The 113,932-nt window shown below is 66.5% G+C and carries 109 protein-coding genes, 1 tRNA gene, 2 pseudogenes and 1 riboswitch (2 of these 113 cut by a window edge); of the genes and pseudogenes, 62 read left to right on the top strand and 50 right to left on the bottom strand.

Annotation, left to right across the window (positions count from 1 at the left end):
• The 3 genes from GFY24_RS05560 to GFY24_RS05550 all read right to left on the bottom strand — a co-directional run.
• Positions 1–428: the beginning of a PLP-dependent aminotransferase family protein gene (locus GFY24_RS05560; RefSeq protein WP_309230493.1), read on the bottom strand. The gene continues 958 nt to the left of window position 1, outside the view; 428 of the gene's 1,386 nt are visible here — the first part of the coding sequence; the start codon lies at positions 426–428; its stop codon lies beyond the left edge, outside the window.
• A gap of 95 nt (positions 429–523) precedes the next feature.
• Positions 524–1,690, bottom strand: a complete 1,167-nt coding sequence (locus GFY24_RS05555) for a hypothetical protein (protein ID WP_153803868.1) — start codon at positions 1,688–1,690, stop codon at positions 524–526.
• 84 nt (positions 1,691–1,774) lie between these two features.
• Positions 1,775–2,461 carry a DUF4184 family protein gene (locus tag GFY24_RS05550; RefSeq protein ID WP_194852753.1) on the bottom strand — a complete coding sequence of 229 codons (687 nt, stop codon included), beginning with the start codon at positions 2,459–2,461 and terminating at the stop codon, positions 1,775–1,777.
• 84 nt (positions 2,462–2,545) lie between these two features.
• On the opposite strand from GFY24_RS05550, the gene GFY24_RS05545 reads away from it, so the two are divergent.
• A complete protein-coding gene (locus GFY24_RS05545) occupies positions 2,546–3,247 on the top strand; it encodes a pyridoxamine 5'-phosphate oxidase family protein (protein WP_153803866.1) in 702 nt (233 codons plus the stop codon).
• Between the two features lie 20 nt (positions 3,248–3,267).
• Here GFY24_RS05545 and GFY24_RS05540 read toward each other — a convergent pair whose 3' ends face one another.
• Positions 3,268–4,503 carry a hypothetical protein gene (locus tag GFY24_RS05540; protein WP_228566010.1) on the bottom strand — a complete coding sequence of 412 codons (1,236 nt, stop codon included), beginning with the start codon at positions 4,501–4,503 and terminating at the stop codon, positions 3,268–3,270.
• Positions 4,504–4,623: 120 nt separating this feature from the next.
• The gene (locus tag GFY24_RS05535; RefSeq protein WP_309230492.1) at positions 4,624–5,385 is read right to left on the bottom strand and encodes a crotonase/enoyl-CoA hydratase family protein; all 762 of its coding nucleotides are present in this window, start codon (positions 5,383–5,385) and stop codon (positions 4,624–4,626) included.
• A 76-nt stretch (positions 5,386–5,461) separates the two neighbouring features.
• Between GFY24_RS05535 and GFY24_RS05530 the strand changes: the two genes are divergently transcribed.
• From GFY24_RS05530 to GFY24_RS05510, 6 genes are all read left to right on the top strand, one after another.
• Positions 5,462–6,235: a TetR family transcriptional regulator gene (locus GFY24_RS05530; protein ID WP_309230491.1), complete on the top strand. Its 774-nt coding sequence runs from the start codon at positions 5,462–5,464 to the stop codon at positions 6,233–6,235.
• An 11-nt stretch (positions 6,236–6,246) separates the two neighbouring features.
• The gene (locus tag GFY24_RS05525; RefSeq protein WP_153803863.1) at positions 6,247–7,872 is read left to right on the top strand and encodes an acyl-CoA dehydrogenase family protein; all 1,626 of its coding nucleotides are present in this window, start codon (positions 6,247–6,249) and stop codon (positions 7,870–7,872) included.
• 184 nt (positions 7,873–8,056) lie between these two features.
• Positions 8,057–9,448 carry a DUF1731 domain-containing protein gene (locus tag GFY24_RS05520; protein ID WP_153803862.1) on the top strand — a complete coding sequence of 464 codons (1,392 nt, stop codon included), beginning with the start codon at positions 8,057–8,059 and terminating at the stop codon, positions 9,446–9,448.
• 282 nt (positions 9,449–9,730) lie between these two features.
• Positions 9,731–9,859, top strand: a complete 129-nt coding sequence (locus tag GFY24_RS42845; protein ID WP_255458610.1) for a hypothetical protein — start codon at positions 9,731–9,733, stop codon at positions 9,857–9,859.
• Positions 9,856–10,959, top strand: coding sequence for an FAD-dependent oxidoreductase (locus GFY24_RS05515; protein ID WP_309230490.1), 1,104 nt, complete (start codon positions 9,856–9,858; stop codon positions 10,957–10,959). The genes GFY24_RS42845 and GFY24_RS05515 overlap by 4 nt, the downstream gene beginning before the upstream one ends.
• Positions 10,960–11,177: 218 nt before the next feature.
• Positions 11,178–13,874, top strand: coding sequence for a LuxR C-terminal-related transcriptional regulator (locus GFY24_RS05510; protein ID WP_309230489.1), 2,697 nt, complete (start codon positions 11,178–11,180; stop codon positions 13,872–13,874).
• Positions 13,875–13,909: 35 nt separating this feature from the next.
• Here the strand turns inward: GFY24_RS05510 and pgi are convergent, their stop codons facing one another.
• On the bottom strand, positions 13,910–15,556 hold the full coding sequence (gene pgi, locus GFY24_RS05505; protein WP_309230488.1) for a glucose-6-phosphate isomerase: 1,647 nt from the start codon (positions 15,554–15,556) through the stop codon (positions 13,910–13,912).
• A gap of 131 nt (positions 15,557–15,687) precedes the next feature.
• On the opposite strand from pgi, the gene GFY24_RS05500 reads away from it, so the two are divergent.
• A complete protein-coding gene (locus tag GFY24_RS05500) occupies positions 15,688–17,139 on the top strand; it encodes an NAD-dependent succinate-semialdehyde dehydrogenase (protein ID WP_194852752.1) in 1,452 nt (483 codons plus the stop codon).
• Positions 17,140–17,384: 245 nt separating this feature from the next.
• Here GFY24_RS05500 and GFY24_RS05495 read toward each other — a convergent pair whose 3' ends face one another.
• Positions 17,385–17,672 carry a chorismate mutase gene (locus tag GFY24_RS05495; RefSeq protein ID WP_153804184.1) on the bottom strand — a complete coding sequence of 96 codons (288 nt, stop codon included), beginning with the start codon at positions 17,670–17,672 and terminating at the stop codon, positions 17,385–17,387.
• A 342-nt stretch (positions 17,673–18,014) separates the two neighbouring features.
• Here GFY24_RS05495 and pcrA point away from each other — a divergent pair, with 342 nt between their 5' ends.
• Positions 18,015–20,498, top strand: coding sequence for a DNA helicase PcrA (pcrA, locus tag GFY24_RS05490; RefSeq protein WP_153803860.1), 2,484 nt, complete (start codon positions 18,015–18,017; stop codon positions 20,496–20,498).
• Positions 20,499–20,563: 65 nt separating this feature from the next.
• Here the strand turns inward: pcrA and GFY24_RS05485 are convergent, their stop codons facing one another.
• Positions 20,564–21,859: a M23 family metallopeptidase gene (locus GFY24_RS05485; protein ID WP_153803859.1), complete on the bottom strand. Its 1,296-nt coding sequence runs from the start codon at positions 21,857–21,859 to the stop codon at positions 20,564–20,566.
• A gap of 544 nt (positions 21,860–22,403) precedes the next feature.
• Here GFY24_RS05485 and sucC point away from each other — a divergent pair.
• The 6 genes from sucC (at position 22,404) to purH (ending at position 29,606) form a co-directional block, all read left to right on the top strand.
• A complete protein-coding gene (gene sucC, locus GFY24_RS05480) occupies positions 22,404–23,570 on the top strand; it encodes an ADP-forming succinate--CoA ligase subunit beta (protein ID WP_153803858.1) in 1,167 nt (388 codons plus the stop codon).
• Positions 23,571–23,585: 15 nt separating this feature from the next.
• Positions 23,586–24,500, top strand: a complete 915-nt coding sequence (sucD, locus tag GFY24_RS05475; RefSeq protein WP_153803857.1) for a succinate--CoA ligase subunit alpha — start codon at positions 23,586–23,588, stop codon at positions 24,498–24,500.
• Between the two features lie 209 nt (positions 24,501–24,709).
• Positions 24,710–25,648: a DUF5336 domain-containing protein gene (locus GFY24_RS05470; protein WP_153803856.1), complete on the top strand. Its 939-nt coding sequence runs from the start codon at positions 24,710–24,712 to the stop codon at positions 25,646–25,648.
• A gap of 154 nt (positions 25,649–25,802) precedes the next feature.
• Positions 25,803–27,305, top strand: a complete 1,503-nt coding sequence (locus GFY24_RS05465; RefSeq protein ID WP_309230487.1) for a DUF6350 family protein — start codon at positions 25,803–25,805, stop codon at positions 27,303–27,305.
• A gap of 64 nt (positions 27,306–27,369) precedes the next feature.
• Complete coding sequence (gene purN, locus GFY24_RS05460) at positions 27,370–28,023, top strand: phosphoribosylglycinamide formyltransferase (RefSeq protein WP_194852773.1); 654 nt, start codon at positions 27,370–27,372, stop codon at positions 28,021–28,023.
• A complete protein-coding gene (purH, locus tag GFY24_RS05455) occupies positions 28,020–29,606 on the top strand; it encodes a bifunctional phosphoribosylaminoimidazolecarboxamide formyltransferase/IMP cyclohydrolase (protein ID WP_309230486.1) in 1,587 nt (528 codons plus the stop codon). Before purN ends, purH begins: the two co-directional genes overlap by 4 nt.
• Before the next feature lie 210 nt (positions 29,607–29,816).
• On the opposite strand, the gene GFY24_RS05450 is transcribed toward purH, so the two are convergent.
• Positions 29,817–30,278 (bottom strand): hypothetical protein, encoded by a 462-nt coding sequence (locus GFY24_RS05450; protein ID WP_153803853.1) that lies wholly within the window; start codon positions 30,276–30,278, stop codon positions 29,817–29,819.
• Between the two features lie 205 nt (positions 30,279–30,483).
• Here GFY24_RS05450 and GFY24_RS05445 point away from each other — a divergent pair, with 205 nt between their 5' ends.
• Positions 30,484–31,047, top strand: a complete 564-nt coding sequence (locus GFY24_RS05445; RefSeq protein WP_309230485.1) for a LysM peptidoglycan-binding domain-containing protein — start codon at positions 30,484–30,486, stop codon at positions 31,045–31,047.
• A 308-nt stretch (positions 31,048–31,355) separates the two neighbouring features.
• Here GFY24_RS05445 and rpsR read toward each other — a convergent pair whose 3' ends face one another.
• The 4 genes from rpsR to rpmB are packed head-to-tail and all read right to left on the bottom strand — an operon-like array spanning position 31,356 to position 32,372.
• Positions 31,356–31,613 carry a 30S ribosomal protein S18 gene (gene rpsR, locus GFY24_RS05440; protein WP_153803851.1) on the bottom strand — a complete coding sequence of 86 codons (258 nt, stop codon included), beginning with the start codon at positions 31,611–31,613 and terminating at the stop codon, positions 31,356–31,358.
• A gap of 34 nt (positions 31,614–31,647) precedes the next feature.
• Positions 31,648–31,953 (bottom strand): 30S ribosomal protein S14, encoded by a 306-nt coding sequence (gene rpsN, locus GFY24_RS05435; RefSeq protein ID WP_309230484.1) that lies wholly within the window; start codon positions 31,951–31,953, stop codon positions 31,648–31,650.
• A gap of 1 nt (position 31,954) precedes the next feature.
• Entirely contained in the window at positions 31,955–32,125 is a 171-nt protein-coding gene (rpmG, locus tag GFY24_RS05430; protein WP_153803850.1) for a 50S ribosomal protein L33, read from the bottom strand.
• Between the two features lie 10 nt (positions 32,126–32,135).
• The gene (gene rpmB, locus GFY24_RS05425; protein ID WP_153804182.1) at positions 32,136–32,372 is read right to left on the bottom strand and encodes a 50S ribosomal protein L28; all 237 of its coding nucleotides are present in this window, start codon (positions 32,370–32,372) and stop codon (positions 32,136–32,138) included.
• Positions 32,373–32,473: 101 nt separating this feature from the next.
• Here rpmB and mrf point away from each other — a divergent pair, with 101 nt between their 5' ends.
• From mrf to rpmF, 3 genes are read left to right on the top strand one after another with little or no spacing between them, the layout of a single operon-like run.
• Positions 32,474–33,808, top strand: coding sequence for a ribosome hibernation factor-recruiting GTPase MRF (gene mrf / locus GFY24_RS05420; protein ID WP_309230483.1), 1,335 nt, complete (start codon positions 32,474–32,476; stop codon positions 33,806–33,808).
• 4 nt (positions 33,809–33,812) lie between these two features.
• Complete coding sequence (locus GFY24_RS05415; RefSeq protein ID WP_153803848.1) at positions 33,813–34,091, top strand: type B 50S ribosomal protein L31; 279 nt, start codon at positions 33,813–33,815, stop codon at positions 34,089–34,091.
• A gap of 1 nt (position 34,092) precedes the next feature.
• Positions 34,093–34,266, top strand: a complete 174-nt coding sequence (gene rpmF / locus GFY24_RS05410; protein ID WP_153803847.1) for a 50S ribosomal protein L32 — start codon at positions 34,093–34,095, stop codon at positions 34,264–34,266.
• Between the two features lie 104 nt (positions 34,267–34,370).
• On the opposite strand, the gene GFY24_RS05405 is transcribed toward rpmF, so the two are convergent.
• Both GFY24_RS05405 and GFY24_RS05400 read right to left on the bottom strand, forming a co-directional pair.
• Positions 34,371–34,583 (bottom strand): hypothetical protein, encoded by a 213-nt coding sequence (locus GFY24_RS05405; protein ID WP_309230482.1) that lies wholly within the window; start codon positions 34,581–34,583, stop codon positions 34,371–34,373.
• Positions 34,584–34,864: 281 nt separating this feature from the next.
• Positions 34,865–35,875: a DUF1906 domain-containing protein gene (locus tag GFY24_RS05400; RefSeq protein ID WP_194852751.1), complete on the bottom strand. Its 1,011-nt coding sequence runs from the start codon at positions 35,873–35,875 to the stop codon at positions 34,865–34,867.
• A 180-nt stretch (positions 35,876–36,055) separates the two neighbouring features.
• Here GFY24_RS05400 and GFY24_RS05395 point away from each other — a divergent pair, with 180 nt between their 5' ends.
• From GFY24_RS05395 to GFY24_RS05385, 3 genes are all read left to right on the top strand, one after another.
• Positions 36,056–36,862 (top strand): VOC family protein, encoded by an 807-nt coding sequence (locus GFY24_RS05395; RefSeq protein WP_153803845.1) that lies wholly within the window; start codon positions 36,056–36,058, stop codon positions 36,860–36,862.
• A gap of 135 nt (positions 36,863–36,997) precedes the next feature.
• Complete coding sequence (locus tag GFY24_RS05390) at positions 36,998–37,192, top strand: ferredoxin (RefSeq protein ID WP_153803844.1); 195 nt, start codon at positions 36,998–37,000, stop codon at positions 37,190–37,192.
• Between the two features lie 9 nt (positions 37,193–37,201).
• A complete protein-coding gene (locus GFY24_RS05385) occupies positions 37,202–37,912 on the top strand; it encodes a cytochrome P450 (RefSeq protein WP_153803843.1) in 711 nt (236 codons plus the stop codon).
• A gap of 116 nt (positions 37,913–38,028) precedes the next feature.
• On the opposite strand, the gene GFY24_RS05380 is transcribed toward GFY24_RS05385, so the two are convergent.
• From GFY24_RS05380 to GFY24_RS05355, 5 genes are read right to left on the bottom strand one after another with little or no spacing between them, the layout of a single operon-like run.
• Complete coding sequence (locus GFY24_RS05380; RefSeq protein ID WP_153803842.1) at positions 38,029–38,847, bottom strand: hypothetical protein; 819 nt, start codon at positions 38,845–38,847, stop codon at positions 38,029–38,031.
• A 48-nt stretch (positions 38,848–38,895) separates the two neighbouring features.
• Positions 38,896–39,612, bottom strand: a complete 717-nt coding sequence (locus tag GFY24_RS05375) for an ATP/GTP-binding protein (RefSeq protein ID WP_228566009.1) — start codon at positions 39,610–39,612, stop codon at positions 38,896–38,898.
• On the bottom strand, positions 39,593–39,970 hold the full coding sequence (locus GFY24_RS05370) for a DUF742 domain-containing protein (RefSeq protein ID WP_067572717.1): 378 nt from the start codon (positions 39,968–39,970) through the stop codon (positions 39,593–39,595). The genes GFY24_RS05375 and GFY24_RS05370 overlap by 20 nt, the downstream gene beginning before the upstream one ends.
• Before the next feature lie 10 nt (positions 39,971–39,980).
• Entirely contained in the window at positions 39,981–40,388 is a 408-nt protein-coding gene (locus GFY24_RS05365; protein ID WP_067572715.1) for a roadblock/LC7 domain-containing protein, read from the bottom strand.
• Positions 40,385–43,414, bottom strand: a complete 3,030-nt coding sequence (locus GFY24_RS05355; protein ID WP_228566008.1) for a sensor histidine kinase — start codon at positions 43,412–43,414, stop codon at positions 40,385–40,387. Before GFY24_RS05355 ends, GFY24_RS05365 begins: the two co-directional genes overlap by 4 nt.
• Before the next feature lie 302 nt (positions 43,415–43,716).
• On the opposite strand from GFY24_RS05355, the gene GFY24_RS05350 reads away from it, so the two are divergent.
• The 9 genes from GFY24_RS05350 (at position 43,717) to GFY24_RS05310 (ending at position 52,182) form a co-directional block, all read left to right on the top strand.
• Complete coding sequence (locus tag GFY24_RS05350) at positions 43,717–44,409, top strand: response regulator transcription factor (protein WP_157556752.1); 693 nt, start codon at positions 43,717–43,719, stop codon at positions 44,407–44,409.
• A gap of 38 nt (positions 44,410–44,447) precedes the next feature.
• A complete protein-coding gene (locus GFY24_RS05345; RefSeq protein WP_153804181.1) occupies positions 44,448–45,875 on the top strand; it encodes a HAMP domain-containing sensor histidine kinase in 1,428 nt (475 codons plus the stop codon).
• A 737-nt stretch (positions 45,876–46,612) separates the two neighbouring features.
• Entirely contained in the window at positions 46,613–47,830 is a 1,218-nt protein-coding gene (locus GFY24_RS41665) for a S1C family serine protease (protein WP_375336010.1), read from the top strand.
• A gap of 89 nt (positions 47,831–47,919) precedes the next feature.
• On the top strand, positions 47,920–48,465 hold the full coding sequence (locus GFY24_RS05335; protein ID WP_153804180.1) for a MogA/MoaB family molybdenum cofactor biosynthesis protein: 546 nt from the start codon (positions 47,920–47,922) through the stop codon (positions 48,463–48,465).
• Positions 48,462–48,710 (top strand): hypothetical protein, encoded by a 249-nt coding sequence (locus tag GFY24_RS05330; protein WP_153803840.1) that lies wholly within the window; start codon positions 48,462–48,464, stop codon positions 48,708–48,710. The genes GFY24_RS05335 and GFY24_RS05330 overlap by 4 nt, the downstream gene beginning before the upstream one ends.
• Positions 48,711–49,029: 319 nt before the next feature.
• Positions 49,030–49,710 (top strand): MspA family porin, encoded by a 681-nt coding sequence (locus GFY24_RS05325; protein ID WP_153803839.1) that lies wholly within the window; start codon positions 49,030–49,032, stop codon positions 49,708–49,710.
• Positions 49,711–49,774: 64 nt separating this feature from the next.
• Positions 49,775–50,446, top strand: a complete 672-nt coding sequence (locus GFY24_RS05320; protein WP_153803838.1) for an MspA family porin — start codon at positions 49,775–49,777, stop codon at positions 50,444–50,446.
• 309 nt (positions 50,447–50,755) lie between these two features.
• The gene (locus GFY24_RS05315; RefSeq protein WP_153803837.1) at positions 50,756–51,436 is read left to right on the top strand and encodes an MspA family porin; all 681 of its coding nucleotides are present in this window, start codon (positions 50,756–50,758) and stop codon (positions 51,434–51,436) included.
• 65 nt (positions 51,437–51,501) lie between these two features.
• Positions 51,502–52,182, top strand: coding sequence for an MspA family porin (locus GFY24_RS05310; RefSeq protein WP_153803836.1), 681 nt, complete (start codon positions 51,502–51,504; stop codon positions 52,180–52,182).
• Positions 52,183–52,272: 90 nt separating this feature from the next.
• On the opposite strand, the gene mscL is transcribed toward GFY24_RS05310, so the two are convergent.
• The 4 genes from mscL to GFY24_RS05290 form a co-directional block, all read right to left on the bottom strand.
• On the bottom strand, positions 52,273–52,680 hold the full coding sequence (gene mscL, locus GFY24_RS05305) for a large conductance mechanosensitive channel protein MscL (protein ID WP_153803835.1): 408 nt from the start codon (positions 52,678–52,680) through the stop codon (positions 52,273–52,275).
• A gap of 79 nt (positions 52,681–52,759) precedes the next feature.
• Positions 52,760–53,437 carry an SAF domain-containing protein gene (locus tag GFY24_RS05300; protein WP_153803834.1) on the bottom strand — a complete coding sequence of 226 codons (678 nt, stop codon included), beginning with the start codon at positions 53,435–53,437 and terminating at the stop codon, positions 52,760–52,762.
• 89 nt (positions 53,438–53,526) lie between these two features.
• Positions 53,527–53,862, bottom strand: coding sequence for an FmdB family zinc ribbon protein (locus GFY24_RS05295; RefSeq protein ID WP_153803833.1), 336 nt, complete (start codon positions 53,860–53,862; stop codon positions 53,527–53,529).
• Between the two features lie 85 nt (positions 53,863–53,947).
• A complete protein-coding gene (locus GFY24_RS05290; protein WP_309230481.1) occupies positions 53,948–54,529 on the bottom strand; it encodes a 5-formyltetrahydrofolate cyclo-ligase in 582 nt (193 codons plus the stop codon).
• A 247-nt stretch (positions 54,530–54,776) separates the two neighbouring features.
• Between GFY24_RS05290 and GFY24_RS05285 the strand changes: the two genes are divergently transcribed.
• The 4 genes from GFY24_RS05285 to glpR all read left to right on the top strand — a co-directional run bounded on the left by GFY24_RS05285 (position 54,777) and on the right by glpR (position 59,056).
• Complete coding sequence (locus GFY24_RS05285; RefSeq protein ID WP_153803832.1) at positions 54,777–55,730, top strand: UTP--glucose-1-phosphate uridylyltransferase; 954 nt, start codon at positions 54,777–54,779, stop codon at positions 55,728–55,730.
• Between the two features lie 52 nt (positions 55,731–55,782).
• Positions 55,783–57,042 (top strand): gephyrin-like molybdotransferase Glp, encoded by a 1,260-nt coding sequence (glp, locus tag GFY24_RS05280; RefSeq protein WP_153803831.1) that lies wholly within the window; start codon positions 55,783–55,785, stop codon positions 57,040–57,042.
• A 10-nt stretch (positions 57,043–57,052) separates the two neighbouring features.
• Positions 57,053–57,703, top strand: a complete 651-nt coding sequence (locus GFY24_RS05275; protein WP_153804179.1) for a GNAT family N-acetyltransferase — start codon at positions 57,053–57,055, stop codon at positions 57,701–57,703.
• 225 nt (positions 57,704–57,928) lie between these two features.
• Positions 57,929–59,056 carry a gephyrin-like molybdotransferase receptor GlpR gene (gene glpR / locus GFY24_RS05270; protein WP_153803830.1) on the top strand — a complete coding sequence of 376 codons (1,128 nt, stop codon included), beginning with the start codon at positions 57,929–57,931 and terminating at the stop codon, positions 59,054–59,056.
• A 140-nt stretch (positions 59,057–59,196) separates the two neighbouring features.
• Here glpR and GFY24_RS05265 read toward each other — a convergent pair whose 3' ends face one another.
• Both GFY24_RS05265 and GFY24_RS05260 read right to left on the bottom strand, forming a co-directional pair.
• Positions 59,197–60,531 (bottom strand): hypothetical protein, encoded by a 1,335-nt coding sequence (locus GFY24_RS05265; protein ID WP_153803829.1) that lies wholly within the window; start codon positions 60,529–60,531, stop codon positions 59,197–59,199.
• Positions 60,531–61,274, bottom strand: a complete 744-nt coding sequence (locus GFY24_RS05260; protein ID WP_153803828.1) for a ParA family protein — start codon at positions 61,272–61,274, stop codon at positions 60,531–60,533. The genes GFY24_RS05265 and GFY24_RS05260 overlap by 1 nt, the downstream gene beginning before the upstream one ends.
• A gap of 602 nt (positions 61,275–61,876) precedes the next feature.
• On the opposite strand from GFY24_RS05260, the gene GFY24_RS43580 reads away from it, so the two are divergent.
• The 5 genes from GFY24_RS43580 (at position 61,877) to GFY24_RS05235 (ending at position 65,846) form a co-directional block, all read left to right on the top strand.
• Entirely contained in the window at positions 61,877–62,410 is a 534-nt protein-coding gene (locus GFY24_RS43580) for a C40 family peptidase (protein WP_375336009.1), read from the top strand.
• Positions 62,411–62,442: 32 nt separating this feature from the next.
• Positions 62,443–63,408, top strand: a complete 966-nt coding sequence (locus GFY24_RS05250; protein ID WP_194852750.1) for a hypothetical protein — start codon at positions 62,443–62,445, stop codon at positions 63,406–63,408.
• Positions 63,409–63,599: 191 nt separating this feature from the next.
• Positions 63,600–64,319: a GbsR/MarR family transcriptional regulator gene (locus GFY24_RS05245; protein WP_153803825.1), complete on the top strand. Its 720-nt coding sequence runs from the start codon at positions 63,600–63,602 to the stop codon at positions 64,317–64,319.
• Between the two features lie 74 nt (positions 64,320–64,393).
• On the top strand, positions 64,394–65,260 hold the full coding sequence (locus GFY24_RS05240) for an alpha/beta fold hydrolase (protein WP_153803824.1): 867 nt from the start codon (positions 64,394–64,396) through the stop codon (positions 65,258–65,260).
• Positions 65,247–65,846, top strand: a complete 600-nt coding sequence (locus tag GFY24_RS05235; RefSeq protein ID WP_153803823.1) for a TetR/AcrR family transcriptional regulator — start codon at positions 65,247–65,249, stop codon at positions 65,844–65,846. The genes GFY24_RS05240 and GFY24_RS05235 overlap by 14 nt, the downstream gene beginning before the upstream one ends.
• Positions 65,847–66,307: 461 nt before the next feature.
• On the opposite strand, the gene GFY24_RS05230 is transcribed toward GFY24_RS05235, so the two are convergent.
• Positions 66,308–66,556 carry a hypothetical protein gene (locus GFY24_RS05230; protein WP_153803822.1) on the bottom strand — a complete coding sequence of 83 codons (249 nt, stop codon included), beginning with the start codon at positions 66,554–66,556 and terminating at the stop codon, positions 66,308–66,310.
• Between the two features lie 260 nt (positions 66,557–66,816).
• On the opposite strand from GFY24_RS05230, the gene GFY24_RS05225 reads away from it, so the two are divergent.
• Complete coding sequence (locus GFY24_RS05225; RefSeq protein ID WP_153803821.1) at positions 66,817–67,605, top strand: SGNH/GDSL hydrolase family protein; 789 nt, start codon at positions 66,817–66,819, stop codon at positions 67,603–67,605.
• On the opposite strand, the gene GFY24_RS05220 is transcribed toward GFY24_RS05225, so the two are convergent.
• Positions 67,593–69,137 carry a long-chain fatty acid--CoA ligase gene (locus tag GFY24_RS05220; protein ID WP_153803820.1) on the bottom strand — a complete coding sequence of 515 codons (1,545 nt, stop codon included), beginning with the start codon at positions 69,135–69,137 and terminating at the stop codon, positions 67,593–67,595. The two genes, GFY24_RS05225 and GFY24_RS05220, sit on opposite strands and share 13 nt — an antisense overlap.
• A 139-nt stretch (positions 69,138–69,276) precedes the next feature.
• On the opposite strand from GFY24_RS05220, the gene GFY24_RS05215 reads away from it, so the two are divergent.
• From GFY24_RS05215 to GFY24_RS05205, 3 genes are all read left to right on the top strand, one after another.
• Positions 69,277–70,434 carry a CdaR family transcriptional regulator gene (locus tag GFY24_RS05215; protein ID WP_194852749.1) on the top strand — a complete coding sequence of 386 codons (1,158 nt, stop codon included), beginning with the start codon at positions 69,277–69,279 and terminating at the stop codon, positions 70,432–70,434.
• A gap of 91 nt (positions 70,435–70,525) precedes the next feature.
• Positions 70,526–71,077 (top strand): TetR/AcrR family transcriptional regulator, encoded by a 552-nt coding sequence (locus GFY24_RS05210; RefSeq protein ID WP_153803818.1) that lies wholly within the window; start codon positions 70,526–70,528, stop codon positions 71,075–71,077.
• Complete coding sequence (locus GFY24_RS05205) at positions 71,074–72,240, top strand: NADH:flavin oxidoreductase (RefSeq protein WP_153803817.1); 1,167 nt, start codon at positions 71,074–71,076, stop codon at positions 72,238–72,240. The genes GFY24_RS05210 and GFY24_RS05205 overlap by 4 nt, the downstream gene beginning before the upstream one ends.
• Positions 72,241–72,244: 4 nt before the next feature.
• Here GFY24_RS05205 and GFY24_RS05200 read toward each other — a convergent pair whose 3' ends face one another.
• The 3 genes from GFY24_RS05200 to GFY24_RS05190 form a co-directional block, all read right to left on the bottom strand.
• Positions 72,245–73,195, bottom strand: a complete 951-nt coding sequence (locus tag GFY24_RS05200; RefSeq protein WP_153803816.1) for an alpha/beta fold hydrolase — start codon at positions 73,193–73,195, stop codon at positions 72,245–72,247.
• Positions 73,196–73,307: 112 nt separating this feature from the next.
• Positions 73,308–75,521: a catalase/peroxidase HPI gene (gene katG / locus GFY24_RS05195; protein ID WP_309230480.1), complete on the bottom strand. Its 2,214-nt coding sequence runs from the start codon at positions 75,519–75,521 to the stop codon at positions 73,308–73,310.
• 36 nt (positions 75,522–75,557) lie between these two features.
• Positions 75,558–76,010: a Fur family transcriptional regulator gene (locus GFY24_RS05190; RefSeq protein WP_309230479.1), complete on the bottom strand. Its 453-nt coding sequence runs from the start codon at positions 76,008–76,010 to the stop codon at positions 75,558–75,560.
• A 180-nt stretch (positions 76,011–76,190) separates the two neighbouring features.
• Positions 76,191–76,258, top strand: a riboswitch (guanidine-III (ykkC-III) riboswitch).
• A gap of 18 nt (positions 76,259–76,276) precedes the next feature.
• Between GFY24_RS05190 and GFY24_RS05185 the strand changes: the two genes are divergently transcribed.
• Positions 76,277–76,591, top strand: coding sequence for a multidrug efflux SMR transporter (locus GFY24_RS05185; protein ID WP_153803815.1), 315 nt, complete (start codon positions 76,277–76,279; stop codon positions 76,589–76,591).
• Between the two features lie 11 nt (positions 76,592–76,602).
• Here GFY24_RS05185 and GFY24_RS40995 read toward each other — a convergent pair whose 3' ends face one another.
• Both GFY24_RS40995 and GFY24_RS40990 read right to left on the bottom strand, forming a co-directional pair.
• The gene (locus tag GFY24_RS40995; RefSeq protein WP_309230478.1) at positions 76,603–76,890 is read right to left on the bottom strand and encodes a GGDEF domain-containing protein; all 288 of its coding nucleotides are present in this window, start codon (positions 76,888–76,890) and stop codon (positions 76,603–76,605) included.
• 2 nt (positions 76,891–76,892) lie between these two features.
• The gene (locus GFY24_RS40990; RefSeq protein ID WP_194852747.1) at positions 76,893–77,282 is read right to left on the bottom strand and encodes a hypothetical protein; all 390 of its coding nucleotides are present in this window, start codon (positions 77,280–77,282) and stop codon (positions 76,893–76,895) included.
• A gap of 174 nt (positions 77,283–77,456) precedes the next feature.
• On the opposite strand from GFY24_RS40990, the gene GFY24_RS05175 reads away from it, so the two are divergent.
• The 3 genes from GFY24_RS05175 (at position 77,457) to GFY24_RS05165 (ending at position 79,260) form a co-directional block, all read left to right on the top strand.
• On the top strand, positions 77,457–78,206 hold the full coding sequence (locus GFY24_RS05175) for an isocitrate lyase/phosphoenolpyruvate mutase family protein (RefSeq protein WP_309230477.1): 750 nt from the start codon (positions 77,457–77,459) through the stop codon (positions 78,204–78,206).
• A gap of 22 nt (positions 78,207–78,228) precedes the next feature.
• Positions 78,229–78,384 carry a dihydrofolate reductase family protein gene (locus GFY24_RS05170; protein WP_228566007.1) on the top strand — a complete coding sequence of 52 codons (156 nt, stop codon included), beginning with the start codon at positions 78,229–78,231 and terminating at the stop codon, positions 78,382–78,384.
• Positions 78,385–78,855: 471 nt separating this feature from the next.
• On the top strand, positions 78,856–79,260 hold the full coding sequence (locus tag GFY24_RS05165) for a DUF397 domain-containing protein (protein WP_153803813.1): 405 nt from the start codon (positions 78,856–78,858) through the stop codon (positions 79,258–79,260).
• Positions 79,261–79,291: 31 nt separating this feature from the next.
• Here GFY24_RS05165 and GFY24_RS05160 read toward each other — a convergent pair whose 3' ends face one another.
• From GFY24_RS05160 to GFY24_RS05145, 4 genes are all read right to left on the bottom strand, one after another.
• Positions 79,292–79,930: a DUF4097 family beta strand repeat-containing protein gene (locus GFY24_RS05160; protein WP_153803812.1), complete on the bottom strand. Its 639-nt coding sequence runs from the start codon at positions 79,928–79,930 to the stop codon at positions 79,292–79,294.
• A 133-nt stretch (positions 79,931–80,063) separates the two neighbouring features.
• Positions 80,064–80,855, bottom strand: coding sequence for an alpha/beta fold hydrolase (locus GFY24_RS05155; protein ID WP_228566005.1), 792 nt, complete (start codon positions 80,853–80,855; stop codon positions 80,064–80,066).
• 95 nt (positions 80,856–80,950) lie between these two features.
• Positions 80,951–81,988 (bottom strand): zinc-binding dehydrogenase, encoded by a 1,038-nt coding sequence (locus GFY24_RS05150; RefSeq protein WP_153803811.1) that lies wholly within the window; start codon positions 81,986–81,988, stop codon positions 80,951–80,953.
• Positions 81,989–82,335: 347 nt separating this feature from the next.
• A complete protein-coding gene (locus tag GFY24_RS05145; protein WP_153803810.1) occupies positions 82,336–85,509 on the bottom strand; it encodes an AAA family ATPase in 3,174 nt (1,057 codons plus the stop codon).
• Positions 85,510–85,610: 101 nt separating this feature from the next.
• Here GFY24_RS05145 and GFY24_RS41660 point away from each other — a divergent pair.
• Both GFY24_RS41660 and GFY24_RS41655 read left to right on the top strand, forming a co-directional pair.
• Positions 85,611–85,928: pseudogene (locus tag GFY24_RS41660) on the top strand (nuclear transport factor 2 family protein); the annotation flags it as partial.
• Positions 85,929–85,967: 39 nt separating this feature from the next.
• A complete protein-coding gene (locus GFY24_RS41655) occupies positions 85,968–86,339 on the top strand; it encodes a cupin domain-containing protein (RefSeq protein WP_228566053.1) in 372 nt (123 codons plus the stop codon).
• A gap of 124 nt (positions 86,340–86,463) precedes the next feature.
• Here GFY24_RS41655 and GFY24_RS05135 read toward each other — a convergent pair whose 3' ends face one another.
• Entirely contained in the window at positions 86,464–89,244 is a 2,781-nt protein-coding gene (locus GFY24_RS05135; protein ID WP_153803808.1) for an AAA domain-containing protein, read from the bottom strand.
• 144 nt (positions 89,245–89,388) lie between these two features.
• Entirely contained in the window at positions 89,389–89,712 is a 324-nt protein-coding gene (locus GFY24_RS05130) for a hypothetical protein (protein WP_309230476.1), read from the bottom strand.
• Between the two features lie 629 nt (positions 89,713–90,341).
• Between GFY24_RS05130 and GFY24_RS05125 the strand changes: the two genes are divergently transcribed.
• Positions 90,342–91,610: an ATP-binding protein gene (locus tag GFY24_RS05125; RefSeq protein WP_309230475.1), complete on the top strand. Its 1,269-nt coding sequence runs from the start codon at positions 90,342–90,344 to the stop codon at positions 91,608–91,610.
• 99 nt (positions 91,611–91,709) lie between these two features.
• On the opposite strand, the gene GFY24_RS05120 is transcribed toward GFY24_RS05125, so the two are convergent.
• Positions 91,710–91,782: transfer RNA gene (locus tag GFY24_RS05120), tRNA-Ala, on the bottom strand.
• A 108-nt stretch (positions 91,783–91,890) separates the two neighbouring features.
• Between GFY24_RS05120 and GFY24_RS05115 the strand changes: the two genes are divergently transcribed.
• Positions 91,891–92,835, top strand: a complete 945-nt coding sequence (locus tag GFY24_RS05115; RefSeq protein ID WP_153803805.1) for a phosphotransferase family protein — start codon at positions 91,891–91,893, stop codon at positions 92,833–92,835.
• Here GFY24_RS05115 and GFY24_RS05110 read toward each other — a convergent pair.
• Positions 92,817–93,407 (bottom strand): TetR/AcrR family transcriptional regulator, encoded by a 591-nt coding sequence (locus GFY24_RS05110; RefSeq protein WP_153804175.1) that lies wholly within the window; start codon positions 93,405–93,407, stop codon positions 92,817–92,819. The genes GFY24_RS05115 and GFY24_RS05110 overlap by 19 nt on opposite strands.
• Positions 93,408–93,473: 66 nt before the next feature.
• Positions 93,474–94,184: a uracil-DNA glycosylase gene (locus GFY24_RS05105; protein ID WP_309230474.1), complete on the bottom strand. Its 711-nt coding sequence runs from the start codon at positions 94,182–94,184 to the stop codon at positions 93,474–93,476.
• 170 nt (positions 94,185–94,354) lie between these two features.
• Here GFY24_RS05105 and GFY24_RS05100 point away from each other — a divergent pair, with 170 nt between their 5' ends.
• The 7 genes from GFY24_RS05100 to GFY24_RS05070 all read left to right on the top strand — a co-directional run bounded on the left by GFY24_RS05100 (position 94,355) and on the right by GFY24_RS05070 (position 102,040).
• Positions 94,355–94,960 carry a TRIC cation channel family protein gene (locus tag GFY24_RS05100; RefSeq protein WP_153804173.1) on the top strand — a complete coding sequence of 202 codons (606 nt, stop codon included), beginning with the start codon at positions 94,355–94,357 and terminating at the stop codon, positions 94,958–94,960.
• A gap of 101 nt (positions 94,961–95,061) precedes the next feature.
• Positions 95,062–95,505: a GyrI-like domain-containing protein gene (locus tag GFY24_RS05095; protein ID WP_153803804.1), complete on the top strand. Its 444-nt coding sequence runs from the start codon at positions 95,062–95,064 to the stop codon at positions 95,503–95,505.
• On the top strand, positions 95,502–95,933 hold the full coding sequence (locus GFY24_RS05090) for an effector binding domain-containing protein (RefSeq protein ID WP_153803803.1): 432 nt from the start codon (positions 95,502–95,504) through the stop codon (positions 95,931–95,933). Before GFY24_RS05095 ends, GFY24_RS05090 begins: the two co-directional genes overlap by 4 nt.
• 253 nt (positions 95,934–96,186) lie before the next feature.
• A complete protein-coding gene (locus GFY24_RS05085; protein ID WP_194852746.1) occupies positions 96,187–96,942 on the top strand; it encodes a hypothetical protein in 756 nt (251 codons plus the stop codon).
• 2 nt (positions 96,943–96,944) lie between these two features.
• Positions 96,945–99,107, top strand: coding sequence for an Rv1355c family protein (locus GFY24_RS05080; protein WP_153803802.1), 2,163 nt, complete (start codon positions 96,945–96,947; stop codon positions 99,105–99,107).
• A 16-nt stretch (positions 99,108–99,123) separates the two neighbouring features.
• Complete coding sequence (locus GFY24_RS05075) at positions 99,124–100,989, top strand: sensor domain-containing phosphodiesterase (protein ID WP_309230472.1); 1,866 nt, start codon at positions 99,124–99,126, stop codon at positions 100,987–100,989.
• An 88-nt stretch (positions 100,990–101,077) separates the two neighbouring features.
• Positions 101,078–102,040: an SDR family oxidoreductase gene (locus GFY24_RS05070; RefSeq protein WP_153803800.1), complete on the top strand. Its 963-nt coding sequence runs from the start codon at positions 101,078–101,080 to the stop codon at positions 102,038–102,040.
• On the opposite strand, the gene soxR is transcribed toward GFY24_RS05070, so the two are convergent.
• Positions 102,015–102,530: a redox-sensitive transcriptional activator SoxR gene (gene soxR, locus GFY24_RS05065; RefSeq protein WP_153803799.1), complete on the bottom strand. Its 516-nt coding sequence runs from the start codon at positions 102,528–102,530 to the stop codon at positions 102,015–102,017. The genes GFY24_RS05070 and soxR overlap by 26 nt on opposite strands.
• A 75-nt stretch (positions 102,531–102,605) precedes the next feature.
• On the opposite strand from soxR, the gene arcA reads away from it, so the two are divergent.
• Both arcA and GFY24_RS05055 read left to right on the top strand, forming a co-directional pair.
• Positions 102,606–103,835, top strand: a complete 1,230-nt coding sequence (gene arcA, locus GFY24_RS05060) for an arginine deiminase (protein WP_153803798.1) — start codon at positions 102,606–102,608, stop codon at positions 103,833–103,835.
• Between the two features lie 6 nt (positions 103,836–103,841).
• Positions 103,842–104,210: a GntR family transcriptional regulator gene (locus tag GFY24_RS05055; protein ID WP_153803797.1), complete on the top strand. Its 369-nt coding sequence runs from the start codon at positions 103,842–103,844 to the stop codon at positions 104,208–104,210.
• 217 nt (positions 104,211–104,427) lie between these two features.
• On the opposite strand, the gene GFY24_RS05050 is transcribed toward GFY24_RS05055, so the two are convergent.
• The gene (locus GFY24_RS05050) at positions 104,428–106,032 is read right to left on the bottom strand and encodes a phospholipid carrier-dependent glycosyltransferase (RefSeq protein WP_309230471.1); all 1,605 of its coding nucleotides are present in this window, start codon (positions 106,030–106,032) and stop codon (positions 104,428–104,430) included.
• A gap of 372 nt (positions 106,033–106,404) precedes the next feature.
• On the opposite strand from GFY24_RS05050, the gene rsmI reads away from it, so the two are divergent.
• Positions 106,405–107,262, top strand: coding sequence for a 16S rRNA (cytidine(1402)-2'-O)-methyltransferase (rsmI, locus tag GFY24_RS05045; protein WP_153803796.1), 858 nt, complete (start codon positions 106,405–106,407; stop codon positions 107,260–107,262).
• A 21-nt stretch (positions 107,263–107,283) separates the two neighbouring features.
• Here the strand turns inward: rsmI and GFY24_RS05040 are convergent.
• The 6 genes and pseudogenes from GFY24_RS05040 to GFY24_RS05020 form a co-directional block, all read right to left on the bottom strand.
• Positions 107,284–109,344, bottom strand: a pseudogene (locus GFY24_RS05040) (MMPL family transporter); the annotation flags it as partial.
• A gap of 34 nt (positions 109,345–109,378) precedes the next feature.
• Positions 109,379–110,566 (bottom strand): peptide synthetase, encoded by a 1,188-nt coding sequence (locus GFY24_RS05035; protein ID WP_153803795.1) that lies wholly within the window; start codon positions 110,564–110,566, stop codon positions 109,379–109,381.
• A gap of 27 nt (positions 110,567–110,593) precedes the next feature.
• Positions 110,594–111,652, bottom strand: coding sequence for an NAD(P)-dependent oxidoreductase (locus GFY24_RS05030; RefSeq protein ID WP_228566004.1), 1,059 nt, complete (start codon positions 111,650–111,652; stop codon positions 110,594–110,596).
• On the bottom strand, positions 111,652–111,927 hold the full coding sequence (locus GFY24_RS41650) for a hypothetical protein (RefSeq protein ID WP_228566003.1): 276 nt from the start codon (positions 111,925–111,927) through the stop codon (positions 111,652–111,654). The genes GFY24_RS05030 and GFY24_RS41650 overlap by 1 nt, the downstream gene beginning before the upstream one ends.
• Before the next feature lie 5 nt (positions 111,928–111,932).
• A complete protein-coding gene (locus GFY24_RS05025) occupies positions 111,933–113,864 on the bottom strand; it encodes an AMP-binding protein (RefSeq protein WP_153803793.1) in 1,932 nt (643 codons plus the stop codon).
• Positions 113,861–113,932, bottom strand: partial view of a hypothetical protein gene (locus GFY24_RS05020; protein ID WP_153803792.1) — the end only. 840 nt of this gene lie beyond the right edge of the window; the window shows 72 of its 912 coding nt (coding positions 841–912); its start codon lies off the right edge, out of view — the gene reads right to left on this strand; it ends in the stop codon at positions 113,861–113,863. The genes GFY24_RS05025 and GFY24_RS05020 overlap by 4 nt, the downstream gene beginning before the upstream one ends.

Here is a 113,932-nt window from a genome sequence, read left to right as displayed (position 1 = left end):
TCACCCGCGCGTTCCTTGCGCACCAACGGATTTCGATCCGCTACGGCTCGCCAAGCGCGCCGCCAGGCGGCGCGATCGATCACCTCGATACATGGCGCACCCGCACCCAGATCGAGCAGTCCGACCAGGAGATCGGCTCGACGGGCAGGCGCCGTTTGCTCCGCCACCGGCTCCGGCGAGGCCGTCAGATAGGTCCCGGACCCGTGTCGCCCACTCAACCATCCCTCGGCATGCAACTGGTCATAGGCCGCGGTGACCACGGTCCGGCTCACCCCGAGCCGTACCGCCAACTCCCGCGAGGAGGGCAATCTGTCTCCGCCCCGCAGCACCCCGGTGGTCGCGGCGCCGCGTAAACCATCCGCGATCTGTACCGCGAGCGGCGCGCTCGAGGCCCGGTCGATCACCAGCGGCAGGTCGTCCACCACCACCGCACAGTTTTTGCCGCCGGCTGTCACCGAAGTGGCCTCCCCTCGATCCGGAATTCTGGCCACTACAGCCTGCCACTCATACCGGCCGGGATCGGTCAGCGGAGGGTGGTGATTTCCGGGTCGGTGCCGGGGTGGTCGAGCGCGGTATTCGAGTCATTGCGCAGGAACTTGTCGAAGAGCGCGGACACATAGGTGTGCGTCAGATCGGCGGCCCGTGCCGCGGGGATCGGACCGAAGTACGTCTTGGCGGCGGGGCGCACGGCATCGGGCACCAGAGTCGGCATATCGGTGTAGTCGTAGTGCGCCGAATTGCTCATGGTGAGTTGGCGTTTCCAGCCGGTGCCGTGCTGCCAGAAGGCATCCAGGGAAGGATTCGCGTCGCCCACCTCCTCGATCTGCCGGCTGGTCATGACGAGCACCGGGCGATCCACACCCTCGGTGGCGGCTTGGCCGAAATCCTCGTCCACCCCGATCTGCCCGTCGAGATCGACCGCGGCGCTGATGCGCCGGTCATCGTGCATCGCCTCCACGGCGGCGTACCCGCCGGACGAGTGGCCGACGATCCCGATCCGATCCGGATCCAGTGCCCCCGCGAGACCGGTTGGTAGCCAGCGGTTCTCGGCATCGGGATCGGTACCGGCCGCCAGCCTGGTGAGCGAATCGACGACGAATCGGATATCGAGCAGTCGGGCCGCGATGTACTTCTTGCGGACCGAAGGTACGAAACCCTCCGGCATGGGCGCGGCCGATGTGATGCGCCCACCGGGGAATTCCACCGCCGGACCCTCGTAGGTGTGATCCATTGTGACGACCACATATCCGCGACTGGCGAGATCCTCGGCGAGGCCGGTGCCCAGCAATCGGGATACCCCGGCACCGGGGGTGTAGAGGACCACCGGAAAGCGGCCGTCGCGCAGTGCCGGTGCGTCGGTGTACGAATTGGTCAGCAGCCCAGGCAGTTCGATTCCCAGCCGGCGCTGAATATCGGGTACCAACTCCGTGGATACATAGTGCGCGCGGGGAAACCGCTCGGTGGCCATGGCCGGATAGAACACCGACACCATGAGCTCGCGCGGGCGATCCGGCTGGAAGGGATCGGGGCGACCCTGGTCGACCAGGTGCAGAGTCGTTGTGCCGACCTGGAATTGGCCGCTCGGCCGCGGCAGCACCGTCACGCCCACTGGCGCGGCGGCGGAGACGGCTGTACCCGTGGTCAATAGTGCGGCCGTGGTGAGTGCGGCCGCCGCGATTCTGCCGATCAACGATCCCCCAGTAATACCTGAATCACATTATTTTGCAGCGTTTTACGGCCGCGGAGGTCACCTTAGCGTGTGATGTGACGGCTGTCAGCCGGAGCGGGGCAGTGCGCTCGCGACCAGTGCCCACACTCCGAAAGCTACGGCGGCGCTTTGTATTGCGCCGACGAGCAGGTGGCGGACGGCGTCGTAGAGGCTGATATCGACGACCGGATCGGTGCTCGCCAGGAGCGCGCCCGCCGCCGCGACCAGCGCGATTCCGGTCAGCACCCAGTTGCGTTGTGCGGCTGTCGGTCCGGGCTGCGCGCGGTGGTACCAGCGGGCACTGAACCAGGCGAGGACCAGTAGGCCACCAATGGAGGAGAGGTAGCCGATCACGTTGTACACGCGATGCGGTCCCACCACCGGCTCGCGCATCAACTCCCAGTGCTGCACCACCGGGCCGTCGGTGTGGGTGAACGCATCCCATGCCAGATGGGTCGGAATGCCGACCGTGATTGCCGCGACTGCTCGCCACCAAGTGGTGCGGGGTGGTGTCGCCGCTTTGCCGAGCAGGCCGAGGATCGGCCTGTGGATAACCCATCCGAGCGCGAGCAGGGCCACTCCGAGCGCCAGATCGACCGGCAGTCCGAGTAGCGAATGCGTCAGCTCGCCGTCGACACCTACCGGCAGAAAGTACGGCACATCCGGTGCGATACTGCCCGCGACCAGGCCGGGAAGCCATAGTTTGCGGGCCAGCGGCAGCACCGCCGCCGGATGCGCGAGTGTGAACGGCACGAAATCTCCCCCGGCCAAGTGGTCCTTCGATATTGCGGCAGATTGGCTATTCAGCAATGCCACTGCGCGCGCAATGCTGGTCATATGACCGAGCCAGCGACCCGGACCCCATTGTCACCCACCCCGCGCAGTGCGCTCACCCGCTCGAAGGAGCGCGGAGCCACCGACCGCGTCGAGTTGGACGCGGTACTCGACGCCGGACTCCTGTGCCACCTGGGCGTCATCCTCGGCGGCAGCCCGGTCGTAATTCCCACCACCTACGGCCGCGAGGGCGACACCCTGTACCTGCACGGCTCCACCGGCGCGGGCAACCTACGCGCCGCCATGACCGGCGACGTCTCGGTAGCGGTCACTCACCTGGACGGCATCGTCTACGCCCGCTCGGCCATGCACTTCTCCATGAACTACCGCTCGGCCGTAATCCACGCCCGCCCAATGGAACTCACCGATCCGGACGAACGCATGCGCGCCCTGCGCGTCATAGTCGAACACGTAGCCCCCGGCTCCTGGGACACCGTCCGCCCACCCAGCAAAAAGGAAATGGCCGCCACCACGGTCCTGGCCCTCGACCTGACCGAAGCCTCGGTCAAACTGCGCACCGGCGGCCCCCGCGACGACGAATCCGACATCACCACCGGCGGCACCTGGGCCGGCGTTCTTCCCCTCCGTCAGATCTGGGACACCCCCATCTCCTCCACCGACCTGGAACCGGGAATCGAAGTCCCACAACATGTTCGAGCCAGGACCTGGTCTGGTCACCTTGATGAAGGTCACCCATCCCGATAATCGTTGATCCTTGTGACCGTTCACCAGCAGTGCGCTGTGAGACCCAGTGCGGTGAGCGCCCGTTCGGTGAGGACGGCGGGGGGTTCGGGTGCGTCGGGGTCGAGGCTTACCACCGAGAGGGTGTAGGTGTCGGCTATGCGGGTGAGGTAGCCGGAGAGTCTGGTGCGGGGGAGTTGATTCGGGCGTAGGCCGGGGTGGATGGCTCGGGCGGCTACGCCGGTGCAGGGGTGGGGGCCGAGGGTGAGGAGGGAGTCGGGGAGGGTTCCTATGTTGGAGCAGAGGATGTCTCGTTCGCCGGCGCCCTTGGCGAGGGTGTGGGCCCAGCGTTCGGGGATTACCTGCAGGAGCTCCTCGGGGATGCCGCCGGGGCTGGTCATGCGGTGTTCGTAGGCGGTGCGGGCCTTACGGCGCAGGGTGGCGGGGGTGTCGGCGCGGGTGATGGCGATTTCGGTCATGGCCATATCGTTGTCGACGCGGGGTTCGTCGCGGGTGTCTACGGGCAGGCTCGCGGCTATGGTCGGCTCGGGGAATCCACTGTCCCACAGCATGTTCGCGATGATGTGGACGAAGAGGCTGTTCGCGGTGCCGTCGTGCGCGACCGCCACGCGATTCCACTCCCGGGCGGGCACCTGGATGATGGCGCTGCGGGTGATCGGGCCGGAGGATGCGTTGGTGACCAGCGCTTTTCGGTCGGCAGGTGGGGCGGGGCGCGCGGGTAGTCCACGACGCAGGGCGCGAGCGGTGCCGCCGAGCACGGTGGCCCACTGCTTGCGGGCATCTGCCCAATCCGTAGGTCCCGCAACAGGTGCCGCCAATGGTGTACCTGCCAGCGCATGGTCGATGGCCAGGGTCAGTGCGCGGCCGTCCGCCAGGGTGTGTGAGCAGGTCAGCGACATTACGCAGCCGCCTTCGATGAGCTCGGTCGTGGACAACCGCCACCCCGGACCGACTTCGGGATCGAGGTCCTCGCCCTGTACGTCGGCCCAATCCAGTAGCGCCGCAGTCGGAATCGCCGTGGCGGTCACCGCCGGCGGATGCGCCCATCCGGTGGCCTGCCAGCGCGGGCGCGCTCCGGGCACTCGGGTGCGCACCACGCGCCGCCCGAGTGGGCCTGTGCGCAGGGCCTCGTGAATCCGTGCCAGTAATTCCGGATCGACCGGACCGGCGGTACGCCAAAGGCCCTGTAGTGCGATCGGGGTACCCATACCTCGATGCGCCCGCAGGAACATTTCGTCCACCACACTCAGCCGATTCATCGCAGGGCAGCGTACCGGGCCACCCTGTGAAGTCGCCTGCCTGTGATTTCGGTGGACTGGCGAGTGTGCACGTCTGGCGGCGGGGCACGGCGTGTCACCGCCGTGGGTGCACGCTCGGCGTCAGGTGGGCTGGCCGTGGCGGCCCGCACCGGAGGTGAACCGCTGGGCGCCATCCAATGCGCCGTCGGCGAGAGCCTTCAGGCCATGGTGGAGTTCATTGGTGATGGCGGTGGGCTCGTCGAGGCCGTCCTGTTCCAGGACGGACATGCGGTCCGAGCGGAGGCAGGTTTGCGGGAGCGCGGCCAGTTGCAATGCGAGCTCCTCTGCGGCGCGGCGGGATTCGCCGGTCGGGACGACCTGGGTGGCCAGACCGATCTGCAGCGCCTCGGCGGCATCCACCGGGCGGCCGGTGAGAATCAGATCCATGGCGCGGCCGGTGCCGATAATGCGCGGCAGGCGCACGGTACCGCCGTCGATGAGCGGTACGCCCCAGCGGCGGCAGAAGACACCGAAAGTGCTGTCCTGCTCCGCGATTCGCAGATCACACCACAGTGCGAGCTCCAGGCCGCCCGCGACCGCGAAGCCGGAGACCGCCGCGATGACAGGCTTGGACAGGATCATCCGGGTGGGGCCCATCGGGCCGTCGCCGTCCTCGGTGACCTGGTTGGAGCGATCGGTGCCGAGCGCCTTCAGGTCCGCGCCCGCGCAGAAGGTGCCGCCGTCGCCCCAGAGCACCGCGACCGCCGCGTCGGGGTCGGCGTCGAATTCGCGGAAGGCGTCGGCGAGGGCGCGAGCGGTGGGGCCGTCGACCGCATTGCGGGCCTCGGGGCGGTGCAGGATGACGGTGGTCACGGGGCCATTGCGTTCGACTCGTACGCTCACGGGCTCGACCATACGCCGTAAATAGGGCCGGGCAAGGGCCTTGCGCGAAGAAATGAATCAGTGGTTCACTTCTTGCGTGGCCTACCGCAGAACCCCCGCTGTACAGGCCCGCCTCGATGCCCAGGCCGGATCGATCGTGCGGGCCGCCATGACCGTGCTCTCCCGTGACGGGTACGCGGGGCTCTCCATGGCGGCGGTCGCCGCCGAGGCGGGCGTGGCCACCGGCACCGTCTACAAAACCTTCAGTGGCAAAGCCGAATTGGTCACCGCGGTCTTCCGCGAAGTCGTCACCCGCGAGGTGGCGGCTGTCGCCGCCGCAGGTGATTCCAGCACCGGCCTCGCGCGACTCGGCGACGGTCCCGCACAGCTCGGAAACGGTCTCGCGTGGCTGGGCGACGGACCTGCGCAGCTCGGTGAGGACCTTTCCGTCGATTCCACAGCCGCTGCGGCCACGTCCGCCACGGCCACGGCCACGGTCACCGACTCGGCCGCTACCGGTCCGAAAACAGCCCGCGAGCGGGTCAGCGCCGCGGTGGAAACGTTCGCCGGGCGCGCGCTCAAGAATCCGAAACTGGCCTATGTGCTGCTCGTCGAACCTGTGGATACCGCCGTCGACACCGAGCGGCTGCGCTTCCGGCGCGCCTTCGCGGAGATCTACGAGAGCGCGATCGCCGACGGTGTGGCCAGTGGGCAACTGCCGCCGCAGGATCCGCGCACCAGTGCCACCGCGCTGGTCGGCGCGATCGGCGAGGTGCTGGTCGGCCCGCTCGCCGAACAGTTGGAGAGTGAATCGGTGGTGCCCGAACTCGTCGCCTTCGCGCTGCGCGCGCTCGGCGTGCCTCAGGAATAAGGAGTCCTCGCATGCATACGCATGATGTGTTCAATCAGGTGCCGGAGATTGTCCCGTTCGACAATTCGCGCAACCCCGCACTGCTCGAAGGGCTGCACCGTGAGGGTGCGGGCTGGGCCGAGGCCGAAGTGCGCGAACTCGGTGTGCTCGCAGGCGGTTTCGAGGCGCAGGAGTGGGGCCGGCTGGCCAATGCGTACCCGCCGGTACTGCATACGCACGACCGCTTCGGTAATCGCGTGGACGAGGTGGAGTTCCATCCGCACTGGCACGATTTGATGAATGTCGCTGTGTCGCATGGCCTGCACGGTTCGCCGTGGCACGACGAGCGTCCGGGCGCACATGTGGCGCGCGCCGCCAAGTACTACACCTGGGGTGCGGCCGACGCGGGCCATATGTGCCCGATCTCGATGACCTACGCGGTTGTTCCCGCGCTGCGGCACAATCCGGAGTTGTCGGCGCGGTTCGAACCGCTGCTGGCCTCGCGCGTCTACGACTACGGGCTGCGGGAGCCGTCGTCCAAAGCCGGTCTGATCGCCGGTATGTCGATGACCGAGAAGCAGGGCGGCTCGGACGTCCGCGCCAATACCACCACTGCCACACCGCTTTCCGATGGCACGTACCGGATTGTCGGGCACAAGTGGTTCACCTCCGCGCCCATGTCGGATATGTTCCTGACCCTCGCGCAGGCTCCCGGCGGGCTGTCCTGCTTCATGCTGCCGCGGGTGCTGCCGGATGGTTCGCGCAATACCCTTCGGCTGCAACGGCTCAAGGACAAGCTGGGCAACAAGTCCAACGCGTCCTCGGAGATCGAGTACGAGAACGCCATCGGCTGGCTGGTCGGCGCGGAGGGCGCGGGCGTGAAGACCATTATCGAAATGGTCAATATGACCCGGCTGGACTGCGTGATCGGCTCCGCCACCGGAATGCGCGCGGGCGTCGTGCATGCGGTGCACCATGCTCGGCATCGAAAGGTGTTCGGGGCCAACCTGATCGATCAGCCCGCCATGCGCAATGTGCTGGCCGATCTGGTGATCGAATCCGATGCCGCCACCACCGTCATGATGCGGCTGGCCGGTGCCACCGATCGCGCCGCCGCCGGTGACGAATCCGAGGCCGCGTTCCGCCGTATCGCCTTGGCCATCACCAAGTACTGGGTGTGCAAGCGTGCGCCCATGCACGCCGCCGAAGCCCTGGAATGCCTGGGCGGCAACGGTTATGTGGAGGAGTCGGGGCTGCCCCGCCTCTACCGCGAGGCCCCGCTCATGTCCATCTGGGAGGGCTCCGGCAATGTCGCGGCCCTGGATGCCTTGCGCGCCATGGCCCGTCAGCCCGAGAGCGTGCAGGCGTTCTTCGACGAGGTGTCCCTGGCGCGCGGCGCGAATGCCGCTCTGGATACCGCCATCGACCGGATCGGCAAGGAGCTCACCGATCTGAGCGATATCGAATACCGCGCGCGCCGCGTGGTCGAGCTCATGGCCCTGGTCCTGCAGGGTTCCCAGCTCGTCCGGCACGGCAATCCGGCGGTCGCGGATGCCTTCTGCGCCACCAGATTCGGCGGCGACTGGGGTATCGCCTTCGGCACCCTGCCCATCGGCGTCGACACCGCCGAAATCCTCGAACGCGGCTTCGTCGCCTGATAGTCACCGCCGACCGCCCACGGTCGATCCGTGGGCGGTCGGAGTGCCGATGCCCTTGGTACCGTGGTCGTGCCGGGCATCTGCCTACCGCTCACCGCTCGCGCTGAAACCCGATACGCGACCCGCGCCAAGTGCGACCAAGCCCACGCTTCCCGCTCGACCGCAGCGGTTATAGCGTCGGGGCATGCCTCGTACAACGACGTACAGCCAGTGGATCGCCCTTCCGCCCGAGCGGGTCTGGGCCGTACTGGGTGATCCGGCTCGCTGGCCCGAGTGGAATCCGGCCGTCACCTCGGTCACCCTGCACGGTGCGCCCGGGGCCGGAAGTACCGGCGACTATCTGCCGCGCGGGCGAGCCAACGAGGCGGTACACGGGCGACTCGCCAAGCCCTTCACCATCGCGACCTTCGTACCCGAGCGCGAGATCAGCCTGGAACAGCCCGAACCCGCGGGCATCATGCGATTGCGGTGGACGCTCACCCCGCGGGACGGCGGTACCGAGGTTTCGCAGCGGCTCACCTTTAGTGGTGCGTCGGCGGCGGTCGCGCGCAAAGTGGTCGGCAGCCTGCTGGAGACCGATGCGCACACCTGTTTCGCGCGGCTGGCCCGGCTCGCCGGAGTGCGGCCCGCCGCCGAGGCCCTCACCGTGGTGATCGCGGGCGGCACCGGCGCGCTGGGGCGCACCCTGGCCGCCGATCTCACCTGCCGTGGTCAGCGCGTACGGATCCTCACCCGTCGCGCGGTCGCCGAGTTGCCGTATGCGCAGTTCGAATGGGATGGCCGTTCGATCGGGGAATGGGCGGCAGCACTGCGGAATCCGGGTCCTACCGCCATCATCAACCTGGCGGGCAAACTGGTCGACTGCCGTCCCACCACCCGCAATATCGCCGAATTACGCAGCAGCCGAGTCGATTCCACGCGGGTACTGGTGGAGGCGTCCAAGACCTTGGACCGGCCGATCGACTACTGGGTGCAGGCCAGCACCACCGCCATCTGGGCCGATGCCGGTGAAATCCGTTGCACCGAAGGAACTCCGCTGCCCGATCCGGGCCTGCCGCAGATGACCGGCGTCGCGCGACCGTGGGAGGAGGCGTTCGAGGGCGCGAATGCCGCGCACCGGACCGTACTGCGCACCTCCATCGTGCTCGATCCGGACGCACCCGCCATGAAACGCCTGGTCGCACTGACCAAGGCCGGACTCGGCGGCAGCGTCGGCCCGGGCACCCAGTGGTTCAGCTGGATTCACCTCGACGATTGGCTGGGCATCGTCCGTGCCGCCCTCGGACTCGACCCGACGGTCCAGCTGCCGAACGGGGTCGTGGTCGCCGCCACCGACTTCCCGGTTCGTAATCGCGAACTCATGACCGCGCTGCGCCGTCAACTCCGCCGGCCCTGGTCGCCGCCGACACCCGCCGTGGCGCTGACCATCGGCGCGGTCCTGCTCCGCACCGATCCGGCACTGGGCCTGACCGGACGGCACGCCACCTCGGAAGTACTGCGGCACAGCGGATTCCGCTTCCGCTACCCGACCCTGGACGAGGCGCTCACCGATCTGCTGCCCACCCGCGTCAAGTAGCCCGAACGAGGCCGGAACGCCCCCTGACGTCCGAGACGTCGGGGGTGTTCCGGTTTCGGGGAAGGCGGCCGAAATCCCAGGCACCCGAGCGGGATTCGACCGCTGCCGCCTCCATAACTATCGGTTATCACGACAGGTACCGGAGGGTTTCGGCGGGATTTACCTGCCGAATTAAGGCATTCGCCCGATACCGTCGCCGTCCGCGCGTCCATAGCGTTCAAGGCTGCGGCACACCGCCAATCCGGATCCCGATGCCGCGCCATTGACAGAAAGGTTCGGCCGATGGACGGCGTCACCCCGGGCGATCCGCGCCGTCGGCTCAGCCCGATCGTCCTATGTCCGAGCGCCATGCTGCCGGTCATCGGCCATATGGCGCCGGCGATTCCGCTCATGCGAGAGATCCGATCGTGAGCATCAACCACCACGTCGTAGTGCTGGGCGGCGGGTACGCGGGCATGATGAGCTCGGTGCGCCTGGCACGCCGGATGCGGGGCAGACAGGACGTGCACATCACGCTGATCGATCCGTCGCCGCGCTTCACCGAACGATTGCGGTTGCATCAGCTGGCCGCCGGGCATGAACTCGGCGACTTCCGGATGGCGGACCTGCTCGCCGGCACCGGAGTCGAATTCGTCTGTGGCACAGCGACAGCCATCGATATCGAGACGCGGCAGGTCGCGGTGGAGACGCTCGGGCGGCGGCGGGTACTGAACTACGACACCCTGGTCTACACCCTCGGCAGCATTACCGATACGAGCACGGTGCCCGGCGCCGAAGAGCACGCGTACACGCTCGATTCGGTCCAACAGGCCGAGCGGATCGCCCGGCGGCTCGCCGAGATCGCCGCCGTGGGTGGAACGGTCACTGTCTGCGGTGCCGGGCTCACGGGTGTCGAGACCGCCGCCGAGATCGCGGAAGCCTATCCGGGGCTGCGGGTTTCACTGATCGGGCGGGGTGAGCCCGCCGCTGTGATGGGGTCCAGGGCGCGCGCCCATGTACGCGAGTCCTTCGACCGGCTGGGCGTGCGGGTGCGCGACGGGGTCGTATCCAAGGTGCTCCCCGATGCCGTCGAATTGGACGGCACCGAATTGCTGGCGTCGGATATCACCCTGTGGACCGCCGGGATGCGGGTGTCCAACCTCGCCGCCGAATCCGGAATCGGTACGGAAACAAGTGGATTCGTCGTCACCGACCCCACCCTGCGCTCACGCACCAATCCCGATATCTACGCCGCCGGTGATGCCGCCGCCATCCGGCAGCCTTGGGGTCGGCTGCACGGCACCTGCCAGAGCGCGGGCCCATCCGGCGCGCATGTCGCCGATTCGATCGCCCGGCAGTTGAATGGCCACGAGCCCAAGCCCTTCCGCTTCGGCTACTTCCTCAACCGGTCAGCCTCGGCCGCCGCGACGGCGTCACCCAATTCGTCCGGGCCGACAACACCCCGCGGCGCTTCGCACTCACCGGCAAGTGGGCCGTCCGCTACAAGGAGTCCATCAGCCGCGGGCCACTGAACCTCTTCATCGGCATGAAAGACACATTCGGCTTGCTCCGGCCCACCGGAATATCCAAGGGCGGCCGCGCCACCCGCAAGCCCTACCTCGGCTAGGCGTTCAATCCCAACCGGGCGAGATCCACCAGCACCGCACCCTGTGCCGACAATTCGGCGAGCGGTGACAGCGTGGCCGGCCCAACAGGAACCCGTGGGCCGGGTTTGCCGAATCGTCGCGCGGTGCATAGGTTGTCGCATGTGCTGTACGGTCGCCACTCCGAAGTGCAGCAGATCGGGACCCTGCTCCGCGCCGCACGCCACGGCCGCAGCGGCGCACTGGCCCTCATCGCGGAGGCGGGCGAAGGCAAATCCGCACTGCTGCGATACGCCGCCGCGCAGGCCGCCGACTGGCGGATACTCCGCTGCTCCGGTGTCGAGAGCGAATCCGAATTACCCTTCGCCGGACTGCATCTGCTGCTCGGCTCGACCCTGGACCGCCTCGATACGCTGCCCGAACCGCAGCAGCGGGCCCTCGGCGGCGCGCTCGGACTCTGCCCCTCGGACGGGGCCGACCGTTTCCTCATCGGCGTCGCCACCCTGACCCTGCTCGCTGAACTCTCCGCCGACGAACCCGTGCTCTGCCTCATCGACGACGCGCACTGGCTGGACCGGCCCTCGGCCGACGTATTGCGTTTCGCCGCTCGGCGACTCGGCGCGGAGGGCATTGTCATGCTCTTCGCCGGGCGCAAAGGTTTCGAGCCCGGCGGTTTGCCCGAACTCCGGCTCGGACCGCTGGACGCCGGCGCGGCCGCCGCACTGCTCGCGGCATGCTCGCCCGGCCTGAGCCCCGACCAGCGCGACCGGGTACTCACCGAAGCCGCCGGAAACCCGCTCGCACTAATGGAATTCCCGAATATGCATCGGGACATCTCACCCGCCGCGCCGCTACCGCTGCCACTGCGCCTACAGGGCGGATTCGAACGCCAGATCGCCGCGGAGACCTCCCGCACGCGGACCGCACTGCTCGTCGTCGCCGCCGAGGAGACCGGCGACCTCGGCGTCGTCCTGCGCGCCCTGCGGCTGCTCGGCCACACCGCGAGCGCGCTCGACGACGCCGAAATCTCCGGCATGGTGGTCGTCACCGGGCAGACCGTCACTTTCCGGCATCCGCTCAAACGCTCCGCCGCCTACCACGGCGCATCCTTCACCCAGCGGCTCGCCGTGCACGCCGCCATCGCCGAGGTACTCGCCGACGATCCCAGCCGCAGCGCCTGGCATCTCGCCGCCGCCAGCACCGGACCCGACGAAACCGTCGCCGCCGCACTGGAATCCGCCGCCGAACGGGCACGCGAACGCACCGGGCACGCCTCGGCGGCCTCGGCATTGGAACGCGCCGCCGCCCTGACCCCGGATCCGGACACGCGTGCCCGGCGCATGGTGCTCGCGGTGGAGACCGCCGCCCAGGCCGGGCACACCGAACGCGCGCGACAACTCGCCGACGCCGCCGAACGACTACCGCTCGGCCCCGTCGAATGTGCCCGCGTCGGCGGCACCCGGGCGCTACTGGAATTCGAGCACGGATCATTGCACCGGGCACAGCAACTCATGCTGGACGCCGCCGCCCAGGTCGCCACGATCGAACCCGAGCGGGCCGCCCTGCTACTGGTGGAGGCGGGCCGAATCGCCTGGACCGCAGGCGATATCGCCGCCGTGCAGCTCACCAACGACCGGCTCGCCGAACTCCCGCACGAGGTCGCCGGACCGCTGCAGGCCGCCCTGCGCGGCGGGATCGCCCTGCTCTCGGGCGAACTGGCCGAAGGCATTTCGATAATCCGCGCCAATGTCGCCTTCAGCGTGCACGTCCCGCTCGAAATGATCTCGGTGCGACTGGCTTTCGCGCTACAGGCCGCGCTCATCGGCGATATGTGGATGGCGCGTGAACAATTGACCGAACTCGCCGATATGGCCCGCTCGCGCGGCATGATCGGCTGGTTCCCGGCCATCGGAACCACACTCGCCACAGCGGAATTCATTGTCGGGCGCATGCGCGAAGCCGAACTCGTGGCCACCGCCACCGTCCGCATCGCCGCCGATATCGGACAGCCCTCCCGCGTCGCCGGAGCCGAGGCGGTGCTCGCGCTCATCGCCGCCATCCAGGGCGATGAACAGCGCTGTCGTGAACTCGCCGAACGGAATCTGCGCAATGCGCCCGGCGACCACAATTCCGTCGATGTCACGCACAGCCAATGGGCGCTCGGACTGTTGGACCTCGGGTGCGGCCGCTACGAACAGGCACTCGGCCGCCTCGAGGCCCTGCACCGTGCGCCCGCACAGGCCCGCGGACACTGGCTCGATCTGCTCTCGGACCTCGTCGAAGCCGCCGCGCGACTGCGCCGGCCCGAACGCGCCGACGCCGCCATGGCCGAAATCGAAGCCTGGGCAACGGCATTGGACGCACCATGGGCCGAGGCCATCATGCTCAGCTGCCAAGGCATGCTGCGCGGTGACGGCCAACTCCTGGCCCGGGCACTCGAACTGCATCTGATCGCCGACCGCCGCTACGACCACGCGCGCACCGCACTCGCCTACGGCGAATGGCTGCGCCGCGAACGTCGTATGAACGAGGCCCGCATCCACCTGCGCCAAGCCCTGGAGACCTTCGACCGGATCGGCGCGACACCCTGGGCCGAACACGCCCGCATCGAATTACGTGCCGCCGGAGAAGGTTCCGTCCCCGAACCCGAGAATGACGTAGCCGCCCGCCTCACCCCGCAGGAACTCCAGGTGGTCCGCCTCGCCGCCGGCGGCGCCACCAACAAGGAGATCGCCGCCCAACTCTTCCTCAGCCCCAAAACCGTAGGCCACCACCTCTACCGAGCCTTCCCGAAACTCGGCGTCAGCAACCGGGTCGAACTGGCCCGCCTCCGTATCGGCTGAACCCCCCGTCATCCCGGCATGTTTTCGGCCGGGATCTACACCTGAGCGCGGCGCTCCCGATACCATCGGATCAGCGCGTCGGTGGACGAATCATCCTGGGGCTCAGGCTCTTCGGCCGAAGTCAGCAGCGGCGCCAAGGCCAGCGCCTGCACCTTGCCGAGCTCCACACCCCACTGATCGAAACTGTCGATACCCCAGACAGCGCCCTCGACGAACACCTGATGCTCATACAGCGCGATCAACTGCCCGAGCACCGACGGTGTGAGCTGCGGCGCCAGAATCGCCGTGGACGGCCGATTCCCCGGCATCACCTTGTGCGGCACCAGCTTCGGATCGGTACCCTCGCCGGCGATCTCCTCGGCGGTCTTACCGAACGCCAGCACCTTGGTCTGCGCGAACAGATTGCTCATCAGAATGTCATGCATACTGCCCGACCCGTCGAGGGTCGGCAGATCGTCTGTGGGACGGGCGAATCCGATGAAATCCGCGGGCACCAGCCGCGTACCCTGGTGCAGCAGTTGATAAAACGCGTGCTGACCATTGGTTCCCGGCTCACCCCAGAAGATCTCACCCGTCGAGGTGCTCACCGGCGTGCCGTCCGCGTGCACCGACTTGCCGTTCGACTCCATGGTCAACTGCTGCAGATACGCCGGAAAACGCGCCAGATCATTGGAGTACGGCAGCACCGCCCGCGACTGCGCACCGAAGAAATTCGAGTACCACACACCCAGCAGCCCGAGCAGTACCGGCGCGTTCTCCGCCAGCGGCGCGGTCCGGAAATGCTCGTCCACCCGGTGCATACCGTCGAGGAATTCGGCGAACCGCGCCCGGCCGATCACCGTCATAACCGACAGTCCGATAGCCGAATCCACCGAATACCGGCCGCCGACCCAATCCCAGAAGCCGAACATATTCGCGGTGTCGATCCCGAAATCGGCCACCCGTCGCGCATGCGTGGAGACCGCGACGAAATGCTTGGCCACCGCCTCCTCGCCCAGCGCGGCCACCAGCCAGCGGCGCGCGGCCGTCGCATTGGTGAGCGTCTCCAGGGTGGAGAAGGTCTTGGACGCCACAATGAACAGCGTCGTTGCCGGGTCGAGCCCGTCCAGCTTCGAAATCAGGTCCGCCGGATCGACATTCGAGACGAAACGCGCCGAGATACCCGCATCCGCGTAATGCCGCAGTGCCAGATACACCATGGCCGGACCCAGATCCGACCCACCGATACCGATATTCACCACCGTGCGGATGCGCTCACCGGTCGCGCCACGCCACTGTCCCGAACGCACCGCATCGGTGAAATCGCCCATCCGGTCCAGCACTTCGTGCACCTGCGCGCCCGCGTCCACCCCGTCCACCATGACGACCTGCCCGGCCGGAACCCGCAGCGCCACATGCTCGACCGCGCGATCCTCGGAGGTATTGATATGCGCGCCCGCGAACATGGCATCCCGATAACCCTGCACGCTGGCGGTTTCCGCCAATTCGACCAGCAGATCCACGGTTTCGCGAGTGACGCGATGCTTGGAGTAGTCGATATGCAGATCCGCGACCTCGACGGTCATCTCACGCCCGCGCTGTGGATCCTCGGCGAAGAATTCCCGCAGATGGCGTCCGGCGATGGACGCATGATGGTCGTGCAGTTTCCGCCAGGCCGCCGATGCGGTGATGTCGCTGCTCACGCGCCGAGGTTACAACCAGCGTTCGCTACGCGCAGGTAACACCAGGTAAGAGCGGCGGACTTCCGGCGTGTAGGGGTGCGAAGTCGCCGGAGCGGGCCGCGTGGAGAGTACGCGAGATTAGGCTGGTTCGCATGGTGTCAGAACGCGAACTACTCGATTCCATACCCACTCGGCTCTGGATCGGCGGACCGGTCGATGCCACCGGGGGCGGGACCTTCCCGGTGCACAATCCGGCGACGGGGGAGGTCCTCGTCGAAATCGCCGATGCCACTCCCGAAGACGCGGTGCGCGCCCTCGACGCGGCCGTCGCCGTCCAGGCCGAATGGGCCGCCACGCCCGCCCGCCAACGCGGTGAGATCCTGCGCGCGGTCTTCGAGGCGATCACCGCGCGGTCCGAGGAGTTCGCGCTCCTGATGACCCTGGAAATGGGTAAAGCGCTGCCCGAGAGCCGAAATGAGGTCCGCTACGGGGCGGAGTTCTTCCGCTGGTTCAGCGAGGAGGCCAGCCGCATCCACGGCCGCTACCAGCCGGCCCCCGGCGGCATCGGGCGGATTCTCGTGCACAAGCAACCCGTCGGACCGTGCCTGGCCATCACGCCGTGGAATTTCCCACTCGCCATGGGCACCCGCAAGATCGGGCCCGCCCTGGCCGCCGGATGCACCATGATCGTCAAGCCCGCCGGCGAAACTCCGCTCACCATGCTGCTGCTGGCCCAGCTCTGCCGTGCTGCCGGGCTGCCGGATGGCGTGCTGTCGGTCATCACCACATCGCATTCCGGCGCCGTCACCGCACCGCTGCTGAACGATCCGCGGCTACGCAAGCTCACCTTCACCGGATCCACCCTGGTCGGTAAGAAGCTCGTGCAGGCATCCGCGCACGGATTGCTGCGCACCTCCATGGAACTCGGCGGCAACGCGCCCTTCGTGGTCTTCGACGATGCCGATATCGATGCGGCCGTACAGGGTGCGGTCCTGGCCAAGCTGCGCAATGGCGGTGAAGCGTGCACGGCGGCCAATCGCTTCCATGTACAGAACTCGGTGCGCGCGGAGTTCACTCGAAAACTGGTCGCCGCCATGGCCGAATACAAGCTCGGCCCCGGCACCGACCCGGAGACCACGCTCGGCCCGCTCGTCAACGAGGACCAGCTCAACACTGTCAGCGATCTGGTCGAGGACGCCGTATCCGCCGGAGCGCGAGTCGAATTGGGCGGTAAAGCGCCCGGCGGCCCCGGCTGGTTCTACCCCGCCACCGTGCTCACCGAGCTACCGCCGCACGCCCGCATCCTGCGCGAGGAGGTCTTCGGCCCGGTCGCCCCCATCGTCGGCTTCGATACCGAGGAGCAGGGGCTGGCCGCCGCCAACAACACCGAATTCGGCCTGGTCGCATACGTTTACACGCAGAACCTGGATCGCGCGCTCCGCATTGCCGAGGGGCTGGAGACCGGCATGGTCGGCGTCAATCGCGGCGTCATCTCCGATCCGGCCGCGCCATTCGGTGGCGTGAAGGAATCCGGCTTCGGCCGCGAGGGCGGTTTCGAAGGCATCGAGGAGTACCTCGACACCAAGTACATCGCGCTGCCCTGATCCGACCCGTTCCGAGAATGAAGAACCGCCCCGGGGTATGACACCCGGGGCGGCCTCTGGAAAGCGCTACTCGCTCGCACGAGTGTCGCGTGGTCTGTGTGGTGGCCTGCACGGCACACCGCACGTTGTATCGGCGCGAGCGGTCGCCCGCGTTATCAACTTTCACCGAATAGGTGGATGACCGGCGAACACTGCGTGCTGATCAAGCGAGATGCGGTGTACGTAATGCCGGAAATGCCCTGCTCTCAGTGGCCGAGGCGGCCTCGACCGAGACGCAGCAGGAGCATGGCGAGGGTGTGTCCCTCCTGGCCCAGCTCGCTGAAACGCTCCAGCACCTTCATCTCGCGCGAGTGCACGAGCTTGGTGCCGCCGTTCGCCATACGCGTGCGGCCGATAATGCGCGAGACCTCGGTCCGGCGCTTGATGGCCGCCAGGATCTCGGCGTCGAGCTTGTCGATCTCCTTGCGCAGCTTGTCGATCTCCGCCTCCGAGGGCAGCGCGGCCGCCTCGGCGGGCGCGGTCTCGGCGGGCATGGCGGAGTCCGCTCCGGTGGCAGGCTCGGATTGCCCCGTCGTCGAGATGCTCATACTTTCAACTCCTCGTGGTCCAGAACGTCGATCGGCAGGCGGTCCCGACCCGTTACCGATCGGTTCTTCACCAAGAATCAGACCTCTTGCGTTCTACATTGTCCCCCGCTGGACCCGCTCGGGTGTATTCACTCGCCAAAGCGCCGGTCACGTGGCCAGTGTGCCATGTGGTGCAGGCAAACCAAAACGAGTTCGTTTGTGAATTCGCTGAGTTTTTCCGGCACTTATCGGACACCTCCGCCGCCGGGGTGCGCACCTGTCGGTGCCCGCCGGTAGCGTGGATGGGCGATGAAGACGACGGTGGCGCAGGACGAGCAGAAGGCCGAGCAGAAACTGCTCGAAGGGTTGAATCCGCAACAGCGCGCGGCGGTGGTGCACACCGGAACCCCGCTGCTGATCGTGGCGGGTGCGGGGTCCGGCAAGACCGCCGTGCTCACCCGGCGCATCGCCTACCTGCTGGACGCGCGCGGGGTGCGCCCCGGGGAAGTCCTGGCCATCACCTTCACCAATAAGGCCGCCGCCGAGATGCGCGAACGCGTCGCCGGTCTGGTCGGTCAGCGCGCGGCCGGAATGTGGGTCTCCACCTTCCACTCCAGCTGTGTTCGCATTCTTCGCACCCAGGCCAATCTGGTGGCCGGGCTCAACTCCAACTTCTCCATCTACGACGCCGACGATTCGCGCCGCCTGCTGGCAATGGTCAGCCGCGACTTCGATATCGACGCCAAGAAGTACACGCCGCGCCTGCTCGCCACCGCGATCTCCAATCTCAAGAACGAACTCATCGATCCGGCGCGGGCCGCCGCCGACGCCGAGACCGAGGAGGCGGAGCTGCCGCGCCTGGTCGCCCGCGTCTACGACGAGTACCAGCGGCGGCTGCGCGCGGCCAATGCCATGGACTTCGACGACCTCATCGGCGAGACCGTGGGGCTGCTGCAACGGCATCCGCAGGTGGCCGAGTACTACCGGCGGCGCTTCCGGCACGTTCTGGTCGACGAGTACCAGGACACGAACCACGCGCAGTACGTGCTCGTGCGCGAACTGGTCGGGCATCACCGGCAGGTATGGGGCGAGGACGGGGCGCTCGAAGAGGAGAACGCCGACGCCGATCGGGTGCCGCCCGGCGAACTGTGCGTGGTCGGTGACGCGGACCAGTCCATCTACGCCTTCCGTGGCGCGACCATCCGCAATATCGAGGAGTTCGAACGCGACTTCCCGGACGCGGAAACCATTCTGCTGGAACAGAATTACCGCTCCACCCAGCATATTCTGGCCGCCGCCAACGCGGTCATCTCGCGCAATGAGAACCGGCGCGAGAAGAAGCTGTGGACCGATTCCGGCGATGGCGAGCTGATCGTCGGCTATGTCGCCGACAATGAGCACGACGAAGCCTCCTTCGTGGCGCGCGAGATCGACAAACTGGTCGATCAGGGTGATGCCAACTACAACGATGTCGCGGTCTTCTATCGCACCAACAACAACTCCCGTGCGCTCGAAGAGATCTTCATTCGAATGGGGTTGCCGTACAAGGTCGTCGGCGGTGTGCGCTTCTACGAGCGCAAGGAGGTCCGCGATATCGTCGCATACCTGCGCGTGCTGGAGAATCCCGATGACGCGGTGAGCCTGCGCCGGATTCTCAATACGCCCCGTCGCGGGATCGGCGATCGTGCCGAGGCGTGCGTGGCCGTACATGCCGAACAGCGCAATATCGGCTTCGCACAAGCACTTCGGGATGCCGCCGAGGGTAGGGTCGCGCTGCTCAATACCCGTGCTGTGAACGCCATCGCCGGATTCGTCGAACTGCTCGGCGAGATCCGCGCGGCGGGCGTGCAGCCGGATCAGGACTTCCCGGATGTCGGCAATGTGGTCGAGGCCGTACTCGACCGCACCGGCTACCGCCGCGAACTCGAGGCGTCCGACGACCCGCAGGACGGGGCGCGCCTGGACAACCTCAACGAATTGGTCAGCGTCGCACGCGAATTCAGCTCCGAGGCGCGCAACAATGTGGAAGCCGCACGCGCGGAAGGCATTGTGCCCGAACAGGCCGAGGGTGAACCCGAACCCGGTTCCCTCGCAGCGTTTTTGGAGCGCGTCTCGCTCGTCGCGGACAGCGATCAGATCCCGGACGAGGGCACCGGCGTCGTCACCATGATGACCCTGCACACCGCCAAGGGCCTGGAATTCCCCGTCGTCTTCGTCACCGGCTGGGAAGACGGTCAATTCCCGCATATGCGCGCCCTCGGTGACCCCACCGAACTCGCCGAGGAACGCCGCCTCGCCTACGTCGGCATCACCCGTGCCCGGCAACGCCTCTACCTGACCCGCGCGGTCGTCCGCTCCGGCTGGGGCCAGCCCGTCTCCAACCCCGAATCCCGCTTCCTGCAGGAGATCCCGGGCCACCTGATGGACTGGCGCCGCCTCGAACCCACCGTCTCCCAAACCGGCCGCAGCATGGGCCGCCGCCGCGGCGAGGACGAAGGCTTCGAACGCGACTGGACCCGAGGCGACGGCTGGTCCCCGGAAACCCGCCCCGGTGTCCGCGGCGGCGACCGCCGCCCCGCCCCCTCCTCGTCCTCCGGAAGCGGTGCGGGCAAACGCAACAACACCGGCCTCGTCCTGGCAGTAGGCGACCGCGTGAGCGATGACAAATACGGCCTCGGCCGAGTCGTGGCAGCCGAAGGCTTCGGCACCCTCGCCACCGTCACCATCGACTTCGGCACCGCGGGCAAAATCCGCCTCATCCCCTCCTACAGCCGCACCCTTGTCAAGCTCTGACCCGGGGCTGAAATGCGAACTGCCCACCCGGTTTCCCGGGTGGGCAGTTCGTAAGTGCTTGGTGCTCAGTCGCGCTGGACGCCGAGGGAGATGCCTCGGGAGGCCAGCCAGGGGAGGGGGTCGATTTTGTCGACGCCGTTGAGCCAGACTTCGAAGTGGCAGTGCGGGCCGGTGGAGAAGCCGCGGTTGCCTACGGTGGCGATCTGGTCGCCCGCCATGACGCGCTGGCCCGCCGACACCGTGGCGGTGTCGACGTGGCCGTAGATGGTTACGGTGCCGTCATCGTGCAGCAGGCGGACCCACATACCGAAACCTGAAGCGGGGCCTGCTTCCAGGACCGTTGCGTCGGCTACGGCGTAGATGGGGGTGCCGATGGGGGCAGCCACGTCCACTCCGAGATGCTGGACGCCCCAGCGGATACCGAAACCGGAGGTGAAGTTTCCGGCGGCGAACTTGGTGAAGAGCGGTCGCAGTTTGGCGGCCTCGGCGGCGGCCAGATCGGACGCGTACTTCTGGCCCTTCTGCAGGATGTCGTTGAACTGGGTGAGATCAACGGGCGCACCGGAGTTCAGCACCTGCGGGGAGCCCGAGGTATCGCCGATGGTCTCGTTCGCGGAGACCTCACGAACCTGCGCGGCGGCCTGGTACTCGACAGTGTCGTTATGGGTACCGGTGGTTTCCATACCGGTCTGCCCGGCGGCGACCACCGCACCCGCGGCCACGGCCACCACGGCGGCGCGGCCCTTGAGCGAGTTCGGCGGAGTCGGAATGCGGTGCGTACCACCGGCGCGACGGCGACCGCCGGAAGTCTTCGGGCGATCCTCGGCCGAATCCGCTTCGCTCGCACCCTGATCGACGCGCGCGCCGTCACCGGAGAATTCGAGCCGGTCACCGGCGGCGGTGCGGAAGCTGTAGACCGGCCGGTAGTCACCCGAGGGCGACGGATCGGCGGGGGAGTCCCAATTGGCGCGGGACTGTCCGGCCCAATCGCTCGGATTGGGTGCGGCCCAGCCACCGGTATCGGGTCCGGACTGCTCGCCGTGGGAGTTCCACGCGGCCTGCTCATCCCAGCCGGTGGCGTTCCCCCATTGCGGCTGCGCTTCCCAGTTGGACTGGGCGGCCTCCCAATTGGGTTCCGGCTGCCAGTTCTGCGCGGGGTCCTGCCAATTATCGGCGGAGTTCTGCCAGTTCTCGGCGGGTGCGTCCCAGTTCTGTGCACCGGACCAATCGCCGTGCGCGACCTGAGCGCGCGCCGCCGGCGGGGCCTCGAAGTGGGTTGCGCCGCCGAAGTTCTCGGCCTCTTCGCGATAGCGATGGCCGTGTTTGGCGCGACTGCGTGATGGGAACGGACCTTCGCTCATCGGAGCTGATCCAGGTAGTGCCGCGGGGCTGACGGGGTGCCTGCGGAGCGGAGCTCTACCTGCGGAGCGCTGTGCTGCGTCAAGCCTGCCGTCCTCCTGTCGTGACCGGGTTGTGACATCGACCGCATCGACGGTAACGAAACGATTGCGGCTCAGCAAGCGATGGGAGGGGTTCGGCGCGCGGGTGTGACATTCATCACGTTGCGAGCCGGGATTCCCTCACTGTGCTGCGGGTAACCCGGTGAGCTTTGTCAACGACGCCACGTAGTACCTCGTATCACTCTTCGGGATTCGCGTGTCCTACCTGGCGCACCGTCAACAAGCTACCCGCGAGTAGCATTGACAAGGCGTTTTGGAAGCGTAGAGACAGTACCGTGACCTGCGCCACTTAGGCTGTATGCGGCTGATTTCGGCTCCGTGTGACTGGTTAGAGTCCGACCCGACCCGCTGACCCTTTCGAGCGACCTGCAAGCAGTCGCTACGGGTCGACAACGGGCCGCCAACCCAGACGTTGTCACAACAACGCAGACGAGACGGTGAGTACATGGATCTCTTCGAATATCAGGCGAAGGAACTCTTCGTGAAGCACGGAGTGCCTTCGTCGGAGGGTCGTGTCACCGACACGGCCGAGGACGCGCGTGCGATTGCCGAAGAAATCGGCAAGCCGGTCATGATCAAGTCGCAGGTCAAGGTCGGTGGCCGCGGCAAGGCCGGTGGCGTGAAGTACGCCGCCACCCCGGACGACGCCTTCACGCACGCCCAGAACATCCTGGGCCTGGACATCAAGGGCCACATCACCAAGAAGATCCTGGTCGCCGAGGCGAAGGACATCGCCGAGGAGTACTACATCTCCTTCCTGCTGGATCGCTCCAACCGCACCTACCTGGCCATGTGCTCGGTCGAGGGCGGCATGGAGATCGAGGAGGTCGCGGTCAACTCCCCCGATCGCCTGGCCAAGATCGCCGTCGACGCCGTCAAGGGTGTCGACCTGGCCTTCGCCCGTTCCATCGCCGAGCAGGGCCACCTGCCCGCCGAGGTGCTCGACGCCGCGGCCGTGACCATCCAGAAGCTGTGGGAGGTGTTCGTCAACGAGGACGCCACCCTGGTCGAGGTCAACCCGCTGGTTCGCACCCCCAATGACGAAATCCTCGCCCTCGACGGCAAGGTCACCCTGGACGAGAACGCCGAGTTCCGCCACGCCGACCACGCGGCCTTCGCGGATATCGACGCGACCGACCCGCTGGAGCTCAAGGCCAAGGAGAACGACCTCAACTACGTCAAGCTCGACGGTGAGGTCGGCATCATCGGCAACGGCGCCGGTCTGGTCATGTCGACCCTGGACGTCGTCGCCTACGCCGGTGAGAACCACAGCGGCGTCAAGCCCGCCAACTTCCTCGACATCGGTGGCGGCGCCTCGGCGGCCGTCATGGCCGCCGGTCTGGATGTCATCCTGAACGACGCCCAGGTCAAGAGCGTGTTCGTGAACGTCTTCGGTGGCATCACCGCCTGTGACGCGGTCGCGAACGGCATTGTCGGCGCGCTGGAAACCCTTGGCGCCGAGGCCAACAAGCCGCTGGTCGTCCGTCTCGACGGCAATAAGGTCGAAGAGGGTCGCAAGATCCTCGCCGACTTCAATCACCCCCTGGTGACTCTCGCTCAGACCATGGACGAAGGCGCCGACAAGGCCGCCGAACTGGCCGCCGCCAAGTAAGGGACACGAACCAATATGTCTATCTTCCTGAACAAGGACAACAAGGTCATCGTCCAGGGCATCACCGGCGGTGAGGGCACCAAGCACACCGCGCTGATGCTGAAGGCGGGCACGAACGTGGTCGGCGGTGTCAACGCCCGCAAGGCCGGCACCACCGTCAAGCACGTCGACAAGGAAGGCAACGAGGTCGAGCTGCCGGTCTTCGCGACCGTCGCCGAGGCCATGGAGAAGACCGGGGCCGACACCTCGATCGCCTTCGTGCCGCCCGCCTTCTCCAAGGACGCCATCATCGAGGCCATCGACGCGGAGATCCCGCTGCTCGTGGTCATCACCGAGGGCATCCCGGTGCAGGACACCGCCTACGCGTGGGCCTACAACGTCGAGAAGGGCAACAAGACCCGGATCATCGGCCCGAACTGCCCCGGCATCATCACCCCGGGTGAGTCGCTGGTCGGCATCACCCCGGCCACCATCGCGGGCAAGGGTCCGATCGGCCTGGTCTCCAAGTCGGGCACCCTGACCTACCAGATGATGTTCGAGCTGCGGGACTTCGGTTTCTCCACCGCCATCGGCATCGGCGGCGACCCGATCATCGGCACCACCCACATCGACGCCATCGAGGCGTTCGAGAAGGACCCCGAGACCAAGCTCATCGTCATGATCGGCGAGATCGGCGGCGACGCCGAAGAGCGGGCCGCGGCCTACATCAAGGCCAATGTCACCAAGCCGGTCGTCGGCTACGTCGCGGGCTTCACCGCCCCCGAGGGCAAGACCATGGGCCACGCCGGCGCCATCGTCTCCGACGGTGCGGGCACCGCCCAGGGCAAGAAGGAGGCCCTCGAGGCCGCGGGCGTGAAGGTCGGCAAGACCCCGTCCGAGACCGCCGCCCTGGCGCGCGAGATCCTCGAGAAGGCCAGCATCACCGCCTGATACACGCTCTCGCACGAAGGCCGCTCTCCACCGTTCCCGGAACGGTTCGGAGGGCGGCCTTCGCCGTGCATCGGGAGCCGATTCGGCTGGCGCCACAGCAGGATTCGCCTATTGCGGAATAGGCACGCCCGGTGGTAAGTGGTGACCGCGGCAGTCCCGTGCAGTAGCGTCGGTAGAAGTTCGTGAACGACTCGATAGGAGACGACGACATGTCATACCCGACCGGGGGCTCGGGATACAACGGGCCCGCGCCGACGCCTTCCAACGCACCTGGCTACGGCTCGCAGCCCGCGGGTGGTCCCGCAACAGGGTCGAGTACGACGGGCGCGGCGGGCAAGGGCCTTCCCTTCTTCCTCACCGTGGGCGTTGCGGCGCTCGGAGTGATCAACTTCCTGCTGGGCTTCGCGCCGTACAAGGGCGCCAAGGAACTCAGCCTCACCTACAGCCTGTTCGAATCGGATCCGTTGCTCGTCGGCATCCTGCTCTTCGCGGGTCTGCTCGCCGGTCTTTCGCTGCTGCCCAAGCAGAATTGGACCGGGGTCGCGGCGGCCGCCTCGCTGGCGGGCTTCCTGTCGATCCTGTTCAACTCCTTCACCGGGGAGCTGACCACCAAGTGGGGTGGCTGGCTGATCGTGTTCCTGTCCTTCGTGCAGGCCGTGATCGCCGTGCTGGCAGTGCTTTTCGAGGCCGGCATCGTGAAGGCGCCGGCCCCGAAGCCGGCTGCGCCGCAGGGCTTCGGCCAGCAGCCGTTCGGGCAGAGCAGTGGCGGATACCAGCAGCCGAGCTTCGGTCAGCAGGGTTTCGGTCAGCAGCAGCCGTCCTACGGTCAGCCGGGTCAGCAGGCCCAGCAGCCCGGTTACGGTACCGGCGGCCAGTACCCGCAGCAGCCGTCCTATGGGCAGCCCGCCGGGCAGAGCAGTGGTGGCTACCAGCAGCCGGCCTATGGTCAGCAGCAGCCGTCGTACGGTCAGCAGCCGGGTGGGTTCAGCCAGCAGCAGCCGTCCTACGGTCAGCCCGGAAGTGCCGACGCCACGCAGCATTTCGGCTCGCAGCCGCCGCGTCCGGCCCAGCCCTTCGGTGGCGAACAGTCCGCCGATCCGGCCGCCGACGCGACCCGCGCCTTCCGTCCCGGCCAGGACGACAAGTAATTCCAGCGCGAATGAACGGCCCCCGGTATCCACCGGGGGCCGTTCGCTTTGTCGACACCCTGAACTGGGAACACTCGGCGCGCCTGACTGTTTCGGTGCGGCGGAGCTGCCAGCCTTGCTTTCCATGAGTGCGCCGAGAACTACCCTGGCTCGGGTGACCGATGAGGATGTGCGGGAAAGACCGCGAGGTCCGGTCTCGGTGGGCGGGGGCGGGTTCGGGTCGCTCACTCCTGAGCGGGCCCGGGTGTTGTTCCTGCTGGCGGCGCGGGCTTCGGCGTTCGTACTGCTGATTATTTTCGCCGTGGTGTTCGGGACGCTGCTGGCCGCGGGCAGCGGGCTTTCGGGGGCTTCGGGGGCGATATCGGCGAGCTGGCTTGCGGTGCATCAGGTTCCGCTGACCATCGGCAGGACCGGGATCGGCCTGTGGCCGCTGCTACCGACCGGGCTGATGCTGTGGCTGGTGGCGCGCGACTGCGCGAAGGCCGCCGATCACTGTGCGGCCGAAGCGGATTGCACCCCGGTGGATCTGGCCTGGATCGCGGGCGCCGCGATCGGCGGACCGCTGCTGGTGACCGCGGTATGCCTGGCGGTGGCCGATGACGCGTCGGCGGTGCTGGCCCTGCAGCCGCCGGATACCTTGGTCGCCTTCGCCTGGGTGATCGGCCTGCACCTGCTCGCGGTGATCGCCGGTGTGGGAGCACGACATTGGCGCGATTTCACCGATCTGCTGCCGATTCCCTTGCCGCACTGGGTGGTTCCCGGTGTGCGGGCCGGGATTCGCGCGGTATGGCGGCTGCTGGGTGTGGCCGCCGTACTCACCGTGGTGTCGTTTCTGCTGCACTGGTCGCGGATCGGCGACACCTATCATTCGGCCGGAAATATAGCGGGGGCACTGGGTTTGACGCTGCTGTCGCTGGCGTACCTGCCGAACGCCCTGGTGGACACGGCGGGCGTGCTGCTCGGCGGTCAGGTGCAGATCGGTGCCGGTTCGCTGAGCCTGTTCGGTATCGAGGGCGCGCCGGTTCCCGCGGTGCCGCTGATGGCGGCCGTGCCGTCCGGTCCGGTCGCGGCCTGGTGGCTGGTGTTCCTGCTCGCCCCCGCCGCCGTCGGCGTGCTCGGCGGCCTGGACTGCGGCCGCGGCACCGATGACCGCCCCACCGCGCCATGGGCGACACTCACCTCCGCCGCGGTGGCGGCCGTGCTCATCGCGCTGCTCGGTGGACTGGCCGGGGGAGACCTCGGCACCTTCGGCCGAATCGGCCCCGAGGTCGCCATCTCGGCGGCGCTGGCCTTCGTCTGGTTCGCCGTCACCGGCTATGTCGGCATGCTCGGCGCGCGCTGGTTCGCCCCGGCCGCTGTCGGCACCGCGGCGGGCGCGGCCGAATACGACTACGACGACGGCGAATACGAGTACGCGGACGACGAGTACGACGATGACTACGCCGAAGACGACTACTACGCGGACGACGAATACGAGGACGACTACTACGACGATGACGACCCCGGCCACGTGGTCGAGGTCGACGGTGAACTCCTCGACGAACCCGATGCCCTCGACCCGGAACCGCACGCCGAATCGGACGAGAACTCCGACATAGTCGACGCCGAAGTGGTAGAGGGAGACCTGCCGGACAACCCGGAAGTGGACGGTCGTTAGGCTCTAGGGCGGCGGATCGCAGTCCGCCGTTCCCTTTCCGCCCGATACTCGAGGGAGTAGTGCGCTGAGTTCCACGCCCGCCCAGCTGCTACCGCCGTCCGCGCCCGCGACGGTTGTCGTGCTCGCTTCCGGCACCGGTTCGCTGCTGCGTTCGCTGCTCGAAGCGACTCGGGAGCCGGGTTATCCGGCCCGGGTCGTCGCCGTCGGCGTGGATCGCGATTGCGCGGCCCTCGATCATGCCGAGGCGTTCGATATTTCGTCGTTCATGGTCGAGCTGAGTGATTTCGAGGACCGCGCGGCCTGGGATCAGGCGCTGACCGAAATCGTGGACGCGTTCTCGCCGGATCTGGTGGTGTCGGCGGGTTTCATGAAGCTCTTCGGCCCTCGGTTCATGGAGCGGTTCGCCGGTCGCATCATCAATACCCATCCCGCGCTGCTGCCCGCCTTCCCGGGTGCGCACGGGGTGCGGGACGCGCTGGCCTACGGCGTTCGGGTGACGGGTTCCACCGTGCACCTGGTCGATTCCGGGGTGGATACCGGGCCGATCCTCGCGCAGGAGGCGGTCGAGGTGCTGCCGGGCGATGACGAGGCGGCGCTGCATGAGCGCATCAAGGTTGTGGAGCGTCGGCTGCTGGCGGAGACCGTCGCCGCCGTCGCGGTCCGAGGCATTGTCTCCGATGGACGAAAGGCAGTTATCCCGAATGAGGTTCTCCGGTGAGTGAGCGCAAGGCGATCAAGCGGGCCCTGGTAAGCGTCTACGACAAGACCGGTCTGATCGAACTGGCATCCGGTCTGCACGCCGCGGGCGTGGAACTGGTGTCGACCGGTTCGACCGCGAGCAAGATCGCCGACGCCGGTATCCCGGTCACCAAAGTGGAAGACCTGACCGGTTTTCCGGAGACCCTGGACGGGCGCGTCAAGACCCTGCACCCGCGCGTGCACGCGGGCATCCTGGCAGACACCCGCAAGGACGAGCACCTCGATCAGCTCGTCGAGCTCGGTGTCGAAGCCTTCCAGCTGGTCGTGGTGAACCTGTACCCGTTCACCCAGACCGTGGCGAGTGGCGCGAGCATCGACGAGTCGGTCGAACAGATCGATATCGGCGGACCGTCCATGGTGCGCGCCGCCGCCAAGAACCACCCGTCCGTCGCGGTGGTCGTGGACACCAACGAGTACAACAGCGTGCTGAAGGCCGTGCAGGGTGGCGGTTTCACCTTTGCCGAGCGAACCGCGCTGGCCGCCAAGGCTTTCCAGCACACCGCCACCTACGATGTGGCCGTCGCCAGCTGGATGACCAGCATTGCCGTCCCGGCCGCCGAGGCCGCCGACGGCGTGGAATCCGATGCGTCGCAGCGCTTCCCGGCCTGGGTCGGCGCGACCTGGAACCGTGACTCGGTGCTGCGCTACGGCGAGAACCCGCATCAGGGTGCGGCGCTGTACACCAGCGAGGCCGGTGCCCAGGGTCTGGCGCAGGCAAAGCAGTTGCACGGCAAGGAAATGTCGTACAACAACTACACCGACGCCGATGCCGCGTGGCGCGCCGCGTACGACTTCGAGCTGCCCGCGGTCGCGGTTATCAAGCACGCCAACCCATGTGGTGTCGCGGTGGCTGCCGATATCGCCGAGGCGCATCGCAAGGCGCATGCCACCGATCCGGTCAGCGCGTACGGCGGCGTCATCGCGGCCAATCGCGAGGTGAGCGTGGAGATGGCCGAGCAGGTCGCGGAGATCTTCACCGAGGTCATTGTCGCGCCCGGTTACGCCAATGGTGCGGTGGAAGTGTTGCAGCGCAAGAAGAATGTGCGCGTGCTGGTGGCCACTCCGGCCCAGCGCAAGGGTGTGGAGCTGCGCCCGGTCAGCGGCGGACTGCTGCTGCAGGACCGCGACATCCTCGACGCCGAGGGTGACAGCGCGGCCAACTGGACCCTCGCCGCGGGCGAGGCGGCCGATGCCGAGACCCTCGCCGATCTCGAATTCGCTTGGCGGGCTTGCCGTTCGGTGAAGTCGAACGCGATCCTGCTGGCGCACGACGGTGCGGCCGTCGGCGTGGGCATGGGTCAGGTCAACCGGGTCGACTCCTGCAAGCTGGCCGTGGATCGCGCCGGTGAACGCGCCCAGGGTGCGGTGGCCGCGTCCGACGCGTTCTTCCCGTTCTCCGACGGCCCGCAGATCCTGGTCGCCGCGGGCGTGCGCGCCATCGTCCATCCAGGTGGTTCGATCCGCGACAAGGACACCATCGAGCTGTGCAAGGAAGCCGGTGTCACCCTGTACCTGACGGGGTCGCGCCACTTCGCGCACTGAGTCAGAGGCGCACTGTCGCAACGGTTTCGGAGCCGGTGTACTTGATCGCAGTTGCGATGAAGTACACCGGCTCCTTCGTCGTTCCGGCGTGCTTTCGGCCGGAATCTCGCGGAACTCAATGCAGCACTGTGGATCCCGGCCAAAAGCACGCCGGGATGACGGGGGATTGGTTGCCGGGACGACGGAGATCGGTTGCTCTGGATCGCGGGTCTACTTGGCGCTCAATATATTGCGGTTGCCCAGCGGCGCTTTGAGCTGGATTTCCAGGCTGCCGAAGACGGCGATCATGGTGCACATGCGGCCGACCGCGTCGGCGCGGGTGCCCGAGCGCAGGGCGATGGTGACGCTCTTGGCGGTTTCGGTGACGGTGGCGTCGACGCCGTAGCACTCGGGGGAGCCGGTGGTGAAGTTGACGGCGATCTTGTCGTCGGCGAGGCGGGTCCAGCTGTCGAAGGACAGCGGGTGCGGGTTCACGATGGTCGGGTCGGCGGTGAAGCCGCGGCCGATCTGGCCCTGCGGGGCCTCGGTGGGGGCCGGGTCGGCGCTGGTCGTCGTGGTGCCGGATTTCGTTCGGTCGCCAGACTTTTCGGTGTCGCCGCAGGCCACGAGGGCGAGGCTCAGCAGCGCGGCGAGGGCGGTGGCGGTGAGGCGGCGGCCTCGGGTCCCGTACATGCGCACCACCCTAACGGTCCGACCGGCCGGGGCAGATATGGACGTATAGCGAACTCCCAGCGAAGGTGAGCCAAATTATCCGGGGACTCGGCGCGTAATCCCCACGCGGACCGGGGCGAGAGCAGTAACCTCGGTACCAGATGTGCGAATGTACTTACGCGCCATCGATTTATCTCATGATCTCCCTCTCCGGAAAGGACACACCGTGGGCGACGCATTGAAGGTTGGCGAAGAACTCGGTCTCGGACAGTCGCTCAAGGGCGGCGCATACTCCTTGACTCTGCAAGATGATGGCAACCTGGTGTTGTCCGATCCCAGCGGCAAGGTCGAGTGGGCCTCGGCCACCAATGGCAAGGGTGTCACCCGGGCCGCACTGCAGGCGGACGGCAACTTCGTGCTCTACAGCGACGGCGGCGCCGAATGGTCCACCGAGACCAACGGCAAGTCCGTCGACCGCCTGGTGGTTCAGCCGGACCGCAATGTGGTGCTCTACGGTGACGGCGGGGCCGTCTGGTCCACCGAGACCAACACCGACAACCCGATCGCGGCTCCGGTCGAAGAGGTCGTCACCCAGGCCGCGGCCGTCGAGGACGCGCCCCCGCCGCCGCCCCCGGCCGCCCAGACCTACACCGTCGAGCCCGGCGACACCCTGTGGGCCATCGCCGAGCGCTTCTACGGCGACGGCAACCGCTACCAGGAGATCGCCAACGCCAGCGGCATCGCCAACCCCGACGCCATCGACGTCGGCCAGGTAGTCACCATCCCGTAAACACGGGACCCGTACTGCCACAAAGCAAGTCCCCCGAGTGCAAGCACTCGGGGGACTTGTCGTCGGGAGGGCGCTGACGCTAGGTCTCGGGGGCCTCGCCCCCGACCCCCCGTGGGCGGTGGTGCTGGCGCCGGACGGGCTTCGCTTGCGAACGCCTTATGTGGGAGCGCCGCCGCCGGGTGGGTTTCGCCCCGCACCCTGGACTGCGCTGGGGGCGTGCGAGCTTCGCTCCACTCCTCCTGCGTACTTGTGCCCCCGATGCGAAAGCATCGGGGGCACAAGGGTTTTCAGCGCTCCTGCGAGTTGCGTCAGCGGCTCGCGGTGAAGGGGAGTAGTGCCATTTCGCGGGCGTTCTTGACGGCGATGGCTACCTGGCGCTGTTGTTGGGGGGTGAGGCCGGTGACGCGGCGGCTGCGGATTTTGCCGCGGTCGGAGATGAATGTGCGGAGCAGGTTCACGTCTTTGTAGTCGACGTATTCGACGCCTGCCGCGATCAGCGGGTTCTTCTTGGGTTTGCGGCCCTGCTCGGCGCGGACCTTCTTCGAGGGTGCTCGCTTCACTGCCATGTCAGCGGTTCCTTCTCACGAGATCTGTGGGTGGTTACCAGCTCGATTTATTTACACCGGGCAGTTCTCCGCGGTGAGCCATTTCGCGTACGCGTATGCGCGATAGGCCGAACTTGCGGAGATGACCTCGTGGTCGTCCATCCGCGGCGTCCCGATTGCGCAATCGTACCGGACTGGCATCGCGCGGGAGCCGTGCCAGGGCGGTCTGTGCGGCGGTTCGGTCGGCGGCCGAAGTGGCGGGTTTGCGGATGAGTTCCTTCAGTTCCGCGCGGCGTTCCGCGTAGCGCGCGACAATCCGTTCGCGCTCTTCGTTTTTGACGATCTTCGACTTCTTGGCCACGTCACCGGCCTTCGCGGAAGTCGACGTGCGCGCGTACGACGGGGTCGTACTTGCGCAGTGTCATGCGGTCCGGATTGTTGCGCCGGTTCTTGCGGGTGACGTAGGTGTACCCGGTTCCGGCGGTGGAGACGAGTTTGACGATCGGCCGGAGCTCGGTCGACTTGGATGCCATGTGATACTCCTCAGATTTTCTGGCCGCCGGCGCGCAGCCGGGCGATGACCGCTTCGATGCCGTCGCGGTCGATGGTCTTGATGCCCTTGGCGGAGACGTTCAGCGTGATGCGGCGGTCTTCGCTGGGCAGGTAGTAGGTCTTGCGCTGGATATTGGGGTTCCAGCGCCGGTTGGTCCGGGTGTGCGAGTGCGATACGGACTTGCCGAATCCGGGTTTGCGTCCGGTGACCTGGCAGATGGCCGACATGTGCACCCCTTCCTGCATATGACAATCGTTTTCGACAACGGGTTTATTCCAATGTACGCTGAGCCCTCGGTAAATGAAAATCATTGTCGAAAGGGGTCCCGGTGGATGACCGAACGCCCGTGCTGGTGATCGCCGGCCTGCTCGGCCGCGCGGCCGAAGGCGTACTCCGCGCGGCCGAACGGCTCGGGTCCGAACCCGACACCGTCGTGGTCCGGCATGATCTCGCCGAATTACGCGAAGGTGTGGTGCGCCGGATCGTGCACACCACACCGCTGCTGCCCGGCTGGCCCGTTCGCGAGGATGTGAGCGTGCTCGAGCTCGCGCACGGGTGCGTCTCTTGCACCCTGCGTGCGGACCTGCTGCCGTACTTATGCGTACTGGCGCAACGGGATTCGGTGCGCCGCATTGTGCTCGCGCTGGACCCGGCCTTCGAGGCGGAGGCGGTGTGCCAGGCCATCCGGGATGTGGTGGTGAGCGGTGTCCCGGGCCGGGTGGATGGTCCGGCGGGGCGCGGTGTGCGCATCGAGGCGGTACTCGGCTGTGTCGATGCCCGTGACTGGCTCGCCGATGCCACCGGTGACGAAACCCTTTCCGAGCGTGGTCACGCCCCCGTCGAGGACGATCGCACCGTGGCCCAGTTGGCGGTCGGTCAGGTCGAATTCGCCGATGCGCTACTGGTTTTCGACGGCGGGGCCGATCCGGATGTGCGAATGCGGACCGCCGCGGTGCTGGCCCGGCTGGCGCCGCGCGCACCGATCGCCTGGCTGGACGAACCTGCCTCGCTCGGCATGCACGCGTCCTCCGAAATGCCGCGCGCCGCCGCGCTTTTCGGTCTGCTGGACCGGATTCCGTCCGATGCCCGGCGCGGTGCGGGCTTCGACCCGCACTCCTCACTGCTGCGCGGTGAACCGCCGCTGACACCGGATTGTGGTGTGGCACTGGTGGAATTCGACACCGACCGCCCGTTCCATCCGGATCGCCTGCACTCGGCGATCGATGTACTCCTCGATGGCGTGGTGAGCGCGCGCGGCCGTATCTGGCTGGCGACTCAGCCGGACGAGGTGGTGTGGCTGGAGTCCGCGGGCGGCGGCCTGAGTATCGGTGGCGCCGGAAAGTGGCTGGCCGCAATGGATTCCGAGCAACTCGAACAGATCGATCCGGAGCGCCGGTTGATGGCGTCGCTGCGCTGGCATGAGCATTTCGGTGACCGGCACAGCTCCCTGGTGATCCTGGTGCACGAGGCCGATGCCGATGAGATCCGGCACGCCCTGCATTGGGCGCTGGTCGACGAGGACGAACTGCGGCAGGTGCGTTTCGCGCCGGAGCGCGTCGCGCACTGGGGTGACCCGTTCGGCGATCAGCATGAGGAGCCTTGCGGCACAACAAAATCCACGCCGGTGACCGGCGACGGCGGTTCCCGGAAGAATGAAAGGTGATGCGATGAAAGCAGGAATCCACCCCGACTACCATCCGGTGGTCTTCGAGGACGCGGGTACCGGAAAGCGTTTCCTGACCCGCTCGACCGCGACTTCGGATCGCACAATCGAATGGGCGGACGGTAATTCGTATCCGCTCATGGTGGTCGATGTGACCTCGGATTCGCATCCGTTCTGGACGGGTTCACAGCGAGTCCTCGATACCGCGGGTCGCGTGGAGAAGTTCGAACGCCGCTATGGCAAACGCGTGCGCGGCAATTCCATCGTGCAAGAGGAGAATTGAAATGGCGGTGCCGAAGCGGCGGATGTCGCGTTCGAATACCCGGAGTAGGCGTTCGCAATGGAAAGCCACTGCGCCGGATCTGATTTCGATCGAAGTGGGGGGAGTCGAGTATCGGATTCCACGCCGGCTTTCGCGTGCGGTGCGGCGTGGACTACTGGATCCGGCGAAACTCTGACGGAGTGTGGATCCCGGCCGAGAGCATGCCGGGATGACGAGGGATCCCCGAACACGAAGACGCCGGGTGCTCGCGAGAGCGCCCGGCGTCGGTCGTAGCGAGTGTCAGCCTTCCTTGGCTGCGAGCTCCATCAGGGTGGCGGCGAGCTGGAAGTACTTGTTGTTGCCCAGGTCGGCAATGGTCTTGATGCCGAGGGCTGCCAAGAGTTGGGTGTCATGCTTCTCGGTGAGTCCGGCGAGTGCGGACGGTGGCGCGGAGAGGATTTCCTTGACGGACTTGCTTTCATACGCCTTGTCGAGAGCTTTGTCGAGAACCACGCTGACGGCCGCTGGAGCCTCCTTCGATAGAACACGAACGGACTCGGCTGACGATAGTGGGAATGTCGCTGCGCCACCATGGATCTGCCCGCAGTGTCGTAGCGGATCGGCCGCCGGACTTTGTGGGTCTCTTCCAAAAAGTCTTCTCAAAGTTGTGAATCCGTGCCCTGGCGGCGGTATCCTCGTGGCCGAGGGCGGGTTCTTCTGACTACAGAAGAACCCGCTCATCGCCACTTTCGGGGGTGTTCAAACCCTACGTGCGCCGGAGAAATTCCGACAAATCAACCAATTCGGTTGTCTGCTGTGGCAATAGGGCTTGTCGGGGCCGTGGATTGTTCAGCCTTGGGGGTATCACCCCAGCCGGGCAGTGGCAGATCCGGCAGCAGCTGTTCGAGCCGCCCCAGTCCATCGGCGAAGGCCGTCGCGGGCCCCTCGATGAGCGAGAACGGGAACGGCCAGTGCTGTCCGGAGAGTCGCGCCACCTCACTGCTCAGCTCGGCGGTGGTGGCCTCCAGATCGCTGATCTCCGTGCGCAGTTCATCGATCTTGGTGAGTGCGGTGGCGAGTGCGTCCACCACGGTGAGGTGATTGCCCTCCGGGTCGTCACCGAGTTGCGGCCAGCCCGCGAGGCCGGGTCCGCGCAGCTGGATCTGGATGTCGCGGAGTATTTCGTCCTGTTCGGGTGTCAAGTCCTGTTCCTCTGGTTCAATATCCCATTGACCGAAATCCACATGGTCGGTTTCGTTTACGTCGCATTCGACGCCGTCCACCACAACCTGTCGACCGGTCTGAAAAAGCTGTGCGCGCGGCTCGCGGTTCGCGCCCGACCAGGCGATGGTCTGCCAGGCCCAGGTCGCCGCCCCGGTATCCAGGGCACGGCTCACCGGCCAATATCCGCCGTAGATACCGACATTCACGCGTCCGAGCACCGAGGCCGCGCCGTCCAGATACGCATTGATGGCGTCCTGCTGCGGTGGCGTGGCATCGAAGTCGGCGGAGAAGTAGATGGGCCGATCGGGCCGCCCGCCGCAGCGCAGTACCCGCGCCAGGCCCGCCCGCGCATCGGTGACGCCCGCCCCGTACCCGTCGAGCATGCGGGCGGCGGTGGTCTCCCAGTTGGACACGATCGAAATGTCGTGTGCGCGTAGATCGTCCGCTTCGGCAGGTGTGAGTATCTTGCCCGGCAGAGCTGATCCGCCCTCGGAGAGATACCGAACGACGAAATCGAAACCGGCTGCCCGGATTGCGCTCGCGGCCGGGCGGCCTGCGGCGTAATCCAACCCGAAACGCATGAGAGTCACTGTAATTCGCCGAACGGGCCACTGTCGCGTCATTCCTCGAGTCGATCTACCCGACCTGATGAACTCCGGGAAATTGTCGGAGCACAGTGGTTGACTGGGTGCGGCTGTGTGATCGGCGTCACTACAACCGCTATTGATTACTTTGCTGTACTTCAGAAACGGAGATGACCGATGCCTGTACGCGATGAGGCGTGGCCCCCGGGCACGCCGTGCTGGGTCGACTGCCAGGTCGACGATCCGGCCAAGGCCGGTGAGTTCTACGCGGCGCTGTTCGACTGGGACGTTCGGGGCGGTGGGGAAGACGCCGGGGGATATCTGATGGCCTTCCGCGGCGGGCAGCCCGTCGCGGGAATCGGCCCCAAACCCGAGGTGGGTGTGCCCTCGGTCTGGACCACCTACTTCGCGGTACCGGACGCCGACGCCAGTGCCGCCGCGGTCACGGCCGCCGGCGGCCGAATGTTGGTGCCGCCCTTCGATGTGATGGAATTCGGCCGCATGTTCGTGGCCGCCGATGTCTCGGGCGCACCGTTCGCGATATGGGAGGCGCGGGCACACAATGGTGCGGCGGTGCACAACGAGCACGGCGCGTACACCTGGAGCGATCTGCACACCGGGGCGTATGCCGAGGCAAAGGCGTTCTACGCCAGTGTCTTCGGCTTCACCTACGCCGAATTCGATGATCCGGCCATGCGTTACGCGACACTGATCCCACCGGATCGCACCGAGCCGGTGGGCGGTATCAATGACGACAGCGCCAATGGTGCCGCGCCCGAACAACCGTATTGGCTCACCTGGTTCCAGTTCGACGGCCTCGACGACGGGCTACGACGGGCCGCGGAGTTGGGCGCGACGGTACTGCTGCCTGCCCAGGACGGGCCGTTCGGCCGGATGGCGATTCTGGCCGCGCCACAGGGTGAATTGTTCGCCCTGCTCGACCCGAGTAAGACGATGGGAAAGATGCCGGCACCACAGGACTGATCGACTTTCGCGTCCGAAACGCGATGCCCGATCCGAGCCGGGGGCGGGTCCACCCCGCCTCTGCTCGACCGGCATGGCGTGATGCCGCGTGTTGACATGCGGACGCATCAAAGTTGTTTTGTGGGGTGGGTTTTGATGAAAGTTGTTGTTTTCCAAGGCAAGTGCATCGCCTCCGGTAATTGCGTAATGCGCGCCGACCAGGTCTTCGATCAGCGTGACGATGACGGTCTCGTCACTCTGCTCGACGAGAATCCAGCCCCCGGGCAAGCCGACGCTGTGCGCCTGGCCGCCGAATTCTGTCCCGCGCAAGCAATTCAGATCGAGGAATGACGTATACCTATGTTCGAAGCAGCTGCCGATAGCACCTCCGACCTACCTGTTCACCCCGTGCGCCGTTCGACCGGCTGCCCGTTCGCCCCGCCGCAGGCGGTGCGTGAACTGGCCGCGACCGGTCCGGTAGCCAAGGTGCAGATCTGGGACGGGCAGCAAGCGTGGCTGGTCACCGGATACGACGAGGCCCGTTCGCTTTTCGGTGACGCGCGAGTCAGCGTGGACGGTGCGCTGCCCGGGTTCCCGCACCTCAATGAGGGTATGAAGGCGCTCGCGGCGATGGCCCCGCGCACCATGTTCAATACCGATGGTGAGGAGCACGCCCGCTACCGGCGCATGCTGACCAAGCCGTTCATGATCAAGCGCCTGGACGCGCTGAAGCCGGTCATCCAGAAGTACATCGACGAGCACATCGACCTCATGCTCGACAGCGGCACTTCGGCCGATCTGGTGGCGGCGCTCGCGCTGCCCGTGCCCTCGCTGGCCATCTGCGAACTGCTCGGCGTCCCTTACGCGGATCATGCCTTCTTCCAGCGCAGTTCGGCGGTCGGCTTCAGCGGTGACACCTCGGGGGTTCTCGAAGGTCTCGGCGTTCCAGTTCGCCGACGGGATATCGAGGATGAGGCCCTCGCCCGCGCGCACCGTCAGCTCGCCGATCGGGTGGAGTTCAAACTGGATTCGCTGGTGCACGGCGTGCGCGCACTACCGGTCGAATGGTGATCGCGCGCTATCGGTTTCGCGGACGCGGGTCTCGAGAACGAAACGGGGCCGGTGCCGCGGTATTCGCGACACCGGCCCCCCTGAAAACATTTGGCCGGAAAAGTATTTCGGCTGGATCAGCGCATGGACGCCTTGACCCGCCCGGACTTGCGCGATGACATCGCCAGCGAAGCACTGTGCGCCGCATCGAGTTCCACGGGCACCGGCGCCTGCCGGGCTTCGCGCCGGTCCGGTGCGACCAGGATCGCGGTGATCGGAATGGTCAGCGACAGTGTGCCGATGACGAAGAACGGCACGAAGAAGTCGAACAGTTCGGTGCCGTCCGGGATGGCGGCCGCGCTGTTCACATGCACCTGCAGTCCGGTGAGCCCGGCGTAGTGCATGCCGGTCACCATGACGGCGTAGGCGAGCGAGCCGACCATGAGCACCGGAACGGTCTTGGCCCACATGCTGAACCACAGCATGAGTGCCGAGGCCACCGCCGCGATGACGTACACCGCGATAATGGAGACCAGACCGCGCTCGGTGCTGCCCTGCACCCGGATGGCCGCGAGCAGCAGCAGGTGCACGGTGCCGAGGCCGGCCGCCATCACCAGCGCGCCGGCGATCAGCCGGAACCAGTTCAGGGTCTTACCGGCGATCACCAGCGCGGCGAAGACGGTCAGCCCGGACAGTGCCGAGAAGAGCGTGGTCATGGTGGTGTCGTAGCGCAGCGTGGTGCCTTTGACACCGAAGCCGAGCATCGAGACGAACACCGAAAGAGCCACGCCGACACCGCCGATGGAGCTGGCGGCGACGAAGAGCCAGAGCAACCGGAAGCGCGCCGTCACCGATTTGGTGGATTGGCGGATGCATGCCAGCCCGCACGACGCGCCGGCCACCGACACGATCAGTGCCAGGCCGATGACCCAGTAGCCCATCGAGAAATAGATCACCCAGAACCCCTGCCTGCCTTCGTAATCTGCTGCGATGTACGCGAATGTCTAGCCGCGCTGGGCGGTTTCGCGCTGCGCGTTCATCAGCCGTTCGATCGCGTATTCGGTGACCGCGGCCAGTGAACGCCGCACCTCGCCCGCATCGCGGGCGTCGATATCGACGATCGGCACGCCTTCGCGCACGCTCAGCGCCTCCCGCAGTTCGGCGACGGGGAAGCGCGGTGCGTCCGGGAATCGGTTGACCGCGATGAGGAATGGCAGCTTCTTGGCCTCGAAGAAGTCCACGGCGGCGAAACTGTCCTCGATGCGACGGGTGTCGACCAGCACCACCGCGCCGATGGCGCCCTTGATGAGGTCGTCCCACATGAACCAGAATCGGCGCTGGCCGGGTGTACCGAACAGGTACAGCACCAGATTGCCGGGCAGGATGATGCGCCCGAAATCCATGGCCACCGTGGTGGTTTCCTTACCGGGCGTGGCGGCGAGGTCGTCGACTCCGTCCGATACGGCGGTCACCATCGCCTCGGTGCGTAGCGGAACGATCTCCGATACCGCGCCGACGAAGGTGGTCTTGCCCGCTCCGAAACCGCCGGCCACCACGATCTTGGTGGAGGCCACGGTCCGGAACTCCTCGCCCGGTCGGGGCGGGTACTGCTGCGCTACACCCGGATTCGCGAACTGTTGACCCGGATACTGGGGCCCGCCGTTGGGGTACTGCGGCGTTCCCCCGTTGTAGCTCCCGCCGTCAAAGGGCGCGGAGTCCATGCAGGGTCCTCTCCATCAAAGAGCGGCGCTCGTCGTAGGTCGCCTGATCACTCAGAGTCGAATGCACACGCAGGGTCCCGGCGACGACGAGATCGCCGATCACGACCCGGATCATGCCCAATGGCCGCTGCAGGTGCGCCGCGATCTCGGCGACCGACAGTCTCGCGGTGCCCATGCGCAGTATCTCGGTGCGGATATCACCGGCGGGCCAATCGAAATGAGCAGTGTAGGAAAGCGTTTCGACGACCGCCTCGAGCGGCAGATCCACTGCCGGTTCGGTGCGACCGGAGGTCAGCGCGTACGGGCGGACCCGACTGGTCGGACGAGTGCCGCCGACGCCTCCGTTTGAAGATGTCATCGGCGCCTCATCAGGCAGTGCGGGCGGTGGCCTGCACCACGGACCCGACCCGGTCGACCAGCAACGCCATCTCGTAGCCGATCCGGCCGATGTCGTGCTGCTTATTGGCCAGCACCGCCAGGTGCGAACCATTGCCGACGCTCATGACGAGCAGGTAGCCGCGCTGCATCTCCACGATGGACTGCATCACCTTACCGCCGTCGAAAAGCTGTGCGGCACCGGCGGACAGGCTCGCCAGACCCGCGGTGACCGCGGCCAATTGCTCACCGCGATCGCTCGGCAGGTGCGGGCTGGTCGCCTGCAGCAGGCCGTCGGCGGAGACCAGGACGGCGTGCGAGACGCCCGGCACCTCCCGGGTGAAACGGGTGACCAACCAGTTCAGGTTCTCATCTGTAGTGGTGCTCTGGGAGTCGGTCATACATGCCCTCCGTCTGTGTACTGCGAGTCTGCGCGCCCCGAACGGACGCCGCTGAGGTGCCTGGTCAAGCTGTTGCGGATCTCGTCCGGATTGCGCGCGCCCGCCTCGTCCTCCTGCGCCACGGCACCGGGTACCAGCTGGGCGCCGGGCCGGCGGATGGGCAGTCCACCCTGAGTGCGGGAGTTGCTGGTCGGATTGGCGGCCTCCTCCGCGGCGGCCCAACCCGCATCCGAGGTGGACGACCACTCGGTGTCCGAATCCTGGGTGCTGCCGGCGGGTTCCACCAGCCACTCGGACACCATGCGCTGGTAGATCGGACTACCGGACATGACGTTCTCGCGCTGCGGGGCGGGCTGAGCGGCGGGTGCGGGCTGACCACGCTGCGGGAGCGGGGCGGGAGCGGTGAAATTGCCACTGTCCGAGCCGAATCCGTTGCTGTCCGAGCCGAATCCATTGCCGGTGTTGGCGGCGAATCCGTTGTCGCTGTCCGCGGCGAATCCGTTGCCGGTATCGGCGTTGAAGCCATTGCCGGTATCGAAGCCGCTGCCGGTCTCCGCGCCGAAGCCATTGCCGTTGGACCCGTTGCCATTTCCATTGCCGCGATGGTCATCGCCGCTCAGGCCGTTACCGCTACCGCCGCCATTGCTCTCGCCGGGTCCGAACGCGCTGTAGCCGTTCGAGAAGTAGCCGCCGTTCCCGTCCCCATTGTCCGAGCCGTACCCGTAGCCATTGTCGGCGGCGGCCGGTGCGGCCGGTTCGGGTCGCTGTACTTCCTGTGGCCGCTGCATCTCGTGCTGGCCGGTATCGCCCCAGAAGTCCACCGGTGGCTGGGTGTTCGGCCCCACCACGCTGTAGTTCTCGGTCGGCGCGCCACCATCGGCGAAGGCATCCACGAAATTATCGGTGAACGGCTGGTCACCGGTGTAGACCGGTTGTTCGCCGGTATCCATACCCGGTGTCTTGCGCTGTGGCAGACCGGAACTGGTGACGCCGAACCGCCCGGTGGTGACGACCTCCGGGGGATTGGGCACCGGTATCAGCCGCGGCGGTGTGACCACCGGCTGCGGTGCGGATACGGGTGCCTGCGGCAGTGAGGAGACCGCGGCCGGGGCCACGGGCAGTGCCGCGGTGGCCGGGTACTGCCCGGTGCTGTTGTCGCCGGCGCGCTCGGGCGCGGGTGAGACGAGGGTGCCCGGCAGGTGCACGCTGGCGGTAATGCCCGGCTGCTGCACCATGGCGGAGGTGCGGCGCAGGCTCACGGTGATGTTGTGCCGCTTGGCCAGTCGGCCGACGACGAACAGGCCCATGCGGCGCGCGGTCTCGACATTGACCTCACCACCGGAGGCGAGCCGGTCGTTGATGGACTGCAGGTCTTCGGCATTCATGCCGAGGCCCCGGTCGGTGATCTCGATGAGGTAGCCCCCGTCCACGGCGCGCGCCACCGAGACCGCCACCGGAGTGGACGGCGGGGAGTAGCGCAGCGCGTTGTCGATCAACTCGGCCAGCAGGTGCTCGATATCGACCGCGGGTTCACCGGCGACGATGCCGTCGGGCACGGTGCCGATCTCGGCGCGCTGGTAATCCTCGACCTGCGAGACCGAGGACCACAGCATGTCGGAGAGCGGCACGGGCGCGAGATGGCCACGGCGCAGCGCGGTTCCGGCGAGCACCAGCAGGTTGTCGCCGTTTCGGCGCATGCGGGTGGCGAGGTGGTCCAGGCGGAACAGCGATTGCAGGCGTTCGGAGTCGTCCTCGTCGCGCTCGAGCTCTTCGATCAGCGTCAGCTGCTGTTCGACGAGGGATTGGCTACGGCGGGAAAGGGTCTCGAACATATTGCCGATCTGCAGTCGCAGTCGGGCCTGTTCGGCGGCGAGGTGCAGCGCCTGGGTGTGGATATCGTCGACGGCTCGGGCGAGCTGGCCGATCTCCTCGGTGGTGTGCACATCGACCGGGGTGATCTCGGGGGTGACGCCACCGGCGCGCACCACCTCGAGTTCCTGCGGCAGGTCGATGTGCGCGACCTGCAAGGCATCTCGCCGCAGGCGGCGGACCGGCACGACCAGCGAGCGGGCCACCACCAGGGCGAGTGCGAGACCCGCCAGCAGCATGCCGATTACGACCGAGGTATCGCGGAGCACGGTATTGCGGGCGTCGGTGGTCAGCGAGGCCAGCTTGCTGTCCAGCATGTCGCCGATGCCATTGGCCTCGCGGGAGTAAAGGTCCGCGCTGGCCTTGAGGGAGTCGGTCATGGCGGGAATGGCCATCGGATCCGGTGCGCCCGAGGCCAGAATGCCGATACGCGTTCCGGCGGCGTCCTTGAGTCCGTTGTAGTTCTGTGCCGCGTCCGGGACCAGGCCCTTGTACACCTCGACCATGGTGATCTCGGCGCCGATGGCGGTGAGCAGCCGGGTCTTCATGGCGTCATTGGTGCCGATGCCGGGCGTGGCCAGCATGAGGCGTTCCTGGGTGAGCAGGCGGCTGGCCGTCATGACGGTGCCCTGCTGCAGGAACAGTTGCTGCACACGAAGATCCGAGAGCGTCTGCGAGGTGGTCAGCGAGGACTGCACCTTGGTGGAGATCGCGCCGGAGATGTCGGCGATCGCCTGCGGTGAGCTGCTGCGCAGGCTGTTACGCATATTCTTGGCGTCGCCGATGGCCTCGGTCATGCCCTGGGCGACGCCGACTTCGACTCGGGACGAGCGCAGCAGGGTCTCGAGCTCGGCGACCGCCTGATCGAATTTGCCGATGGCATTGTCCACCACCGGGTTCGCTTCGGGATTTCCCCAGCCGGTGATGGCCGCTACGGCGAGTTCCTGTGTGGCGGACTCGAATTTGATTGATGGGCCCATTACGGCGGCCTGTTCCGTACCGGCGCTCAGGTTGTTGATCGTTTGCAGCTCGGAGTTGATGCGCAGGACCGCGAAGGTCGAGGCGAGCAACACCGGGAGCACCAGAACGATGCCGACCTTGCGTGTGACGGGCCAGTTGGACAGGCTCAATTGCCAGGACCGGGGTGTCGCTTCCATCCCGCTTCCGTCGCCTCCGCTTTTCACGAGTGACCCCCAGGTCGTATGCGGTGTACGGCGTAGGGGTCTAACCCCGCGCGGAACCAACTAGAGGTCTTCTTTTCCGGCCTGCAACATACCGCGCGGGCTGTGTAACGGCAATTCGAGGAACTCGTTGTACATGACTCCGAATAGGATCCGGCGCAACGTATTTCGAATACGCTTACCGATCGGTAAGTAAAACGCGCTGGTCACCAGGCGATCCCGTCCGGCGTGTCGAAGCCGCCCTTCTCAGTCGCCTCTCAGTCGCTGTGGGCAGACTGGTGTCCATGCGCATTCTGGTAGTCGACGACGACCGCGCGGTCCGGGAATCGCTGCGTCGCTCGCTGACCTTCAACGGCTACACCGTCGACCTCGCGGTCGACGGTCTCGATGCCCTCGAGAAGACCACCGGTCAGCGGCCCGATGCCCTGGTACTCGACGTGATGATGCCCCGTATGGATGGGCTGGAGGTATGCCGGCGGCTCCGCAGCACCGGTGACGATCTGCCGATTCTGGTGCTCACGGCACGTGATTCGGTCTCCGAGCGGGTCGCCGGACTCGACGCCGGGGCCGATGACTATCTGCCCAAGCCGTTCGCCCTCGAGGAGTTGCTGGCGCGACTGCGCGCACTGCTGCGCCGCACCACCGTCGATCAGGGCGAGGTCTCCGAGACCATGACCTTCGCGGACCTGTCACTGGATCCGGTCACCCGCGAGGTGCTGCGCGCCGAACGCCCGATCAGCTTGACCCGCACCGAGTTCTCGCTGCTGGAGATGCTGATGGCCAATCCGCGCCGGGTGCTCACCCGCAGCCGCATTCTCGAAGAGGTCTGGGGCTACGACTTTCCCACCTCCGGCAACGCGCTCGAGGTGTACATCGGTTATCTGCGCCGCAAGACCGAGGCCGAGGGTGAGCCGCGGCTCATCCACACCGTGCGCGGTGTCGGCTATGTGCTGCGCGAGACCCCGCCGTAGGGGCTGGAGTCGTGGGTAGAACTGTTCCCCGGCGGTCGATGGTCGCCGGGCTCGCCAAATCGCCTGAGCCCGATATGCGCCCGCCGATGCCGCTCACGCGCTCGGTCTCCCTGCGCTGGCGGGTGACGCTGCTGGCCGCCTCGGTGGTGGCGGTCGCGGTGGCCTTCACCTCCATCGCCGCCTATGCGATGGTGGCGCGTTCGCTGTACGCGGATGTGGACGCGCAATTGAAGGCGCGCGCTTCGCTGATGATCGACAACAACTTCGATTCGCTCGGCTTCCAGTCCATCGTGCTGGCGGGGCTGTACTCCAATGACGTCGGGGTCGCGCTGATCTTCCCGGACCTGTCGCCGTATGTACCGCCGCAGACCACGAATCCGCCTGTGGGCAAACAGGAATTGGCGGTGGCGCGCGGCGAGATCGGCTTCTCGCTGCGCACCGTCGACAATCAGCGGGTGCTGGCGCGGCGCACGCATTCCGGCTCCACACTGGTGGTGTCGCAGCGGCTGCAACCCACCCGCGAGGTCCTGGATCGACTGGCCTGGCTGCTGTTCGTGGTCGGCGGTTGCGGCGTCATGCTGGCGGCGGCGGCCGGAACCGCGGTGGGGCGCACCGGTTTGCGGCCCATCGCGCGCTTGACCGCGGCCACCGAACGGGTGGCGCGCACCGATGATCTGACGCCCATTCCGGTAACCGGCGATGACGAACTCGCCCGGCTCACCGAGAGTTTCAACACCATGTTGCGCGCGCTCACCGAATCCCGGGAAAGACAGCGCAGATTGGTGGCGGACGCGGGCCATGAGCTGAAGACGCCACTGACCTCTTTGCGCACCAATATGGAATTGCTCATCGCCTCCTCGCGGCCGGGCGCACCGCGCATTCCGGATCAGGACATGGCCGAGTTGCGCTCGGATGTGATGGCGCAGATCGAGGAATTGTCCACACTGGTCGGCGATTTGGTGGACCTGGCGCGCGAGGACGCACCCGAGACCGTCTACGAACAGGTCGATATCGGCGATGTGGTGGAGCGGGCGCTCGAACGTGCCCGGCGCCGGCGCACCGGAATCGAATTCGATGCCTCGCTGCGGCCGTGGTTCGTCTACGGGCATGAGGCCGGACTCGAACGCGCCATCCTCAATGTGCTCGACAATGCCGCCAAATGGAGTCCGGCGGGCGGTTCGGTGCGGGTGTCCATGCGCGAGAACGGGCGCGGGCTGCTCGAATTGGCGGTGGACGATGCCGGGCCGGGTATTCCGCCCAATGAGCGCGATCTGGTGTTCGAGCGGTTCTACCGGACCACGGCCTCGCGCTCCATGCCCGGCTCCGGGCTGGGGCTGGCCATTGTGAAACAGGTGGTCACCAAGCATGGCGGCACCATCACCATCGATGGTTCCGACCGCGGCGGCGCGCTTATCCGTATCGTTCTTCCTGGCGAAGGCAACCCCTTCGCGGGTGTAGAGCAGTAGCGGAGCGATAGAAAAGCTCCGGAAAAAGAAAGCGCGGTCTCAGTCCGCTCTCAGTCGTCACCGCCACGCTTGGCTACGAGACTCGAGGAGAAACGAGAAACATGACCGAGGATTCGAAGCGGGACCCCGAAGCCACCCCCGGCCTCGCCGCCGCGCAGCCCGACCCCCACGCTGCCACGCAGTCGCCCGCCACCTCCGGCGTCCCCGCGACCCCGGCTCATGGTGAAACCCCCGGCCAGCCCGATTCCGCGGCCCCGGCCCACCCCGACTTCGGCGTCGATGCGCCCACCGGTGGTCCGGCAGCGCAACCCACTGACAGTCCGGCAGCGCAACCCGTCGGCGGTCCGGGAGGATCGCCCTTCGGCGGTCCGGCCGCGCCATCGCAGCAAGGCTTCGGTTCGGCTCAGCCGCAAGGGGATCCGCGCACCGAATCGTTCGACGGTTTCGGCAGCGCCGCCGCCGCGGGTGCTGGAGCACCGGAAGCCTATGCGGCACAGCAGAGTTCGTGGGCGCGCGGTGGGTCGCAGGGCGCGGCTCAGGGCTATCCCGCACAGCCGCACGGGGCCCAGCCGCACGGCGCACAGCCGCAGGGCGCACAGCCGCAGGGTGGTCAGCCGTTCGGCGCGCAGTCGTATGGCCCTGCCACCCAACGGATTCCGGCTGCCGGGACCGAGCAGCTGCCGGTCGGCGCCTATGGCCAGGCGTACGCGGCGTCGGGGGCCGGGTACGCCCAGGGCATGGGCGGACCGCAGCACACCGAGCCGATGTTCGGTGGTCCCGGTGGTCCGGGCCAGCCGCCGCGGGGTCCGGGTTTCCCCGGTGAGCCGGGCGCGCCCGCGCCGAAGCGCTCGGGCAAGACCGGTCTGGTCGCCGGTGCGGTGGTGCTGGCGCTGCTGAGCGGCGGTATCGGCGGCGCCGTGGGTGCACTGGCCACCCATTCCGACAATGGCGGTTCGTCCCTCACCAACGCCTTGGACGCACCGAAACCGAATGTGAACACCGTCGCCAATGCCCCGGCCGGTTCGGTGCAGGCCGTCGCGCAGAAGGTGCTGCCGAGCGTGGTCATGATCCGGGTCGCGGGCCAGAAGGCCGAGGGTGAGGGCTCCGGCGTGGTGCTCTCCACCGACGGCCTGATCCTCACCAACAATCACGTGGTGAGCGGTGCCGGCCCGAACGCCACCATGCAGGTCGCCTTCAGCGATGGCACCACCGCCGCGGCGCAGCTGGTCGGCGCGGATCCGGTCTCGGATCTGGCGGTCGTGCGGGTGCCGAACAAGCAGGGCCTCAAGCCGATCGAGCTCGGCTCGTCCGGCAGTTTGCAGGTCGGTGAGTCGGTGGTCGCGGTCGGTTCGCCGCTCGGCTTGGCGGGCACGGTGACCACGGGCATCGTCTCCTCGCTGAACCGCCCGGTATCGACCAGCGGTGAGCCGGGTTCGCAGGGCACCGTCATCGACGCCATCCAGACCGATGCCGCCATCAATCCGGGCAATTCCGGCGGGGCACTGGTGGATATGAACGGCAAGCTGATCGGCATCAATACCGCCATCGCCACCCTCGGGGTCTCCGAGACGGCGGGCGGGCAGAGCGGCTCGATCGGCCTGGGCTTCGCCATTCCGGTGGATCAGGCCCGGCGGGTCGCCGATGAGCTGATCAAGAACGGTAAGGCCACCTACGCGCAGATCGGCGTGAAGGTGCGCGCGCAGGACGATGTCAATGGGGCTCGCGTGCTCGAGGTGACCGCGGACGGCCCGGCCGCCAAGGCCGGTATCCCGAACAACGTGGTCGTCACCAAACTCGACGATCAGGTGATCGATTCGGGTAATGCCCTCATCGCCGCGGTGCGTTCGCACCGGCCGGGCGACAAGGTCAAGGTGACCTACACCGACGATCAGGGCAACAATTCCAAGACCGTCGAGGTGACCCTCGGCGAGGCGGCGGCGGAGGGCGGTCGATGATGCGACGCGAGAGTGGACGAGTACCCGTGCCGGAGATCCGGGTCACCCCGGACGGCGGCTGGGAGCTGTTGTCGGACAACGGCACTGTGATGTCGGGCGCAGCCGCCGGGCTGTCGGGTCCAGGCGCTACGGTTACCACCATGGAAATCGATGCCGCAGTGGCGGGCCGTGCTCTTGTCGTGGTCGTCGACGACCGAACCGCTCACGGTGGAGTGGATTCCTTCGGGCCGCTGGTCACCGAACTACTCACCGAGGCGGGATTCCTGGTCGACGCGTCGGTCTCGGTCCAGGCCGATGAGGTCGAGATCCGCAATGCGCTCAATACCGCGGTCATCGGCGGTGTCGACCTGGTGATCTCGGTCGGCGGCACCGGTATGTCCCCGCGCGATGTCACCCCGGAGGCCACCGAAGAGGTGCTGGATCGGGTGCTCCCGGGTATCAGCGAGGCATTGCGCGCCTCCGGTCTGGCCTCGGGTTCGCTGGACGCGGGTCTCTCGCGCGGGCTGGCGGGCGTCTCGGGTTCGACCCTGGTGGTGAACCTGCCGGGTTCGCGTGCCGCGATTCGCGACGGTATGGCCACCCTCGGCCCGCTGGCCAGCCGGGTCATCGATGAATTGTCCGGTCTGGACGAATGATTTCCCGCTCACAGCAGGACGCGGCCGGCGATCCGGCTCCCGAGCCGGACGACTCCGGCGCACCCCGTTCGGCCCGGCGCCGGACGGGGTCCCGTCGTTTATCGGCCGCGGACGCGGCCAAGCTGGCGGCCGTCTTCGGCGAGGATCTGCCCGCCACCACCAATGACGAGCGCACTCCCGAACCGGACTCGGGCCAGTCGGGGGATGACTGGTTGCGTTCGCAGGTGCCCCCGCATCACGGCTGAATTCCACTCTCGATTTCGCTGAGCGCACTCACTGCTGAGTGTGCTCACAATCGTATGCGCGCGTATTGCGCGCGGCATTCTCCCCGCTCGGCGGCGGGTCTCACATTTACGCCGATTCATCACGGCATTCGCATGTTTATCAAACTGTTGCCAAATAGTTGCGGATGTGGCTAGAATCTCGTTCGGGTCGATAAATATACGTGTCCAAAGAGTTTGAGCAGACTGCTTGACATTTGCTCATGGGAATTGGATGCGGCGGGCGTCCCTGCTCAGCTTCGGTGGTCGGAGCTGTACGCGAGAGAACCTGATGAGGGAAAGAATGAGCGAGAACCGCACCAGCGGTGTCCGTCGCGCCGTCCGCTTCGCGGGCATCGGCGCTGCCGCCTCCGTGGCGCTCGGTCTGATGTCGACCGGCGCCGCCAATGCCGACACCTTCGTTCCGTTACCGGACGGTCAGAAGGCTGCGCCCAGTGGGACTGTCACCATCACCCGTACGGGTGAGCACGCCCTGATCTCGCCGTCGCTCGCTGCCAATGGCGCGGGTCGCGTCGTGTGGGTCTCGGGTAACGCGGTCGCCGATGTCGCCGAAACTCCGGAGGGCACCGTCGGGCCGAACAACGGCGCCGCCAATCTGCCCGGTTCGAACAACTCCTCAACCCATGGCGCCTCGCACCTCGCCACCGGCTACATCGTCGGTTGCCAGGTCGATATCGCGAGCAATGCGATCTCCGCCGGTGTCTCGGGCGGCGTCAACCTCAGCGGCGGCAGCCTCGGTGCCTCGGTCGGCCTGAACCTCGGCCCGGGTGAGGTCAAGTTCGTCGAGATCGACAGCAAGGACATCCTGAAGGCGGGCCACTACTCGGTCGAGTACCAGGATGCGCAGATCCAGGTCAACGGCTGTGCCGGTTATGCCCAGGCGCGCGCGTACACCGTTGTCGAGGTCATCGGCGACCACTACTCCAAGACCACCCTCTATGGGCAGCCGTTCAGCCTCGGCTGACGTTCGGTCTGAACAGCAAATTCACTACTCGCGTAAGCGAATTCGACCCTAGAGGGATAAACCAATGAACATCCGCAAGACTGTGGTGCGGGCGGCCGGTATCGCCGCCGTCGCCACCGCCGCTCTCGGCCTGTTCTCCACCGGCGCGGCCAATGCCGACACCTTCGTGTCGCTGCCCGGTGGCGAACTCACCAAGACGCTGTCCGACGGCACTGTCGTGACCGTGCGCATGGTCGGTGAATCGGCCAACATCAACCCGTCCATGGGTGCCACTCCGGTGCACCGCAATGCCTGGGTCTCGGGCAGCGCGCAGGTCGAGCTGTCCGGCGCCAACGGCGCCGTCGGCGGCAAGATCTTCCCCGGTTACGTGGTGGGTTGCCAGGTCGACATCTCCGGTGGCGGCGCCACCGGTGGTGCCGACGGCGGCGCCAACTGGGATGGTTCGAGCCCGTCGGCCGGTGCCACCAGCGGTGCCAACCTGACCCTCGGCCCCGGCCAGACGCGCTCTTTCCACGTGCTCGATCTCGAGCAGCCCGATGACTTCGGTGGCGAGGCGCACAAGGTCCGCAATGCGTTCAAGGGCTCGAACGGCTCGGTCACCTGGGCCGACGAGACCATCGGTCTGACCGGTTGCGGCGGTTACGCCCAGGCCCGCTCCTTCGTGAGCGTCGAGGTCGAGACCGACAACGTGATCACCTGGGTGACCCTCTGGGGACAGCCCTTCAGCCTCGGCTGATTCCTCCCGCTCAGCGGAAGCCCAAGGGGCCCGGCGCTTTTTGCGCCGGGCCCCTTTTCGCTATCCATAGCATTCTCGACATACATGCGGGATAGGCGCGGGGCCCTGTGCGGGTGCACTGGATTCCGTTCTCTCACACCTCACAGATCACAGCGGTGATGTAAAGTGCCCAGCGTCGCTACACATTAAGAATTTGTTAGCAGTAACACAGTGGCAACAATGTGGCGACAAACTTACCCGGGGTTCCCCAAGAGCCCTTTTCAACCTCGGTGGTCGAGGTTGACCGTAAGAAACCTGATGAGGGGAAGTATGAGCGAGAACCGCACCCACGGTCTGCGTCGTGGTGCCCGCATTGCGGGTATCGGCGCGGCCGCGGCCGTGGCCATCGGCCTTTTTTCGACTGGTGCTGCTAATGCCGATACCTTCGTACCGTTGCCGGACGGTCAGAAGGCTGCGCCCAGTGGGACTGTCACCATCACCCGTACGGGTGAGCACGCCATCATTTCGCCGTCTCTGGCGGCCAACGGCGCCGGTCGCGTCGTGTGGGTCACCGGCAATGCCGTTGCCGAAATCGCCGAGACGCCCGAAGGCACCGTCGGACCGAACAACGGTCCGGCCAATGGCGACGGGTCCAACAATTCCTCCACCCATGGCGCTTCTCAGCTGAGCACCGGCTACATCGTCGGCTGCCAGGTGAACATCGCCGATAACGCCATCACCGCAGGGCTTTCCGGCGGCATCAGCCTCAGCGATGCCTCGGTCGGCGGCTCCATCGGAGTCAACCTCGGCCCAGGTGAGGTCAAGTTCGTCCAGATCGATTACAAGGACGTTCTGAAGCCCGGTACCTACTCGGTCGAGTACCAGGATGCTCAGATTCAGCTCCAGGGTTGCGCGGGCTACGCCCAGGCGCGGGCTTACACCACCGTCGAGATCATCGGCGACCACTACTCCAAGACCACCCTGTACGGCCAGCCGTTCAGCATCGGCTGATAGTGGTCAGACCCCGCCAAATCACTTCTCGCGCAAGCGAATTCAACCCTCGAGGGAAAACTGTAATGAACATCCGTAAGACTGTGGCGCGGGTGGCCGGTGTCGGCGCTGTCGCAACCGCCGCTCTTGGCCTGTTCTCCACCGGCGCTGCCAACGCCGATACCTTCGTCGGCCTGCCGGGCGGCGAACTCACCAAGACCCTCTCCGACGGCACCGTGGTCACGGTCAAGCTGGTCGGCGAATCCGCCAACCTCAGCGGGTCCATGGGCGCTACTCCGTTGCACCGCAATGCCTGGGTTTCGGCATCGGCGCAGGTCGAGCTGTCCGGCGCACCCGGTTTCACCGGCGGCAGCATCTACCCGGGCTATGTGGTCGGCTGCCAGGTGAACATCGCCGGTGGTGACACCAGCGCCGGAGCCACCGGCGGCGCGTCGTGGGACAGTGACGGCAATGTCACCCCGTCCGCGGGCGCGACCACCGGCGGAAACCTGAATCTCGGCCCCGGCCAGGCGAAGTCGTTCTACGTGCTCGATCTCGAGCAGGCCGATGACTTCGGTGGCGAGACCCACAAGGTCCGCAACAAGTTCAAGGGCTCCAGCGGCTCGGTCACCTGGGCGGACGAGACCATCGGCCTGAACGGCTGCGGTGGCTACGCTCAGGCGCGTGCCTTCGTCAGCGTCGAGGTCGAGACCGACAATGTGATCACCTGGGTCACTCTGTGGGGCGCGCCGTTCTCGCTCGGCTGATCTCCATAACGTAAGACGAACGGGCCCGGCGCATTTCGCGCCGGGCCCGTTCGTGTATTTCAGGTGTTCGCCGGAGACTCCCGCATGACTTCAGCTTTCGTGCTTACCGCCGGAACTCCCAATACGGTCTTCGGCGAGCAGATCTCGAATCTGGTGCAGCAGTTCATTATCGGTGAGCGAAGCATCGACATTGCCCCAGCGCTCCTTGGCCTTGGTGGCCGGGATCACCAGGATGAAGTAGAGCAGTGCCGCGATGATGAGGAAGTCCAGCGCGGCGGTGATGATGGGTCCGATGGCGACGAAGGTGGCGGGTTTGCCGGCCACCAATTGGAACCCGAGTCCGAGGTCATTGATGCCACCGAACACCGCGAGCAGTGGATTGATGACGCCATTGCTGAACGCGGTGACAACGGCGACGAATGCGGTGCCGATAATGACCGCGACGGCCAGGTCGACGACATTGCCGCGAAGCAGAAAATCTTTGAAACCCTCGAGCATTGCCGAGAACTCCTCTGCTGAAGGCGGGTGGAGCCTGCGTAATGCGTTATCGGGGATGCTAGTTCACTTCGCGGCCGGGTCAGTGGAACACGACGGTGAGTGCCGTGCGCAGGGAGGCGGCGGCCACGGCGGTGGCGCGCCGGGAATCCAGGGCCACCAGGACTATTCGTTCATCCCGGCCGCGGGAGTTGTCCGCGCCGGGAGTCAGGATGACCGCCGCGTCGGCGGCGAGTAGCCGGGCCGGGCGGCCGCCGCTGCCGGGCTCCTCGGCGGCGACCACGTCGACGCGATCACCCGCGCGCAGGATATCGGCAACGGCATTGTCCGCCAGCCGAATCGGGACTATGCGGGCGTCGGGGGAGTGGGCGGCGACGGCGGCCAGGCGCGGGCCGACAACCCGCAGTTCGGTGAGGATCTCGCCCGGTGCGACCGCGCCGGTGAGGGTCGCCCCGCGCAGTGCGCCGGGTTCGCGAATCGCGCCGTCGGGCAGGTCGGTGGTCTCGCGGGGTGCGGTGCGCAGATCATCGGCGGTGAGGATATGGCCCGGTGCCAGTTCGCGAGTCGCGACCAGCACCTGCGTCTGCCGGTCGTTCGGATCGCCGCGCATCGCGAGTATCGCGGCGAACATCAGTAGCGCCACGGCCGAAATGCGGCGCAGCAGTACACCATCGGCCCGGGGCGGGCGCAGTGCGGTGAATTCGAAGCGGGAACCGCGGCCGAGATCGGCATCGGGGCCGGCTGTGCGCGAACGGATCATGCCGGGCAGCTTATGGCCGTACAGGCGTCAGCCGACCCCCGAAAGTACTGGAAAGGGGTCGGCTGTGGATAACTCCGGGGCTGTGGATATCAGGCGGCGGAGGTGCTGTTCGAGCTGCTCGGAGCGCTCGACGGGGTGCTCGTGCTCGGGGTCGAGCCGGTGCTCGCGCCGTTCGAACCGGAGCCGCTGGAACTCGAACCGCCATCCGAACTGGATGCCGACTTGGCGGGCTCACTGGAGGTGGAGCCATTGCGGCTGTCGGTGCGGTAGAAGCCGCTGCCCTTGAATACGATGCCGACCGAGTTGAAGAGCTTGCGCAGCTTTCCATCGCACCGGTCGCACACGGTGAGTGCGTCATCGGAGAAGGACTGCACGATGTCGAACTTGTTGTCGCACTCGGTGCAGGCGTACGAGTAAGTAGGCATCGGTGAAACCTCTCCACGGTATTCGTCGACTTAGCACTCTACAGATGACAGTGCCAACACTGCCAATCGGGTGTCAATTCCCCGGTCATTCGCCCAGCTCGAGCAGTCCGCCGAAGGGGGTCAGCGCCCATCCCATTCGATGGTCGTGCGACTCCCGCGGCAAATGGCCGACAACCTCATCGTCGCGCACCACCGCGATCAATCGGGCATCGGCCCGACTCGCGCTCAGACTTCGATCGTAATAACCCGCGCCGCGACCCAATCGAGTTCCGCGCCGATCCACCGCCAGCGCCGGAACGAGAATCACCTCGGCCGATCGCAGTGCGCCGGCGATCGGTGTCGAGTCCGGTTCGCGCAGTCCGAATCGCCCGCGTCGCAGGCGTTCCGGGCCTTCGTACTCGGCCCACTCCAGCGGGCCCGGTTCCCCGGTAACCGGCAGCAGTACCCGGACGCCGCCCGCGCGCAGGGCGTCGAGCATGTCCACCGATCCGGGTTCGCCGCCGACCGGCACATAGGCGCACGCCCAGCGCCCGTCGAGTCCGCGCGCCAGTACGGCGGCCTGTTCGGCCAATGCCCGCGCCTCGCGCTCGCGGATCTCCGGTGCGAGTTCCTTGCGCCGCGCGAGTATCTCCGCGCGCCATGCCGCCTTGTCCCGTATACCGGTCACCCGTTCACGATATTGCGCCACCGGACCGAACTCTGTGTGGGTGTGTGGCGCGCAGCACTGTTCGCGGTGGCGGGAGTGGGTATGAAGTGGTGGAAGGGTTGTACGGATGCCCTACGGGTATGGCATCCGGTGCGCGCGGTGCGGCGTTCGGTGCGCTCGGTGCGGCCCGGACGCTTAGGCTCTCGGGGATGTCGGGGCGGTGATCAGGCCGCGCCGGCGCACCAGAGGAGATGGATAGGGTGAGTTCATGACAGCTAATGGCGGCGGAGCCGAGTCGTGCTTCCGCACCGCGGTGGTGCCCGCGGCGGGACTCGGCACGAGGTTCCTGCCCGCGACCAAGACGGTGCCCAAGGAGCTGCTACCGGTGGTCGACACGCCGGGCATCGAATTGGTCGCCGCGGAGGCCGCGGATTCCGGCGCCACCCGGCTGGTAATCGTGACCTCGCCCGGAAAAGACGGCGTGGTAGCGCATTTCGTCGAGGACCTGGTGCTGGAGAGCACCCTGGAGGAGCGCGGCAAGCTCCATCTGCTGGAGAAGGTGCGCAAGGCCCCCGCCCTGCTGGATGTCACCTCGGTGGTACAGGAGGAGCCGCTCGGCCTGGGTCATGCGGTGGCACAGGCGGAGTCGGTGCTCGACGACGACGAGGACGCCATCGCGGTCCTGCTCCCCGATGATCTGGTGCTGCCCAGCGGTGTGCTCTGCGCCATGGCGCGGGTGCGCGAGACCTACGGCGGTTCGGTGCTCTGCGCCATCGACGTGCCCGCGGCGGAGGTCAGCGCGTACGGCGTCTTCGATGTGGAGTCACTGCCCGGGGCGGGCACCGATGTACTCAAGGTCAACGGCATGGTGGAGAAGCCGCCGATCGACCAGGCCCCTTCCACTTTCGCGGCGGCGGGCCGATACCTGTTGGACCGCGCCATCTTCGACGCGCTGCGCCGGATCACCCCGGGCGCGGGTGGCGAATTGCAGTTGACCGACGCCATCGCGCTGCTCATCGCGGAGGGGCATCCCGTTCACGTTGTGGTGCACCGTGGGTCGCGACACGATCTGGGCAACCCGGGCGGCTATCTTCGTGCTGCGGTCGATTTCGCTTTGGAACGTGAGGAATACGGTCCCGCGCTGCGCGAGTGGCTCGAGCAGCGGCTGGGTCCGGGCTGGCTGGGTGATCGCACCGAGCCGCAGCTCACCTCGCACGAGTGACGGATGCCGCTTGACGGGGTGTGGCTAGTGCGCGAGACCAGGGAAGGGCGGCATGCGCTCGGTTGAGGATCAGCAGATCAAGGTGACCGCGGCGGCTGTCGCGCCGCGGCCCGTTCGGGTCGCCATCTCCGAGGCCCAGGGACTGCTGTGTGCCGAGGATGTCGTCACCGAGCGTCCGCTACCCGGTTTCGATCAGGCCGCCATCGACGGCTATGCCGTGCGCAGTGTGGATGTCTCCGGTGCGGGCGCCGATATTCGCGGTGAGGACGGCGAACCGATCGAGCTGTCGCTGCCGGTGGTGGGTGAGGTGGCGGCCGGTTCCCGGCAGCCGATCCGCCTGCAGCCGCGCCAGACCGTGCGGGTGGACACCGGTGCGCCGCTGCCGACCCTCGCGGATGCCGTTCTGCCGCTTGACTTCACCGATGGCGGCCGCGCCCGGGTGAAGGTGTACGAGCCCGTGCGCTCGGGCGATTACGTGCGCCGCATCGGCGATGATGTGCAGCCGGGCGATCTGGCCGTGCGCGCCGGGACGATCATCGGCCCCGCGCAGGTGGGTCTGCTGGCGGCGGTGGGCCGGGACAAGGTGCTGGTGCATCCGCGGCCGCGACTGTCGGTGCTGTCGGTCGGTGGCGAGCTGGTCGATATCGATCGCACCCCCGGGCCGGGCCAGGTCTATGACGTGAACTCCTACGCCCTGGCGGCCGCCGCGCGCGATGCGGGCGCGGATGTGAACCGGGTCGGCATTGTCAGCGGGGATCCCAAACGCCTGCGGGATGTGGTGGAGGGCCAGCTGGTTCGCTCCGAGGTCGTGGTGATCGCGGGTGCGGTGGGCGGCTGGGCGTCCGAGCAGATTCGTGAGGCCCTGGAGGGTCTGGGCGAGTTGGAGATCACCCGGGTCGGTATGCATCCGGGTTCGGTGCAGGGTTTCGGCCTGCTCGGCCGCGATGAGGTGCCGACCTTCCTGCTGCCGTCGAATCCCGTTGGCGCGCTGGTGGTTTTCGAGGTGATGGTGCGGCCGCTGATCCGGATCGCGCTGGGCCGTAGACATCCCATGCGGCGGGTGGTGCGGGCGCGCACGATTCTGCCGATCGCGTCGATTCCGGGGCGGCGCGGTTATCTGCGCGCGCAGCTCATGCGTGATGAGCAGACCGGTGATTACCTGGTGCAGCCGCTCGGCGGGCCGAATGGTGCGTCGTCACATCTGCTGGCCACCATGGCCGAGGCGAACAGCCTCATTGTGATCGACCCGGATGTCACCGAGGTGCGTACCGGTGACGAGGTACGGGTCGCTTTCCTCGCACAGCGAGGGTGAGATCGTGGATATGAGCGTCTTCCGGGCCACCCAGCATCCGGGCTGGCCCGCACATCTGGGTCCGGTACGAGTGGCGGCGGGGCAGGTCACGTTGCGGCCCATACGTTTACGGGACGCGTCGGCGTGGAGCCGGATTCGTACCCGTGATCGGGAGCATCTGGAGAAGTGGGAGCCGACCGGGCGGGGTTCCTGGGAGGCCCGCAATCATGCCGGGAATTGGCCGTCGCTGTGGTCGAGCCTGAAGGCGGAAGCCCGTCGCGGATCGATGATTCCGATGGTGATCGAGGTGAACGGCGCGTTCAGCGGTCAGATCACCATCGGCAATATCGTGCGCGGTGCGTTGCGTTCGGCGTGGATCGGCTACTGGGTTTCCAAGGAGCTCACCGGCCAGGGCGTGGCGACGGCGGCGCTGGCGCTGGGCCTGGATCACTGTTTCGGTGTGGTCGGTCTGCATCGGGTGGAGGCCACGGTGCGGCCGGAAAACCTTGCCAGCCAGGCGGTGCTGCGGAATGTGGGTTTCCGCGAGGAGGGGTTGCTGCGCCGCTATCTGGATGTGGACGGCGCGTGGCGTGACCACCTGCTGGTTGGTATGACGGTGGAGGAAGTCTCAGGGACCGTGGTGGACAAGCTGATTCGCTCGGGACGCGCCGCGCGGGCATGAAATACGGCGCGCCGCACCGACTGACCACGACATCCATACCGGTCGTAACTTGTGTGACTACTGTGGCAGGTGTTGACGGCGCGCCTGCGGGCCATTCCTGAGACACGGAATTAGCCTACGGGCGTCGGTGGTGCGTCCTCGTACGACCGGTAGGTGCTGCGGTGCACGTCGCGAGACGGTGTACGAAGGGAAGCGAGCCAGGCGGGGACGGAGGTGTTGAGCGCGATGCCGAATTCGATCTTGTGGATCGGACTGGTCGTGCTCTGGGTCTTCGTGCTGTTCCCCATGCTCGCAGGCCGCCACCCCCGCATTCGTCAACACACCGACGCCGCCCTGAACACCCGGGTGTTGCATCGCGGCGATACCGAGCGACGCACCAGAAAAGGTCCGGCCACCGGACACGACACCGACCCGGACTACGTGCCGGTTCGCAGGAAGCATCACCACGATGATCCGGAGGATCGGATGACCAGATCGGACGACAGCACTCGAGCTGAATCGGACGACGAGGATTTCGACACCGACCGCGAACGCGATACGGAGAGCGCGGATTCCGCGCGGGGGGAAGCGGTGGTAACGGAGCAGGCCGAGGTCGTGGTCGGCGACGATACCGTGGTCTCGGCGGATGCCGAGACCGTCGAGAGCGAATCCGAGTCCGGCACAGCGGAATCCGAGATCGACGAGCAGACCGAGCATGATGCCGAGACCGGCGCGGGATTCACCGAGGACCGATCCGAAGACGCGCTCGACACGGCGGATGACGCCGACGAGCCACCGGCCCGCAAGCGGTCGCGGGGTGCGGCTCCGCAGCGGGCCCGGGTGCCCGCGCTGCGCGAGGACGACGAATCCGATGAGGACGACCCGGATTTCGTGCCATCGCGGCGCGGTCGCGGCGGCTACGACCCGGAGGCCGATGCGATCGCACGCGCGGCCCGCTACACCTTCCGGCAGCGGGCCGTACTCGGCCTGGTGCTGAGCACTTTGATCTTCGCCGGTGGCGCAGTGGCGATTTCGGCCGCCATGTGGTGGCTGGCCGCACTCTCCGGAGCGGTCCTCGTGGGCTACCTGGCCTATCTGCGCCGCCAGGTGCAGTTGGAGGAGGACATCCGCCGCCGCCGCACCGCGAGGCTGTCCCGCTCGCGTAGCGAGGACGCGGACGACGTCACCGAGGCCGAGCCCGAGCAGGCCCGCCCGGATCGCGAGGAGACCCGCACCCAACTGCGCCGCGCGGTACTCGTGGAACCCGATGACGAGGACCCGCTCTTCGAACATCTCGAATTGTTCGACGCCGCCACCGCGCGCGCCGCTCGCGAACGCGCCGCCGGCCGAGTCCGCCGCGCGGTGGGCGAATAGTCACCCCCGAAAGTCCAATGGGTGCACGGCGATAAGCCGTGCACCCATTTTCGTCTACCCCCGAGAACCAAGCGGCCGGTGTGCACTCATGGTGGGGCAGAGGGCGTTTCGCCGCCATGAGTACACACTCGCGGCAAGGGCTAGTGGGGCATTCGGGTGGCTATCGGGAGCTGTTCCTCGATGAGTTCGGCGAGGGTGCGGAGTTTGGCGGCGAATTCGCGGGCGGCTATCGGATCATCGGTGGAGCCCTTGACCACTTTGGAAGTCAGTGCGGCGAGGCGGGATTCGGCGGTGGTGAATACGTCGGGGGTGTGGGGGGTGTCTTCGGTGAGGTCGCCGCGCAGCCAGGAGCGCAGGCGTTCGACCATCTCGCCCTGGTTGTAGTCGTGGGGGAGGACCGCGACGGCTTCCCGGAGTTTGCCCGCGGTGACCTTCACATCGGCGGCGAGCGTTGTGTATACGGTGAACGCCGCATCCTCGCCGTGCGCCGCCACGATCGGAAGTAGTTCGCGGATCTGGCCTTCGTTGATGGAGGGCGCCACCGGATGTAGTCGGGCCGCCAGTGGCCAGGCGCGAATCAGCTTGTGCGCGTAGGAGCGCTGCATATCCCAGCGCTTCTCCACATAGTCGTCGAAGGTCGCGTGTTCGGCTCGGTACAGGCGGCCGTCGCGCACGATCTGCAGCGCGCGCCCGGCCACCCAGAACGCGACTCGCAGTGCGTCGATGGAGGATTCGCAGAGATCGAGCTGTTCCAATTCGCTCGCATTGAGCGGACCCTCGCCCGCCGCGGGCAGCGGCATGGTGAGCACGCTCGGCGACGCCGTAGCCGCTCCCCGCAACGTACTGCCCACACTCCGCAGGGCCGGATCGATTCCGCGAACCCCGGCCCCGCCCACCCGCTGCACCGGTTTACCGGTGGGCTGCACCGGTTTTCCACCGAGCATCTCCGTCTTGGCGCTGGGTGGCACGGGATTGTCACTGGGCCGCACCGGACTGTCGCTGGGCCGCGATAGCTCGTCGCTGGATTGCACCGACTTGTCGCTGGGCCGCAACAGGTTGTCACTGGACTGCACCGACTTGGCGTTGGTCTCTACCGGCTGTTCGGCGATCTTGCCCGGCTTGGTATTGGGCTGCATGGTATTTCCGCCGGGCGGTGTCGAATCCTTGTCGCGCTGTGGGGATTCGACCGTGTGCGCTGGCGGTTCGGGTGCCGGGCGGGGTGGTTCGGTGCTGGGGGTGATGAACATGGCGGCAGGGGATTTCGCCGTCATGGCGGGCGGCAGGATCATCTCCGTCTCGGTGACGGTTTTGCTCACCTGCGGTGCGGTCGCGGCGGGAGTGACCGTGGTGCTGTGCCATTCGGCGTCTCGCAGTGGTGAGACGGGCGGGGTGTGCTCGGCTTCGTCGGAGAGGGGGTTGCGGGTGGGCGCGGGATGCGTGCCGCCGATGGAGCTCTTGCGTCGTTGCGGGGGCATCAGGCCGGGACCTCCAGGTCTTCAGGGGTGGTCAGGTTTTCGAGGTAGGGGCGCAGTAGTTCCTCGCCGACCCGGTGGTATTCGCCGAGATCCGCGATGGGGTTCTCGGCGCCGTCGCCGACTTCGCCGTCGGCGGCCTCGCGGTACCACTTCCACGCGCTCACATAGGATTCGAAGACGTCGTATCCGGCGTCTTCGAGATTGCCGCGCTGCGAACGGTATTCGGTGGAGACATTGACCCCGTTTTTCATGGTGACGGGGACCTTGGTCATGAGGACGCGCACCCGAATCTGTTTGGCGCTTTCGGCGGCGGCCTCCTCGGCGGCGCGGTAGGTACTGGGAACGCGTTTCACCTCCGACGGGCTCACGCTGGTCACCAGGATCAACTCATCACTCTCGGGGACGGCGGCTTTGAAGATGTCGGCCGATTCACCGCCGGCGTCGACAATGATGACCTCGTATTTCCCGGCATTGTCGGTAATGCAGTCGTTCACGTGCCGGGAGGGGAAGGCGATCAATTCGAAGGGGACTTCGACGTCCTCCTTTCGTAATCGCCGGTACCAGGAGTAGCCGGTCTGACTCAGCGGGTCCGCGTCGATGACGAGTACTCGGAGTCGGCGCACGGTGGCGAAGTAGGAGGCGAGGAAGAAGGCCGAGGTCGTCTTGCCCACGCCGCCTTTCAAATTCCCCAGTGTGACCACCAGTGGTTCGGGAAGTTCGGGTAGCGCAACGGAATCCGTCATGGAGAATCCTCCGTCTCATGGGGAGGGAACTTGTTCGCGACAAGTCTTCCACGGTCGATTGCACGGGCCGTTCATTGCGGAGCGTGTCCAATTGGACACAGTCTTCCGCGCGGAGAAATCCGTCCAAGTTTACGAATCCGTTATGAATAACACGCGTGTCATTCTGTACGCCCTCGCCGAACGGGCGTTCTATGCAATGTGGAACTGCCGCAGTACCGAGATGTTCGTGAACGGAAACCGGATAGCTGAACGCTTGATGGAAGGACCGCATCATGGAAAGTATCGGTGACAGACAGAGGCTTCCCTACCTGCCGCGAATATCGTGGCGGAGCCTGGGCACCGGCATTCTCGCCGCCGCCGGAATCGGTGCGGCACTGCTGTTCGCAGCGGGTGAGGCCGAGGCGACACCGGTAAGCATCCCCGGCATCGGGCAATTCGAGATTGCCGATGAACTCGCCGCCCAGCTCGGAATCCAGCCGCCTGTAGAGGAATTGGCGACGGCGGAGGCTCCGGTTGTGGCGCAGACGATCATCGAGACGCTCGAATTCCGTCCCGTGACGATTCCCGAACGACTTCGGGCCCCGCAGTATTCGGCTCCGAAGTTGCAACTCGCGGTCCCGTCGATTACTTCCCCGGAGCCGATCGCCCCGGTCGCGCCGGACTCCCGGCGGGTGACCGTGACGGGGCTCGGCGATTTCTCCGTTCCGAACAGCCTGCCGCCGCTGGTGGGTATTCCGGGCGTGAGCGATGCCGCCGCCGCACCGGCGCCCGTGCCGGCCGCCATGCCGAACAAGTCGGCCGGCCAGCGCGCGGTGGAGGCGGCCCGGACCAAACTGGGCGCGAGCTACCGCATGGGCGCGGTCGGGCCGGATGCCTTCGACTGCTCGGGTCTGGTGCAGTGGTCGTACCGCGAGGCCGGTGTCGAAGTGCCGCGCACGAGTTATTCGCAGCTGGCGGCGGGCACACCGGTTTCGGTGGACGAGTTGCAGCCGGGTGATCTGGTCTCCTTCTACGGCGGCGGTCACTCCGCGCTGTATGCCGGTGACGGCCAGGTCATTCACGCATCGACTTATGGCCAGGGCGTGAAGCTCTCGCCGATCGACAATATGCCGATCACCGGCGTACGCCGATTCTGAGCGGCAGGATGGTGCGGAGCGAGAGGTGCGAAATGAGTAAAAGGCTATCGATGGTGGCGGCCCGGGCGATGGCCGCGGCGCTTGCGACATTCACCGTAGCGGCGCTGTCGACTTTCACCGCCGGTCCCGCGAATGCCGCCCCGGTCTGTCCGGGTGCGGGTCAGCCGACCTTCGCGGTCGCGAATCCTGGTGGTGCGCTGGAGGGTTTGACGGTCGATCCGGCCGGTCGCGCCTTCACCACCGACCTGGTCACCGGCCGGGTATTCCGGATCGATTTTCCGGGTGCGCCCGCGGTGCCGATCGCCACGGTGCCCAGTGGCGGTGGCGGTGCGTTGGCTTGGACGCCGGACGGCAAACTGCTCGTCGGTTATGGCGCGGATGCGCGGGTGATCTCGGGCGACAGCCGCCGGCAGGCCGGAATTATCGCGGTCGATCCGGATACCGGTGCGGTCGCGCCCTATGCCGTGGGACTCAGCGCGGCGAATGGCATGGCCGTGTCGCATGACGGAATCGTCTATGCCACCAATGATTTCGCCGATCTGATCGGCCGGGTATATCCGAATGACGTGGTGCAGGCCGATTGGGGCAGTCTCCCGAGTGCGAACGGTGCGGTGCTCAGTAGCGACGACCGCTACCTGTATGTCTCGCGGACTTTCGTCAATCCCGGCGTGACCCGTATTCCGACCGATGCCCCCTGGGCTCCGCAGTCGCTGGTGGATCTCGGTGGCGGTGATGTGTTCGACGCCCCCGACGGTCTGACGCTGGATTCGCTGAATCGCCCGGTGGTTCCGATGAATCCGTCCGGTCAGGTGGTGCGCGTGGATGGGCCGAACCAGTTCTGTGTTCTCGGCTTCGGCAATAATCTGACCAGCGTGGTGAGCTATGGCCGCGGCGATCGGGGTTTCTCGGCGGGCCGGCTGTTCGGTGCGACGTTCACCGGTGTGGTCTACGAGATTCCCGGCGGCTTCGACCCGAACGCCCACACTGCCGCACCGTGATTCGCTCGGTTCGCATTGTTCATGGTGCGGCGAACGCTACGTTGCGTTCGCACGCCCGGCGATCGCGAATTGCATTTGAAAAGTGGCTTATTCCAAGTTAATTCGCTGTTTCCTCGCTCAGTGATGTTGCAGCCTAATGCGATTGGGTTGGCGTTATGTTGCAATAGAATCCGATGAGGGAGGTGGGGCCGATGCCCGGAGGGCGGCTCACGCCGGAGGATCGGCGGCGGATTGCATTGGGTTTGACGCAGGGGCTCGGGTATGCGGAGATCGCGCGCCGGCTGGGCCGTCCCACGTCGACGGTGAGCCGGGAGGTGACCCGTAATGGTGGTCCCGGCCGCTATCGGGCGGATCTCGCGCATGCCGCGACGGTGGTGCGTTCGCGGCGGCGCTCGCCGCGCCCCAAGCGGGTCGAAAAGCCCGCGGGCGCGGATGAATTCGGGCGGCTGCCGGAGGTGGTCGGCGTATTCAGCGCGCAGTTCGCGGAGCTGTTCGCGCGGACCGGGGTGCCGAAAATGGCGGCGGCGGTGCTGGCTCGGCTCTATGCCGCCGATTCGGGCAGTGTCACCGCGGGTGAGCTGGTGCGGCATCTGCGGGTGAGCCCGGCGACGGTTTCGGCGGCCGTCGGATATCTGGAGGGGCAGGGGCTGATTCATCGCGAGCGGGATGCGGGTACTCGCCGGGATCGGTATTTCCTCGACGAATCCGCTTGGTATCGCGCCACTCTCGCGGGTGCGCGGGCCAATGAGCTGCTCGCCGCCAAGGCGCGGGACGGTGCGGGGACGCTGGGCGCGGAAACCCCTGCGGGGCAACGGTTGCTGGGGATGAGTGAGTACCTGGAGAAGGTCGGCTTGGATATGGTGCGTTCCGCCGAGCGCTGGCGGGCGCAGTTGGGAGAACGGCGGGAGTAGGCGCACCTCGGGTGTAGACATACATACGGTATGTATGTAAAAGTGGTCGGGTACCCACGGGCATTGGAGCAACGATGGCAACAAGCACATCCCTCGGCCGTACCCACGAGGTGGATCTCCCCGGCGGCCGCATCAGGTACCACGACACCGGCGAGGGGCCGCCGGTCGTCTTCATCCACGGACTACTGGTCAATGCCGATCTCTGGCGCAAGGTGGTGCCGCGGATCGCGGCGGCGGGTTACCGCTGCCTGGCCCCCGATCTGCCCCTCGGCTCGCACGAAATCCCGGTTCCCGCAGCGGATCTCACCCCACCCGGACTGGCCGATCTGATCGCCGCCTTCCTGGAGCGACTGGATCTGCGCGATGTCACCCTGGTCGCCAATGACACCGGTGGTGCGATCACCCAGGTGTTGCTGACCCGCGATCGATCCCGCATCGGGCGCGTGGTGCTGGCCTCGGTGGACAGCTACGAGGGTTTCCTGCCGCAGCCCTTCACCCCGCTGACCTGGCTGGCCCGCATCCCCGGTTCGGTCCGCCCGCTGGTCGAGTCCATGCGGATTCGGGCCCTGCATCGACTGCCCATCGCCTTCGGGCTCGTCACCAAACGGCCGGTGCCGCCGGAGATCGCCGATTCCTATCTGCTGCCGAGCCGCCGCTCCGGGGCTATTCGCAAGGACCTGCGGCGGGTATTGAAAACCCTGCACCGTCGCTACACGCTGGAGGCCGCGAAGCATTTCGGCGCGGTGGATATCCCGGTATTGCTGGCCTGGGCGCGCGAGGATCGCCTGTTTCCCGTCTCCTTCGCCGAGCGGCTGGCCCGTGATCTGCCCGATGCGACCTTGACGCTCATCGACGATTCGTACACCTTCCTCCCCGAAGATCAGCCCGAGTTGCTCAGCACCGCGATCCTGGAGTTCACTCGGCTGCATGCCACGCCGTAGCCAGGAGGACCGCTCGCGCACCACCAGGGCCGCGCTCGAGGACGCCGGACGCCGGTTGTTCGTCGAGCGCGGTTTCGCCAGAACCTCCGCGCAGGATCTGGTGGCCGCCGCCGGCGTCACCCGCGGCGCCCTGCATCACCATTACGGCGATAAGCGCGGCCTGTTCCTGGTGGTGCTCGAGCAGGTCGAGGTGGAATCCTCCGCCGAGATCGAAAGCGCCATAGCGGCAGCCGATTCCGATGACCTACTGGCCGGCATGGCCGTCGGCCTGGCCACCTTTCTGGAGATCTGCCGCCGCCCCGCCATGCTCCAGGTGGTCCTCACCGACGCCCCAACCGTGCTGGGCTGGCAGGCTTTTCGCGAATTCGAGGCCCAGCACGGCCTCGGCCTGATCACCGCCCTGCTCGAACGCGGCCGCGAAGCCGGTCTGATCTCCGACGCCCCCATCCCCATGCTCGCCCAATTACTGGTGAGTGCCCTCAGTGAGGCGGCACTCATGGTCGCCAATGCCGCCGACCCCGACCTCGCCCGAGCCCAGGCCCAGCAATCGATCATGCTGCTGCTCGCGGGCATCCTGCGCACCTGAGTGCAGAGCGAAATAGGCTGTGCCGGTTGATAATCGGGAGCCAGGTCAAACCACGAGCTTGGCTACCTCACGCTGGAATCCGGCGGTGAGAGCGCGGCGTTCGGTGTCGTCGATCCAGGCCGCGTCCAGGGTGGCGAGCGCGGCGCGCCGCGCGTCGTCCCGGGTCCAGCCGAGATCGGTTGCCGCTCACCTACTGCCTGCTGGCGCGTAAAGCCGTTGCCGCCGAACAGAATTGACAAGGAACTTATCTCCCTGGCCTTCTTCCATGAATTGAGCGTCGACGCCCGCGTCGAGACTCTGGCACCCCCGCACGGCGGCGGTACCTCGTACCCACCGGTCATTGCCGGCGCGTATGTCCAGGAGAAGCTCGACTCGGTAATTCTGATCCCGGGCTGGCCGCGCACATCGGTGATCGCGGTCGCGGTGGAATTGATCACCGCGGCCGCATCATTCGCAATCCGTCACGGTGGTGGTGACCCCGAGGGGGTTCCGGGGAAGGGGTGCACGGCGATTCCCGGGAATCGGCGATGAATACGATCCACATATCGGCGTACCGAGGCGAGTTCGGCATCGAGGGATCGGCGGACATCGATGGTGGCGGCACCCTGTAATCGGCGGGCCAGGGTCACGGCGTGTTTTTCCAGCTCGGCCAGGAAGACCCGTGCCTGGGCTGATTCGGAATCCTCGGCACTGTCGTAACTATCGAACATCGGCTACTCGGATCATGCGGTTCGGGTGCGTCTTCCGGCGGCGCGACCCTCCGGTCTGCATATCGCGGAAGTATTCCACGTGGCTTCGCTGTCTGCGGCCCGAATGGTTTGCGATCGTGCGACATTCGCGAATCGATTCGGCAGTGGTGCCGATCGGCGAGCTCGGATCGCAGCGTTTCGCTCCATCCGTTTGCCAATTATTGCCTGATCGCGGGGTCGCTGGTCTCGCGTACTTCACCCGCGCGGGGTGACAATTCAGCATGGCTTCCGAGCAGTCCTTCACGCGTTTCGTCGCTCTGGGCGACAGTCAGACCGAAGGCGTCGGCGATCCCGACGGGAGCGGGGGGCTGCGCGGCTGGGCGGATCGGTTCGCGGGCAAGCTGGCCGCGGCGAATCCGGGTGTGCTCTATGCCAATCTGGCCATTCGCGGCCGTCGTACCGCCCGTATTCGCGCCGAGCAGCTGGAGGCGGCGCTGGCGCTGCGCCCGGATCTGGTGGCGCTCATCGCGGGTATGAACGATCTCATCCGGCCGCGTTTCGATCAGGCCGGCACGCTCGCCGATATCGAGGCCATGCTGGCTGCGCTGACCGAGGCCGGGGCCCGGGTAGTCTCGTTCACCTTCCCCGATATCGGTAGTGTCGCGCCGTTCGTTCGCCCGCTGTCCGGGCGGGTGCGCGCCATGAATGCCGAAATGCGGGTGCTGGCAGCGAAATACGATGTCACGCTGGTGGACTTCGAGCCCGTCAGTACGACCACCGATCGGCGGGCGTGGGCGGAGGATCGGCTGCATCTGAGTCCACTCGGGCATGAGATCGTGGCCCAGGCCGTCGCCGACTCCCTGGCGATTCCCGGCGCGGACGCGTCCTGGCGCGACCCGCTGCCGCCGCTGCTGTCGCAACAGCAGCCATTGGAGCGGGTCGCGACCGAATTACGCTGGGTCGCCGATCATTTCGTGCCCTGGGTGGGCCGCCGGGTGCGCGGCCGCTCCTCGGGTGACTTCGTACTGCCCAAGCGCCCGCAGCTGACCACCGTGAGTCAGTTCACCTGACGGCCGTCTGCATACCAATATTGCTGGCGCAGTTCACGTTTGAGAATCTTGCCGGCCCCGGAGACCGGTAGCGCGTCCACCACGTCGATGGTGCGCGGCGCCTTGTACCCGGCGATGCGGGATTTGGTGTGCTCGCGAATCTCCTCGGCGTTCACCTGCTGCCCGGGCTGGCAGACGATGACAGCGTGCACCCGCTCGCCCCAATCCTGGTCCGGCACACCGATAACCGCGCACGCGGCCACGGCGGGGTGCGCGGCAATGGCATTCTCGACCTCGGTGGAGTACACGTTCTCGCCGCCGCTCACGATCATGTCCTTGAGGCGGTCCACGATGTAGATGTACCCGTCCTCATCCATGTATCCGCCGTCGCCGGTGTGCATCCAACCGTCACGCACGGCAGCGGCGGTGTCCTCGGGCCGGTTCCAATAACCGAGCATGACATGCCCACCGCCGACCACGATTTCGCCGACCGTCCCGCGCGGCACCTCGATTCCGTCGGCGTCGACAATGCGTACCTCGCTGTGCGGCATGGCGCGGCCCGCCGAACGTAGCCGTCCCGCAATATGATCCGCCGGACTGAGCAGTGTGGCGATCGGTGACAGCTCGGTCATGCCGTACGCCTGCACGAAACCCGCACCGCTGAAAGCCTTCATGGCCCGTTCCAGAACCGCGGCCGAAATCGGTGACGCACCGTACATGACGTGCCGCACGCTGGAGAGATCGTGTTCGGCGGCGGCCGGATGATCGACCAGCAGCTGAATCATGACCGGTACCAATACGGTTCCGGTTACCCCGTGCTTTTCGATGGCGGTCATGGTGGCCACCGGATCGAAGGACGGAATCATCACCTGCGTACCGCCCAGCAGCACGGTGCCGTACCAGCCCGCGAGATCGGCCAGGTGGAACATGGGCGCGGCGTGCAGGAACCGCACGCCGGACTCGAACAGGTGACCGCTGGCGACACTGCCCAGCGCCGAGGCGGCCAGATTCGCGTGACTGAGCATGACGCCCTTGGGGAATCCGGTGGTGCCGCCGGTGTAGAACACTCCGGCCAGTTCCGTGCCGCCGCGCCGGGCATCCTCGATCGGCTTGGCGCCCGCGATCAGGCCCTCATACGAGAGCGCGCCCTCGGGGGTGGGTCCGTCACCGCAGTGGATGACCGTGGTCAGTTCCGGATGCTCCTGCCGCAGTGTGGGCAGCATGGCCGCGAAGGCATCGTCCACCAGCAGTACCGCGGTGCCGGAGTCGCGCAGCGAATACGCGATCTCGGCCGGGCTCCAGCGAATATTGACCGGGTTCAGCACCGCGTTCGCCCACGGCACCGCGAGCAGATATTCGTGATAGCGATCCGAGTTCAGTCCCAGCATGCCCACCCGGTCGCCGTCGCCGACACCCAGTTCGCGCAGTGCGCCGGCCAGCCGGGCGATCCGGTCCCGGCCCTCGCGGAAGGTCCGGGTGCGGTCGCCGAAGATGGTCATGGCGGCGTCGGGGGTCTGTTGCGCGGCGCGGTGCAGGCCCTGGGTCAGATACATGGTGATCCTCTGTCGAACGTCGGTGTCGGACGTCACAAGTATTTGCGCATGGATGTGACCGGGGCCATGGAGCGGGCCCCCGAGTATGGCCGCCGCGGTTTGTTGGTTTTTCCAAAGCCCGGCCGTAACCTCGAATCCGATGACCGATTTCCGCGAGGCAGCGAAGCCGACCGCCAGGCGGCGGGTGCTGACGCGCGTACAGGAGCACGCGCCGGAGTTGGGCGATCGAATCGTGGCGCGAGCGCGGGCGGAGATGCCGGGCTATATGGCGCTGTCCGGTGCGGAGATCGCACGCATGACCGTGGCCATCGTCGACCGTTTGCTGGCTGCGCTGCGCGATGCCCGCGCCCTCACCGCCGCAGATCTGGCCGCGCTTCGCGAGTTCGGCGAAGTGCGTGCGCGACAAGGGGTTTCACTCTCCGACGTGCAGAATGGCTGGCGCATCGCGATCCGCGAGATACTGGACGATCTCACCGCCTCTGCCCGCACCGCCCGGATCGCCGATCGCATTCTGCTGGCCCTGATCAACGATCTGCTCGACATTGTCGACCAGGCCACCCAGGCGTTCAGTGGCGGTCATCGGGATGTGGAGATCGAACTGGCCCGGCACGATCAGCAACTGCGTGCGGAATTCGCCCGCGGCCTATTGCTGGGCGGGCTCGGACCCGGCGATATCCGGATTCAGGCGCAGCGCTACGGCCTCGACCCGGAGGGCGAGTTCCGGGCCTTCCGGGCGCGCGGCGACGATCCGCTCGCCACCGCCGATCTCCGTGGACTGCTCCGCCCCGGCATCACATCGCCGCGGATATTCCCGACCGCAATGGACGGCGATACAGCCGGATTCGTCTGCGGCACAGGAACTATCGAGACCGCGGGCACTATCGGCCTCGGCCCGGCGACCCGGCTGGCTGACCTACCGCGCTCCTTCCGTATGGCCAGCCGCATGCTCGCCACCGCCCACCGCTACGCCCTCACCGGCTCCGCCGACCTGGACCGGCTGGGTCTGCTCCCCGCCATAGTTGCCGACATTGACCTGGGTGACGAACTGGCCCGCCGCTACCTCGACCCGCTCGGCACCGGCGAGCAGGCGGGAATCGTCATCGACACGGTGGAGCACTACCTGAATGCCGGTCTGCGCATCGAGGCCACCGCCGAGCGACTCATAGTGCACCAGAACACCGTTCGCTATCGCCTCGCTCGATTCGAGGAGCTCACCGGCACCGACCTGCGGGCGCCGTACAGCGCCATGCGCGTCTGGTGGGCCATCCGGCATCGCAAGGTGAACCCGGCCGACTGAATTTCAATCACTGATTGAAACGGGGATTGAATCGTGTTCTACTGAGCGCGTGGTGCGAGTGAACGATGATCAGTCCACACGGGAGAAGTTGATGACCGTGGCGGAGCGGCTGCTGCTGGAGTCCGGGTATGACGCGGTCTCGGTGCGAGCGGTCAATGCGGCGGCGGGGATGAATCCGGCGTCGGTGCACTATCACTTCGGGTCGAAGGAGGCCCTCGTCGCGGCGCTGCTGGAGGCGCGGCTCGGGCCGATCTGGCGGGCGCGGCTGGATACGGCGCTGGCGCGGCGACGGGACGGGTGGGTGCCCTCCATTACCGAGTTGATCGATGAGGTGGTGGACCCGCTCGCGGAATTGGCGGCCGATCCGGTGGGCCGGCTGCGACTGAATCTGCTGGCGCGGGTGGTGCTCGGTGGCCGCGAACAGGCTTGGAGCGCACAGTGGTTCGCGATCGACCCGTGGGTGGAGCTACTGCTCGCGGTACGGCCCGAGCTGTCCGAACGGGAGGCCGCCGGACGCTGGGGACTGGCCTTCACCCTCATTCTCGAGTATTTCGGCGACCCGCTCTCCGCGACGCCGCGCGACCGGCGCATTCCGGTCCGAACCCTGAAATCCTTTGTAGCGGCAGGACTTGTACAACAATGACCGAGATTTTCGCACCGGCCCGGCTGGGCCCGATAACGCTGCCGAATCGAATCATCAAGGCCGCCACCTTCGAAGGCGCCACCCCGGACGCCCTGGTCACCGATGACCTCATCGATTTCCATGTCCGCCATGCCGCCGGGGGAGTGGGCATGACCACCGTCGCCTACTGCGCGGTGCTGCCGGAGGGCCGCACCGACCGGCATCAGATCTGGATGCGCCCCGAGGCCGTACCGGGCCTGCGCCGCCTCACCGATGCCGTACACGCGGCGGGTGCGGCGGTCGCCGCCCAGCTCGGACATGCCGGACCGGTCGCCAATGCGGCCTCGAACCGGCTGCCGGCCATTGCGCCACACCGGATTCCGAGCCCGCTCGGTATGCGCATGATGCGCCGCGCCGATCAGGCCGAACTGGATCGCGTGGTGGCCGCGCACGCCCGCGCCGCCACCCTGGCCATCGAGTCCGGATTCGACTCCGTCGAAATACATTTCGGCCACAACTATCTGGTGAGCTCATTCCTGAGCCCGTTCCTGAATCGTCGCCGCGACCAGTACGGCGGCTCCACCCGCAATCGTGCGCGCCTGGCCTTGGATGTCGCTCGCGCGGTCCGCGAAGCCGTCGGCGATCGCATTGCCGTGACCGCCAAGCTGAGCATGGATGACGGTGTGCCGGGCGGCTTCTGGCTGGACGAGTCCATTCAGGTGGCGCAGTGGCTGGCCGCCGAGGGCAGCGTGGACGCCCTCGAACTCACCGCGGGCAGCTCCCTGCTCAATCCAATGTATCTCTTCACGGGTGATGCTCCCCGTCGCGAATTCGCCGCCGCCTTCCCGCCGCCGATGAGTTGGGGAATGCGGTTGGCGGGCTCGAAGTTCCTGCGCGAGTACCCATTTCAAGAGGCATACCTGCTGGACCGGGCCCGCCAGTTCCGGGCCGAGGTGGATCTCCCGCTCATTCTGCTCGGCGGGATCACCCGCCGCGAGACCATCGAAAACGCTCTCGCGGAAGGCTTTTCGTTCGTAGCCATGGCTCGCGCGCTACTGCGCGAACCCGATCTGCCGAATCGGATGCGCGCCGACGCGGCCACCCCCTCGCTGTGCGTGCACTGCAATAAATGTATGCCGACCATCTACTCCGGTACCCGCTGCGTACTGGTGCCGACCAGTTGAGCGGTCAACCGACCGCGGGGGCGGCGATGAAGTCGCGCAGTAGTGCGCCGGTGGCGTCCGGATCTTCGAACATGGGCGTATGGCCGACCTCGAGCATGACCACACGCACCCGCGGGACGCGGCGATAGTCCTCGAATGAGGTCGGCTGCCAGCGCTTGTCCTGCGATCCGTAGATCACCAGCGTCGGCACGCCGAGATCGGCCAGCCGATCGGGTATGGCGCGTGCGGTCAGATAGTTCTCCGAGGCGGCGGCCGCCCCGGTGAAGCTGCGATAGGTCATGCCCCGCACATCGGCGACGATCTGCGCAGGCACCTGCACGTCACGGGTGAACGCGCTGCTCAGGGCTTCGCGAATTATCCCGTCGGTGCGCAGTTGCCAGGCCAGTTCCCCGATTCCCGGTGTGAAGAGCAGGCGGCCGGTCGGCCCCTCGCCGATCTCGGCGGCCATGCTCGGGCCGGTGTCTATCAGCGTGAGGGCCGTGACCAGATCGCGGCGCTGTTCGGCCAGGGCGGTCGCGGCGTAACCGCCGCTGGAGTGCCCGATGATGACCGCGTGCCGGATGCCGAGCTGATCCAAGATGGCTCCGACCCGATTGGCCTGCGCCGAAATCGCATACCCGTCAGCGGGTTTCGCCGATGCGCCGTGTCCGAGCAGATCCACCCGCACCACATGGGAATCGCGCAGTGCGGGCATGATCGGATCCCACCAGGCGGTCGACCCGCCCAGACCGTGCAGCAGCACCACGGCGGGCGCGTTCGCCGGACCGCTCTCCACCACGTGCATATCGCCGTCGGGCAGTCGCATGATCTGCTCGCCGGAGGCGGTTTCGGTATCGGCGGAGACGGACACCGCGTTCACCGTGAGCGCGGCGGTCAGCAGTGCTATTCCCGCGAGTGCGATCCGCCGGCGGCGCCGCCAGCGGCTCGGGGTTGCTTGAATCTCGTTGTCATCCATGCCATCACCCTCCCCGCGACCGATACCGCGCGTCTTGGAGAAATGTCAGCCTGCCCCGAAAACGACAGGACCGCAGACCTTGTGGGTCTGCGGTCCTTTCAGGGAACAACTATCAGATGTCGAACCGGTCCAGGTTCATGACCTTGTCCCACGCCTTGACGAAGTCCTGCGCGAACTTCTCCTTGGCGTCATCGGTGGCGTAAACCTCTGCGAGAGCACGCAACTGGGAGTTGGAGCCGAAGACCAGATCCACCCGGCTCCCGGTCCACTTGGCCGCGCCGGTGGCGCGGTCCTTGCCCTCGAAGGTCTCCGCATCGGTGGAGGTGGGCTTCCACTCCGTGGCCATATCGAGCAGGTTCACGAAGAAATCGTTGGTCAGCGTGCCCTGGGTGGCGGTGAGAACACCCAGCGACGACTGGTTGTAATTCACGCCGAGAGCACGCAAACCGCCGACCAGCACGGTCATTTCGGGTGCGCTCAGGGTGAGCAGGTTCGCCTTGTCGAGCAGCAGGTATTCCGCCGGGAGGCGGCTGCCCTTGGCGACATAGTTGCGGAAGCCGTCCGCGCCCGGCTCCAGCGCCGAGAACGACTCCACATCGGTCTGCTCCTGGGTGGCATCGGTGCGGCCCGGGGTGAAAGGCACCTCGATATCGAACCCGGCGGCCTTCGCGGCCTGTTCGACCGCGGCCACGCCGCCCAGCACCACCAGGTCGGCGAACGAAACCTGAACGCCGCCAGCGGAATTGAAGGACTGCTGGACGCCTTCGAGCGCCCGGATGACCTGTGCCAGCTCGTCCGGGTTGTTGACCTCCCAGCCGCTCTGCGGGGCCAGCCGGATACGGCCGCCGTTGGCGCCACCGCGCTTGTCGCTGCCGCGGAACGACGAGGCCGCCGCCCACGCGGTCGAAACCAGCTGCGGCACAGTCGGACCCGACGCCAGGATCTGCGTCTTGAGCGCCGCGATATCGGCCGCGCCGATCACCTGCGCCGGGGCCGCCGGAACCGGGTCCTGCCAGAGCAGCACCTCGGACGGGACCTCGGGGCCGAGGTAGCGCGTGATCGGACCCATATCGCGGTGGATCAGCTTGTACCAGGCCTTGGCGAATTCATCCGCCAGCTCCTGCGGGTCGGCCAGCCAGCGGCGGGTGATCTGCTCGTAGATCGGATCGACGCGCAGCGACAGGTCGGTGGTCAGCATAGTCGGCAGCTGCTTCTTCGACGCGTCGAAGGCATTGGGAATGATCGCCTCGGCGTCCTTGGCGACCCACTGGTTGGCGCCGGCGGGGGACTTGGTCAGCTCCCACTCGTAGCCGTACAGGGTCTCCAGGAAGCTGTTGTCCCACTTGGTCGGGGTCGGCGTCCAAGTGACCTCGATACCGCTGGTGATGGCGTCCTTGCCGACACCGGTGCCGAACGAGCTCTTCCAGCCCAGGCCCTGCTCCTCGAGCGGGGCGGCCTCGGGCTCGGGGCCGACCAGGTCGGCATCGCCGGCGCCGTGCGTCTTGCCGAAGGTGTGGCCGCCGACGATGAGCGCCGCGGTCTCCACATCGTTCATGGCCATGCGACGGAAGGTCTCGCGAATGTCGACCGCGGCCAGCTGCGGATCCGGATTGCCGTTGGGGCCTTCCGGATTCACGTAGATCAGGCCCATTTGCACTGCGGCGAGGGGGTTTTCGAGGTCGCGCTTACCGGTGTAGCGTTCGTCGCCGAGCCAGGTGTGCTCGGGACCCCAGTAGACGTCCTCTTCGGGCTCCCACTGGTCGACGCGGCCGCCGCCGAAGCCGAAGGTGTCGAAGCCCATGTCCTCGAGCGCCACATTGCCGGCGTAGACGATGAGGTCGGCCCAGGACAGCTTGCGGCCGTACTTCTGCTTGACCGGCCACAGCAGGCGGCGCGCCTTGTCCAGGCTGGCATTGTCGGGCCAGCTGTTCAGCGGTGCGAAACGCTGCATGCCCGCACCGGCTCCTCCGCGACCGTCATTGATGCGGTAGGTGCCCGCGGCATGCCAGGCCATCCGGATGAAGAGCGGGCCGTAATGCCCGAAGTCGGCGGGCCACCAGTCCTGCGAGGTGGTCATGACCTCGACGATGTCGGCCTTGACCGCGGCCAGATCGAGGGTCTTGAACTCCGCGGCGTAATCGAAATCCGCGCCCATGGGGTTGGCCACGGCCGGATTCTTCTGCAGGATCTTCAGATTCAGCTGGTTGGGCCACCAGTCACGATTACTGCCGCCTTCGGCCGGGGCCTTGAGGCGACTGGATGCGACCGGGCAACCGGCTGCGGGTTCGGTATTGGCCTCACCGATGGGCGGATGTTCCTGTGCCACGGGGCAATTCCTTTCGGGAGTGGGATGGGACTGTGATCACGGTTGGGACGGCTGGGATGCCGTCGCCTGGGCTGCGGTGCAGTCGGGGCACAGGCCCCAGTAGATGACCTCGGCCTCGTCCAGGACGAAGCCGTTGCCGTCCGCTGGAGCCAGGCAGGGTGCCTCGCCGACGGCGCAGTCGATATCGGCGATGACGCCGCAGGACCGGCACACGACATGGTGATGGTTGTCGCCCACGCGGGTCTCGTACCGCGCCACCGTGCCCATGGGCTGGATGCGGCGCAGCAGACCGGCATCGGTCAGTGCGCGCAGCACGTCGTAGACGGCCTGGTGGGAGACGGTGCCGAGGGTGTCGCGTACGCGGCGCAGAATCGAATCGGTATCGGAGTGGGGATGGGCGTGCACAGCGGAGAGCACCGCGACACGCGGCGCCGTCACCCGAAGGTCGGCCCCGCGAAGCATGCGCCCGAAATCAGCTGCTGTGGACACGTTCCGAAGTATGACTCATTCCAGTCTTGATGGGAACGAATTCGGATAAAATGGGTCTGGAGCGGGGGATCCTCGAAGCCGCTCACGCGGCGGGCGGGACCGGGTGCCCGCGTGACCGGCGAAAACAACCCCCGGTGAGCAGTGTCTCCACCCGCGATCAGCGGATTCGGCTACCGTGGAGGGCGGTCGCGATCGGCGGCCCACTGGACGATCGAAACCGTACCCAGGCAGCGACAAGACGGTATTTCCTCGAAGGGATACTTGTCATGGCTTGGCTGATTCTCGCGATCTCCGGACTCCTCGAAGCCGTCTGGGCGACCGCGCTCGGCAAATCCGAGGGTTTCAGCAAACTCGTTCCGACCGCCGTCTTCGGCGTCGCCCTGGTCATGTCCATGGGCGGCCTCGCCTACGCCATGCGCACCCTCCCCATCGGCACCTCATACGCGGTATGGGTCGGCATCGGCGCGGTCCTGACCGTCGTCTACGCGATGCTCACCGGCGATGAGACCGCCTCACTGGTGAAGATCGCACTGCTGGTGTTGATCGTCGGCGGCGTAGTCGGGCTCAAACTCGCGCACTGATCCAGTACCGGCTAGGCCGGTTCGGCTCCGGCGCGGCTGATCAGTTCGCCCACGACGACGCGGTCACCACCATCGGACTTGGCTTGGTACATGGCCGAATCGGCGCATTGCACGAGTTCCTCGGGTGTGGGCCGGGTGGTGGTTTCGGCTGGATCGAAGACGGCGATGCCGATGCTGATCGTCACCGGGATGATGTGATCGGCCGCGACGGCCTGCCGGAACGATTCGGCTGCGGCTTGGGCCTGCGTGACCGACAATCGGCCGACCACGGTGAACTCCTCACCCCCGGATCGGGACACGATCAGGTCCGGGGTGGAGCAGGATTGCAGGACCCGAGCGAGCCGTACACCCGATCCGAATCCTGTAGACAACACGCGGTGATTCCGACATCCGCCGCAGCGAACAGCGTCAGCGATTCGGTCGTACTCGGCCACGGCAGGAGCCACCAGCGCAGCGCCCACAGCAGTGCGCCGGCAATGACAATCCCGAACACCGCCAAACCGAATCGATCGGCGGGCCCCGCGTCGGACAGCGCCGTCGTGACCCCGATTATGGCCAGCAGAATCCCACCCGACCCGATGACCCAGCGCTGCCATCGCAGCACCGAATGCGATGCCAGCACATGCGTCAGCCAATGGTGATCGGCCGGTTCCCGCCACCACGATTTCACCAGATCAGCGCTGCTACCCATGGGCCCCGTTCGGCATCGGCAAACGAATCGGCATACCCCGCAACTTCCCGACCAGTGTAGGTGTGAAATTCGCACAATGCGGGAGCCGGGTCTGCCGGTGTCCGAGCGACGATTTTTCCGGCCCGATGCCGTCTAACCAGAGAGAGAAACAATTCTCGAGGAGAGGACGCGCCCGTGACCGACCTGAAGGCCCAAGCTCAAACCCTGCGTGAGCTGCACACCGGAGAAATGCTGGTGCTACCCAATGTGTGGGATGCCGCCAGCGCCGAGATCGTCGCCGAGGCCGGATTCCCGGTAATCGCCACCGCCAGCAATGCCATCTCCGCCATGCTCGGCTACCCCGACGGCGAAGGCGCGCCCTGGCGGGAAATGTTCGCCGCCGCCGGCCGGATAGCCCGCGCGGTCACCCTCCCGGTAACCGTCGACGCCGAAGCCGGATACGGCCTGCCGCCCGCCGAACTGGTGGACCGTCTGCTCGAACTCGGCGCGGTCGGCTGCAATCTGGAGGACACCGACCATCGCGCGGGCGGCCTCACCGACGCGCAAGCCCACGCCGACTGGCTGGCGGCCGTCCGCGCCGCCGCCGACGACACCGGAATCCCCCTGGTAATCAACGCCCGCATAGACGTCTTCCTGCCTTCCAGTCAGATCCAGGCGGACGCCCGCCTCCCGGAAGCCATCCGCCGCGGCCACCTCTATCAAGCCGCCGGAGCCGACTGCCTGTACCCAATAGCGTTGCGAGACAAGCAATCCCTGACCACCCTGATCACCGATCTCCCTGCCCCCATCAACGCCAACACCAGCGAATCTCTCGACCTCCCCGCCCTCCGCACCCTCGGCGCGGCCCGAGTCTCCTACGGTCCCCAGCTGTACCGAGCGGCTCTGGCTACCCTGAAAACCACTCTCCCCAAACTCCATCCCTGACCCCGTCTCCGAGGAGGGCCGGATGCTCCCAGTGATCTACTCGATGGGCGTGTCACTGGACGGTTTCATCGCCGGCCCCGACGGCAACATCAACTGGACCGCCCCCGACCCAGACCTCTTCCGCTTCCACATCGAGCAAACCCGCCAAGTCACCACCACCAATTCGTCTACCCCATAATCCTGGGCGCCGGCACCCCTACTTCCCCCCCCACTCACCCACCCCCTGAACCTCCACCTGACCGAGTTCCACCCCTTCGGCTCCGGCACCCTCTACCTCTGCTACGAGTGCACCCGCTAACCTCACCGAAAGACCAACGGCCCGAACATATCTCGACCAGGAACTGATGGCGACAAGCACCGCCGAATCCGCGCCATCAGTTTCTGGTTGATCCGGGCGGACCGGATTGCCACGTCATGCGTAGGTCATCGGGCGGCGGATGGCGTGGTGGCCGTAGGTGGTCGCTGTTCGCCACCAGACGCCTGTACGGAAGCCGAGCGCGGCTGCAGGAATGGCGGAGAGTAGGCACGGCGTGGTGAGCATGATTCACGCCCTCCCCTCGAGGGCGATGCCGCGGATCAGGACCGCGAATAGCGCTGCGTCCCAATGGTTTACCTCGGTGCCGGGCAGAAGTGCGTCCAGCAGTGGAGCGTGAGCCAGGCTGCCGGGGCCGTACTGCTGCACGAGTCCGCGCTACATCGAATGATCGGCGGACGCGCGATCATGGCGGCACAGCTTCGGCATCTCGCCGAGCTCAGCAAATTGCCGAACGCGACAGTGCGAATCAACCCCTATCGCGCCGGTATGGCCTGGGGAATCCTGCACGGGCAGTTCGTGATTCTCGAATTCGGGGTCGATTCCAAGAACCGTCCCGTCGAACCGCCGGTGGTGTATCTCGAAGGCGGACCGAGCAGCGATGTCTTGGAGGAAGCGTTCCTCGCGGATGGGTTGGTGGGCGTGCGCGATTCCAAGCGACCCGATGACCGCCCGCTCGTTTTCGCCGCAGGTGATTGGGATGCGTTTGCATCCGCGTTGCGGGACGGCGAGTTCGGCTGACGGTCGGGTCGGGTGTGGAATTCCGTTGCGCCTAGGCGGCGGTGACGTGGTGAATGATTATGTTGCCGTAGGAGTTTCGGGCGTGGACGTGGACTGTGTCCTTGGTGGTGGGGGCGATTGGGTGGAGTAGGTTTTGGACGTTGCCGTGTTGGGTGTTGGAGTCGAGTTGGGCTGCGCTGTTGGGGCTGATGCCCACTTCCAGTTCGCCCATGGAGGTTTCGAGGCGCATTTCGCCGCGGGTGGCTTCGCCGATGCGGATATCGCCCTTGGAGGTTTTCGCGGTTACCGAACCGGTTGTGCGTTCGACCGAGATGTCTCCGGCGGCGATGTTCAGGACGCAGTCACCCAGTTCGCCGAAGCTCAGTAGGCGGCCCATGCCGGCGGAGGCTTTCAGCTGGGAACCGGTGGGCACCTCGATGATTACCTCGATCGCCGGGTTGCCACTGAACGGGGAGTAGGTCCGCCAACTCTTCGGGGTCGTCACGGTCAGGCTGCCTGCTGCGAAGCTCACCTGGACCTGCTGGGCGAGGCGCACATCCTCCTTTTTGGACGCGTCGGCGGGGCGGACCTGGACGATGGTGTCGGTGCGGTCTGCGGCGATCACCTTGACCTCGCCGGAGGGCACGTCGACGGTGATGTCGATCGGTTGCGGGGTCGCGAAAGTGGGCATGGCTATCTCCTCGAGGGCATGAATCGAGTGGGGGACTGGCGCTGACCTGGGAGGTTCGGGCCGATGATCCAACTATAAGTAGAAGTATACGTATATGCAAGGGTGAGGTTCAGCCCTTGCGGTCGCGCAAAGATCAGATGGCCGCGATCTCGCGAACAGCCGCGGCGACGGCGCGGAAATCCTTGCGCAGAATGTGTGAGTGATTGCTCGCGACTTTCGCGCTGATCGTCACGTTCGGGTTGGCGGCGAGCACCGGATCGAGCGAGGTCCGCACCTGCTCCATCTCGCCCTTCTCACTCCCGAGGCTGTCGCCGGTGGCCAGCACGAACCGGGTCGGGCAGGTCAGGCGGCTCAACACCGGCACGCTGGCCGCGGCGTACTCATTGGCGTCGATGCCGACCTCGGCGTGCTGTGCGGCGCTCATCCGCGCGGCCATACCGAACGGACGCGCCAACGGCAGGGCAAATCGCATGCGGTGGAACAGCTTTCGGATTCGTTCCCGACCCTCTTCGCCGGTCAAGCCGAACGGCGCGGCATCCACCGTAACCAATCCGGCGAGCCGGTCCGGGTTCCGGTCGGCCCACTGCCAGGACGCGATCCCGCCGTACGACCAGCCCACGAGAATCGGCTGCTCCACACCTCGGGCCGCGAGGACGGCATCGATATCGCGCATGGACGCCTCCATGGAGTAGTCCGCCGACTGCTCGGACTTGCCGCGAGCCCGCTCATCGAAGGTGATGTGCCGGTAACCGGGGCCGAGCTCGGAAATCACTCGCCGCCAATGCTTCTGGTCGGCGTAAGCGCCATTCAGGTAGACGATGGGCGTGCCGTTCCCGCCGGTATCGGTGACTGCCAGGGCGGTGTCATCGACCTCCACCATGCCGGTCCAGGTCGAGCTCTTCGAGTTGATCGCTGCGTTGTTCATGTGCAGTACTTTGGCCAGCCCGCCTGATACCGACCTGACGCCGACCTGACACGCCACCTGATACGAAATGCGCTGCTACATCAGACCATCGACGGTCAGGGGCGAACGAGGACTTTGAGGGCTTCGCGATTGTCCATGGCCCGGTAACCGTCCGGGATGGCTTCCAAGCCGATCTCACGGTCGAATACCTTGCCGGGGTCGACACTGCCGTCGAGGACGCCCGGCAGCAGGATGTCGATATAGGCGCGGACCGGTGCGGGGCCGCCGGTGAGGGTGATGTTCGGGCCGAAGAGGGTGGTGAAACCTATTGGCCCATCGGCATATTGGGGCACGCCGACCCGGCTGATCACACCGCCGGGACGCACGATGCCCAGCGCCTGCGTGTACGCGGGCATATGCCCCACGGCCTCGATGACCACATGGGTGCCATCACCGCGAGTCAGCTCACGGACAGCGGCGATACCCTCTTCGCCACGCTCGGCCACCACCTCGGTGGCACCGAACTTCCGGCCCAGATCGGTCCGATCCTTATGCCGACCCATGAGGATGATCTGTTGCGCGCCAAGCTGTTTCGCCGATAGCACTGCCAGCAGACCGACAGCACCGTCACCGATCACGGTAACCGTGGTGTGCCCGTCGACTCGGCCCTTGACCGCGGCGTGGTATCCAGTGCCATACACATCGGATAATGTCAGCAGCGCCGGCAGCAGTGCCGAATCCTCTTCCACCGCAACGGAAACCAGCGTGCCATCCGCCAGCGGAACCCGCACGGCCTCGGCCTGCCCGCCGCCCACATCGCCCGCGTTCCAGAAGTCGCCGTGCCGGCACGAGGTCTGCAGACCCTCCCGGCAGAAATCGCAGGTGCCATCCGACCAGGCGAACGGGGCGATCACCAGATCACCCTTCTTCACGGTGCGCACGTCGTCGCCGATGTCCTCGACGACGCCGATGAATTCATGCCCCATCGAATCGCCCGCCGGATTCGGCCGCATCGAGTGATACGGGTGCAGATCCGACCCGCAGACGCAGGTGCGAACCACCCGCACCAGCGCGTCGGTGGAGTTCCGGATGGCGGGATCGGGAACGTCGATGACGCGAACGTCGCCGGGGCCGTACATGTAGGTCGCCCGCATGAGCGTCCTCCTGTCGTCTCGGACTGCTATCGGGTGTTGCCGGTCGGGACCGCGCGTATTCGTACTCGGTGACCTGCGGGGTTGCCTCGTCGTGTGGAGATTCCGGACAAAACGAGATAATTCTCAGCTACCGATCGACGTTACCGTTGAAGATCGCGGCAAACCTGATAACTCCACCAAGGAGTGGCGCGTCCCCGGATCGCATCGCGAAAGGCGGAGACATCGGGCATGTCGATCACCCACGTCATGAAGCTCACCGTGCACGCCTTCTGGACCTATGAGCAGGACGGTGTCCGGTTCGGGGAACTCCACACCGGAACCCTCGAACCCGCCGCCTCGTGACGTAATTAGGAAGCATCCTCGGACGATCGGCCCCGGGATGCTCCGATTGCCGCGAGATCGGTTGTGATGGCGGCACATTCGTGTTGCGGGTCGGGTAGCGAGCTCAGAGGAGGGCGGCCCAGATCGATGATCGTCGCCGAATATCGTTGGCCCGCTTCATCGGTTCCGGCTTGGCGTTGCCAGGCGGACAGGGCGGCGGTGAGGTGGGTGTGCGCGCGGGGGTAATTGCCGTCGGCCGTAGCGATGAGGCCGTGAATGCGGTCGACCCGGGCCTGCAGCATATCGGGGAAGTCTCCGGGGGTTATCGGCTCTTCGGCGGTTGCCGAGAGTTCGTCCGCCGCATCATCGAAACGGGTTGCGAGGGTTAGGGCTTCGGCTCGCCAGAGACGGGTGTGGGGCCGGCTGACCGGGGCGTGCAGCTCGAGCGCTCGGGCCAGATGGGCGGCGGCTCGGACGGGGTCGTTTCGAGCCAATGCGAGCAGCCCGCGATCGTGGCACGCCAGCCCTTCGAGGTCGGGCCGGCCGATCCGGTCGGCGAGGTCGGCTTCGAGACGACACGCGGTCTCGGCCTCATCGAACCGGCCGAGGCGGCGCAGGATGGTAGCGCGCGCGGAGTAGGTGTAAATCGTCAGGCGCAGTAGGCCATTGGGCTCCACCAGGGCGAGGCAGCGCTCGGCGAAATCGAGGGCGCGGTCGAAATCGCCGACACAGGCGGCGGCGCTGGTGGCATTGATCAGACAGGAGTAACCCATTTCCGGTCGACCGGAGCGGCCCGCCGCCGCAGCCGCGGCAATGAGGGGCGCGTAGCTGTCTTCGAACCGGCCCGCCCGCAGCAAAGCGTGTGCGCGAGCGACGCCTATGTCGTGAACGAGTAGATCGCTGGGGACGGTTCTGCCGAGCAGCCGTGTGAGCTCCAGCAGCAGTTCATTGCAGCGTGCCGGATCGCCGGCGACGGCTTCCGCCCACGCCAGTCCCGCGAGCGCCTCCAGCCGTGCCGCCGGATCGGCGACGGAGTCGCGGTCGAGCACATCCAAAGCGCTGCAATAGGATCGGCGCGATTCCCGGGGATGGCAGATACCGCCGCGGAGCCAGCGACCCCGGCGCAGCCAAGCCGAGATCAGCGCGCCATTGTCATCGGGCGCGGTCAATTCCAATGCGCGGGCGAAGGCCGCATCCGATTCCTCGAGGAGTCCGCGCCACGCCTGCACCTCGGCGATCTCGATGAACAATTCATGGTCGTAGGGGTCGATGGTGGTGGCTTCGTGCAGGAACCCGACCGCCTCGGGGAGCGCGGCCACCGCTCGGGCGGCCGCGGCGGCGCGGACCAGCTGGCCGACCGCGAGCGCGTCCCGTCCGGCCGCGCGCAGATGGTGGGCGATCTCGGCCGCTCGACTGCCGCCGTCCCGATGACCGGCGCGACGGCGCAGCAACTCGGCGAATTCGTCATGCAGTTGAGCGCGCAATGGATCGCGGAGGTCGCCGTACACCGCTTCGGCGAGCAGTGCGTGCCGAAAGCCGAGCAGACCATCACGGATCTGCAGCAGATCCGCGCCGAGCGCTTCGGTCTCGGCGCGTTCGGGTTCGGGCAGTCGCATTGCCAGCAGCTCCGCCCGCCCGATCTCCCGGCCCGCGACCGCGAGCAGTTCGACGAGTCTGCGCGCGGGCGGGCTGAGCCGATACAACGCGGCATGCACGGCTTCGGTGAGTCCGACGATGATGTCCGCGCCCCGCGCACAGGCCAACCCGGCCTCCACCGCGAGTAGCGGACTGCCGCCCGCCGCGGCGGTGATCTGTTCGACGGTCGAGGGCGGCAGCTCCGCCACCGATCGGATGAGATTGCGCATCCCGGTATCGGACAGCGGCGCGAGGTCCAGCACGAGCCGCAGCGCGCCGCAGGCCCGCAACGCACCCAAGGCGGCCTCCACATCAGGTCGCGACGGCTGACGGCGGCGGGTGAGCACCAGCAGCACCGGCATACGAGCGACCCGGCGGCCGACGTGGACGGCGAGTTCGAGACTGGACACATCGGTTCGATGCAGGTCGTCGAGCACGATCAGCAGCGGTCTGACGCGCGCGGCACGGGCGATCACAGTGACAACCGATTCGAACAGGCGTGACCGCTCCAGCCGCGGATCGACTGCGGGACGGGCGTTTTCGGAGACCGAGAGCAGTCGCGCGGATTCGTCGTCGGTGTCGTCGACCAATTCGGCCAGCACTTCCGACCACAGTGCGAAAGGGCGACCGACCTCGAGTGGACCCGCTGCGGCCGTAATCACCAGCGCACCAACGTGTTCCGCGTCCGACTGCAATTCGTCGCACAGCCGGGTCTTCCCGATGCCGCCCTCGCCGACGACCGCGACCACTGACCCGTGTCCATTGCGGGCCTCGTGCCAGTATTCCCGCAGCCGGGTAAGCTCGGAGTATCTATCGACCATGGGATGCGTTCGGACAGTGGATGTTTCGATCGGCCGGGAATCGTTGACCGGTATCGGTCCACGCAATTTCGACGCCAGCGTTTTGGTTTCCGGTGCCGGGACGCAATCCAACTCCACTCGCATCCGGCGCACCAGACTCGCGTAGACCTGCAAAGCCTCGTTGGTCTCGCCGCGCCCGGCCAGCAGTCGCATGACATCGCGGCAGGCGCCCTCGTCAAACGGTTCGAGTTCCAGAAGTCGTTGCGCGGCAACCAATGCCGCATCCGCCCGTCCCCGTGCTTCGGCCTGCCGGGTCTGTGCGCGCAACGCCAGCGCCAGCCGATGCTGATGTTCGGCGCGTTCCCGGTAGACCCACTCGTCGTCGAATCCGTCGAGCAACTCGCCGCGGCACAGCGCCACCGCCGCCTCCGATTGTCCCTCGCCGGCGAGTCGAACGAACTCGCGGACATCGACGGTGAGCGGCTTGCCCACCAGCGCCACACCCTCGGGATCGGTGATCAAATACCCCGGCCCGGCCTCCCCGAGCGAGACCCGCAAAGCCCAGAGCGCACTGCGCAAATTGGCCCGGGCGCTGGTATCGAGCACATCGGGCCACAGCAGGGCAGCCAGCCGGGACCGTGGATGACGACCCGGATGCAGAGCCAGCCAGGCCAGCAGCAACCGCGCCCGTCGACTGTTCGGCAACACGACCGGCCGACCGTCATTCTCGATCTCGAGTTCGCCCATCAAGCGAACCGTCAGCATGATCTCAACAGTCTAGGACGGAACCGCCACCACCAGCGGTTTGACGACAAATTAACGGCGGCGACGGATGCTTGGGGCCCACTGTCCCCAAGGAGAAAGTCATGAGTGCCCCCACCCTTTTCGATGCCGCCACCTTCCGCCGGGCAACCGCCGAGCGTGACGCGGCCACCCTGCTGAGCTTCTACACCGACGACGCCGAATTAGAAATCGTCGACCACGAAGCCCAGCCGAGCAGGCCCCGAACCCTGCACGGCCACAACGAAATCAGCGCCTACCTGGACGACGTCTGCGGCCGCGACATGACCCATATGGTCGACCATTTCGTCCTCGACGCCGACGGCGCCGCCTACTCCGAAGTCTGCGAATACCCCGACGGAACCGAAGTCCGCCACGTCGCCGTCCTCGACATCCGCGACGGCCGCATCGCCCACCAATCCGGCGTCCAAGCCTGGGACGAACTGACCGAGACCACCACGGGTGCCGCCGCGGAACGCAAAGACTTCGCCCGACCCGACGAAGTCCGCACCTTCGAACACGGCCGTGTAGAACTCCTCAACATCGGCGGCAGCACAATCGGCCGCTACACCCTCGAACCCGGCTGGCGCTGGTCCCTGCATGTGAAGCCGATAGTCGGCACCGACTGGTGCGAAGCCTCCCACTTCCAGTACCAAATCTCCGGCCACATGCACGTACTGATGGCCGACGGCACCAACTTCGAAGTAGGCCCCGGCCAAGTCAGCACCCTGCCCTCCGGCCACGATGCGTGGGTCATCGGCGACGAACCAGTCATCTCCGTAGATTGGTGGGGGGCAACCAATTACGCGAAATAGCCGGACATATGAGCGTCGAGCAGTCGCGCTCACGCACCGAAGTCGGCGCGGTGGTCGATGGCCCACCGCGCCGGCGTGCGTCCTGCCCCGCCGGTCACTGTGGTGGCCTTGAATCGGCTCACGTTCAGGGCAGTCGGTCGAGGAAACGGCGCACTCGCGCGGCTTCGTTGCTTCCGGTGGTCCGCAAGCGCAGCAGCTCGAAGTCGTAGCGGTGGCAGATCTCGTTTTTCAGCGCATCGCGGGTGAGCTGCGCCGGGTCCGCTTCATGGGCGGCGAAGCCGTCCACCTCGATGGCGCACATGTTCGTATTGGTGATCCGGTTGTAGAGGAGGAAGTCGAATGATGCTCGGCGCCGGATGAATTCGCGGTGTTGATCGTCGAGGCGGGCGAGATCGCGCGGGAACACATGTTGCAGGGAAACCTGGGGGTGAATCGCCAGGTGGCTGTAGCCGGGCTCGGTGAGTACCCCTTCCAGCATCGTGAGTGCGATGTCCTCCGAGGGGAATTCGGTACGCCCCCAACCGATTTTCGGGTGTGTGCGCTGCCGGCGCGCGCGGTCGGTGTACAGCAGGTCGAAGATGGACACCACATCGCTGTCGACGACGGCATTGTCGGGATCCCGGTATCGGATGTAGCCGATCAGATCGCGCAGATGCCGGCTCTTCGGCAGTTCGGAAGGGTGGGTGACCAGGACGAATAATCGCATCGCGCGGGAGACGGCCACATTGATCAATTTGGGATCGTCGGCAAACTCCAATGCCGCTCGGCCGCTGCGGGTGTCGTCCAGCACCGTGGTCATGACGACCGCGTCCTTTTCCCGCCCTTGGAATTTGTGCACGGTATCGGATTCGATGGAATCGATCAGGGCGTCGGTCACCTTGTCGGCCTGACGGCGGTACGGAGTGGTGACCCCGACCTCGTGCGGCGGGATATCGGCGGAGATCCACGGCAGGACCTCATTCTGGATTACGTCGATCTCGCGCTCGTTACTGCGGCCCTTCGACTTCGGGTCCTCGTTGCCGTGGATATTGCGCATGTGGTTGCCGGGGGCAGTCCGTACCACCGTCATCGGAGCGAACTTCGTCGCGCTGCGCGTATACGGAATCAGCTTGCCGGCGTAGAACTTTCGATTACAGAACTCGATGATGTCCGGATCGCATCGATAGTGTTCACGCAGCATCACCCGGGGCATCTGATCGCCGTAACGATCGATGATCGAGGACAGGACGCTGCGCCGGTAGTCGAAGACAGAATCGGGTGCCGCGGGCGCATCGGCGAGATCCTTTGTGACCGGCTGGAGTTGCTCCAGATCACCGACAACGATGAGGTTTCGCGCACACGCCAGCACCGGGGCCACCGTCACCAGATCCACCTGTGATGCTTCGTCGATGATCAGGTAGTCGAGCAGGGAGGAACGCCCGATGCTGTTCTGGAGCGAATGACAGGTGCTCAGGATGAGCGGGTAGTCGTGGGCGAACTGCGCGAACCGCTGCCGATACTGTTTCGTGTAGACGGTACGAGGCAGTGCGTCATATCTGGCACGCAATGCGTCCTCGAGCAACTGCCGGGACAGCCGCGCCTGGTCGGCCGAAAGCGCGTCGAATCGCTTGCCCGCCAACGCTTTACTCAGCTGCTCGATCTTCTGCGCGAGTTCAGCGATCTTCTTCTCGTAGTACAGGCGCTCGATCCGCAGCACGACATCGATATCGCCGGCATCGACCTTGCGAAGCGCCCGGTACTTGAAATAGCGGTTCACGATCTCGACCATGCGGCCCAAGCCGCCGTCGCGGCTCCAGCGCGGATCGGTGGCATCGATGAAATCGAGCAGCTTGCCCGCACTGTAGCGGCGCAACAGCGGTAGATCGTCGACATTCGGCACTTCACCGCGGTCGAAGAACGACTGAAAGTGCCTCTGCTCCAACTGATATCCGTGCAATTGATGCCGCAGCTCGGCGCGCAGGCGATCCTGCTTCTGCATCTCCGCGAGCCGCCGATTCACCTTGTCGAGCTCGTCGGCGGCATCCGGGACAGGTGCCGAACCGGCGCGCAACATCGTATCGACCACGGCGTTGCGTGACCCTTGCCCGGCGAAGAACTCGTCCCGCTTGTCGGCGTTTCCGAGATTGGCCGCCACCATCCCGAAGCCTTCCTTGCTCAGCTTCTCGAAAACGTTGTCGACAGCGGAGTTGCTGAACGACACCACACCAACCGTCGCGCCGGGGCGGCAGATCACCGACGCGATGATATTGAGAATCGTCTGCGTCTTCCCCGTCCCGGGCGGGCCGTCGATTACCGAAATCGGGTATCGCAGCGCATTGAGCACCGCGTCGCTCTGGCTGATGTTGGTGCGAAACGGATACACCGGCAGCGGCATCTCATCGTCCGGCCTGGACTCGATCGGGGTCTGCTCGAGGATGCGGGTCAACGCGCTTTCGGCGTGAATGAAGTTCAGGCTCTGATGGTTTCGCAGTAGGACACCGGAATCGCCGGTCAGTTTCTCTGCGACAGTGCGCCAGTAGGTCAGCACATCCCGGGAGCCGGGGGTGACGGGGGCATTCGGCAGCACCGCGACCCGATCCGCGCTGTAGGCGTTCCAACGGCCCGCGCCGGTCAGCACATGCCACCACGATCCGACCTCAGGCGGGCCGGTGAACAGGTACGCCTCCGTCGCTTCCTTCTCGGATCCGTCGACGAACAGCCGCACATTCGACCCCAGCGGCACCGGCGCGGGCCGCTCCAGGATCGTCACCCGATCCCATCCGAACGGGTAGTCCCTGGCCCCGCCGAACCCCACCCGAACCCGCTCCGGTCCAGGTTCGAAGACGCTGATCTCCAGAGTCTTGTCCTCCGGAACCCGGTCCTCTCTCCGGCGGATGACGACCGCCATAACCCGTGGATCGAGCATTGCATCCCCCTCGCTGCCGCTCCGATGAAGTCTACCGTCCGAGCATTTCTACGTGTTCCGGTGCGGCACTGTGCTTTTGGAACAGAACGACGAAGGCCCGGTTCCTGAGGAACCGGGCCTTCGCAGTGCGAAATCATCTACCGACTAAGGGTTGTAGATTTCGACGTAGGCATTGGTGGCCAATGCGAAGACCCCGGGACCCATTCCCCTGCAACCCGCGGATATGCGCTCGCCCGACGGCGTGAAGGGATAGCTGAGCACCTTGTACGGGCCGATGGCGTACATCGGGAACGGTCCACTGGCGTAGAGGCCGACACAGTCGAGATGAAGCACATAATTGGAGCCGCCATCGGGCCCGCACACCGCGGACGCGTCGAACGCTCCTCTGGTCACAGTGCAGTCCTGCGGCGCAGCCTGCGCGCTACCCGACCCGACAACCGCCGCGAAGCTCAATCCCGAAATGCTCACGGCCGCAATCCCTGCGGCGAAACGCAATGTCCTTCTCATGAAACCCCTCAGTTCGAGTCGCTGTTATCGAGATCGGATGGACCAACACTAGGAATCGATTCGCCCCGAAAGCTATCGGGCGGATGCCCCCATCTTGCTGTGGGTTGACGCCTGCGGCGCGAGTTGACACGCGGCCGGCAAACGCCCGAGATGCAGAAGAGTGGAGAGCGTGCGGCCGTCCACCGCAGCTGATCGACCCGAGTTCGCCCGCGCGACGGCCCCCAAGATTGTCGGGCAGCGACACCGGCCCACGCACCTCGACCGCTTCCTACACATCCAGCAGGTCCCTCCGATACTCCGACAACTGCATCGACGCCTACGCCGCGGCCCGTTGGCGCCACGTCGATCCGGCCATGACCCAGCGGCGCTGGATGGCTCGCGGATGGGGCACACTTGGGAAGATCCGCAAACGCAAAAGGCCGGTCCTCTACGAGGAACCGGCCTTCACCTGCTTGTGGACCTGATGCGAAGTCATTCGAACCAGGCACCCGCACAGTCGCGCTTGGAGCGGCAAGACACGCGCATTGCCAGCGGCAGAAAGCGCATACATTTAGCGGCAAGAAACGCACAACTTGTGCTGTAATCATGCAGTGACCTCCTCGTTCTCCTCTTCTCCTATTGGAAAGATCCTCCCCCGCCATGCTCATTCGGCGGTACACGAGGCGCTGGCCGACACCCGTGTCGTCCTGGTCAATGGCGCCCGTCAGTGCGGCAAGAGCACGCTGGTCTCTCGGATCGGCGGGGAGATTGGAGCCACCTGGCGAAGTCTCGATCGGCCGGAGACTCGACAGGCTGCCGTTTACGATCCGACGCAGTTCGTCGCCAACGATGCCCCGTTGGTGATTGATGAGGTGCAGCGAGTGCCGGAGTTGCTCCTGGCAATCAAAGAGACTGTGGACGCCGACGGGCGACCGGGGCGATTCCTACTGACCGGGTCGGCGCATGTCATGGCACTGCGCAGTGTGCCGGATGCACTCCCGGGGCGTATCGAAACGATCGAGCTCTGGCCGCTGTCGCAAGGTGAAATCGATGGAGCACCGGACCGCTTCATCGATACCGCCTTCGAGAAGGGACCTGGGTTGCACTACACGTCGACCGAGGATCGCGACGGCTACATCGAACGGATATCCCGGGGCGGGTTCCCCGAAGCTGTTGCGCGAGTAGGTAAACGGCGTTCTCGATTCTTCTCCTCCTATGTCGCCGACCTGATCAACAGGGACGTGATGCAACTATCCGAGATCGCCCGCACGACGGAGATGTTCGCATTGACCAACCTTGTCGCTGCGAGATCCGGCCAGCTACTGGTGCCGGGCTCACTCGGCAATGAGCTCGGAGTGCCCCGTGACACGGTCGCCCGATATCTCCGCCTTCTGGAGGAAGTCTTTCTGATCAAGCGGATCCCCGCCTGGTCGCGAAATTTGACGACCAGAGCGGTGGCAACCTCAAAGGTGATCATGGTGGATTCCGGTATCGCCACACATCTGTGCGGCGCGGACGCCCGCACCTTGCGCGCGGTCAACGGACCCCTCGGACCGCTGCTGGAGGGATTCGTGACGTCCGAACTCGCCCGCCAGCTCACCTGGTCCGACCAGGAGATCCGACTGTTCCACTACCGCACACGGGACAACGTCGAAGTGGCCATCATCCTCGAGAACAATCGGCGAGAGGTGATCGCCATCGAGGTCAAGGCCGCGGCCACAGTGAAGGGCGACGACTTCCGCGGCCTCCGCCATCTGGCCGACCGATTAGGCGACGACCTCATTGCCGGATACGTGCTGTACACCGGCACTGAAACTCTCCCATTCGGCCCGAAGTTCCGAGCTGTGCCCGTGGCCGCGCTGTGGAACAGCCGCCCATAATGGACGGTTCCACGGCACACGCGATGCTTCCTCGAACCGAATTCGCTTGTGGAACAAAAAAGTAGCGCCCAGGTCAATGACCTGGGCGCTACTACTGGGTGGAGCTAAGGGGAATCGAACCCCTGACCTTCTCGATGCGAACGAGACGCGCTACCAACTGCGCTATAGCCCCAGCCGCTGACCGTTACCGGCCTGCGGTGGGAAACTTTAGCAGGTGGGGTGGGGTGTCGACGAATCGGCTGGTTGGGGCTCGTTTCTGATTAGGATCGCGGGGGTGGATATGAGCGCGCATACGGAGTTGGTGGCGGACTGGGAGGGGCGGGTGCGGGCGATGTTGGCGGGGTCGGTTCAGCCGGGGCTGGCGCGCGCGGGGGTGCGGGTGTTGGGGGCGGGGATGGATAGCGTTGCGGTGTCGGTGACCGATGCGGTGGGGGAGTACATCGTGCGGATGCCGAAGGGGGAGGACGGGGTGGAGTCGATCGCGCGGGAGGCGCGGTTGTTGCCGGAGTTGGGTGCGGCGGTTTCGATACCGATTCCGCGGTATGAGTTCACGGCGCCGAATCCGCTCGGGCCCGGGGAGTGCTGTGTGTATCCGGCGGTGCCGGGTGAATCGCTGACGGATGAGGATTGGTACGAGCGGGGGCTGCTCGAGCAGGCGGACACCGTGCGGACCGTCGCTCGATTCCTGGACGAGGTGCACGCCTTTCCGGCGGCGCGGGCGCTCGAACTGGGGGTCGAGTTGCGGGACATGCGTACGGAATTCGCGGAGGATCTGGATTCGGTTCTGGCGCAGGTGATTCCGGTACTTCCTTCGGACGCGGGGCGGCGACTCGTGGAAGTGTGGGAGGGGTATCTCGGCGAGGACACCAACTTCGATTATTCGCTGGTGCTTATTCACGCCGACGTGAGTCTGGATCACCTACTCATCAGCGGAGAGCGGATCACCGGCATCATCGACTTCGGTGATGTGCAGATCGGTGATCCCGACTACGACCTGTGTTACCTCTGGCCGGACGCCGGCCCGGAATTCGTTCGGCGCGTACAGGATTGCCGCGGACTGCCGCTCGATGAACGGTTGACACGGAAACTCGATTTCTGGGTCTGCTCGGACTCGGCCATCGACATATTGCATGCCGTCGAACACGACCTGCCGGAATTCCTGGACGAGAGCGTGCAACGGGTATGCGAGGCGCTGAAGCGGTTCGATCAGACCGGTTCGGTATAGGACTCGAGCACTCGCATGAATAGATCGACGCGGTAATCCCGCACGGCCGCGCTCTCCGGTTCGAGTAGGCATTGCGCCAGGGTGCCGTCGTGCACCGCGATCAGAGCGCGGCCCAGCCCCACCGGATCGGGAACCGTGCGGCCCACGCGCGCCAGCAGCCGCTGCAGTACGGGGGTGAGCGCCGCGCTGATCGCCTCCTCGCGCGCCACCATCATCCGGCGCAGTGGCGGGTTCCGCAGTGCGTGCGCGGTGAACTCGGACGTGATGCGAAACCACTTGTCGTCCACCGGAACCGCGCTCAACACGAACTCCACGGCCTCCCGCTGATTCGGAATCGCCACATCGCTCTCCAGCACCGTCGACACCTGCGCAAGCATGGCCGCCGACCGCTGCTCCCACATGGCCAGGAACAACTCCTCCAGCGAGGTGAAGTTCGAATAGAACGCTCCGCGCGTGAACCTGGCCCGCTCACAGATCTGTTCGATCGTGCACCGCCCCAGCCCGTCCTCCGCGAACGCCTCGAACGCCGCATCCAACAGCCGTGCCCGCGTCTGTGCCCGCCGCCGCTTCATCGGCTGCGTGGTCTCGGCGCTCTCCGAAGCGCTATCGGCCCTGCTCACGCCCCGCATCGTAGCCGGTCACCCGACTCCGGCCGCAGTGGCCGCAGCGCGAAGGACCGCCTCGAGCATGGCAGGTGTTAAACGGCCGGTGAAGGTGTTCTGCTGGCTGGGGTGGTAGGAGCCGAACAGGTGTAGGGGGGAGCGGCCCGGGAGGGCGGGAGTCAGTTCGTAGTGGGCGGCGTGGGTGAAGTGGGGTTTGGGTTTCGGTATGGCCCAGCCGGATTCGGCGAGGGTGGGGAGTAGGGCCTGCCAGCCCCAGCCGCCCAGGACGACTATCGAGCGGAGGGTGGGGGAGAGCAGGTCCAGTTCGGTGCGAAGCCAGTGGCGGCAGGTGTCGCGTTCGGTGGGGGTGGGTTTGTTGTCGGGTGGGGCGCAGTGCACGGGGGCGGTGAAACGGGAGTTGATGAGGCGCAGGCCATCTCCGGTGTTGGTGCTGGTCGGCTGGTTGGCCAGGCCGGCCGCGTACATGCAGGCGATCAGCACATCGCCGGTCCGGTCTCCGGTGAACATTCGTCCGGTTCTATTGCCGCCGTGCGCGGCCGGGGCCAGACCCACGATCAACACCCGGGCATCGTCGGGGCCGAAGCCGGGAACCGGTTTCCCCCAGTAATTTTCGTCACGAAACGCGGCCCGCTTCTCATGGGCGACCTGTTCCCGCCAGGCGACCAGTCGCGGGCACGCTCTACACCCCGTGAGCTGCGCATCCAGCTCAGCAATTGTGCGGCACACAAGGGTGATTCAACCGTATCCGGGGCACGACCGGGGCGCGTCGGTGCGGCGTGGCGGCGCCGCATACAGTGCCCCGGTAGCCGACTGTTTGCGACAGGAAGGGAACCGGCCCAGTGAGTGATCTCGTCGAGCTCGGCAACGCGGTCGGGACGGCCCAGAAAATCGGAAACATGGTGGGGGTGTTCGCATTCGGCGTCTCGGGTGCGCTGCTCGCGGTGCGCCGCAACTTCGATGTGGTCGGCATCGCGGTACTGGCCATCTGCACCGCCACCGGTGGCGGCATCATGCGAGATCTGATCATCGGCCAGACGCCCCCGACGGCCTTCGTTCATCTGAGTTACGCGGGCGTGGCGCTGCTGGCAGCGACCGTCATCTTCTTCTGGCATCCGCCCAATCGCGTGATCCGCACGCCGCTGCTGCTCGCGGACGGTGTCGGCCTCGGGATCTTCTGCGTCACCGGCACGGTTACCGCGTTCCAGCACGGGCTTTCGGCCACCTCGGCGGCGGCGCTCGGCGTGGTGACGGCGGTCGGCGGCGGCGTGGTCCGGGATGTGCTCGCCGGAATCACACCGAGCGTGCTGAGTGACGGCGAACTCTATGCGGTACCAGCGTTATTGGGCTCGGCGGCGACGGCCGCGCTGCTGTATCACGGCCAATACACCTACTGGACGGGCGGTTTGGCGGGTGCGGGTGCGGTGGCCCTCCGCTTCCTGGCCCTGTGGCGGCATTGGCGCGCACCTCTGGCCCGATCGCACCGCCGCAGAGATCAGACTTAGCCAATCCTCAGTCGTGTTGCCCGAGCACGTCTAGCTTGGTTGATAGCATGGCGAAGGTTGGCCAGCGGGCTGTGCATCGCACCCAGAGAGAGTTCCTACCAATGCAGTTTGAGATCGTCGAGCGGGACGAGACCTGGGTCGCCGGGCTGCCGGTACGCAGCCCCAAACGCGCTCTCGGAGAGCTCCGCGACCATGATCTGGAGTTGGCCTGGGCCGCCGTCCTGCATCAGGAACTCGGCGGACCGCTCGCCTCGGCCTATACCGATTTCTCGGCCGACCTCGGCACCTACAACACCCAGATCGTCGGCTACCGGTGCGAGTCTTTCGACGAGGTCACCCGCGGTCATGTCGTGGCCCGGCTACCTCGCGGAACATACGCCAGGTTCTCCTCGGTCGGCACCTTTCCACAGGTGATGACCGACCTGTGGACGCAGATCGCGTACGCGGAGGAGCACAACCAGATAAGGCGCACGCACAGCGGCGACTTCGAGTGCTATCCACACGCCTACAAGATCGAGCTGTACCTGGCGGTCGAGGCCTCATGACCTATTCGATTGTGGTGCGCCCGGGCGGCGTCTATGGCGGTCTCGTGGTGCCGCGGGTGCGGCCCAGCTTCAAGGTCTCCAACAGCGAGTTGATCGAGTTCCTGCGCGACCGGCTGCGTGATCGCGGCGATGACAGGCCGCTGGCCACGGTGTACGTGCCCGATCCGGCGGGCAATTACAACGTGCTGGTCTCCTACGAGTACCCCTCGCCCTATGACGCCCCGATCGGTGATGTGCTGATCCGGGTGCCCAAGGGGGTGTATGCCCGCTTCCAGCCGAATGGGGACTATCACGATCCCGCGGAGGATGTGTGGGCGCAGGTGGACGATGCGACCGCTTCGGCGGAGATCACCCGCGCGTACCGCGAGGAGATCGAGATCTGGTCCGGACCGTCGGAACTCGAGCTTTTCATCTCCATCCTCGTGTGATAGCTGAGTGTTAACTAAATGAGAACCAACCAGTCTTGTGGTTGTCTTTCATGACTGATAGCAATGGTTTGACCAGGGCGAATTTCCGCACTTCCATTCGGGTTTCGGGGGATTTGCCGGACGCCTGGACAATTTCTCACGGCTGGCGGATACTCCCCTAGGTGCCTGTACCGGGCGCGGTTGATACATGACCGTAACGGACGGGGGCTCGGTAGTCGCGCGGAAGCCCGCGCAGCAACGGAGTAGGAACTGTATGGCTGTGGAAGTAGTCGCAGTCGTCCCGTCGGATTCAGCTGATGAGGACTTACTGCGATTCCAGGATGCGTCGTCGGGGTGCACCTTCTGGGTCGGCACACCGGAGGGGCACCCGGGCCTCTGGCGGCGGAACATCATGGGTGCGTTACGCGCTTATCGGCGCTACGGCGTGGATCCCGCTCTGGAATACGACAAGACGGTGGACGGGCGCTCGAGTGCGCTCTTCGTGGCCGCCATCGATGCCTTCGGCGATGTGGTGGCGGGCCTGCGTGTGCAGGGCCTCTATACCCATGTCGACGAGGTCAACGCGCTGCGCGCCTGGGCGGGTCGACCGGGTGAATCGGCCCTGCGTAAGCGGGTCGCGGACCGGATACCCGAGGGTGTCGTGGAGGTGAAGGCGGTATGGGCCGATCGTGGCCTGGACCGGGCGCAACGCCGGGCGCTGGGCGCGGCACTGGATCGCAGTGTGGTCCATGTGACCACGCTGCTCGGTGCGCGCTACGGCTTCGTCACCGCCGGTGAGCATGCCGCCGAGGGTTATCGCACCAGCGGTGCGCGCTCGGATTGGTGGATTCCGGCCGTGCCGTACCCGGATGAGCGCTACCGGACCATCCCGCTCTGGTGGGATATGCGGACCTACCGATCGGTCGCGGCGGAGACGCAGCTGGCCTTGATCGATGCGGAACAGATGGCACTCGCGGGCGGCGACAGTATGCTGCCGGCCGAACTGACCACCACCGGAGGACTCGGCTGACAATGAATTCCGACAATATTGCGGCCGCGGAATATCGACCGCTGTTTCTCGATGAATCCGATCCGGAGGATGCGCGCCGGATTTCCGAATTGCGCGCGGAAGATGGTATCAAATTCACCGATCTGCGGGATTTGCTGCGCGCCGAATTCAATGATCTGGTAGCCCCTCCGGAATTGTCCGAGAGCCCGGAACTCGATCGCTGGATTTATTATCCGTGGCGTAAAGCGGCGGTCGCATTGCCGGGTCCGGAATTGCTGCGGACTGTTCGGCTGGACCGGAACCGCAACAAACTCACGCGCGTCGAGCAAGAGAAGCTGACAAAACAGACAATCGGGGTGGTCGGGCAGAGTGTCGGCCACGCCATCGCGCACACCCTCGCCATGGAGGGGATCTGCGGCCGGATAAAGCTGGCCGACTTCGACACCATCGAGCTGGCCAACCTCAATCGGATTCCCGGCTCGCTCTTCGATATCGGCGTCAACAAGGCCGTCGTCACCGCCCGCCGGATTGCCGAGATCGACCCCTACCTACCGGTGGAGATCTTCAACGCCGGTCTCACCGACGACAACGTCGACGACTTCTTCGCGGACCTTACCCTGGTGGTCGAGGAGTGCGACTCGCTCGATATCAAACTGGCGGTGCGCGAGGCCGCCAAGAAGTACGGCATCCCACTGCTCATGGAGACCAGCGATCGCGGCCTGCTCGATATCGAGCGCTACGACCTGGAACCGGACCGGGAGCCCTTCCACGGCCTACTAGGCGGGGCCACACGCGCCGACCTACGCGGCCTCACCACTCGTGAGAAGGCGCCCTACGTGGTCCGAATCCTGGACGCGCACGGCCTTTCCGATCGTTTCGCCGCCAGCCTGGTGGAGATCGATCAGACCCTGGACAGCTGGCCGCAGCTCGCCGGTGACGTGCAACTGGGCGGTGCCACCGTGGCCGCCGCGGTGCGCCGCATCGGCCTCGGCGGTGAACTGCGGTCCGGCCGCACCCGCGTCGATCTGACCGCCTGCCTGGACGCGGTCCTGGAACCCGATCCGGTCGAGGAACTGAAGTGGCCCGCCGACCCAGCGGTCGCGCCGCGGCTCAGCACCGAGGCGCAGGCCGTCCTGGCCGCCGCGCAGGCGGCTCCCTCCGGCGGCAATGTGCAGCCCTGGTCGCTGCGCGAGGAGAACTCCGCCGTCGTCATCGAGCTGGATGTGCGGCGCAGTTCGGGGATGGATATCGGCTACCGCGGTAGCGCGGTGGCCGTCGGCGCGGCGCTGTACAACGCGCGCGCCGCCGCGGCCGCGTACGGGGTGCTCGGCGAGGCCGACCTCTACACCGGCGGCCCCGGACGGCATAAGCGCGTCGCACCACTGACTGCCGTTCTGCAGCTGAGTGATTGGAGCGAGCCGGAATTGGCCCGCGACTACACCGATCTGCTCGAGCGTGTCACCAATCGCAATTTCGGCACCGGTGAGCGCATCGACCCGGACGTGCTCGAAGACCTGTCCACCACCGCGGCCAAGGCGGGCGGCGGTCTGCGCTGGGTTACCGACACCGACGATCTGGAGACCGCCGCGACCCTGCTGGCCGCCTCCGATCAGGCCCGCTATCTGACCCCGGTGCTGCACGCGGAGATGTTCTCCGAACTGCGCTGGCCCACCGATGATCTGCGCGCCGGCCTGGATCTGCGCACCATGGAGCTGGCCCCGGACGAGCTGGCCAAGCTGGAGATCGGTGGCCGCGCCGATGTGATGGACCGAATTCGGGAGTGGGACGGCGGCGTCGCGCTCGGCGAGTACACCCGGGACCGAGTGCTCTCCGCTTCGGCCGTGGTAGCGGTGACCTTCCCCGCCCCACCGGTCGGTGACCCGGAGGAATTGGCCGCCTATGCCCGTGGCGGGGAAACCCTGCAGCGGGTGTGGATCGCGGCGCAGCGGCACGGTCTCGCGGTGCAGCCGGTATCCCCGGTCTTCTTGTATGCCCGACAGACCGGTGATCTGAACACGGTTTCCGCGGAGTTCGCCGATACACTAACGTCACTTCAAGGCCGTTTCCTGGACCTGTTGGGAGTGCCCGAGCACGAGACCGTGGCGTTGGTACTTCGCCTGAGCTATGCGGCGGAGGTCACGGCGAGGAGCCGGCGGCTTCCGATACCGGGTGCGGGAACTCGCTGATGGGATCGGAGACAAGGTGCCTCGGCAGACGCTCGACTCACTGGTAACCCAGGTTGCCTCCGAGTTGATGGGTGTCGACGCCACCACGATGGTGGCGGCGAGTGAGCGCGTGCTGTCCTGGCTCGTCGACCACTTCGATGTTGACTTCAGCTATCTACGGCACACCGATCGGGAGCGGCGCGCCTCCGTGCTGATCGCGGAGTGGCCGCGCCGCGTGGTCACCATCACGCCGGATCCGCTGCGGGTCACCTACTTCGATCGCGCGGATTCGGTCTTCGCCAAGCTGGAGAACTCCACCGAACCGCTCATCGTGCGCCCGATTCCGGAGCACGCGGATTATCAGCACACGATTCACCTGTCCTCCGGGATTCCGACGGTGTCCATGGCTGCGGTGCCGCTGGTATCGCGCGGGGAGTCGACCGGGGTACTCGGCTTCGTCAAAGAGGGCGACCGGGAGTGGAGTACCCGGGAATTGAACGTGCTCAAGGCGATTGCCGCATTGTTCGCCCAGCTGCAGGCGCGGGTGGTGGCCGAGGAGCGGTTGCGCTATATCGCCATGCACGACGATCTGACCGGGCTGGCGAATCGCCGTGCGCTGCTCGAACATATGGAGGAGCGGCTGCGGGCGGGCAGTCCCGGACCGGTGGCGGCGTTCTTCCTGGATCTGGATCGGCTCAAGGCGCTCAATGATTTCCTCGGGCATACCGCCGGGGACAATTTCATTCGGACGCTGGCGACCCGGTTGCGTGATCACCTCGATCCGAACGATGTGATCGCCCGGCTCGGCGGCGACGAGTTCGTCATCATCCCGGCCAAGCCGATGGATGCCGGCGCGGCCGATCTCGAGGCCACCCGGATTCAGCAGCTCATCGCGCGGCGGGTCACCGTCGGCGGGGAGACGGTCAGTCGTGGCGCGAGTGTCGGTGTGGCGGTGGGTATTCCGGGGGAGACCACGGTCGCCGATGTGCTACGCCGGGCCGATCACGCGCTGCTGTCGGCGAAGTCGAGCGGCGGCAATGGTGTCGCGGTGTTCACCGATGCCATGCGCGCGCAGTTCGAACTGCAGGACGATGTCGAGTTGAATCTGCGCGGTGCGGTCTCGGATGGTTCACTGCTGCTGCACTATCAGCCGGAAGTGGATCTGCGTACCGGCCGGGTGGTGGCCCTCGAGGCTCTGGTCCGCTGGCAGCATCCGACGCGTGGATTACTACCGCCCGGCGCCTTCGTAGGCGTCGCGGAGGCCACCAATCTGGCGGGTGAGCTGGGGCGCTGGGTGATTCGCTCGGCGTGTGAGCAGTTCGCGCAGTGGCGCAGGCGCGGGCTGGCCTCCAGTGTGGTGATTCGGATCAATGTGTCTCCGGTGCAGTTGGTGAGCCTGGATTTCGTGGAGACCATGGAGGGGATTCTGCGCCGTTTCGGCATCGACGGTTCGTCGGTGTGCCTGGAGATCACCGAGCATGTGGTGGTGCAGGATCTGGCGCGCACGCAGGTGACATTGCGCGGGCTCAAGCGCATGGGCGTGCAGATCGCCATCGATGATTTCGGTACCGGCTACTCGTCGCTGTCGCATCTGAAGGCGCTGCCGGTCGACGCGGTGAAGATCGACCGGGGTTTCGTACAGCGCCTGGGCGCCAGTGCCGATGATCTCGCGATTGTGAAATCCATTGTGGGACTGGCCGGTTCGTTCGGTCTCGGGGTGGTGGGTGAGGGCGTGGAGACGACCGTCGCGGCCCGCACGCTGGTGGCGCTGGGTTGTTATCGCGCACAAGGATTCCTGATCGCACGTCCCATGCCCGCCGAAGAGGTGGAGACGCATCTGGCCGCCGGGCGGATAGCCCTCGACCTGGACCTACCCGGAACCGGCCGGTCTGTCACCCCATAGAAGTATGGGGCTGATTGGGGGGTTGCATTGCTCGCGATGGAGTTTGACCGCGTAGTAGGTTCGGTGGACAAATGGGGCAATCAAAGGGATGTGGACCGGCGTGCGAACCTTCAGCAGTAGGAAGACTCTGATCACCGGAGCCGCCAGCGGTATCGGGCGCGCCACCGCGCTGGCCGCGGCCCGCAGAGGCGCGCGACTGGTGCTCACCGATGTGAACTCCGATGGACTCGATTCGGCGGTCGCCGAGATCCGCGCCGCAGGTGGGGTCGTCGAATACGCGCAGGCCATGGATGTCAGCGATTACGACGCCGTCACCGCCTTCGCCGTCAAGGTGCATGATCAGGTCGGCACGCTCGACGTGGTGATGAATGTGGCCGGGGTGTCGACCTGGGGGACCGTCGAGAACCTCGAGCACAAGCATTGGAAGCGCATGGTGGATGTGAACCTCATGGGTCCCATTCACATCATCGAGAATTTCATGCCGCCGATGATCGAGGCCGGGCGCGGTGGTGCGCTGGTGAATGTCTCCTCGGCGGCCGGGCTGATGGCGTTCCCGTGGCATGCGGCCTACAGCGCCAGCAAGTTCGGGTTGCGCGGAGTCTCCGAGGTACTGCGGTTCGATCTGGAGCGGCATAAGATCGCGGTGCATCTGGTGGTGCCGGGGGCGGTGGATACGCCGCTGGTGCAGACCGTGGATGTGGTCGGCGTGGATCGTGACGATCCGCGAATCCAGGCGTGGATCAAGCGATTCCGGCGGCATGCCAAAAAGCCGGATGAGGTGGCGGAGTCGATCCTGCAGGGGGTCGAGAAGGGTCGCTACCTGATTCACACCCAGTTCGATATCCGCTTCGGTTACTGGTGGGTGCGTAAGTTCGCGTGGCCGTACGAGTTCGCCATGCGTCGCGCCAATGACCTGTTCACGACCTTCCTGCCGCGTGAACCGCTGCGGTCGGCCGCGAAGCCCGAGCTCGCCGTCCCGGAGATCACTGCCGTCGAGGTGGAGGCCGTGGTGCCGGAGGCGGAGCTCAGGACGTCTCGGCCAGAGGCGTAGCGCAGCCGGTTTCGGATTTGGCGCAGCCTTCGACGGCGTGCACGTCCAGGACGCGTGCGCCGGGGCCCTCGTCGCCGAGGTGGTCGTGCGCGTTCACGATTTTGCAGGTGCCCAGGGACAGGCAGCCGCAGCCGATGCATCCGGTCAGGCTGTCGCGCAGGCGAATCAGTTGTTCGATGCGTTCGTCCAGATCGGTTCGCCAGGCGGTGGAGAGCGCCTCCCAGTCGCGGCGGGTGGGGTTGCGGCCGTCGGGCAGGTTGTCCAGGGCTTGCCGGATCTCGCCGAGTGGAATTCCGACACGCTGTGAGATGCGGATGAAGGCCACTCGGCGCAGGGTTTCCCGGGGGTAGCGGCGCTGGTTGCCGCTGGTTCGGCGGGCTGTGATCAAGCCCTCACGCTCGTAGAAATGCAAGGCGGACACCGAAACTCCGGCACGTTGTGCCAGCTGGCCGGGTGTGAGTTCCTTCGCCTGCCAGGACGCGGTCTGCATACCTGAAGGTTACTCGAGGTTTTTCCCGGGCGCGAATTGCATGCCATCTCCGCTGCGGGGAACTACCGTCAGGATATGGGAATCAAGGCTGCGCCACCGGCGCGACCGTTCTCCGTTACCTCGGAAGTCGGCGCATTGCGCACGGTGCTGCTGCATCGCCCGGGTGACGAACTGCGCCGGCTCACTCCGCGCAACAATGACCAACTGCTTTTCGACGCCATCCCGTGGGTGGAGCGGGCGCAGCAGGAGCACGACCTCTTCGCCGGAGTGTTGCGCGAGCGCGGGGTGGAGGTGTTGCTGTTGGCCGATCTGCTCACCGAAACCATCGGGGTGAGCGGGGCCGCGCGGATACAGGGCATTTCCGGGGCGGTGGACGCGCGGCGGCTCGGGCACGCGCTCGCCGATGAACTGGCGGCCTATCTGCGCACGGTGCCCGCCGCGGATTTGGCGCAGATTCTCATGGCGGGCATGACCTTCGACGAATTGCCGTTCGGGCCGGACTACACCTCGCTGGTGGTGCGCATGCATCACGGGCACGATTTCGTCATCGATCCGCTGCCGAATCTGCTGTTCACCAGGGATTCGTCGTTCTGGGTGGGTTCGCGGGTGGCGATCACCTCGCTGGCCTTGCCCGCGCGGGCGCGCGAGACCTCGCTGACCGATCTCATCTACGCCTTCCATCCCCGGTTCCTCGGGGTGCGGCGGGCGTACGAATCGCATACCGCGCCCATCGAGGGCGGCGATGTGCTGTTGCTGGCCAAGGGTGTGGTGGCGGTCGGTGTCGGTGAGCGCACCACCCCGGCGGGCGCGGAAGCGTTGGCGCGCAGCCTGTTCGAGGATGATCTGGCGCATACCGTGCTGGCGGTGCCGATCGCGCAGAATCGCGCCACCATGCATCTGGACACGGTCTGCACCATGGTCGACGTCGATGCCATGGTGATGTACCCGAATATGCAGGATTCGCTGTGCGCGTTCACTATTCACAAAGAAGTGGACGGGACGGTGACCATGCTGGGTCCGGATCCGTTCCTGCCCGCGGCGGCCAAGGCCATGGGCATCGGTGAGCTGCGGGTGATAGATACCGGACTGGACGGTGTCGCCGCCGAGCGGGAACAGTGGGATGACGGCAACAACACCCTCGCGCTCGCGCCCGGTGTGGTCGTCGCCTACGAACGCAATGAGATGACCAATGCGCGGCTCGTCGACGCCGGAATCGAGGTGCTACCCATCCCCGGTTCCGAATTGGGTTCCGGCCGAGGCGGTCCGCGCTGCCTGTCCTGTCCGCTGTCGCGTGACGAGGTGTGAAAAGCCATGCTCGACATCCCGGTCGACCACCACTCGGCGGTGCCGCCCTACGAACAGCTCCGGCAGGGCATAGTGGCGCGCGTGCGCTCCGGTGAACTCGCCGCCGGAACCAAGATCCCCACCGTCCGAGCCCTCGCCGCCCAACTCAGACTCGCCCCCAACACGGTCGCCCGCGCCTACCGCGAACTGGAACAGGACGGCGTCCTCGAAACCCGCGGCCGCCTGGGCTCTTTCATCGCCTCCTCCGGCGACCCCACCCGAGACCTGGCCGGCCGCGCGGCCACGGAATACGTCGCGGTGATCCGCCGGCTGGGCCTCGATGATGACGCGGCCGTGCGCTACCTGCGCGCCGCACTGGGCGAAGTTCGCTCCTGAATTCGGTCGGCGCTGGGTGTGTGGTGCCGACGGTCGCGCGTCAGCGTGATTCGGTCAGGGCTGTGTGCGGTGCCGCCATCGCGCGCGTCAGCGTGACTCGGTCGGGGCGAATCCAGTCCGCGCCCTGGGGGTTTGGGGCGCGACCGAGCGCAATGTCAGCGCCCGTCCTTTTTGGGGGTTTGGGGGCGAAGCCCCCAAGACCTCGCGTCAGCGTCTCTTACCTCCAGCTGGGCAACCAGAGGTGGTCGTGCCAGCTGCCGGGCGTGATCGGCATGCCCGTCAGAATCGGCCACAGCCAGATGAAGTTGGCGATCACCAGGGCGAGGTAGAGGCAGACCAGCATGAGGCCGAGGCCCTGGCGTTCGCTGGGTGGCGCGAGGTGCTGCCAGCTTGGTGCGCCGGAGAGTCGTCTCCCGACCGCCGGCGCGTGGCCGAGGATATCGCCGAGCACCAGGGCGACCGCCATCATCAGGAACGGTGCGAGCGGTACGGCGTAGAAGTAGTACATCTGCCGATCCAGCTGCAGGAACCAGGGCAGCAGTCCGGCCCCGTATGCGACGAGTACCGCCGCGTACCGCCAATCGCGTCGGACGAAGCTGCGCCACAGCGCCCAGCCGAACACCGGTAGCGCCAGCCACCAGATGGCGGGCGTGCCGATCAGCATGACGGCCTTCACGCATTGTGTCTGCCCGCAGTCGCCGCTGCCGCTGTCGGAGTAGTAGTAGAGCATCGGCCGCAATCCCATCGGCCAGGTCCACGGTTTGGATTCCCAAGGATGGTGATTGCCGGCCGAATTGGTCAGTCCCTCATGGAAAGTCAGCACTTCGCCGCCGTAGTACCAGAGCGAGCGCAGCGCGTCCGGCACCCAGGAGAAGTCGCCCCCGCGCCCGACCCGCACGCCGACCGCGTACCGGTCGTAGCTGGTCTCTCCGGCGAACCAGGCCCAGAAGCTGGCGAGGTATACGAAGACCGGCACCACGCCGAGCGCCCATGCGGTGGGTCCGAGATCGCGGACCGCGGTGCCCGCGAATGGCCGCCGCACCCGGTATCCGCGTCGCGCGGCGAGGTCGAAGGCGAGCGAGAGTGCCGCGAAGGCGACTACGAAATACGCTCCGGACCATTTGGTTCCGCAGGCGAGCCCGAGCAGTATGCCCACCCCGAATCGCCACCAGCGCACACCGAAGCGCGGCCCGTATTCGCTGTCGTCGAGCCTGCCCTCGGCGGCGACGAGGGCTATGCGCGCCCGCATCTCATCGCGGTCGACGATCAGGCAGCCGAATGCGGCCACCACGAACAGCGCCTGGAAGATATCGAGCATCCCGAGCCGGGACGAGACGAAGGTGAGCCCGTCGGCAATGAGCAGAATGCCCGCGAACGCGCCGATCAGCGTGGATCTGGCCATGCGCCGGGTTATCCGAATCACCAAGAGCACCAGCAGGGTTCCGGAGACGGCGGCCATGAACCGCCACCCCCACGGCCCGTATCCGAAGATGGCCTCGCCGATCGCGATCATCTGCTTGCCGACCGGTGGGTGCACGACCAGCCCGTAGGCGGGATTGTCCTCGACCCCACCGTTGGTGAGTGCCTGCCAGCCCTGTGGCGCGTAATGCTTCTCGTCGAAGACCGGGGTATGCCCGTCGGTCGGATATCCCAGCCGAATGAATCGCGTCAGCCCGGCCAGCGCCGTCAGGAACAGCGTGACCACCCACCCCCGCGCCCAATCGGTGGGCCCGAAATCCGGTGAGGGCCGCAGTGGCGCGGGGCTGGACAACGCCACCCCCGCCTCCACAGCTGGCGGTCGCGTGTCGGTCACCTGGGTCACGCCCCCGATGTTATGCGGTACGGCCCCGAACGTCCCGCCCCGGTTCACGCGCTTCTTCGCCCACCCGGGTTTACCCGGCAACGCGGCGATTTCGTATGTGGGCCGTCTGCTGTGCACGTGCCGGGGATCCGGGTGCCGCGCGGTCGAACCCGGGCCGTGGTGGCCCACCCCCACATGGGAGCTGTCGTGTCGGGCCCCTCGGTTCGGGTCGAACCGGGGTGGGTCGGGTCGCCCGTATGCTGGCACGGGTGCCGGACCGCTGACAGCATGCGGTGGCCGCCGCCGCGAAACGTGCGTGGTGGCCGATGGCCCTGGAACATCATGCGACGGCGGCCCATGCTGTGGGGTGGAGTGGCGACGACAAGGAGTGGAATGAACGGCGAGCCGGGATCGATCGGACGATTGGTGCTCGCGGCTACGCCGATGGGCGATATCGGGGACGCGTCGCAGCGGTTGCGGGACGCGCTGGGGTCGGCGGAGATTGTGGCCGCGGAGGACACCCGCCGGACGCGGTCGCTGGCCAAGGCTCTCGGGGTGGAGATCACCGGGCGGGTGGTGAGTTTCTACGATCATGTGGAGACGACGCGAATTCCCATGCTGCTGGAGGAGATCGAGGCCGGGCGCACGGTACTGCTGGTGACCGATGCGGGCATGCCGTCGGTGAGTGATCCCGGGTATCGCATGGTCGCCGCCTGCGTGGAGCGCAATCTGCCGATCACCTGTCTGCCCGGACCGTCCGCCGTGACCACCGCGCTGGCCCTGTCCGGTCTGCCGGTGGAGCGTTTCTGCTTCGACGGTTTCGCGCCGCGTAAATCCGGTCAGCGCAAGGAGTGGTTCCGCACGCTCGCCACCGAATCGCGTGCCGTGGCCTTCTTCGAGGCCCCGCACCGGCTCGCCGACTGCCTCGCCGATGCCGTCGATATTCTCGGCCCCGCCCGCCGTGCGGCGGTCTGCCGCGAACTCACCAAGACCTATGAAGAGGTGGTCCGCGGCAATCTCGCCGAGCTGGCCGCCTGGGCGGTGGAGGGTGCGCGCGGTGAGATCACCGTGGTTCTCGAAGGCGCGCACAAGGTTTCAGCCGATCCCGCCGACCTGGTCGACCGGGTGGAGGGCCTCGCCGCCGCCGGTCTCCGGTTGAAGGACGCCTGCGCCGAGGTCGCCTCCACCAGTGGCGTCTCCCGCCGCGAACTCTACGACGCGGTCCTCGCGGCTCGCGTCGCCGCCGAATAGACCGCCGCGGAACGGGCTCCACCAGTTGGCGGGGCCCATGAGTTGGACCAGGGCGGGTACCAACAGCATTCGAACCAGGGTGGCGTCGATGATCAGGGCGATCACCATGCCTAGCCCGAGGAAGCGCATCGGGGTGAGTGGCGAGAGCGTGAACGCCCCGGTGATGAGGACGAGAAGTGCTGCGGCAGCGGTGATTACGCGAGCCGTCTGCACTGTTCCGGTTCGGACGGACTCCTCGGTATCGGCTCCGGCTTCGTGGGCCTCGACCATGCGGGAGAGCAGGAAGACCTCGTAGTCCGTGGAGAGACCGAAGACGACCGCGATGATGAGCACCATCATGCTGGCGGGGATCGGGCCGACGCTCACGCTGAAAACGCTTGCCAGATGGCCTTTGTCGAAGATCCAGGTAAGGATGCCGAAGGTAGCCGCCAGGCTGAGGAAGGCCATGAACACCGCTTTGAGCGGGAGCACCACCGAGCGGAAGGCCAGGCCCAGCATGAGCAGGGTGGCCAGCACCATGACGGTGAGCATGAGCGGCAGCTTGTGCAGAATGGCGGTGACACTGTCGGCGGTGGCGGCGCTTTGCCCGCCCACCTCCAGGCTCAGCCCGTCGAGTCGAAGATCGCGCAGGTCACGCACGATTTCCTGGGCGGCGGGGGAGCGATCCGGCGCGGTCAGCACGGTGTGGATGATGGCGGTGTTGTCCCGAGTATCCAGTTGCAGAGCCTGTTTGACGCCGTGCACGCCGCCGAGTGCCCGCAATACGCTGCTGATGGCGGCGGAAGTCGGTGCACTGCCATCGGATTCGCGTACCAGAACGGTCGCGCCGCTGTTGGCGGCCGGGAAGCGAACCGCCAATTTGTCTACGGTCGAACGGATTTCATTGCCGACGGGCAGCGCGGTGTGGTCGATATCCCCAAGCCGGACACCGGTGAGCGGCGCGGCCAGCACCAGCAGTAGTGCGCCCACGGCGATCGCGACCGCACCCGGGCGGCGCATGACGGCGGTGACAACCCGGCCCCAAAAGCGTTGCGCGCGTTCCTCGGACCGTTCGAAAGCATTTGCCCGCCAACTCCATTTGCCGATGCGCGGGCCGAGCAGGGTGAGCGCGGCGGGGAGCGCGGTCATCGACAGTAGCGCGGCCAGGCCGACCGCCGCGATGGAGCCGAAGCCGAGCGATCGCAATACGGGCTGTGGAAAGACGAAGGTGCCCGCGAACGCGCACATGAGCAGTAGCGCGGAGAACAACACTGTGCGCCCGGCGGTATCGAGTGCGCGGGTGATCGCGGCGGCGGTGGATCGGCCGCCGGCCAGCTCCTCCCGGAAGCGTCCGACCACGAAAAGCCCGTAGTCGATGGCCAATCCGAGCCCGAGCAGTGACACCACATTCATGGCGAAGACGCTCACCTCGGTGAACCGCGCGATAATCCCGACCGCGCCCAGCGCACCCACCACCGCGAGACTGCCCACGAGCACCGGCAGCGAAGCGGCCATCACGCCGCCGAACACCAACACCAATACGATCGCGGTGAGCGGAATCGAAATCGACTCGGCCACAATGAGATCGTGCCGGGACTGCTCGCTGATCTCCTGCGCGAGCGCGCTGTACCCGGTCAGCCTGGTTTCGACCCCGGGCACCCGCAGTGCCCGCGCCAGTTCTGGATACACGGCAATGCGCCGATTGTCATCTCCGGCGGCGAACACCACGGCCACCGCCGACCGCCCGTCGGCCGACCGCAGATACTGCGATCGCGCACTGTTCCAATAGGTTTCGACCGGCTGCGCCAGTAGCGCCGGATCGATCGTCCCGACCGCCGCCCGTACCCGCCCACCGATATCGGCCAGCGACTGCCCCTCCGGCGCGGTGTAGATCGCGATGACATCCGGATTCTGCGGCCCGAGCCGGTCATGCACCCACTGATCGACCGCGCTCGATTCACTCCCAGGATCGGTATACCCTGCCGCACTGACCTTCTCGGCCAGTCCGGTCGCGAACAACCCACAGGCCAATGCGAACAACACCGCCGCCACCAGCACCGTCTTCGGCCGCGCCACCACGACCCGCGCCCACGGCGTCAACATGCGCGAAGTGTCCTTTCGACAGGGACCGTCCAGATCAGCGAGCGGACGAATCAGATTGAGGTAGTGCGGTTTCCAGGGTCTTCACAATGCGATCCAGGAGGGCTTCGAGGCGGTCCTGGATGCCGCGGCCGCTGCGGGCGGAGACGGTGAGTTCGGTGCGGCCGCCGCCTTCGGTGAGGCCGATGAGCAGGGGCATGGCGACGCTGTGCTGGGGGAGTACGCGGATGGAGGTGGGGGTGAAGCCTGGGACGGCGAGTTCTTCGAAGTCGTAGCGGCCCATGTGGGAAACGGTGGCGGAGGCCAGGTTTCGCCCCAGACGGGAACCGGCCCAGTTGAGGGAGCGGAGCAGGACGCGGCCGGGACCCGGGGGGAGGTTGGACAGGCGCGCGGCCTGCATCTGGTTGAGTTCGCGGCGCTCCTGCAACCCGATGCGCTTATCGGCATTGAGTTGTTTCCAGTCGACGCCGGGGCGGGCGTCGAGAAAGAGCGGGAGTGCGAGATTGGCGGTCGAGCGCAGTTCGGGATCGTGGCGGCGCAGGTCGACCGGGATCATGATGCGGGAGAGCGGTCCGCCCTCATCGGCGAGGATGGCGGCGACCCGCACCATGGCCCCGGGGCCGGTGGCGTGAATGGTGCGGTGGCGCAACAGATGTCGCGGCTCGCCCGGGTCCTGGCGGCCGGTACCGAGCGCGGACCCGAAGCGCGGCAGCATGAGTGCGGGGCGGCCGGGTGCGCCGACCTTGCGCTCCAGCTCCTCGTCGGCAATGGGGTCGGCCGCACCGACCGGCTCCTGTCCGCGCAGTACCCGCAGCACATCGGTGGCCCACATGACCATGCCCATACCGTCCATGACGCCGTGGAATACCCGGAATACCAGCGTGAACGGCGCTGCGGTGAGCAGCAGGACTTCCAGGGTGGATTCGGGCGTCGGCCCGATCGGGCTGGTGAGCACCGGATCCGATTCCAGCGCAGGGTATTGTAGTGCGTGGTCGATCACGCGCACGGCGGGCGCGACCCCGCTGTCCACCCAGTACTTACCCTCACGGACCAGCCGTGCGCCCGGATTCGCCTCGGCCGCAATGGCTACCGCGCGCCGGAGCTCCTCGGCGTCCACGCTGCCGACGCCTTCGACGGCCAATTGCATGAGGAACGGCGGCGCCAGATCCCGCATCGGGAAGTACATGAATTCGGTGGGGGAGATGGGTCGGCGGAACGTGCTCATGCCTGCCTCTTATGCGCGGTGCCTGCGTTATCGCAGGTCTTTGGTCAATTCGACTATGCCGCCCTGGGTTTGCAGCCAGGCCAGGAATTCGGTCAGCCCGGTATCCCGGTCCACCACCGGCCGATAGCCGAAATCCCTTGCGGCAGCACCGGTGTCGTAGGTGGCGGTGCGGGTCATGAGGGCGACCACGTAACGCGACAGCGGCGGTGACCAGCGGGTGGCGATGAACGGAACCCGCCAGACGGCATCGATGATCGCCACGGCCGCGTTGAGTACGCGCTGATTCGGCTGACGGCTGGGTGCCGCGTAGCCGAGTCCGTTGGCGACCTCGCCGAGGAAGCCCCACACATCGGTCTGCTCGGCATCTGCGACGAAATACGCTTTACCACCGGTGTTTTCGGAGCTCGCGGCATGTACGCAGGCATCGGCGATATTCTCGACATGGCAGAGCGAGGCATTCACCTGTTTGCCGAACGAAAGGTTCGGCAGACTGCCCGCGGCGGCCCGGCTCAGCAGTCGCACGATGGGCCCGGAGCGGTCGCCCGCACCCCAGATGGCCCGAGGTCGCAGCGCGCAGGTGCTGAACCCGTCGGCATTCGCCGCCAGTACTGCGCGTTCGGCGGCGGCCTTGGTCTCGGAGTACAGGTTGAGGTACCGGCGCGGGTACGGCACCGATTCGTCGATCTCGACCTGATCGCCACCATCCCGGTCCATGAGCGCACTGGGGCTGGAGATGAAGACGAACCGCTGTGCGCCGTTGCGCCGCGCCGACCGCAGCAAATGCTCTGTGGCCGTGAGGTTCTCGGCGACGAACTGGGCGCGGGTACCGCGCTCGTCGACGCGGGCGGCGCTGTGGAAGACCACGTCGATGCCCTTGGTGGCGCGTTCCAGGGAGACCTGATCGGTGAGGTCGCCGTGCAACACCTCCACCTGGTCGATGACATCGGCCAGATCGCCGAGCTTGCTGGTGGGGCGCACCAGAATGGCGACGTCATAGCCGCCGTCGAGCACCAGACGGCGCGCGATGGCACCGCCCAGGAACCCGGACGCGCCGGTGACCAGCGCCTTCTTCTTGACCTCGGACATCAGGCCGCCTCCTGTGTCTTCCACCAGGTGGCACCGAAAATCTGTGTCAGCACGGCGGTTTCGACGGGGGAGCGGTCGCTCGCCGCCGCGGCGCGCAGTGCGGCCGGAATCTGCGCCGCGTGCACCACAATGCTGAGGAAGGCGTCGATCCACCAGATCGCCCGCAGCAGTCGATTGGCGGGCGCGCGATCCACGAGCGCGGCCAGCAGCCCGACAGCCAGATAGACCCAGCCGAGAATCGGGATCACCCGCAGCGCAATGGTTTTCGGCCGCATGTCGTTTACTTGTCCTCTCCGAGCCGTTGTGCGGCCCAGCGGGCGAGCTGCTCGCGGCCGATCTTGGCATTGTGGCGAATGTCGACGGGGAACTTCGAATGGAACAGGAAGGTCATCACCGGCGCGGTGACATCGAATTCGACTGCACGGGTGCGTAATTCCGCCGCCATCAGGACGGTGTCGGTCCCCGGTTCGGCTTCGACGCACAGCACCGGGCGTTGTGATCCGCGCGGACCGACACCGACCAGTGCGGTTCGCACCACGCCGGGCAGGGTATTGAAGACCTGCTCGACCTGTACCGAGAACATGAGCCCGTCAGCGGTGTCCACGCGCTGACTCTTACGCCCGCAGAACCAGATTCGCCCCTCCTGGTCGATCCAGGCGAGATCGCCGGTGCGATGCCAGACGGTATCGCCGTCGGCGATCTTGCCCGCCTGATTGGCTTCGCGCGGCCAGTAGTACCGGGTGCTCACATTCGGCCCGGCGACCACCAGTTCACCGATCCCGCGCGTCTGCACGAGTTCGGGCTCACGGGCCTCGGCGTCGGCCCAGGTGGGCAGCGGGTCATCGGTAATGGCGACCAGCCTGGCGCGTACGCCCTCGGCGGGACGACCGATGCAGGTGCCCTCACCGCGATGCGCCCGTTCGACGAGTCCGCCCAATAGTTCCCGGGATTCGATGGTCGACATGGGCAGCGCCTCGGTCGACCCGTAGCCCGCGTGCACCTCGGCGTCCTCGGCCAATACCTCGCGCAGTCCGGCGATACACCAGTCCGGCACCGGTGCGCCACCGGAGTAGATGCTGTGCAGCGTAGGAACTTTCGTTCCGGTTCGCTCCATATACCGCAGCAGCGGAATCAATACGGCGGGCGAGGCGAACATGGTTCGCACCCCGAATCGATTCACCGCATCGGCGACGAACGCCGGATCGGTGGACCCCACCTGACTGGGCACCAGCGGCGGCAGCACGCACCGCGCGCCCAGCAGCATGTCCAGAATTCCGACCAGCGGCAAGGTGATCAGCGAAGTGTCCGGCGCGACCCGTCCCCGCGCCGCGTCCACCTGATCGACCATGGAGGACAGATTCCCGTGCGTCATCTCCACGGCCTTGGCCGGTCCGGTACTACCGGTGGTGTACGCGATCAGCAGCAGTTCGTCGGCGGGTGCGGGTACCCGTTCCGACAGCAGCGCCGAATCATCCACGGCGGCAACAGATCCCCCGGCGATCTGCTCCCACCGCGCCCGCGCGCCGACCACCGTGTCCCGTACCGTGCGCAGTCGCGTATTCACGATCGGACGCATGCGTTCGGCGGTGCCGACGGCTTTCGCCGCCGTTGTGCCGCGCTTGGACTGCGAACCCTCCAGCGTGGCAATCAGTTCGCGTAACCGCGCGCTGATGCCGTGTGCTGACGGTGCATCGCTGATATCTTGGGCCACAACGCTTTCCGTGGCCACCGGTGTGCCCCAGCTCTGCAAGGTCTGTCCACCCCAGAGCCAGCGCGGCCCCACAGTGATCTTCACGCGTACATCGCGGAAGTACTTGCCGAACAGCACCCGCGCGGCATGCGCCTGCGGAATGCCGATGAAGGCTTCGGCATCGGCGGCGCGCAGGCAGTTGAGCATTTTGCGCAGTCCCATGCCCGGGTCGATGACGACCGGCACGGCGCCGATCTTCAAGAGCCCCAACATGATCGCGTACAGCTCCGGGCTGGGCAGTACCAGCACGATGGTGCGGGTGCCGCGGCCGACACCCGCCGCGACCAGATGCGCGGCAATGGTGTCGGACCAGGTGTCGAGCTCCCGGTAGGTCAGCTGCCGATACGCCGGGAGCCCGGTGTCGGTCCGCCCGTGCGGGAAGATGACGACTTCCCGATCGGGCTGGTCGGCCACGACCGCGCGAAAGCGGTCGATGGCCTGCCAATAGGTAGCGGTCGTCACGCCGGGGCTCCGACGGTGGCGGGCAGCCGGTAGAGCACGGCGGCGGCCGCCGGGCCCGCACCGGCCGC

It is taken from the genome of Nocardia sp. SYP-A9097 (genome assembly GCF_009649815.1).
Taxonomy (GTDB): domain Bacteria; phylum Actinomycetota; class Actinomycetes; order Mycobacteriales; family Mycobacteriaceae; genus Nocardia.
Note: the sequence above shows the minus strand (reverse complement) of the source record. Positions and strands in the feature narration are given on the sequence as shown.

Excerpts from the sequence above, each read along its gene's own strand:
- GFY24_RS05545 (WP_153803866.1), top strand. The coding sequence starts at position 2,546 with ATGACCGAGCCAGCGACCCGGACCCCATTGTCACCCACCCCGCGCAGT.
- GFY24_RS05540 (WP_228566010.1), bottom strand. The coding sequence starts at position 4,503 with ATGAATCGGCTGAGTGTGGTGGACGAAATGTTCCTGCGGGCGCATCGA.
- GFY24_RS05525 (WP_153803863.1), top strand. The coding sequence starts at position 6,247 with ATGCATACGCATGATGTGTTCAATCAGGTGCCGGAGATTGTCCCGTTC.
- GFY24_RS05520 (WP_153803862.1), top strand. The coding sequence starts at position 8,057 with ATGCCTCGTACAACGACGTACAGCCAGTGGATCGCCCTTCCGCCCGAG.
- GFY24_RS42845 (WP_255458610.1), top strand. The coding sequence starts at position 9,731 with ATGGACGGCGTCACCCCGGGCGATCCGCGCCGTCGGCTCAGCCCGATC.
- GFY24_RS05500 (WP_194852752.1), top strand. The coding sequence starts at position 15,688 with ATGGTGTCAGAACGCGAACTACTCGATTCCATACCCACTCGGCTCTGG.
- GFY24_RS05495 (WP_153804184.1), bottom strand. The coding sequence starts at position 17,672 with ATGCCCGCCGAGACCGCGCCCGCCGAGGCGGCCGCGCTGCCCTCGGAG.
- pcrA (WP_153803860.1), top strand. The coding sequence starts at position 18,015 with ATGAAGACGACGGTGGCGCAGGACGAGCAGAAGGCCGAGCAGAAACTG.
- GFY24_RS05485 (WP_153803859.1), bottom strand. The coding sequence starts at position 21,859 with ATGAGCGAAGGTCCGTTCCCATCACGCAGTCGCGCCAAACACGGCCAT.
- sucC (WP_153803858.1), top strand. The coding sequence starts at position 22,404 with ATGGATCTCTTCGAATATCAGGCGAAGGAACTCTTCGTGAAGCACGGA.
- sucD (WP_153803857.1), top strand. The coding sequence starts at position 23,586 with ATGTCTATCTTCCTGAACAAGGACAACAAGGTCATCGTCCAGGGCATC.
- GFY24_RS05470 (WP_153803856.1), top strand. The coding sequence starts at position 24,710 with ATGTCATACCCGACCGGGGGCTCGGGATACAACGGGCCCGCGCCGACG.
- GFY24_RS05450 (WP_153803853.1), bottom strand. The coding sequence starts at position 30,278 with ATGTACGGGACCCGAGGCCGCCGCCTCACCGCCACCGCCCTCGCCGCG.
- rpsR (WP_153803851.1), bottom strand. The coding sequence starts at position 31,613 with ATGGCAGTGAAGCGAGCACCCTCGAAGAAGGTCCGCGCCGAGCAGGGC.
- rpmG (WP_153803850.1), bottom strand. The coding sequence starts at position 32,125 with ATGGCATCCAAGTCGACCGAGCTCCGGCCGATCGTCAAACTCGTCTCC.
- rpmB (WP_153804182.1), bottom strand. The coding sequence starts at position 32,372 with ATGTCGGCCATCTGCCAGGTCACCGGACGCAAACCCGGATTCGGCAAG.
- GFY24_RS05415 (WP_153803848.1), top strand. The coding sequence starts at position 33,813 with ATGAAAGCAGGAATCCACCCCGACTACCATCCGGTGGTCTTCGAGGAC.
- rpmF (WP_153803847.1), top strand. The coding sequence starts at position 34,093 with ATGGCGGTGCCGAAGCGGCGGATGTCGCGTTCGAATACCCGGAGTAGG.
- GFY24_RS05400 (WP_194852751.1), bottom strand. The coding sequence starts at position 35,875 with ATGCGTTTCGGGTTGGATTACGCCGCAGGCCGCCCGGCCGCGAGCGCA.
- GFY24_RS05395 (WP_153803845.1), top strand. The coding sequence starts at position 36,056 with ATGCCTGTACGCGATGAGGCGTGGCCCCCGGGCACGCCGTGCTGGGTC.
- GFY24_RS05390 (WP_153803844.1), top strand. The coding sequence starts at position 36,998 with ATGAAAGTTGTTGTTTTCCAAGGCAAGTGCATCGCCTCCGGTAATTGC.
- GFY24_RS05385 (WP_153803843.1), top strand. The coding sequence starts at position 37,202 with ATGTTCGAAGCAGCTGCCGATAGCACCTCCGACCTACCTGTTCACCCC.
- GFY24_RS05375 (WP_228566009.1), bottom strand. The coding sequence starts at position 39,612 with ATGGACTCCGCGCCCTTTGACGGCGGGAGCTACAACGGGGGAACGCCG.
- GFY24_RS05370 (WP_067572717.1), bottom strand. The coding sequence starts at position 39,970 with ATGACATCTTCAAACGGAGGCGTCGGCGGCACTCGTCCGACCAGTCGG.
- GFY24_RS05365 (WP_067572715.1), bottom strand. The coding sequence starts at position 40,388 with ATGACCGACTCCCAGAGCACCACTACAGATGAGAACCTGAACTGGTTG.
- GFY24_RS05355 (WP_228566008.1), bottom strand. The coding sequence starts at position 43,414 with ATGGAAGCGACACCCCGGTCCTGGCAATTGAGCCTGTCCAACTGGCCC.
- GFY24_RS05345 (WP_153804181.1), top strand. The coding sequence starts at position 44,448 with ATGGTCGCCGGGCTCGCCAAATCGCCTGAGCCCGATATGCGCCCGCCG.
- GFY24_RS41665 (WP_375336010.1), top strand. The coding sequence starts at position 46,613 with ATGGGCGGACCGCAGCACACCGAGCCGATGTTCGGTGGTCCCGGTGGT.
- GFY24_RS05335 (WP_153804180.1), top strand. The coding sequence starts at position 47,920 with ATGTCGGGCGCAGCCGCCGGGCTGTCGGGTCCAGGCGCTACGGTTACC.
- GFY24_RS05330 (WP_153803840.1), top strand. The coding sequence starts at position 48,462 with ATGATTTCCCGCTCACAGCAGGACGCGGCCGGCGATCCGGCTCCCGAG.
- GFY24_RS05325 (WP_153803839.1), top strand. The coding sequence starts at position 49,030 with ATGAGCGAGAACCGCACCAGCGGTGTCCGTCGCGCCGTCCGCTTCGCG.
- GFY24_RS05320 (WP_153803838.1), top strand. The coding sequence starts at position 49,775 with ATGAACATCCGCAAGACTGTGGTGCGGGCGGCCGGTATCGCCGCCGTC.
- GFY24_RS05315 (WP_153803837.1), top strand. The coding sequence starts at position 50,756 with ATGAGCGAGAACCGCACCCACGGTCTGCGTCGTGGTGCCCGCATTGCG.
- GFY24_RS05310 (WP_153803836.1), top strand. The coding sequence starts at position 51,502 with ATGAACATCCGTAAGACTGTGGCGCGGGTGGCCGGTGTCGGCGCTGTC.
- mscL (WP_153803835.1), bottom strand. The coding sequence starts at position 52,680 with ATGCTCGAGGGTTTCAAAGATTTTCTGCTTCGCGGCAATGTCGTCGAC.
- GFY24_RS05300 (WP_153803834.1), bottom strand. The coding sequence starts at position 53,437 with ATGATCCGTTCGCGCACAGCCGGCCCCGATGCCGATCTCGGCCGCGGT.
- GFY24_RS05295 (WP_153803833.1), bottom strand. The coding sequence starts at position 53,862 with ATGCCTACTTACTCGTACGCCTGCACCGAGTGCGACAACAAGTTCGAC.
- GFY24_RS05285 (WP_153803832.1), top strand. The coding sequence starts at position 54,777 with ATGACAGCTAATGGCGGCGGAGCCGAGTCGTGCTTCCGCACCGCGGTG.
- glp (WP_153803831.1), top strand. The coding sequence starts at position 55,783 with ATGCGCTCGGTTGAGGATCAGCAGATCAAGGTGACCGCGGCGGCTGTC.
- GFY24_RS05275 (WP_153804179.1), top strand. The coding sequence starts at position 57,053 with ATGAGCGTCTTCCGGGCCACCCAGCATCCGGGCTGGCCCGCACATCTG.
- glpR (WP_153803830.1), top strand. The coding sequence starts at position 57,929 with ATGCCGAATTCGATCTTGTGGATCGGACTGGTCGTGCTCTGGGTCTTC.
- GFY24_RS05265 (WP_153803829.1), bottom strand. The coding sequence starts at position 60,531 with ATGCCCCCGCAACGACGCAAGAGCTCCATCGGCGGCACGCATCCCGCG.
- GFY24_RS05260 (WP_153803828.1), bottom strand. The coding sequence starts at position 61,274 with ATGACGGATTCCGTTGCGCTACCCGAACTTCCCGAACCACTGGTGGTC.
- GFY24_RS05250 (WP_194852750.1), top strand. The coding sequence starts at position 62,443 with ATGAGTAAAAGGCTATCGATGGTGGCGGCCCGGGCGATGGCCGCGGCG.
- GFY24_RS05245 (WP_153803825.1), top strand. The coding sequence starts at position 63,600 with ATGCCCGGAGGGCGGCTCACGCCGGAGGATCGGCGGCGGATTGCATTG.
- GFY24_RS05240 (WP_153803824.1), top strand. The coding sequence starts at position 64,394 with ATGGCAACAAGCACATCCCTCGGCCGTACCCACGAGGTGGATCTCCCC.
- GFY24_RS05235 (WP_153803823.1), top strand. The coding sequence starts at position 65,247 with ATGCCACGCCGTAGCCAGGAGGACCGCTCGCGCACCACCAGGGCCGCG.
- GFY24_RS05230 (WP_153803822.1), bottom strand. The coding sequence starts at position 66,556 with ATGTTCGATAGTTACGACAGTGCCGAGGATTCCGAATCAGCCCAGGCA.
- GFY24_RS05225 (WP_153803821.1), top strand. The coding sequence starts at position 66,817 with ATGGCTTCCGAGCAGTCCTTCACGCGTTTCGTCGCTCTGGGCGACAGT.
- GFY24_RS05220 (WP_153803820.1), bottom strand. The coding sequence starts at position 69,137 with ATGTATCTGACCCAGGGCCTGCACCGCGCCGCGCAACAGACCCCCGAC.
- GFY24_RS05215 (WP_194852749.1), top strand. The coding sequence starts at position 69,277 with ATGACCGATTTCCGCGAGGCAGCGAAGCCGACCGCCAGGCGGCGGGTG.
- GFY24_RS05210 (WP_153803818.1), top strand. The coding sequence starts at position 70,526 with ATGACCGTGGCGGAGCGGCTGCTGCTGGAGTCCGGGTATGACGCGGTC.
- GFY24_RS05205 (WP_153803817.1), top strand. The coding sequence starts at position 71,074 with ATGACCGAGATTTTCGCACCGGCCCGGCTGGGCCCGATAACGCTGCCG.
- GFY24_RS05200 (WP_153803816.1), bottom strand. The coding sequence starts at position 73,195 with ATGGATGACAACGAGATTCAAGCAACCCCGAGCCGCTGGCGGCGCCGC.
- GFY24_RS05185 (WP_153803815.1), top strand. The coding sequence starts at position 76,277 with ATGGCTTGGCTGATTCTCGCGATCTCCGGACTCCTCGAAGCCGTCTGG.
- GFY24_RS40990 (WP_194852747.1), bottom strand. The coding sequence starts at position 77,282 with ATGGGTAGCAGCGCTGATCTGGTGAAATCGTGGTGGCGGGAACCGGCC.
- GFY24_RS05170 (WP_228566007.1), top strand. The coding sequence starts at position 78,229 with ATGCTCCCAGTGATCTACTCGATGGGCGTGTCACTGGACGGTTTCATC.
- GFY24_RS05160 (WP_153803812.1), bottom strand. The coding sequence starts at position 79,930 with ATGCCCACTTTCGCGACCCCGCAACCGATCGACATCACCGTCGACGTG.
- GFY24_RS05155 (WP_228566005.1), bottom strand. The coding sequence starts at position 80,855 with ATGAACAACGCAGCGATCAACTCGAAGAGCTCGACCTGGACCGGCATG.
- GFY24_RS05150 (WP_153803811.1), bottom strand. The coding sequence starts at position 81,988 with ATGCGGGCGACCTACATGTACGGCCCCGGCGACGTTCGCGTCATCGAC.
- GFY24_RS05145 (WP_153803810.1), bottom strand. The coding sequence starts at position 85,509 with ATGCTGACGGTTCGCTTGATGGGCGAACTCGAGATCGAGAATGACGGT.
- GFY24_RS05135 (WP_153803808.1), bottom strand. The coding sequence starts at position 89,244 with ATGCTCGATCCACGGGTTATGGCGGTCGTCATCCGCCGGAGAGAGGAC.
- GFY24_RS05115 (WP_153803805.1), top strand. The coding sequence starts at position 91,891 with ATGAGCGCGCATACGGAGTTGGTGGCGGACTGGGAGGGGCGGGTGCGG.
- GFY24_RS05110 (WP_153804175.1), bottom strand. The coding sequence starts at position 93,407 with ATGAAGCGGCGGCGGGCACAGACGCGGGCACGGCTGTTGGATGCGGCG.
- GFY24_RS05100 (WP_153804173.1), top strand. The coding sequence starts at position 94,355 with ATGGTGGGGGTGTTCGCATTCGGCGTCTCGGGTGCGCTGCTCGCGGTG.
- GFY24_RS05095 (WP_153803804.1), top strand. The coding sequence starts at position 95,062 with ATGCAGTTTGAGATCGTCGAGCGGGACGAGACCTGGGTCGCCGGGCTG.
- GFY24_RS05090 (WP_153803803.1), top strand. The coding sequence starts at position 95,502 with ATGACCTATTCGATTGTGGTGCGCCCGGGCGGCGTCTATGGCGGTCTC.
- GFY24_RS05085 (WP_194852746.1), top strand. The coding sequence starts at position 96,187 with ATGGCTGTGGAAGTAGTCGCAGTCGTCCCGTCGGATTCAGCTGATGAG.
- GFY24_RS05080 (WP_153803802.1), top strand. The coding sequence starts at position 96,945 with ATGAATTCCGACAATATTGCGGCCGCGGAATATCGACCGCTGTTTCTC.
- GFY24_RS05070 (WP_153803800.1), top strand. The coding sequence starts at position 101,078 with ATGTGGACCGGCGTGCGAACCTTCAGCAGTAGGAAGACTCTGATCACC.
- soxR (WP_153803799.1), bottom strand. The coding sequence starts at position 102,530 with ATGCAGACCGCGTCCTGGCAGGCGAAGGAACTCACACCCGGCCAGCTG.
- arcA (WP_153803798.1), top strand. The coding sequence starts at position 102,606 with ATGGGAATCAAGGCTGCGCCACCGGCGCGACCGTTCTCCGTTACCTCG.
- GFY24_RS05055 (WP_153803797.1), top strand. The coding sequence starts at position 103,842 with ATGCTCGACATCCCGGTCGACCACCACTCGGCGGTGCCGCCCTACGAA.
- rsmI (WP_153803796.1), top strand. The coding sequence starts at position 106,405 with ATGAACGGCGAGCCGGGATCGATCGGACGATTGGTGCTCGCGGCTACG.
- GFY24_RS05035 (WP_153803795.1), bottom strand. The coding sequence starts at position 110,566 with ATGAGCACGTTCCGCCGACCCATCTCCCCCACCGAATTCATGTACTTC.
- GFY24_RS05030 (WP_228566004.1), bottom strand. The coding sequence starts at position 111,652 with ATGTCCGAGGTCAAGAAGAAGGCGCTGGTCACCGGCGCGTCCGGGTTC.
- GFY24_RS41650 (WP_228566003.1), bottom strand. The coding sequence starts at position 111,927 with ATGCGGCCGAAAACCATTGCGCTGCGGGTGATCCCGATTCTCGGCTGG.